We start from the raw sequence: 115343 nt of genomic DNA, 5'->3' as shown, positions 1-115343 counted from the left end.
AGTATAATCAGGCGTTTTGAGCTCGAGATTCAGCAGTTTTATAATTGATTCTACAAAACCTTCGGTTTGCCGTAAATGCTGTTTGTATACTAATCCAAGCCTCACGCATGTCTCAATAGCAAGATCGGAATAGATCGCTTGACCGCCCCGCTTCTTATGTACGGATACGGGATTATTCCATTTTGCTACCGCTTCCCCTGAAAACCAAATTATTAGACTACCACGATTTTTTAATGATTGATCGTACTCACGTGAATTACTGATTTTGTATTTAGCTCGGGCAAATTTATGACGATAAGGATATTGGTGTTTGTTCGGCATATTTACCTTAAAAAAAGAGGATATCTTAACTCCTTAACTTTACTATTTCCACTGCTTTTTTTATTTATTCAAAAACTCGATTTACTCCAAATTCCGATTCATGCAACAAAGCCGATATTACAGACCATTTCACTCTATCTGAAATTAAAATATTACTTGAGGATTATATAGTAAATCAAATTGAATTAGGTGATAAGATGTGGTATAAATAAAGGAAAAAATGTCAACAAGTCCATATAGTCAAGATTTAAGAGAAAAAGTAATAAATTATATAGAAAAAGGTAATAGTCAAGAATCTGCTGCTAGAATATTTGCTATACATAAAAATACAATTAGCCGTTGGAACGTAAGGAGAAGAAAAGAAGGAACAGTGCTGGCAAGAGCTAGACTAGGATTTAAAAGTAAGATTGATAAAAAAGCATTGGAATATTTCGTAACAAATAACCCTAATAGTAAGCTACAAGAAATTGGTAAGAATTTTGGAATTACAGGTTCTCAAGTAGCTAATATATTAAAAAAGTTAGGATTTAGTTATAAAAAAAAACCTTTAGCTATTTGGAAGCAAGTGCAGAGAAACGATCTGATTATTTAGAAAAGATCAGTAAATATGATAAAGATAAAATAGTATATCTTGATGAAAGTGGGATAGATATGACAATTTGCCAAGATAGAGGTTGGGGTAAGATAGGAGAATTATTGATTGGCAAGAAGAGTGGGAAGCATTATCAAAGGACTAATATAATAGCTGGTTTAGTAAATAACAAACCAATAGCCCCTTTTGTTTTTAATAAAACTTGTAATACAGAACTATTTAATAATTGGGTTGAAAAATTTTTGATTAAAGAGTTAACAGCAGGACAGGTTGTAGTGATGGATAACGTTAGTTTTCATAAATCTCAAAAGACAAAAGAGCTAATAGAATCAGTTGGTTGTGAAGTTATTTTTTTACCCCCATATTCTCCAGACTTAAATCCAATAGAAAAATTTTGGGCTAATATGAAGCGATGGATTCGAAACAAAATAGCGGAAATTGGTACATTATCTAAAGCTATTTCTGCATTCTTTGTCACCTAATTCAATTTGATTTACTATAGCGAGACTAAAAATACTTCGGATCCAGTATATTCTGATAATATAATACGAATATTTGCATTCATAGATCTGATAATCCACGATAGTTGGAATAAAGAAACCATTAATTTATTACACTGTAATAATGATCATATAAATAATGTAGAAGATGCATTAACCTCTTTAGGAGAACATGGATTGGATTCAGAGATATAAGTATGATTACCACAAGTAACTAATAGGACAAATGTTGATTACAATTGAAGGTATTTGCCTCAGTTGTATTAGTTGACATTTGATCTTACATTTAATAAAAATAAAGTATTAAAAATACAGATAAAAAAATGGAAGGTCACAATGAACTTAAATCAAAAAATCATAAAGCCAAAATTAGGATTACTTGAATTATCTAAGAGCCTTGGTAGCATATCGTCAGCCTGTAAAGCCATGGGATATAGTAGAGATAGTTATTATAGATTTAAAGAATTGTATGAAACTGGTGGAGAAGAAGCATTGTATGAAATTAGTCGAAGAAAGCCAATAATAGCCAATAGAGTTGATCCAGCAGTAGAAAAAGCAGTAGTAGATATGGCAATAGAATATCCAGCCTATGGTCAGCTAAGAGTATCAAATGAGCTTAAGAAGAGCGGTATACTTGTATCACCTGGAGGAGTGAGATCAATTTGGTTACGCAATGATTTAAACAATATTAGTAAAAGGCTTAAAGCATTAGAAGCAAAAATGGCTCAAGATGGCTTACCGTAACGGAACGTGCGAAAAGCGAAATGTATAGCTATATCCCTTATATTGATAGGCTTTGTAGAGGCATCTATTTTTTGCACATTTATCTTCTTATTAAAGTACTATTTCTCTATAACCCTAATAACTTTCAGTGTTAAATAAATTGATATCTTTATTTTCTTGAGCAAAAGAATAGCTCTAAATTTAATATTTTTTACAGCAAAAAGTAACGTTTTAGTTTTTGTGATTGACACACTATGGATTTTGACTTAGTTTGTCAATTGATTGTTGGATATTAGCGAGGTTTATTTGGTAAAAAGTATCCAATCTAGTAATTAAGGCATTTTTTATTTACCTGGATAAAAAGCAAGGGATTGATGATGCTTTGATACAACCTTATTCTGGTCATGAATCTAGGCAATCTCTAGAGATATATTCTAAGCTATCGATAACTGATGCTCAAAAGACGTACAATAAGGTTATAAACGACTTTCCAATATGAAAGTGAAAAACACAAAATTAAAAAGGATGCTTTTATCTATAAAAAGAGAGGTAAAATTTTAAAAGGTGATTGAGTTTAAATATTGGCTATAAAACTAATGGATATAAGGGTTTGTAGAGAATTGGCAATTTTAATTAAGATACAAAATGGGTAAAAAGTAGCTACCGTCAATAGTGTATTGCGATTAGGGATGCAGGAGTTGCATTTCGCTTTCCGCACGTTCCGTTACGGCGTGCCACTAAGATTTAAGCAGATTGTTGATCTCCTGAATAGATAAACCGGTAATACGAGAGATTTCAGGGATAGAGTAATTATTTGAGAACATATTTTTTGCTACTTCAATATTTCGTTCAGCTTTGCCTCTAGCTTCACCTCTAGCTTCACCTCTAGCTTCACCTCTAGCTTCACCTATTTGGATACCCCTAAACTCACCTTCTTCGATATATTTCTGTGCTATAGTTCTCATAATATTAACTTGTTCTTCTTCTGATAAATATTTGGCTAGTACTTGCTCTAATTCTGATTGCTGCTCTTCTGGCAACTTAGCATCAGTATACCATAAAAACGATTCTAAGTAAATATAACCATTCTCTTTATCTATTAACACTTCTAGCTTAAACCTTCTTAAAAACTCCTCCCACAATTTAAGCATATCTCTTTGATGTATATGCTTCATGACATAGCTCATCATTCCTAAATGCTTCTGCTGAACTATCTCATCATCCGACATACTCTGTAAATCTACTGTATACTTGCGTATACTTGCAGCAAAACTGCATAACTTTATCTAATTTTTTTGTTAGTATGAATTTTTTATACATTTGGGTTTCATACTATGCAAATACCATCGATTACTATTGAGCAAGTAGCTCAGCAATTTAAAGCTTGGCGTCAAACTAAAACTAATAAGTTTGATCCTATACCAAACCATCTAAAGGAATTAGTTCACCAATTACTCCATCATTATTCTTACCAAGAGATAGCTAAACATCTTAATATTAATAAAGCAACAATTAGTTCAACTAAAAAAGCCCATGAACCTACCATCAAAACTTCTTCTGTCTCAACTTCAAATCAATCCCTACAACAAAATATTAATTTTCTCCCATTTCAACTAGTAAATTCTATAGATACCGATCCTGTAGCTGCTCCCAAGCAAAATCACTATACTTGTCACATTATTAAACCAAATGGTACCAAGCTTATTATCCAAACACTAGAGCCAAAAACTATAATTCAGACATTTTTATGCTGCAACTAACCCCGGCGTCAGTTATTTTTGTTGCCACTATTGCCATCGATTTTCGCAAGGGTATCGATGGCTTAATCGCTGTTTGTAGACAAAAACTTTCTTCTGACCCTCTTAATGGTTCCTTGTTTTTATTCTATAATAAAAACAGAACTGCCATTAAAATTTTGTCCTTTGACGGTCAAGGCTTTTGGCTATGCTCTAAACGCCTATCCAAAGGTAAATTTACGGCAAAACTTTTCCCATCTGATAATTCATCTTACCAAATTTGTTATAGAACCTTACACATTCTTATTCATAATGGCGATCCTAGTTCTGCCAAATTCTCTAATGATTGGCTTCCTGTCGTTTAAGCTGCTGTCTCGATTAATTCCGTATTATTCATATATCTTGCATAGGCAAAAGGCGTATAATCCTCAGGATGCTTCTTTGCTTTGCTACTATGCTCTTGTAGCCAATTTAAATATTTAAAGGCATTGATCTCGTTCTCACTACAAGTCTTTACTATACTATACAGACCACTATGTATCTCAGCACTATTGATTGTTTTAAAGAATAATGAATTCTTCCTTTGTAAAATAATGGTACGCAGTGATCTCTCAGCCCAATTATTATCAAGATTGCTAACTGGGATTTTTAAAAATTGGGTCAAACCTTCTTTATTATTTATCCAATATTTCATAGCTTGTCCAAGCCTACTATTAGGCTCAACTTTCTTGTCGTTAAATAATTCGTCTATTTTGTTATATATGTTTTCTATATATTTACTGCTATGTTCCTGATGATACCCAAGTTTCTCTTCAGGACTCATCTCTTTACATTGATGTTCATTGTGGTAAATCCCACGTGTTTGTTTGAGAAAATATCCGCATTCTTCAGGGTAATATAGTTCATTTTCTGTAAATTTTCTCTGACCATGTGACAAACAATTGATCATCACTATTATTGCCAGTAATTCTTTATCTGCTTCTGATAATACCGGGTTATTATTGTTACTTGCGTCAGTCATTAATTGGATAGAATCTGTTCTATTCTTACGATTCTTTAGTACGTTACCTATATTTTCTCCACCATGCCTATTACCGGTAAAATATAAAACTATTACCTCATTATTTGCAGTCTTAGCACATATTGTAGTAGTATAACAGCTGCGTCCTTTCTTATTTTGAGTACGTAATTTTTTATTGGCTATAGTAATTTCTAAAATCCTAGCTCTAGTATCATCAAGGTTCAGTGAACTACATTCGGCAGCCATTTCCAATAATACCCCGTAAATTTCAGCTCCACCACCTTCTTGCCAAACATCTAAATATTGTTGCCAGAGCGAGCTGTATGCTATAGGAACCCCGCTTAAACTCTGTAGCCTAGATAAACGGTAGAAAGGAGTACCATAGGTCTTTTGTAACACTATTGCACTTCTGCTACTATTTGTCCATTTGTTGATATTTTTATTGTTCATAACTGTATAATCGCAAGCATTACAGCGTAACGTTTTCTTTACATATCTGTTGACTGTAATTGGAGCATTACCTGTAAATTGTAGCAATTTTCTAGCTTCACTATTATATAGTTTGCCATTATAGCAGTGAGGACAGCTATCACCACTACAAAAATTCTCAGGAGTTAAATAGCTGGTATTCGCATCCTTATAATCATCAAACCCATATTTACCTTGCCAATTACTACGATCTATCTTTTTGGGCTTATCGCACTCTCCTTCATTACCACCATTCCCGTTATCAGATTCACCTGGCGGTTCTTTTAATGAATCTGAACTATCTTTTTTTTGTGATCTGCCTTAAAACCAATCAGCATTTCCTTAAGCTTATTTATACTGATATTTGATGATGCTAGCTTGTCTATTAGCTCGTTACAAAATTTCACAAGCTCTACTATCGTTTGCTGTTCATCTCCCGTTAATGAACTTTCCTTGACATGCTGTATTAGTTCTTCTCGTTCTTCAGCACTTAAGGTCGCTACTTTTGGTTTTTTCATTTGATTAATTATCATTATTATTAATATTTCAAATATTATAATATGACTGCTACTTTTTCAACTAGTTTTTTTATTAATCTGTTTTTTATTAATCGGTGATATTTGCATAGTAGAAATCCAAATTTATACAATAAATTCATACTAGCAAAGAAATTAGATAGTGTTACGCAGTTTTGCTGCAAGTATACAATCTACTAATTGATAATCTGACACCATTAACTCTTTAGCTTGCATAGGGTCAGTAAACAATTCCCATATGTTTCTTGGTGCACTATATTCCTCTACACCGTTATACATAATCATTGGGTAGATTAGTGGTAGCTTATCATTATTCTTTTTATGTCTTTCGCATAATAGTAACGTATATTTCCAAAGCCTTAGTGCCATCCAATAATCACTTGTTGACTGATGGTCTAATAAAATGTAGATAAAAGCACTCTCCTTATTTTTAGTGCTTACAGCATAAACTATATCACTATATTTTCGTCTCAAGCTCTCTTCAATATAACTTTCTTTCTCTACTTTAATTTTTGATAAATCTAACTGTTCTTTAAAATTACTCGGTAGATAATACTCTAAAAATTCTTGTGCAGCTATTTCATTGCCCATAATTCTTTTAAAAAGCTGGTCATGTTTAGGTTTTTTTGGCATTTTACTAACTTAGATGATTAATTTATACTGAACCAATATTTTCTCGCTCTTCTTTAAGTATCTTATACACAGCAGCACGACTGATACTCATTTTTTTAGCTAAACTAGTGCCAATAATACCTTGTTCATGATATTGCAGCAATTGCTTTCTATTAATCCTGCGTTTAGCTCCAAATTTTATGCCTTTGAGCTTTGCTTCAAGTCGCCCCTCATTGGTACGCTCTAAAATCCTCAGACGTTCTGCTTGTGCTACTGCTGATAGGGGTTGTGACGGAGAATCTATTTTTTTTCCGAAAAAGCTATGTATTCGGTATGAGAATAAGGGATTGAGGCTCTAACTTTTAGGAATTGGTGAATATTGACAACAATTAAAAATAAGATTATCATCTAAGCACAGAGTATTCTGCTGTTTAACAAGTTTATTACTTCTAGCTCTATTAATTTAAGTAGCAAGTTATACAAAATTGAAATCAATAGTTTCTAATATTTTGTTTATGTCGATATTATAACTTTTATTTTGAAAAGTATATTGACCAAGAAAATGAATATGATGATACCAAGCAACGGGGGATATTTTCTTCATCGTTGTTAGAAATTTTTTGTTGTTGGTAAGGTTTTCGTATTTGTCAAGAAGTCCAGACAAAATAGTAGAGTTATAGTAAATAATTGCAGACGCAACTAATCTACCGCATTGATTACTAATTTCGACATCAATATCTGTCTTGCCATATAATTGTTTTTTCCCTCCAACCTTTGCAATAGCAGCACGTAATTGGTGATATGACTCAATCCTATTCTGTGATTTATGTACATCCCTTTGTAATTTAGAATCCATCATGTATTTCAAAGTATAAATACTCCGTATTAATTTATCATGTTCAAAAACAGCTTTACGTAGCTTGTTTTCTGGTGGTAGATGGCATAGTTTTTTGATCAAATTAGCTTGGTTCATCTCTTTTAATGCCAATGTGACCACAAGTTGGTCAATATTGTTCTTTTGTTCGACAATGACCTGACGATCAATTTGAGCAATGGGTTTAATCAAGAAATTTGCATATTCCTTAATATCATTTCCACAATAAAGATTTTTTAGTTGGTCATTCAAACTGGTAAATCTTGGTTTTAATTGTACGTCAAACCAATTAAGAATGGCAAAATTTGCTTTGTTTATACTGTGCATATCCCCAGTAATCACTTCTGGAGTAATTTCTGAACTGTTATTGTACCAAATATCAAATACAAAATAACTCTCATGTTCGTGTGTACCAATGAGTTCACATTGCAAAGGTATATGATTTGCAAGAATAGTATAGGCACTAACCCCTTGCCCTTCTCGTAAATACTTACGGGAATATCTAGCTTTAATATTTGGTGTATCGAGTTCAAATTTTTGCCCATCAACTATGGTGGTCCCGTTTGTCTAGACAAAAATTTAGATAATTTGAGATATAATTCTCAAAAATCAAATTGTTGTTTTTATACAATATTTCTTTCAAAATATACACATTCTGGAGTTTTATAATCTAAAGCTTGATGCATTCTTTGTCTATTATAAAAGTCCATATATTCGTTAATTGCTGTCTTTGCCTCCTTTACAATTGTTAAAATTATTCGATAAACTTTTTCCTGTTTCAGCGAACGCCAAAACCTCTCAATAAACACGTTGTCCAAAGCTCTACCCTTGCCATCCATACTTATCTGAATATTATATTGTTTTAAAATACAGATAAATTGCTCAGAGGTAAATTGCACACCTTGGTCCGTGTTAAAAATCTCTGGTACACCATATTTTTCTATAGCTTCCTCAAGAGCTTCTACACAAAAAGTGCTTTCTAAACTAATTGATACCCGCCAGCTAAGTATATAACGACTGTGCCAATCCATGATGGCTACCAAATAAACAAACCCTTGTTGCAGCCTTACGTAAGTGATATCTGAACACCATACTTGGTTCGAGTATGTTACCTCTAAGCCTTTGAGTAGATAAGGATATACCTTATGTGCCTGATTCTTTTTACTTAAATTCATTTTAGGATAAACAGCTTCAAGCCCCATTATCTGGTAGTAGCACCTTACTCTTTTACGACCTACTACAAAGCCTTTTGTTTGAAGGTATTTAGCCATTCTCCGCATACCATAATATGGATGCATGGTATAGGCTTTGTTGCATGAATCGGAATTTGGAGTAAATCGAGTTTTTGAATAAATAAAAAAAGCAGTGGAAATAGTAAAGTTAAGGAGTTAAGATATCCTCTTTTTTTAAGGTAAATATGCCGAACAAACACCAATATCCTTATCGTCATAAATTTGCCCGAGCTAAATACAAAATCAGTAATTCACGTGAGTACGATCAATCATTAAAAAATCGTGGTAGTCTAATAATTTGGTTTTCAGGGGAAGCGGTAGCAAAATGGAATAATCCCGTATCCGTACATAAGAAGCGGGGCGGTCAAGCGATCTATTCCGATCTTGCTATTGAGACAGGCTTTGTTGCATGAATCAGATTTTGAAAGTGTTGTTTAATTTTTGTCAAAAATCAGGCAAATTTTTTGGTATCCGGCATGCCGAGTTTTGTCATGATATTAAGAATATTAGCAGCTACTTTACTTTCGGTTTTTTGGTTTAAAAAAGTTCTAGATTTTAATTTGTTTCCTATAATTGATTTGTAACGGTAGATAGCGTTTTCTGCTTTGGCTCGCCTGCCGTAGTTGGTATGTTTTTGCCATCGCTTTCGTCCTTGTTCCATAAGACGAATATTGTCTAATCTTAATTTAGAGTCATCGGGCATTTCTGCTCTGAACCCTAAGTTTGGCGGTACTACTGCTTTTATAGGAATTTCATTACCATGTTGATTCTGATGGGCGATTAATGCTTTGTATGTAGAGGGTTGGTCATATGCTCCGTCAGCTAGTACGGTATCTATTGGACTATCAATTTCCTCAAGTAATGTGCCTATCGTAGCACAATCACTAATATTGTGAGTCGTTAATTCAGAGCTTGCAATATATCCGTTTTCATCAACAGCGATATGAAGCTTTCTCCACGATTTCCTTGCTTTCAGTGCGTATTTTTCTTCCTGCCACTCCTGCTCGCCGTAAATCTTTATACCGGTACTATCGACGCAAAGCGTTACAGGATCACGATTTGCCCTACGGTGCCGTGACACTTTAAGTTTTTTTGTTCTTCTTGAAATAGTAGTATAATCAGGCGTTTTGAGCTCGAGATTCAGCAGTTTTATAATTGATTCTACAAAACCTTCGGTTTGCCGTAAATGCTGTTTGTATACTAATCCAAGCCTCACGCATGTCTCAATAGCAAGATCGGAATAGATCGCTTGACCGCCCCGCTTCTTATGTACGGATACGGGATTATTCCATTTTGCTACCGCTTCCCCTGAAAACCAAATTATTAGACTACCACGATTTTTTAATGATTGATCGTACTCACGTGAATTACTGATTTTGTATTTAGCTCGGGCAAATTTATGACGATAAGGATATTGGTGTTTGTTCGGCATATTTACCTTAAAAAAAGAGGATATCTTAACTCCTTAACTTTACTATTTCCACTGCTTTTTTTATTTATTCAAAAACTCGATTTACTCCAAATTCCGATTCATGCAACAAAGCCTGTTTTTGCCATCGCTTTCGTCCTTGTTCCATAAGACGAATATTGTCTAATCTTAATTTAGAGTCATCGGGCATTTCTGCTCTGAACCCTAAGTTTGGCGGTACTACTGCTTTTATAGGAATTTCATTACCATGTTGATTCTGATGGGCGATTAATGCTTTGTATGTAGAGGGTTGGTCATATGCTCCGTCAGCTAGTACGGTATCTATTGGACTATCAATTTCCTCAAGTAATGTGCCTATCGTAGCACAATCACTAATATTGTGAGTCGTTAATTCAGAGCTTGCAATATATCCGTTTTCATCAACAGCGATATGAAGCTTTCTCCACGATTTCCTTGCTTTCAGTGCGTATTTTTCTTCCTGCCACTCCTGCTCGCCGTAAATCTTTATACCGGTACTATCGACGCAAAGCGTTACAGGATCACGATTTGCCCTACGGTGCCGTGACACTTTAAGTTTTTTTGTTCTTCTTGAAATAGTAGTATAATCAGGCGTTTTGAGCTCGAGATTCAGCAGTTTTATAATTGATTCTACAAAACCTTCGGTTTGCCGTAAATGCTGTTTGTATACTAATCCAAGCCTCACGCATGTCTCAATGGCTTTGTTGCATGAATCGGAATTTGGAGTAAATCGAGTTTTTGAATAAATAAAAAAAGCAGTGGAAATAGTAAAGTTAAGGAGTTAAGATATCCTCTTTTTTTAAGGTAAATATGCCGAACAAACACCAATATCCTTATCGTCATAAATTTGCCCGAGCTAAATACAAAATCAGTAATTCACGTGAGTACGATCAATCATTAAAAAATCGTGGTAGTCTAATAATTTGGTTTTCAGGGGAAGCGGTAGCAAAATGGAATAATCCCGTATCCGTACATAAGAAGCGGGGCGGTCAAGCGATCTATTCCGATCTTGCTATTGAGACATGCGTGAGGCTTGGATTAGTATACAAACAGCATTTACGGCAAACCGAAGGTTTTGTAGAATCAATTATAAAACTGCTGAATCTCGAGCTCAAAACGCCTGATTATACTACTATTTCAAGAAGAACAAAAAAACTTAAAGTGTCACGGCACCGTAGGGCAAATCGTGATCCTGTAACGCTTTGCGTCGATAGTACCGGTATAAAGATTTACGGCGAGCAGGAGTGGCAGGAAGAAAAATACGCACTGAAAGCAAGGAAATCGTGGAGAAAGCTTCATATCGCTGTTGATGAAAACGGATATATTGCAAGCTCTGAATTAACGACTCACAATATTAGTGATTGTGCTACGATAGGCACATTACTTGAGGAAATTGATAGTCCAATAGATACCGTACTAGCTGACGGAGCATATGACCAACCCTCTACATACAAAGCATTAATCGCCCATCAGAATCAACATGGTAATGAAATTCCTATAAAAGCAGTAGTACCGCCAAACTTAGGGTTCAGAGCAGAAATGCCCGATGACTCTAAATTAAGATTAGACAATATTCGTCTTATGGAACAAGGACGAAAGCGATGGCAAAAACATACCAACTACGGCAGGCGAGCCAAAGCAGAAAACGCTATCTACCGTTACAAATCAATTATAGGAAACAAATTAAAATCTAGAACTTTTTTAAACCAAAAAACCGAAAGTAAAGTAGCTGCTAATATTCTTAATATCATGACAAAACTCGGCATGCCGGATACCAAAAAATTTGCCTGATTTTTGACAAAAATTAAACAACACTTTCAAAATCTGATTCATGCAACAAAGCCAAACTTAGGGTTCAGAGCAGAAATGCCCGATGACTCTAAATTAAGATTAGACAATATTCGTCTTATGGAACAAGGACGAAAGCGATGGCAAAAACATACCAACTACGGCAGGCGAGCCAAAGCAGAAAACGCTATCTACCGTTACAAATCAATTATAGGAAACAAATTAAAATCTAGAACTTTTTTAAACCAAAAAACCGAAAGTAAAGTAGCTGCTAATATTCTTAATATCATGACAAAACTCGGCATGCCGGATACCAAAAAATTTGCCTGATTTTTGACAAAAATTAAACAACACTTTCAAAATCTGATTCATGCAACAAAGCCGCAAAAACATACCAACTACGGCAGGCGAGCCAAAGCAGAAAACGCTATCTACCGTTACAAATCAATTATAGGAAACAAATTAAAATCTAGAACTTTTTTAAACCAAAAAACCGAAAGTAAAGTAGCTGCTAATATTCTTAATATCATGACAAAACTCGGCATGCCGGATACCAAAAAATTTGCCTGATTTTTGACAAAAATTAAACAACACTTTCAAAATCTGATTCATGCAACAAAGCCCTATTATGCAACCAACAAAGCTTACAAAAGAAAGTAGAGTTTATTATTCCCTTAGCTATCCTAGTTTACGTGATATAGTAAATCAAATTGAATTAGGTGATAAGATGTGGTATAAATAAAGGAAAAAATGTCAACAAGTCCATATAGTCAAGATTTAAGAGAAAAAGTAATAAATTATATAGAAAAAGGTAATAGTCAAGAATCTGCTGCTAGAATATTTGCTATACATAAAAATACAATTAGCCGTTGGAACGTAAGGAGAAGAAAAGAAGGAACAGTGCTGGCAAGAGCTAGACTAGGATTTAAAAGTAAGATTGATAAAAAAGCATTGGAATATTTCGTAACAAATAACCCTAATAGTAAGCTACAAGAAATTGGTAAGAATTTTGGAATTACAGGTTCTCAAGTAGCTAATATATTAAAAAAGTTAGGATTTAGTTATAAAAAAAAACCTTTAGCTATTTGGAAGCAAGTGCAGAGAAACGATCTGATTATTTAGAAAAGATCAGTAAATATGATAAAGATAAAATAGTATATCTTGATGAAAGTGGGATAGATATGACAATTTGCCAAGATAGAGGTTGGGGTAAGATAGGAGAATTATTGATTGGCAAGAAGAGTGGGAAGCATTATCAAAGGACTAATATAATAGCTGGTTTAGTAAATAACAAACCAATAGCCCCTTTTGTTTTTAATAAAACTTGTAATACAGAACTATTTAATAATTGGGTTGAAAAATTTTTGATTAAAGAGTTAACAGCAGGACAGGTTGTAGTGATGGATAACGTTAGTTTTCATAAATCTCAAAAGACAAAAGAGCTAATAGAATCAGTTGGTTGTGAAGTTATTTTTTTACCCCCATATTCTCCAGACTTAAATCCAATAGAAAAATTTTGGGCTAATATGAAGCGGCTTTGTTGCATGAATCAGATTTTGAAAGTGTTGTTTAATTTTTGTCAAAAATCAGGCAAATTTTTTGGTATCCGGCATGCCGAGTTTTGTCATGATATTAAGAATATTAGCAGCTACTTTACTTTCGGTTTTTTGGTTTAAAAAAGTTCTAGATTTTAATTTGTTTCCTATAATTGATTTGTAACGGTAGATAGCGTTTTCTGCTTTGGCTCGCCTGCCGTAGTTGGTATGTTTTTGCCATCGCTTTCGTCCTTGTTCCATAAGACGAATATTGTCTAATCTTAATTTAGAGTCATCGGGCATTTCTGCTCTGAACCCTAAGTTTGGCGGTACTACTGCTTTTATAGGAATTTCATTACCATGTTGATTCTGATGGGCGATTAATGCTTTGTATGTAGAGGGTTGGTCATATGCTCCGTCAGCTAGTACGGTATCTATTGGACTATCAATTTCCTCAAGTAATGTGCCTATCGTAGCACAATCACTAATATTGTGAGTCGTTAATTCAGAGCTTGCAATATATCCGTTTTCATCAACGGCTTTGTTGCATGAATCAGATTTTGAAAGTGTTGTTTAATTTTTGTCAAAAATCAGGCAAATTTTTTGGTATCCGGCATGCCGAGTTTTGTCATGATATTAAGAATATTAGCAGCTACTTTACTTTCGGTTTTTTGGTTTAAAAAAGTTCTAGATTTTAATTTGTTTCCTATAATTGATTTGTAACGGTAGATAGCGTTTTCTGCTTTGGCTCGCCTGCCGTAGTTGGTATGTTTTTGCCATCGCTTTCGTCCTTGTTCCATAAGACGAATATTGTCTAATCTTAATTTAGAGTCATCGGGCATTTCTGCTCTGAACCCTAAGTTTGGCGGTACTACTGCTTTTATAGGAATTTCATTACCATGTTGATTCTGATGGGCGATTAATGCTTTGTATGTAGAGGGTTGGTCATATGCTCCGTCAGCTAGTACGGTATCTATTGGACTATCAATTTCCTCAAGTAATGTGCCTATCGTAGCACAATCACTAATATTGTGAGTCGTTAATTCAGAGCTTGCAATATATCCGTTTTCATCAACAGCGATATGAAGCTTTCTCCACGATTTCCTTGCTTTCAGTGCGTATTTTTCTTCCTGCCACTCCTGCTCGCCGTAAATCTTTATACCGGTACTATCGACGCAAAGCGTTACAGGATCACGATTTGCCCTACGGTGCCGTGACACTTTAAGTTTTTTTGTTCTTCTTGAAATAGTAGTATAATCAGGCGTTTTGAGCTCGAGATTCAGCAGTTTTATAATTGATTCTACAAAACCTTCGGTTTGCCGTAAATGCTGTTTGTATACTAATCCAAGCCTCACGCATGTCTCAATAGCAAGATCGGAATAGATCGCTTGACCGCCCCGCTTCTTATGTACGGATACGGGATTATTCCATTTTGCTACCGCTTCCCCTGAAAACCAAATTATTAGACTACCACGATTTTTTAATGATTGATCGTACTCACGTGAATTACTGATTTTGTATTTAGCTCGGGCAAATTTATGACGATAAGGATATTGGTGTTTGTTCGGCATATTTACCTTAAAAAAAGAGGATATCTTAACTCCTTAACTTTACTATTTCCACTGCTTTTTTTATTTATTCAAAAACTCGATTTACTCCAAATTCCGATTCATGCAACAAAGCCATTACTATAAACCTATTGGAATTAGTGAACAAGATCTCAAGGTCATGGCAATAATTGATGAGGTATATACCGGCTTTGTTGCATGAATCAGATTTTGAAAGTGTTGTTTAATTTTTGTCAAAAATCAGGCAAATTTTTTGGTATCCGGCATGCCGAGTTTTGTCATGATATTAAGAATATTAGCAGCTACTTTACTTTCGGTTTTTTGGTTTAAAAAAGTTCTAGATTTTAATTTGTTTCCTATAATTGATTTGTAACGGTAGATAGCGTTTTCTGCTTTGGCTCGCCTGCCGTAGTTGGTATGTTTTTGCCATCGCTTTCGTCCTTGTTCCATAAGACGAATATTGTCTAATCTTAATTTAGAGTCATCGGGCATTTCTGCTCTGAACCCTAAGTTTGGCGGTACTACTGCTTTTATAGGAATTTCATTACCATGTTGATTCTGATGGGCGATTAATGCTTTGTATGTAGAGGGTTGGTCATATGCTCCGTCAGCTAGTACGGTATCTATTGGACTATCAATTTCCTCAAGTAATGTGCCTATCGTAGCACAATCACTAATATTGTGAGTCGTTAATTCAGAGCTTGCAATATATCCGTTTTCATCAACAGCGATATGAAGCTTTCTCCACGATTTCCTTGCTTTCAGTGCGTATTTTTCTTCCTGCCACTCCTGCTCGCCGTAAATCTTTATACCGGTACTATCGACGCAAAGCGTTACAGGATCACGATTTGCCCTACGGTGCCGTGACACTTTAAGTTTTTTTGTTCTTCTTGAAATAGTAGTATAATCAGGCGTTTTGAGCTCGAGATTCAGCAGTTTTATAATTGATTCTACAAAACCTTCGGTTTGCCGTAAATGCTGTTTGTATACTAATCCAAGCCTCACGCATGTCTCAATAGCAAGATCGGAATAGATCGCTTGACCGCCCCGCTTCTTATGTACGGATACGGGATTATTCCATTTTGCTACCGCTTCCCCTGAAAACCAAATTATTAGACTACCACGATTTTTTAATGATTGATCGTACTCACGTGAATTACTGATTTTGTATTTAGCTCGGGCAAATTTATGACGATAAGGATATTGGTGTTTGTTCGGCATATTTACCTTAAAAAAAGAGGATATCTTAACTCCTTAACTTTACTATTTCCACTGCTTTTTTTATTTATTCAAAAACTCGATTTACTCCAAATTCCGATTCATGCAACAAAGCCTGTTTTTGCCATCGCTTTCGTCCTTGTTCCATAAGACGAATATTGTCTAATCTTAATTTAGAGTCATCGGGCATTTCTGCTCTGAACCCTAAGTTTGGCGGTACTACTGCTTTTATAGGAATTTCATTACCATGTTGATTCTGATGGGCGATTAATGCTTTGTATGTAGAGGGTTGGTCATATGCTCCGTCAGCTAGTACGGTATCTATTGGACTATCAATTTCCTCAAGTAATGTGCCTATCGTAGCACAATCACTAATATTGTGAGTCGTTAATTCAGAGCTTGCAATATATCCGTTTTCATCAACAGCGATATGAAGCTTTCTCCACGATTTCCTTGCTTTCAGTGCGTATTTTTCTTCCTGCCACTCCTGCTCGCCGTAAATCTTTATACCGGTACTATCGACGCAAAGCGTTACAGGATCACGATTTGCCCTACGGTGCCGTGACACTTTAAGTTTTTTTGTTCTTCTTGAAATAGTAGTATAATCAGGCGTTTTGAGCTCGAGATTCAGCAGTTTTATAATTGATTCTACAAAACCTTCGGTTTGCCGTAAATGCTGTTTGTATACTAATCCAAGCCTCACGCATGTCTCAATAGCAAGATCGGAATAGATCGCTTGACCGCCCCGCTTCTTATGTACGGATACGGGATTATTCCATTTTGCTACCGCTTCCCCTGAAAACCAAATTATTAGACTACCACGATTTTTTAATGATTGATCGTACTCACGTGAATTACTGATTTTGTATTTAGCTCGGGCAAATTTATGACGATAAGGATATTGGTGTTTGTTCGGCATATTTACCTTAAAAAAAGAGGATATCTTAACTCCTTAACTTTACTATTTCCACTGCTTTTTTTATTTATTCAAAAACTCGATTTACTCCAAATTCCGATTCATGCAACAAAGCCATTAATTGTGGCAGTCATAACATTTCCGTTAGCTGCTATAGTCCCTATAGTAATATTATTACCTATTACAGTGCTAGCACCAACATTTGTAACTATTATACCCTCTATTTCAGCAGGGGATGCTCCATCAATTGTAAGGATAAGATTATTCGCATTAAAAATTGCCGAGCCACCAGCATTAGCCAAAACGCCAGTAAGAATGACATTCATATTACCAGCATTAGTAGGATCAATGTCAAAATCACCCAAAGCCACGCTGCTTCCCCCTATGCTTGCTACAACAGAGGCGACTGACACGCTGGTCAGCAAATTTTTTAAGAATTTTTGTTTTTTAACCATAATTTAACCTATTCTTATTAAAAAAATAATTTGTTATTTACTCACCTTACGCATAAACCCCACAACTGTTGAAAGTTAGAAGGTAAAGCGGGTTTCAGATAGGTTTTCTGTCATTGCGAGACCACGCAAGTAGGTCGTGGCAATCCATCTTTGGTTACTTTTCTGGATTGCTTCGTCGACCTACGGTCTTTCTCGCAATGACGCCAAGCTATTTTCTATATGACTTTTAAATGCCATGCGTAAGGTGAGTTATTTATAATATGCCACCCCTGCTAACTCTTAATGTCACCCCTGCTTCGGTGCGGGGTCTAAACCAGATTCCCGCCTACGCGGGAATGACAAAAAAACCGCGGCAATGACAACGAAGCCGTGGCATAGCATTGAGATGTTATATATCAAGTTTAAAATACTATATATAATATTAATACAATATTTTTAATTGTATTATATGTATCATAGTTACTATCTTATGTCAATATATAGGTACGTAGATTATTTTAAGATAATTAAATTATTAATTTATTTATATAACCATGGCAATTTAAAAAGTTGCAGAAAAGTACAAAACGCTATTAGCGAGACCATTACATGGTCGAAGCAATCCACATTCATTAGATTGCTTCGTCGTGCTTTAGCACTCCTCGCAATGACGGTTTTTCAATTATTGTTTTCTTAAACTAACGCTTATGCACAATGACGTGGGGGATGTTGTAAGCCTCATAGGTCATTACGAGAAGGGTGTGAATATTTTTTATAAAATATTCACAATAATACTTAGTGTACATTATAATTGGTGTATATTATACAAATTGGGTAGATAAAAACAATTATTCTTGTCCCGAATTAATGTTATTTATCGTTAACGTAATAGCCATCAGAAAGGTTAGTTTATATGCTAGTACAATATTTATTGGATCTTTATCATAAAGGCAATCAAGAAATTTTAATGTTAATAATTATGATAGTTTCAATCATTCCATTGATTATTTTTATTAAGACAATAATATTTTCAATGCTCAAAAACTATATTAATCAATGGCATCCTGATTATCAGAAAATATTTAAAAAATATTCTATATACACATATTTATTACATACATTACTAGCTTTATACCTTATATTTTGGGATAATATCTTACAGACATTTCCTACTTTATCTTGGATGATTAGCATCAAGAATGTTGCGATAATACTCTATACAGGTAGCTTTGTTACAATGCTAATCCTATCTCTTATCGATGCTTTTGCGGATATTTATCGAAGCAGACTGACAATTTCCATCCAATCATATTTAAGTTTATACACTCAAATATTAAAGATACTTATTATCTCGGTTGCTACCATTATCATTATTTCCAGCATTTTGAATGTTTCTCTTAGTGCATTTTTTACTAGCTTGGGAGCAGCAGCAGCGTTGTTAACCTTTCTATTTAAGGATACGGTTGTGGCTTTGCTAGCAAGCTTACAACTAATTTCGCAAGATATAATACGAATTGGTGATTTTGTTAGTATTAGTCAGTATAATGTTGAAGGTACCGTAGAGAAAATTACTATTACATTAGTTAAAATTAGGAATAATGATCAGACTATTTCAACAATACCGACATCTAGTCTTTTAACGACTAATGTAGTGAACTCACGTGGTATAACTGACTCAATGGCAAAAAGGATTCAGGGAGCAATCTGTATTGACATAAACAGTATTTTGTCGGTTTCGACTATAGCATTTATACAAGAGTTAAAAAAATCACCATATTTGCTAAAGGAAGTAATGGATAAAGTGGATTTGAAACAGCTAGATGATTATGTAACAAATATCAAGATATTTAGGCTATATATAAAAGAATATTTGAAAAATCACCCGATGATCTATCAACAAAATTTTACCTTTCTGGTGCGTCAGTTGACTCCAACCCCTAATGGTCTGCCAATAGAGTTATGTGTCTTTACCCATGAAACGAGAAAGGGGCTATTTGAAGATATCCAATCAGATATTTTTGATCATTTGATGGCGGTGCTACCTGATCTCAAATTAAAAATATTTCAAAATAGTAATAATTAAAACTGGATATAATAATGACTTTAGAAACCAAATTTAATTTAGCTTCTGCCTACCAAATTCTTGCAATTCTGGGCTTCGATGATCATACATATACCCATCTATCTGCAAGACCTAAAGGAGCTGACTATTACTATATTTATCCTTTTGGGTTAAGGTTTGAGGAAGTAACTAGCGATAATTTACTGCAAGTTAGTTTAGATGGAACAATTATAAAGGGCAATGAATATAATTATAGTAAAACCGGCTACGTTACTCACGGTAATATATACAAAGAAAGGTCGGATATTTTATCTATCTTTCATCTGCATACTCCAGCAATTGTTGCTGTATCATCTATGCGAGTAGGATTGATGCCAATAAGTCAGTGGGCACTACATTTTTATCAAAAACTATCTTATCATGAGTATAACTCTCTTATACTGACCTCCAATCAAACTAGTAAAATACTAGACGATCTTGGGCAGAATTATGTTATGTTTCTACGTAATCACGGAATATTAGCCTGTGGCAGGACAATACATGAAGCGATGTTTTATACTTATCATTTAGAGCAAGCATGTAAAACCCAATGTTTAGCATGTTCAACAAATCAAGAGTTAATCATACCATCTCCAGAAACTTGCAAGAAATCAGTGCAAGATTTATTGTCATTTGAGGAAGATTTAGGCAAACGTGACTGGATAGCTTGGCTTAATTTGCTCAAGAAGGCTAGGAAAAATTTTTAACAGGTTTATGGTGAGAAAGCGACACTCTTAAAATTAAATAGCCAGTTTAACTGAGGATGAATATATTTTATAATATAGTGAAATTAATATGACAGTAGAACTTTTTGATAATATATCAACCAAAAAAACTAATATTGTTAAAGATAACAATAAACCACCGAGAATGAGGGTAGGTACTGATGAATTCTATGACCTACTAATTAATAGTGATGTCTTTGTTGATAAAAGCCTAATGGTAAAAGAATTGCTAGAAGATAGTGGTAAGGTTATCCTGATCACTAGACCAAGGCGTTGGGGTAAGAGCTTGAATATGAACATGCTCCATAAATTTTTTGAAATAGAGGTGGATGAGAGAGGTAAGCCTTTACCTGAAGAGGATAGAGTAAATAGTAAGCTATTTATCGGGGGGGAAGTAGATTTAGGACTAGTAACAGGTAGAAAGAAGTTACTTAAGAAGTTGAAAATAGCTCAGTACTCAGATGTAATATCTGAGCATCAAGGTCAATTTCCGGTGATTTCCATAAATTTTAAGGATGTTAAAGGCAGTAACTACCAAGAAACTGAGAATGGAATAAAAAATCAAGTAACTAATTTGTTTACAAACCATCGATATTTAAAGCGTTATATAACAACAGATGAAAAATTACTAGATGAGGCACAAAAGGAAAAGTTAAATCGATATTTTACAGGAAAGCTTGATAAGGAAGACTTAAAAGATAGTTTACGGGTTTTGAGTGAAGTATTGTACAAACATTTTGGTCAAAAAGTTTACATATTAATCGATGAATACGATACGCCGATCAATAGTTCATACATTAAGTTTGGTAACAAACCAGAAGAGTTTGAACAGGTACTTGAAATGTTTCGCGGGATGTTTGGCAGTAGTTTAAAAACTAATCCTTATTTAGAAAAAGGGGTAATTACTGGTATATTACGAGTTGCTAAAGCTAATTTATTTTCGGATTTGAATAATGTTCGTGAATATACTCTGCTAGATGAAAAATTTGCTGAGTTTTATGGCTTTACTCAAGCAGAAGTTGATGAGTTATTAACCAAAGTACCACTTGACACAAGTCCTGAAAAAATTAAAGCTTGGTATAATGGCTATAGTTTTGGTGGTGAGGTAATTTATAATCCATGGTCAATTATGTTATGCTTAGATACTAGAGGCAAACTTGATCATTATTGGCTTGATAGTGGGGGGACGTCTCTTGTTGATAAAGCATTATTGTCAGATGGAATGCAGGAAGATTTACAGAGCTTAGCTGCCGGCAAGGCTATTATCTCACCGATTGTCAAACAAATTAGTTTTGCTGATATCAACAAGCCAGTAGGATTATTTAGCTTGTTGTTATTTAGCGGTTATTTAAACCCTGTTGCTAAAAAACCAGAAGAAGATATTTACGAATTGTCGGTACCAAATAAAGAGGTACGATATATATATAATGCCAGAATGCTCCAATGGGTAACTGATCAGTTACAAATCGATCACTCTCGATATTATTCTTTTGCTACTTTGCTGCCGGCAGGTAAAATAGAACAGTTTAAAGAAAGGTTGCAAGAATTATTACTAAACGCTACTAGTTTTTATCAAACTGGTGAGAAAAAAGCCGAGCTATTTTATAGTGGTTTTATGCTAGGTTTGATTAATACCTTAGCTTCCGACTACATAATAGACAGTGAAAGAGAGACTGGTAGCGGTAGGGCGGATATTGTGCTACTACCCAAGATAGGTAAAAGTGACAATGCTATTATTATTGAATATAAAATATGTAAATCTCCTGATATTTTAGAATCTGTTGCCAAAGAAGGGTTAGATCAAATCGTGAAAAAAAAATATGAGGCTAAAATAAAAGAACACTCCCATGTTCAAAAAATCATCAAAATATCTATGGCTTTTTGCGGTAAGGAAGTGGCACTAGAATACCAAATATAGTTAATTGAGAAGAAGTTGGTAGATATAGTCAATTCAGGGGAATTGGGTAGCAGGAGCGATGGAGCGACGCCTATATGTAATAGGAGAGCGACAACGTCACCAACTTCTCATCAATTGACTATAATGGTGTTATTGGTATTTTTTATTGTATATTAAGTAGTTTTTTATTGATTTTTAATCAAGGAAGGCATAAAGTTAGAGTCTGTTTTTTGTTTTTCGGAAAGCTCCTGAGGTTAGAGCGAAACTATCTTCTAACCTTGGTGGCTTGACATTACATAGTATCGTCTTCCAGAAATGCTATTATTTTTCCACATAGTAAATTAGACCTTATATCTTGAAAATGTAGAGTATGATACTCAACTCTTAATAACGTAAAATAATAAATTATGAATTTTATTGATGAAGCTAAAATATATTTAAAAGCGGGTAATGGTGGTGATGGAGCAGTTAGTTTCCATCGAGAGAAATATATTGATATGGGAGGACCTGACGGTGGAGATGGTGGTCGTGGTGGTAGCATTATTTTCAAGAGCAATTCTCACCTTAATACTTTAGTAAATTTTAGGTATAAACTACATTTTAAAGCAGATAATGGTGAAAATGGTAAAGGGTCAAACCGAACTGGTAAATCTAAACCCGCTTTACTCTTACAAGTACCAGTTGGAACACAAATATTTACTGAACATAATGATATTTTACTATATGATTTTACTGCAGATGAACAAATTTTTGAAATAATTAAGGGGGGAAAAGGGGGGCTTGGTAATAGCCATTTTAAGTCATCCATTAATCAAGCTCCGCGACGTAGAACTGAAGGTATCGTAGGAGAAGAAATGTGGGTAAATTTACAGCTCAAACTACTTTCAGATGTTGGTCTTATAGGTTTACCTAATGCAGGAAAATCCACTTTTCTTGCAGCAACGACATCAGCCAAGCCTAAAATTGCTGATTATCCATTTACTACACTAAGCCCAAATCTTGGGGTTGTTTATGTGGATGATGAAGAATTTGTGATAGCTGACATCCCAGGCTTAATAGAAGGAGCCCATTTGGGACATGGGCTTGGTGATAAGTTCCTAAAACATATTGAGAGGTGTAATTTATTGATTCATCTGATATCAGCAACAAGTGATAATTTATTGGCTGATTATCAAACTATTAGGAATGAGCTTGAATCATATTCAAACTTATTAAAAAATAAGACAGAAATAATCTGTTTAAATAAGTGCGATGTTTTGTCAGAGGAAGAAGTTCAGGAAAAAATTACCGAGTTACAAAAAATTACTAGTGAAGAAATTTTTGTAGTTTCTGCCTATACAAGAAGTGGATTGAATATGATAATAAAAAAAGCTCTTGAAAACATAAAAAGTACCAGACTATAAAATTAATCTTGTTAGACATTGTGAACAAAATCTAAATGAAGAATCTTCAATGAAAATAGCGACTTGGAATATTAATTCGATAAGAATGAGACTACAACATTTACGTGACTTTTTAACAGAAGTAGATCCCGACATTGTTTTACTACAAGAAATAAAGTGTGAGACTGAGAAATTTCCTTTTGATGAGCTATCGGATTTGGCGTATAACTTATATGTACATGGTCAAAAATCCTATAATGGCGTTGCTATTTTATCAAAATTTCCAGCTGATGAAGTAATAAAAGACTTCCCTACCATTAATTGTCTAGATCAAGCACGACTGATAGAAATCACTGTACAAACCCCAATAGGTTTTTGTAGCATTACTTCATTATATGCCCCTAACGGTTCATTGGTAGGTAGTGATAAATTTGAAATGAAATTAAGATTTTATGACGATTTAACTAATTATTTACAAGCCAAGAAATCTCTTGATACTAAGATAATAATTGGAGGAGATTTTAACATTGCTCCTTTTGATATTGATGTATACTCAGCAAAGGAGTTACAAAATACTACTTGTTTTACTAATGAAGAAAAACAACGATTGAGAATTATTCTAAATTCTGGGTTTGAAGATTTATATAGATTATCAAACCCTACTAAACAAGAATTTTCTTGGTGGGATTATAGAGCAGGTTGTTTTGAGCAAAATAAAGGTATGCGTATTGATATGATACTTGCCTCGAGCAATGTTGCCGATTATTTAGATAATTGCTACATGTATTATAATTTACGAGCTAAAGTTAAACCTTCTGATCATATACCCGTTGTTGCTATCGTCAATTCAGGAGAATTTGGGGCTAGTACTACAGTTGTAGATTGAATGTGAGTGTTCACGGAAAAAAGATTAAAGTATAAGATGTCATTGCGAGGAGGTTGCCAGACCGACGAAGCAATCCAGGAAAGTGATTAGAAATGGATTGCTTCGTTGACCTTACGGTCTCCTCGCAATGACGCTTGGTGATCAGGTTTTTTTATTCATCACAAAAAAATCGTGAATGCTCACATCTAAACTACAACTGTAGTACTAGGAGCGATGGAGCGACGCCTATAAGTAATAGGCGATAATCAAATTTTTTTGCAGAATTTAGTTAACTTACTGTCATACCTGCGTAAGCAGGTATCCAGATTCCCGCCTACGCGGGAATAACAACTTTTCTGTTGGAACAAATGGGCAAATACTATTTGGCTTAACTATATAACAAATTACCAAACAGAAGGAGAGAATTTTGCCAAAAAAACATAACCTAATAAATTATGACTATAATGCCTATAGCACTGTAAGAAGGCTAATAGTTGACCATATAAGACCATATCTAAAACAGATTGGGATAGCAGTATTGTTTATGGTAGTTAACGCTTGCTGTAATGCTTATATTGTTGAATTAGTCCAACCAACCATTGACCAAATATTTTTAACACATCATCGTCAAATGTTATTATTTTTACCGTTAATGGTAGTACTAACATTTACTATTAAAGGTATTGCTGAATATTATTCAAGTTATTTAATTAAATTTGTTGGTCAGAGAATTTTAACTGATTTGCAAATTAAAATGTATGAACATTTATTATTTGCTGATATTCTATTTATTCAGTCTCAATCATCGGGGCGTTTAATATCACGTTTTACTAACGATATTTCGATGATGCGTGGTGCAGTATCGAATATACTGGTATGTTGTGCCAAACATTTTTTAACAGTACTAGGTCTGATCATAGTGATGTTTAGGTTAGAACCTAAGCTATCTTGTATTGTATTTATGGCATTTCCAGCAGCAATTTATCCAACACAACAATTAGGACGGAAAATTCGCAAAATATCCGGTCAAGCTCAAGAGGAATTAGCTAATTATACTTCAAGGTTAGATGAGACTTTTGGGTCAATTAAAATTGTTAAGTCTTTCTTAGGAGAGAAAATTGAAAGCAATCGAGCTTTATTGATTTCCAGCAATATTTTACGTTTTCTAAAAAAAACTGCCAAATTGGATGCACTGATCTCACCGCTTATGGAAATATTAAGTGGTATAACAGTTGGTGGGCTTATTTGGTATGGTGGATTGTTAGTCATAGAAGGAGAGACTACTCCAGGAGCACTTTTTGCTTTTATTACAGCCTTTATCACAGCGTATAGACCTTTTAAGAGTTTGGTGTCTTTAAATATCAACCTACAAGAGGGAATTGCTGCGACAAGAAGAATATTTAATATTCTAGATACTGAGCCTGTTATTAAAGATAGTGTAAATGCTCTAACTGTTCCGTTAGTTAATCCATCAGTAGTTTTTAACAATGTAGAGCTAAAATTTAATAATAAAGTAGCTTTAAAGCATCTGAATTTACAATTAATGCAAGGAAAGACTACAGCTGTTATAGGACGTTCTGGTAGCGGCAAAACTTCATTAGCTAATTTATTAGTAAGATTTTATAACCCAACTAGCGGGCAAATTTTAATTGATGATTACGATATTAAAGATATAAAAATTGACTCTTTAAGACGGCAAATCTCTTTAGTAACGCAAGATACTACATTATTTGACACTAGCGTTGCAGAAAATATTGCTTATGGTAACCCAGATGCCACCCGCAGTGAAATTATTACTGCGGCAAAATATGCTGATGCTGATGAATTTATTTCACAGCTCCCATTCGGTTATGATACGATGATTGGTAATCAAGGTTCAACGCTTTCAGGTGGGCAGCGTCAACGTTTAGCGATAGCTAGAGCCTTTTTGAAGCCAGCAGCAATTTTAGTTTGGGATGAGGCAACAAGTTCGTTAGACCAAAATTCTGAGCGATTAATTTTAAATTCTTTAGTAAATCTTCGTAAAGGTAAGACTACCTTAATTGTCACCCATCGTTTATCGAGTATTAAGGATGTTGATCACATAGTTGTTATGAAATCTGGTATGATATTTGAGCAAGGAACTCACTCACAGCTTATAGAAAATAAAGCCGAATATTATAAATTATATCATAAAGAATTAGGAGAGGCCGAGAAGTGATAAGGTTAATATAGAAAAATAAATATACTACTATGATTTTAAGATTGAGATTGTGGTTAAGTTGTTTAATATAAAGTTTATAAAAACTGATTTACAAATGTACAAATTTTCTTTCATTGATTTATTTGCTGGGATCGGAGGATTTAGGATTGCGTTGCAGTCAATAGGTGGAAAGTGTCTTTTTTCATGCGAAATAAATGAACATTGCCAAAAAATGTATCAAGAAAATTTTGGTGAAATTCCAGCTGGAGATATCAAAACAATATATCCAAATGATATACCGGAGTGTGATGTTTTATGTGCAGGATTTCCTTGCCAACCCTTTAGTATTTCAGGTAAAAAAATGGGATTAAAAGATGAACGTGCAAGTGTAATTGAATCGATATTTAATATTGTAAATCATTCAAAGCCTAAAGTTGTGATGCTAGAAAATGTGAAGCATTTATTACATCATAACAATGGTGAAACGTTGCAACACATCGTATCAAACCTTAATAAGATAGGCTATAATATTTCTTACAATATACTAAATGCAAAAAATTTTGGAGTTCCACAAAATAGAGAAAGATTAATTATTATTGCAAGTTTAAATGGTAAGTTTGATTTTTCTAAGCTTAAAAAACAAAAAACTATAAAAATTCATGATATTTTGGATCAAGAAGGGGATTTTGAATTTCTAGAATCAGATGAATATAAAATTATAGAGAATCCAACTAGACAACAAAGTGGTTTAATATTTTGTGGATATAGGAATAAAAAGATAAGAAATAAAGGAGTTAGGGAGGGAACTGAGCATTTATCTAGAGTTCACAAACAACCAAACAGAATATATTCAATTGAAGGTACGCACCCAACATTATCATCGCAAGAAACTTCGGGGCGTTATTGGATATTACTTAATAATGGACGTGTAAGAAAACTAACAATAAATGAGTGTTTTAAAATTATGGGATTTCCTGAAGACTATAAACTAAAATCTTCAATATCTGAGTTATATAAACAAGTTGGAAATTCTGTATGTATTCCAAAGGTAAGAATTATAGGAGAAGCTATAGTTGAACAATTACTGTGATTTATTGAGTTTATTATGGAATATGGAAAAGAATTAGCTACTTTCTTGGAAAAAGTTTCAGTTGAGTCTGACTTCTTTATAGAAGATAGTATTAAAAGTAGATTGGATATTATATTAGATAATTCAGAGCGTAGTAAGGGGGTGCTAACAGTTCTCATTACAAGTGTAGTATACAAGTATTTTCATCCTTCTCAAGATGTTAGGTACCATCAATCAAATATGCAAAATGGATATTCTGGTAGAAGCTTTGATACAAAATATGTTACTCCATTTTTAAGAAAATATGAATTTCCATCAATGTCTGAAAGTGGTTGGCTAACTCGTTCTCTTGAACAACTTATCCATATATATTAGACTACAAGGGAAAAATATCACCAAAAGAAGTCGCCGAAGCTTTTTTATTAATTCTTAATCTTACCACCTCTAATTGTAGTTCAATATTTTCTCTTGCTAACTCCTGTAAATAAATAAAATTTTAGATTGTTATATATAGTAAATAAAAAGTTTTGTTTTATAGAAAAATATTCTTGTTATATAAGAGAATTTTTGATATATTGATTGTTATAGTCAATTGATGAGAAGTTGGGGGCGTCGTCGCTCCTAGCCCCAAATTTTCCTGAATTGACTATATAAAGAATTTTTTACAAAGCTCATCAATTTATACAATTTGGAGGTTTAATTATGTCTGTTAAGAGAATTATGGAAAAGGTAAAAAAAACTGTACAAGGTATAGAGAAAGCTAAGGCAAGGCAACCTAAAAAGCCAGAGCCTAAGAAAATTAATTGTTTTGATATAGACGACAATGTTGTAGATTCGCCATTAGCCCTTACTAATCTTAACGTTAAAATCCCTGCAAAAGGATATTTAACTAATGTTGCTGAAACTACTGCACTAAAATATCCGGTAGCTATGGTAATCTATGAAGATAGTATGCTAATAATAGGTCACCATGGGAAGATATTTGATCATTTAGATTTCCATTAATAACTAAACATCATTGCGAGAAGGTGCATAGGCATTAGTTTAAGAAAATAAAGTAGAAAAATCGTCGTTGCGAGCCACCTTAGGTGGCGTGGCAATCCATTTCTAATCACTTTTTTGGATTGCTTCGTGACCTTACGGTCTTCTCGCAATGACGGTTTCTCAATTATTGTTTTTTTAAACTGACGCTTATGCAAGGAGGCGTAGTAATGTATTCGGGTTAGCTATGCAAGCATAACTGGTTTATTGCTTATGTTTAATGCTGAGGTTAATTATGTTTAAGTGGGATCAATGTCTGTTATATACAATCAGGATGACGTTATATATGACTATCTTGTTTCAAACGATACAATATCTAATTGAGCATAATATAGGTTTTTATGAACTTTTCTTTAGCAAGGATGTATTATACGATACCCTTTACTCACTATTTTTTTGGTTTATTTTTTCTATAATTCAGTATTACTATAAGTATAAAAATAAAAAACTTTGACAACTATATTGGTAGCTTTATTTAGTAACCTAATCAATACTCAAAATCTTATGGACTTGTATAGAAAGGCGATAACCGTACTTAAGTGCCAAATCAATAGCTAGTTGTTCATTCTCTTTATTTAGCAATGGGTTGTTTTGATCCATAGGCTGAATAAATACTGGTATATTATATTTACTTTGCCCGACTTCAGGTATGTTAGAATATTCTGGTATATTTTTAGCTACTAAGAATTTTATGGCATTAATGCGAGATAGTAAATCATTTCGCAATAAGGAATAACCATTTTTTGCAGCTTTGGGTGAGCAAACTATATGTACTTTATCTGGAATCTCACGATATAACGTGCCATTAGTTTCTATTTGCACTATATAATCCAAATTTATTAATTTATGACACAATAATTCTATAGGTTGACGAAAAGGCTCACCTCCAGTTATAACCACTAATTTGACATTAATCGTAAATCTTTGGACTTCTTCGATAATATTATTAATAGTCAATATATTAAAATCTTCAAAGTCGGTATCGCAAAAATTACAAGCTAGATTGCATCCACCAAGCCTAATAAAGACAGCAGGCATACCAACAAAAGGACCTTCTCCCTGAATAGTCTTAAAGATACTTTTAATCTCTAGGCTAGTCCCGTCATTAAATATTGCTGCCCTTTTGGGATTTTGTCCAAACATAAAATATAGTATAAAAGATTCATTGTGGAAGTAATATGCTGACAAACTTAGTTTTAGATAAGTCAACTATAGGTTTTACAAGAACATTTTCTGAATTTGCTTTGTTTACGTAACCAACTGTTATGCCATAAGGATAAATATTTCCATAACCAGAGGTTATAACTTTCTCACCTTTTTGCACTAAGTGGTTTTTTGGTAAATAGAGTATTTTACTACCGTTACCATAGCCACTCATTATACCTTTCTCTTTTGAAGAGGTTGTAGTGATCGGAATTCTAGAATTCACGTCATTAACTAAAATTATCTTAGAATAATTGTTGCTTACCTGTATTACTCGTCCAACTAATCCTTCACTGTTGGTAACTATTTGATCAATTGCCACACCATGTTTTGCCCCAGCTGACAGTAAAGCAGTTTTACTGAAGGGATTTAATGAGACGCTTAACAATTTAGCACTAACATAGCTATATTGCTCTTCTTCTATAACTGATAATAGTTGTTTTAGCTCTCTATTTTCAGATTGGATTAAATATATATCACTCTGCAAGCTTCTTAATCTTGCCACCTCTAATTGTAATTCAATATTTTCTCTTGCTAAGTCCCGTAAATAAATAAAATTTTGGGTTATTAGGTTAATTTGTTTAAATACATTTTCATGAATTAGCAAGCCACTAAACATAACATGTCCAACGATTTCAAGAGACATAGAAGAGAGTCTTTTTGGAGTAGCAATAAATAAGTAAAGCGAAGCTATGGTAAAAAATAAAATCAAACCACGTTTTGCGGTGACAAGTATAAATTTAGCTAACCCTGCTATTCTACTAGGATTCTTTATTCTATTTGCTAGTAATGCCATTTGTTAATCTTGTTTAAATAACACATGCTTTAATTTTTGAAAATCTTCTAATACTTTTCCTGTGCCAAGAGCTACGCATGATAAAGCCTGTTCAGCAACAATTACCGGTAATTTAGTTGCTTCTTTTAGAACATGATCTAGGTTTCGAAGTAATGCCCCACCACCAGTCATAACAATCCCCTTATCTACAATATCCGATGAAAGTTCAGGAGGGGTGCATTCCAACGCTACTTTTACTGCGTCGACAATTTGGCTGACTGGTTCAATTAGACTATCAGCAATTTGTTTTTCGTTTAGTAGCATTTCTTTAGGGATGCCATGAATTAAATCCCGCCCTTTAATTTCCATTACTCTTGGTTCTAAACTATCGTCTACATAAGCAGCACCAATCTGCTTTTTAATTTTTTCTGCTGTAGCTTCACCGATTAGCAAATTATAATGCCTTCTAATGTAAGAAATAATAGACTCATCCATTTTATCACCACCAACCCGCACTGATCTAGCATATACAATACCGCCTAATGATAGGACGGCTACTTCTGTTGTTCCACCACCTACATCAACAATCATTGAACCAGTTGCTTCTGTTACTGGTAAGCCAGCACCGATTGCTGCTGCCATAGGTTCCTCTATAAGATACACATCTCTACCACCTGCACTCTCCGCTGCTTCTTGGATGGCTCTACGTTCAACGGGTGTAGAACCTGAGGGTACACAAATTATAATCATTGGACCAGTAAATGAGCGGCGACTATGTACTGTTCTGATAAAATGCTTTATCATCTCCTCAGCCCCCTTAAAATCAGCTATAACCCCATCTTTTAGTGGTCTCTTAGCTTCAATATCGGCTGGGGTGCGTCCTAACATATTTTTTGCTTCATGACCAAATGCATATGGTTTAAATGCTCCATCCACTTTAATCAATGCAACTACAGAAGGTTCGTTTAATACGATTCCTTTGCCTTTGACATACACTAAAGTATTAGCAGTACCAAGATCTATTGCCATATCACTTGCAAATCTACTGAAAAATTTTGTTAGCATTTTTATTTCTCCAAAGTCTTAAGTTCTAACCATCTTATATCAATCCTCAAGATTAAATACATTTGAATATATCAAATTTTCTTAGAATGCATAATAACAAAATTACTGAAAAATAATATACATATATTTGGTAATAAAATAGCTAAGAAAGGAGGAGTTGCATTATATGCAAGTATTTTAAACAACACCTCTAATAAAGAATAAATAATAAAACCTAAAAATAAACCAATTACTAAAATTTTTTCCTGAGAATTATCACGTTGCCTGAGGCTAAAAAAGCATGCTGCTAAAATTACGGTAGTAGCCATAATTATAGGTTTAAATAACTGTTTATAGAAATAAATCTGATAATTAGTTATGGGTAAGCCAAATTTTACTAATTGCTGAATTATATCTGGTAAATCCCAAATAGCAATCATTTCAGGGGTTATAAAACTATTTAGTAAGTTATTTATTGACAAATTTGTTGGAATGGCAAAATTCTCATATTGCTTGAAGTTATTAGCATCCGAAAGTTTTACAGAAGTTAATTCAAAATTATTATCAATTAAAATAGCATATTGAGCATCAATTCTTTTTAAGAAGCTATTTTCATTATCCAAGAATAATATAATAACCTTATTTAACTTATTATTCACTATATCAATAGACCCAGCCTGAACGATTCTTTTTTTGCCCTGATAATTCTCAAAAAATAATAGACCAGATTTTGATATTATAAGGTTAGTCGATGTATTTTTAAACAGCTTGGCTTTTAAAGATTCATATTTTTGTAGACCGAATGTACCAATAGGGTTGCATATAGTTATTAGTATTATACCAAGAATGATCGCAGCAAAAAATGGAACAGCAATAACCCGCCAAATATGGATACCATTGCATAAAATGGTTATTAATTCGTTATGTTTAGTTAATCTTCTTAGAAAAAGTAACATCGCAATAAAGCTGAGCAGAGAAGCCGCTTCATTAACCAAGTAAGGTATTTTATATAATACAAGTTTCCAAAAAGAATGCGTTGGGATATATACAGCTTTAGATTGCTGTAAAAGATCAAAGATATTTGAAAGAGTAAAAACCCCAATAAGCAGAACTAATATAACAATGAAATAGCTACAATATAGTCTGAACAGGTAAATTGAAAGTGTTTTAAAATTAATCATTTTAAAATAAACCGTTCACCTATTGATTTTTGGTGGGCCCGGCAGGACTTGAACCTGCGACAACACCGTTATGAGCGGTGGGTTCTAACCAACTGAACTACAGGCCCCTTTATGGTCAATTAGTAAGAAGTTGGTGACGTCGTCACTCATAGGCGTCAGTTTAAGAAAATAAAGTAGAAAAATTGTCTATTATCGAGCCACTGTAGGTGGCGTGGCAATCCATTTTTAATCACTTTTTTGAATTGCTTCGTCGACCTTACGGTCTCCTCGCAATGACGGTTTTTCAATTATTATTTTCTTAAACTAACGCTTATGCGTTGTCACTCGCCTATTACTTATAGGAATCGCTCCTAGGAGGCTACCTACGATAACTGATTAATTATATTTTGAGCTATTTTTCGGCGAGAATAGATATGATTTATGAAGGAATAGTGTACCTATTTCAAAAAAATCATGTTTATTCGCAGTCAAAAAGAGCCAAATATAGAATTACTTTAGTTATTGCAGGCAGCCTCCTAGCATCAACTTCTCTTGAATTGACTATATAATGATTATTTAAGCTTTATATAATTATTAGCGTTCTAAGTCTAGTAAAATATTTCATAGTGTCAATAACATTCTAAAATGTCCGCGTTTTGTAACAAGGTAATTGTTCGTTTTATTGCGAATCTTTTTCTAAATTAGACCTTTTGCCGAGTTCTACTTCTGTTGGTAATTTGGACAATGATATGGTATAGTCATTAATTCAGGAGAATTTGGTGACGTTGTCGCTCAATGCTCTGTCTATTACTTATAGGCGTCGCTCCATCGCTCCTAGCCCCAACTCCACAACTGTTGAAAGTTAGAAGGTAAAGCGGGTTTTAGATAGGTTTTCTGTCATTGCGAGACCACGTAGTGGTCGTGGCAATCCATCTTTGGTTACTTTTATGGATTGCTTCGTCGACCTACGGTCTTTCTCGCAATGACGTTGACCACATACGACTTTTAAACTATCCGGTCTAAAACCGCTTCCTCTTCTAACTTTCAACAGTTGTGGCTCCAACTCCTCCTGAATTAACTATATCTTTCCTCTGTAACCCTAATAACTTTGCAAATGAATTGATTAATATAGAAAAACTAAATAACCTAAATTTTAAATTATTATTTGTATAAATTATCTAGGAGTGTTAGTATTACGTATGTAGTATACTTATTTTTATAAATTTATGTTGGCATCAAAAGTTACTGAAAAATATCAAGCTACTATTCCTTACGAGATACGGAATTTCCTACATTTAGAGAAAGGTGATAGAGTAAAGTTTAAAATTGAAGGAGGTAAGGTCATGGTACAGAAATTACCTTATACTGATTATGAGTATCTAGATTCTTTATCTAAATCACTCCCTGAATGGTTATCGCCAGAAGATGATGAAGCATATCATGATTTATAATAAATTTGATGTAATTAAAGTTTCTTTTCCTTTCACTGATAAAGCAGCGATTAAAAAGAGACCAGCTTTAGTAATATCATCAAGTGAATATCAAATAAATTACAATCATTGTATACTAGCTATGATCACAAGTGCTAAACAAACAAGTTGGCAAGATGATATAATAATTACAAATCTTCAAATCGCAGGTCTCCCTTCACCATCAAAAGTTAGAATTAAAATTTTCTCTTTGGATTGCGATCTTATAACAGGAAAATTAGGTTATTTGGCAGATGAAGATAGAGAATCGGTTTTTATTAAGATAAAAAAGTACTTGAGTTATTAATACTATATTTGCCATTGAACAAACTGGTTAGCTACTGAAATTTAATTGATGTTGAAAATGTCCTGGTTCAAATCACAGGGCAATTTAAAAGTCACAATTAAAGAGTAAATATCTCTTGGAGTTACAACCTAATATTAGATTGAGTTTAGGATGGAAAGTGATATAGTCAATTGATGAGAAGTTGGTGACGTTGTCGCTCAATGCTCGCCTATTACTTATAGGCGTCGCTCCATCGCTCCTAGCCCCAAATTCTCCTGAATTGACTATCAGTAAGCTATCTAAAACAAACAACAATAGTTATAAAAATATAGTATTTATGAAAGAACATTTTAAAAGAACCATGATTGGTGTAATGTCAAGTTTATTATTTTTTCCAACTTTGACAATTGCTAGAGATTCAAAATACCCAAAAAGCGAACAAGAAAGAAAAATGGAAGAAATGGGCTCGGTAGTTGGAGGAGAAGGTTTGATATTTAGACCAGGTAGAATCAAAAATGAATCTACCAAAACAGAGATAGGTAATATCAATAAATATTTATGGCAAGCTTCTATAGAAACCTTAAATTTTGTCCCTCTTGCTTCAAGCGATTCAATCGGCGGAGTTATTATTACTGAATGGTATAGTCCAAAAGGAAAAGCAGATTTTCGATTTAAAATAAATATTTTTATAAAGGATAACGTTATTAGTCCGGATGCAATTCAAGTAAGAATATTTGAACAAACACTTAAAAATGGTCAATGGCTAGATAGTCATACTACTTCAGAGCTAGCTAATAACATAGAAGATAAAATTTTACGAAAAGCTAGGGAAATATATATTAGTGCAGGGAAAAAATAATGTTATAGTATACTTACTAAAAAATACTAATAACTAACGTGTAAATTATGAAAAATATTGAGAAAAAATGGCAAAGAATTTGGCTTGAAGAAAAAGCTTTTGCTGCAAAAGACAACAGCGATAAGCCTAAATATTACGTACTTGAAATGTTACCTTATCCTTCTGGGAAAATTCATGTTGGACATTTACGTAACTATTCTATTGGAGATTGCATCGCTCGTTTTATGAAATCACGAGGTTATAACGTATTGCATCCCATGGGTTGGGATGCTTTCGGTTTGCCAGCAGAAAATGCTGCCATTAATAATAACTCTAATCCTAAAGATTGGACTTATTCAAATATTGCAACTATGCGAGATCAGCTAAAATCAATTGGCTTTTCATATGATTGGTCGAGAGAAATAACAACTTGTAATCCAGATTATTATAAGCATGAACAAAAATTCTTTTTAGAACTTTATAATAGAGGTTTAGCCTATCAAAAAGAATCTTTAGTAAATTGGGATCCTGTTGATAAGACTGTTTTAGCTAATGAACAAGTAGTAGATGGTCGTGGATGGCGTTCAGGTGCTTTAGTTGAAAAAAAATATTTAAAACAATGGTTTTTAAAAATTACTAATTACGCTGAAGAGCTATTAAATGAAATTTCAAAACTGGAATTTTGGCCTGATTCTGTTAAATCTATGCAGGAAAAATGGATAGGTAAATCGGAAGGAGCAAATTTTACTTTTAAAATTAAAGATCATCAAACTAATATAGAAGTGTTCTCTACTCGACCAGAAACTATTTTTGGAGCAAGTTTTGTTGCAATAGCCTATAATCACCCAATAGTTGGGCAATTAGTGGATAAAAATAACGATATGGTGTTGTTTATTGAAAAATGTTCACAATTACACACTAATGCTGCAGTAGATAAAGCTGAAAAAGAAGGGGTGTATACTAACCTTTTTGCCATTCACCCATTTGATTCGACAATTATTATTCCTGTCATAATAACAAATTTTGTACTAATGGATTATGGTACTGGGGCGGTTTTTGGATGTCCAGCTCATGATGAAAGAGATCATGCATTAGCAAAGAAAATGGGCTTGCCAATAAAGCAGGTACTAATTAACCAAGATGTTCAAATGGACGTATACTCGGAACCTTACACGGGTGATGGTATGATGATCAACTCAGACTTTTTGAATGATCTTACTGTTCAGGATGCTAAACAAAAATCTATAGAAGAATTTGAAAAACGTGGTTTAGGAAAACGTACTATTAACTACCGTCTGAAGGATTGGGGAGTGTCTAGACAAAGATATTGGGGCTGTCCTATCCCAATAATATATTGCTCAGTTTGCGGAACTGTGCCGGTAGCTGAAAAAGACTTACCAATAACTCTACCAAGCGATGTTATATTTTATGGAAATGGCAACCCTCTTGATTCTCACCCTACTTGGAAAGATACTAATTGCCCAAAATGTCAAAAACAAGCTATTCGAGAGACTGATACGTTAGATACATTCTTTGAGTCTTCTTGGTATTTCATCCGTTATTGTAACGTGGCAGCAAAAGATATAACCGACAAGCAAGTATGTGATTATTGGTTACCTGTTGATCAGTATATTGGTGGAATTGAACATGCAGTAATGCATCTTCTTTATGCCAGGTTTTTTACCAAAGTAATGAACGAACAAGGTTATCTTAGTATTCGTGAACCTTTTAATAATTTGCTAACTCAGGGTATGGTTCTACATGCTACTTATAAAGATGCTAATAATAATTGGCTTTACCCAGATGAGGTAATAAAACAGTCTGATAAGTGGATTAATAAAAATACTGGAGAAGAAGTAGTTCAAGGACGAATAGAAAAAATGAGTAAATCCAAAAAGAATCTTGTGGATTTAGAATCAATATTGACCAACCATAGTGCTGACGCTATTAGGCTATTTGTCCTCTCCGATAGTCCGCCAGAGAAAGATTTTGAATGGTCGTCAAATGGTCTTGAAGGCTGTTCTCGTTTTATTAGTAAACTAGAAAATATGGCAGAAATACTAATTAATAGTGAAATAACGGAAGGTTCTAGTAATAAATCAAATAAATTAACAAAGCTTACCCATTATACTATTAAACATGTTACCGAAGAATTAAAGGATTTTAAGCTAAATAAAGCCATAGCAAGAATGCGGGAACTATTTAATGCTTTGTCAGATGAAGTATCTAAGGGCAGAGAAGGTAATGTTAATATAGTCAATTCATCAATTGACTATAGTGTTAAAGAGGGGTTTAGAGTCTTGATTATGTTACTTAACCCATTTATTCCACATATTACAGAGGAAATTTGGCAAAAATTAGGTAGTAAGGAAAGATTATATCAAACTTCCTGGCCTTCTTTCGATGAATCATTGCTGGAGCTAGAATCTTATACCATGGCTATCCAAGTTAATGGCAAACTGAGAGCTACACAAGAATTTGCCAACGTAACGAGCAATATTGAGATTCAGAATATGGTAATGCAATTACCCGAGATACAAAAACATTTAAGCGATAAAGAGCCTAAGAAAATTATCATAATACCCTCGAAAATAGTAAATATCGTGGTGTGAATAAAAAATAACTATTGAATGAAAGACAATGTCAATAAAAGATGCTACAGTTAAAACAGCAAAGCAAAAAAAATATGCGTCAAATATTACTCTTGTTTCATTATTTGCTGGTGCAGGTGGTATAGATATTGGTTTTGAAAAAGCTGGGTTTAAGACAATTTGGGCAAACGAATATGATAAAACAATTGCTCCTTCTTATCAAAACTACTTTCCTGAATCAAAGTTTGACGGGCGTTCTATTTTGGATATTCCAGATGAAGATATTCCAGTCGATGCAATAGGTGTTATTGGTGGTCCGCCATGTCAATCGTGGTCAGAAGCTGGGGCTAGGCGTGGGTTTGACGATTTAAGGGGGCAATTATTTCACGAATATATCCGGGTTATTAGACATGTGCAGCCAAAATTTTGTGTTGCAGAAAATGTTCATGGAATAATTCATTCAAGAAATATTGAATCCTTTATGAATATCATAGATATGTTCAAAAAAGAAGACTATGAGGTTAGTTGGAAGTTGTTAAAAGCAAGTGATTATGGCGTAGCCCAAGATCGTGAACGTGTTTTTATAGTTGGCTATCACAAATCTTTGAACAAAAAATTTGAGTTTCCTAAACCTTTGGGAACCAAAATTACTTTAAAACAGGTGATAGGTGATTTAGCTAATCTAAAAGTTGGAACAACCAAAAAAGTTAAGAATCATGAGCTAATTGATTCGGGCTATTCTCCAATTTTTATGTCAAGAAATCGAGTACGAGGTTGGGATGAACAATCATTTACTATTTTGGCAACAGATAGGCATATTCCATTTCACCCACAAGCTCCTAAAATGATAAAAATTGATGGACAAGAATTAAGAAAATTCGCTCCTGGTCATGAAAATAAATATCGAAGATTAACCGTTCGAGAATGTGCCAGAATTCAAGCATTTCCGGATGATTATGAGTTCATTTATACCAATATCAGAAACGGCTATAAAATGATTGGCAATGCTGTACCAGTAAATTTGGCGTACTGGGTAGCCAAAACAATTAGAGAAGATTTGGAGGGCTAATGGCTACACAAACAAACAATGGCAGAGCTTTCGAGTGGGCGGTAGGCTTAGTACTTAAATTACAAACAAATATGTCAATTGAAGAAAATGTCTACTCAGAAATTAATGAAAAAGCATTCTATAAAATAGCAGATAAGGAAAAATCTAATTTGCTAAATGCAGCTACTATTGCCATTGAGCATATTCTGTTGAAAGAAAAGACCTTCTTTGAATCTGGTAACGATGGATTAATTTCATTTAATAGTGATATTGCAGGTAAGCAGGGGGATGTACGTGATGTATTGATAACAATAAATGGCAAAACATTCGGCATATCTTGTAAAAATAATCACAAAGCCTTAAAACACCCAAGATTATCAAGAACAGCTAACTTTATTAAAGAATGGGGTATTGATGATTCAGGTTGTAGTGATGAATATTGGATCACTGCCACAGCAATCTTTGATGAGTTAACTAAAATTAAAAATGATTCTAATGGAACTGCGTTATGGAGGGATGTTATTGATAAACCATCTCGCTTTTATTGGCCAATATTGGATGCATGGAGCAATGAAATAAGTAGGGTGTGTGCCATCAGCGAGACAAAAGAAATTGAACTTTGTAAGACAATTATATCTTTTATCATGGGACGTTTTGATTTTTACAAAATTATTAGAGAAGGAAAAAAACGGATTATTGTGCAAGGGTTTAATTTGAATAATACCTTATCTACCAAGCGTACAAAGCATCCAACATGTATTAATACAATAAACAATAAGAATGGTGGTCAATATTCAAAAACCATTGTATTTAACCGTGGTTATAGCATTAACTTTAGAATCCACAATGCAGAAAGCAAAGTAATTCCATCTCTTAAATTTGATATAACTGCTATTGGTTTGCCAGCAAATGAGATTTATCAGCAAACCTTTGATTTATAATTATATTACAGGAGAATTTTGGCAAAAAAGAAAGATTATCATAATACCCTTGAAAATAGTAAATATCGTGGTGTGAGACTATTAAGTTACAAATATAAGGAATAATCAAAAGTTTTACAACCAAACTTTTAAATTATTATTATTTTACACGAGTTGGCGATATATTTTCTAAAATGCATACATGCTTAAATAAGCTGGGCAGATTTCTTAGAACATTAAATTACTAACAAAATGAAACCATTAACTATGCAAGAAGCAAGTAACGTCTTATCAGCTTGGACTGTTTTGGAAGTATTGTCGCCTCGAACATTTTGTAAAGCAGAAGACCTAGTAGGAGGAGAAAAAAGTTTAGTTGCTTTATTAGATAATGGACTACCATAGGAGAATGGTGGCGAAGAAGTACCTCCTGAGAAAAAATTATTCTATCAAATAATAATGGGTTCGATTAGTCTTCAGAGTGTATTTTCTGCTTTAGTTAAAAAATATGGTGATACAAGTGTCGAATCAAAACAAGTATCAGGAGAAGCCATTACAGGGGTAATTACTGTAGATCAGCATGGTTGTCTTCTTAAAAATGATATATCTGTTAATTTATCAAGTTTTGCATGGGGTGCTCCTAAAGCGTTAAAAAATAGTCTTGAAAACTTAAGGGACTGGGCATTAGTTAAACAAAAAATGGAAATAGCTTTTGATGGAATCTTACGTAAAAAAGATGAAAATGGTAAAGAGCTTCCCTTGAATAAAATAATGATAGATGAGGCTTATACTTACCTTACTAATAATATTTATGGTATATCAGCAGAAATGCTAATAAATAAAAAATTTGCTCTCCGAACTTACGAATTAAGAAAAAAAGGTGATCCTGAATCAAGTAAAAAAGATGACCCTGAATCAAGTAAAAAAGATGACCCTGAATCAAGTAAAAAAGATGACCCTGAATCAAGTGAAAAAGATGGTCCTACTAAGACTGTATTACTTAACAGCTTTTACCTAAATGATTTAGCAAAAGCTAGTACTTTAATTGCTAATACTTTAGCTCAAAACCAAGATACTTCAAGTGCTTCAAGTGCTTCAAAAAACCTCTTACAATATTTAGGTGTGAATGACCTAAAACGTCAAAATATCCTAGATAAGACTGTTTTACAAAATATTCTTTCCCCTAAAAACATTCCTTCAGCAAGATGGCCTGGATTAGGACGACATCCTTTAGTATTACTTCAACAGGCTGCAGTTAATTTATCTATGACTGAACTAAAAGACAGTGGAATTCTTGCAATTAATGGACCACCAGGAACAGGAAAAACAACTTTATTACGTGATATTGTGGCAAAATTAGTTGCAGAAAGAGCAGAAGCATTACTGAATTTTGTTGATCCTGAACAAGCTTTTATTGATTCAGGGGAAAAAATACAAGCCGGAAAGGGGTGGTTCAAGATTTACAAATTAGATGAAAGACTAAAAGGTTTTGAAATATTAATCGCCTCATCTAACAATAAGGCTGTTGAAAATATTAGCACTGAATTACCTAGTTTAAAAGCCATTGCCGATAATGCAAATGATCTGCGTTATTTTAAAGCTCTATCTGATTCATTACTTGGAGGTGGAAGTTGGGGGTTGATTGCAGCAGTACTTGGCAATATGACTAATTGTAAGAATTTTAATGAAAAATTTTGGTGGGATAAGGATTTTAGCTTTTCAACATATTTAGCAAAAATAAATGGAAAACCGCAGAAATTCGAGATTAAAGATCCAGATAGTCATGAAATCATTGAAACTATATACCCTAAAATTATTGAAGAAAATAACCCACCGTCTAGTCATAGTGAAGCTTTAGAACGTTGGAAAGAAGCTAAAGAAAATTTTGAAAAAACATTAAAAGCAAGTCGAGATGAACTCTCTAAATTACAAGAAACAAGAAATTTAGTTGAAGAGTTAGAAAATTTAGAAAAAGAGTTAGGAAAGGTAGAGGATCCAGAAGATTTTTTATTAAAACATGATAAATTAAAACCACATATTATTTGGTGTATTCTAAACACTCCTTCATTTCTTGCCTGGAGAGAAAAAAGGCAAAAGATTGTTCGTCTTAATTATAAAAAGAAAAAGATTGTAACATCCTCTAAAGAATTTGAAAATCATTTGATTGATAGTAGTTTATTTACAAAATCCTCTGAAGAAATGCACCTAGTGTCCCCATGGTGTAACGAACAGACACAATTATTACGCGATGAGGTATTTATTTCCGCTATAAAACTACATAAAGCATTTATAGATGCAGCAGCCAAACCTTTACATCATAACCTTGGAGCTATGATGAAAATTTTTAGGGATTCTTTTAACGTAATAGATAAAAGCACCACTGATTTTTTACTAGACTTATGGGCATCTTTCTTCCTTGTAGTTCCTAGTGTATCAACAACTTTTGCATCTGTAGAGAAAATGTTAAAGGATATCCCTGCCAATTCTCTTGGATGGCTTATTATTGATGAAGCTGGGCAGGCTTTACCGCAAGCTGCTGTAGGGGCTATAATGAGAACAAAACGTGTTATAGTGACAGGGGATCCTCTACAAATAGAACCAGTGGTTGATTTACCTGACAATTTAACAAAAAGTATATGTAAACAATTTTCAGTAGATCCAAAACGTTTCAATGCCCCAGAAGCATCAGTGCAGACCCTATCAGATTTTGCAAATTCATATATTTATGAATTTGATACTAAGCACGGAAGTCGTTTGGTTGGTGTGCCTTTACTAGTACATAGACGTTGTGGAAATCCTATGTTTGATATTTCTAATATAATTGCTTATGGAGAATCTATGGTTCACGCCAAGAGTTCTGATAGCAGCTCTGCAATACATAAGTGTCTTGGTTCTTCTAAATGGTTTGATGTTAAAGGAGAAGCGTCAGATAAGTGGTGTCCAGAAGAAGGGCAAAAGGTACTTGAACTATTAGGTACATTAAAGAGTGCTGGAATACAGCCAAATCTGTATATTGTGACACCTTTTAGAGTTGTTGCGAATAATTTACGCAAAATTATAAAAGATAGTCATATTTTAAAATCTTGGATAACTACAGATATCTATTCTTGGCTTAATGAGCGAGTTGGAACAATACATACTGTCCAAGGTCGAGAAGCTGAAGCGGTAATTTTAGTATTAGGGGCACAAGGATCAGACCAAGATGGCAGTCGAGTATGGGTAGGCAAATTTCCTAACATCTTAAATGTAGCAGTTACCCGTGCTAAAGAAGTTATTTATGTTATAGGAAATAGGGACTTATGGAAAGAAGTTGGAGTATTCCGTGAGCTAGACAGTAGAATTAATTAAGTCTATTGTAGTCAATTTTTGGGGAATTGATATGAACTAATCTCCGAAATTATTTCAAGTATTAGGGCTATTTCGTTTAAAATACTATCCGCAACTTCTGGTGCAGGCTCTTGGTAATTGTAATGTATTCTGTACACATTATAAACTTCTGTGTCTCTAATATGAAAGGTTCCACTTGGATAACTTATGCCTATGTTATCTCCTATCTGTTTTGCAGAAATATTTGAGTAAGATGCAATTACTACTTGTTTTAGATTGGCAATAACTTCAGGTGTGTCGTGTATTGTAAGCAAAAGATGTGATTGACCTTCTGTAGAAAGAGATGAAAGCATATCTGTATAACTTCCAAAACCATACATATCATATGCCATCTGTCCTGGAACATCAAAATGTCTATCTTGCCACGGTCGCCAAAATTCAGTATTTTCAACTTCATTCAAATTTAATTGTGTTAGTTCACCAACCAACTTGGCAGCTAGTTGATCATTTTCCACCATTCTTGTATTAGATGTAGGATTATCCTGAAAATCGCTTAAATATTCGTATATTTTGCTTACTAAAGCCTGTTGTTCATTAAGTTTGCTTTGCAATGTTGCAAGATTATTTTGCTTACTAGTGAGATTATATTGAATATTACGAAATAACAATATCAAAAACCTAATTTGTGGTTGCTATATTATTTCTAAAAACCCATATATTTTATAAGGTATACAATATATTTTGGTATGTAAAGTGTATTTTATAAAAAATTAGTGAAATATTTAGTTTAGTGGCAATTATACAATGATTATATAATTTTAGTTGTAGGTAGAATTTAATTTATACACATTATTTTCTTACGACTCCTTAGACAAAAAAATCCCTAAAATACTTTATTACGCGAATTTTGGATAAGAAGTTAAAAAATTTATAATTTTTTACTGATAAATAGTTAGTGCAAGTTATTATTATGTTATAATGAAATATATAAGCAAGTTATGATTAAATAACATGTTCATGAGTTGTCATAAATTATTTAGACATAAGAGTGAATTTTAGTTGATTGAGTAAAGTATGAAAGAACAAACCCACAATAATTATCAGCCAAGAATGTTTGTTGGTACCGATGACTTCTACGATTTGTTGATTAATAGCGACATATTTGTTGATAAGAGTCTAATGATCAAGGAGTTGTTAGAAGATAGTGGTAAAGTCACCTTAATCACCCGTCCAAGGCGATGGGGGAAGAGCTTGAATATGGATATGGTGCGGAGATTTTTTGAGATAGAGGTAGATCAACATGGCAATCCTATACCACAAGAACAAAGAGTGAACTATAAACTATTTGCTGGTGGAGAGGTGGATTTGGGATTAGCAAGTGGTAGAAAAAAGTTGCTTAAACCACTTAAAATATCTAAGTATCCAGATATTCTTCTAGACTATCAAGGTCAATTTCCAGTTATTATTATAAGTTTTAAGGGGATTAGGGGTAGTAGTTATGAGGAAATTGAAAGTAAAATCAATTATCAAGTAATACAGTTATTTAGTAATTATCGTTATTTGGAGACTTATTTAACAGATAAGGAAAATTTATTAAATGATGCACAAAAGAAACAATTAACTAGATATTTTTCTGGAGAATTTAACAAAGTAGAACTTGAGAATAGTTTGAAATTTCTAAGCGATTTACTTTATAAACATTTTAATCAAAAAGTCTACATACTAATTGACGAATATGATACGCCAATTAATAGTGCCTATATGAAATTTGGCAATAATCTAGAAGAGTTTGAGGAAGTATTAGCTCTATTCCGGGCAATATTTGGCAATAGCCTTAAAACCAATGATTCATTACAAAAAGGCATCATTACCGGTATATTGCGTGTTGCTAAGGCTAATTTGTTTTCAGATTTGAATAATTTAACTGAATGTAGTTTACTAGATGAAAGATTTTCTAACAGTTACGGGTTTACTCAAGCAGAAGTTGATGAATTATTAACTAAAGTACCAACCACTACAAAGCCAGAAGAAATTAAAAATTGGTATAATGGCTATAATTTTGGCGGAGAAATCATTTATAATCCATGGTCGATTATGCAATGTTTGGCAAGTAAAGGCAAGCTTGATCATTATTGGATTGATAGTGGTGGGACTGATTGGATTGATCATGTACTGCTCTCAGACGAGATGCAACAAAATATCCAGGCTTTAGTTGCAGGTAAAACGATTACTTCTTCTATCACTAAACATATAAATTTTGCTGATATCAACCAACCAGAAGGGTTGTTTAGCTTATTATTATTTAGTGGCTACCTAAATACAACTACCAAGATGCCAGAAAGAGATATTTATGATTTATCTGCTCCTAACTACGAGGTGAAATATATTTATGAAAAAAGAATGCTACAATGGGTTACTAAACAAATAAGAATTGATAATTCTGGCTATTATTCTTTTGTTACTCTATTACCAGATGGTAAAATAGAGGCGTTTAAAGAGCGTCTGCAGGAATTGTTACTTAATTCTACTAGTTTTCACCAAACAGGAGAGAAAAAAGCCGAATTATTTTATAGTGGCTTTATGCTCGGCTTTGTTAATATGTTAGCTCCTAATTATATAATATCAAGTGAACAAGAATCAGGGGATGGCAGAGCCGACGTTATGATGATTCCAAAAATTGGCAAAGGTGATAAAGCGATGATTATCGAGTATAAAATCGCTAAATCCTCAGAAGAGCTAGCAGATATAGCTAAATCTGGTTTACAACAAATTATTAATAAAAAATATGATAGTAAAATAAAAGAGCATTCACATGTAAAACAAATATTAAAAATTTCGATGGCATTTTGTGGAAAAAATATGGAGTTGCAATATGAGGTAACGAAGCTCTAATGATGAGCGTAAGCACTTGTATAATAAGCAATTTGGTATCTGACTGGGTTCGGAAATTGTTCACTACGCCCCGCCATTTTTGTACGAGTTGTCGTTTTTTCAAAAATATCGAACAGAAAACGTAGAGAGGTCTCAAGTTTTTTGCCTCTAAGTTTCAGGTTCTGAAATACGAATTAAGAAATTACAACAATCTGATATTCTAGTGCCACTTCCTTACCGCAAAAAGCCATAGATATTTTGATGATTTTTTGAACATGGGAGTATTCTTTTATTTTAGCATCATATCGTTTTTTTGCTATTTGCTCTAGCCCATCTTTGGCAACAGATTCTAAAATATCAGGAGATTTACATATTTTATATTCAATAATAATAGCATTATCACTTTTACCTATCTTGGGTAGTAGCACAATATCCGCCCTACCGCTACCGGTTTCTCTTTCACTGTCTATTATGTAGTCAGAAGCTAAGGTATTAATCAAACCTAGCATAAAACCACTATAAAATAGCTCGGCTTTTTTCTCACCAGTTTGATAAAAACTAGTAGCATTTAACAATAATTCTTGCAACCTTTCTTTAAACTGTTCTATTTTACCTGCCGGCAGCAAAGTAGCAAAAGAATAATATCGAGAGTGATCAATTTGTAACTGATCAGTAACCCATTGGAGCATTCTGGCATTATATATATATCGTACCTCTTTATTTGGTACCGACAATTCGTAAATATCTTCTTCTGGTTTTTTAGCAACAGGGTTTAAATAACCGCTAAATAACAACAAGCTAAATAATCCTACTGGTTTGTTGATATCAGCAAAACTAATTTGTTTGACAATCGGTGAGATAATACTCTTGCCGGCAGCTAAGCTCTGTAAATCTTCCTGCATTCCATCTGACAATAATGCTTTATCAACAAGAGCCGTCCCCCCACTATCAAGCCAATAATGATCAAGTTTGCCTTTATGAGCTAAACATTGCATAATCGACCATGGATTATAGATGATTTCTCCGCCAAAATTATAACCATTATACCAAGCTTTAATTTTTTCAGGATTAGTTGCTGTTGGTACTTTTGCTAACAATTCATCAACTTCTGCTTGAGTAAAACCATAAAACTTAGAATATTTTTCATCAAGCAAGCTATACTCACTAACATTATTCAAATCCGAAAATAAATTAGCTTTAGCAACCCGTAATATGCCGGTTATTACGCCTTTTTCTAAATAAGGATTAGTTTTTAAACTACTGCCAAACATCCCGCGAAACATTTCAAGTACCTGTTCAAACTCTTCTGGCTTGTTACCAAACTTAATGTATGAACTATTGATCGGCGTATCATATTCATCGATTAATATGTAAACTTTTTGACCAAAATGTTTGTACAGCACTTCGCTCAAAACCCGTAAACTATCTTTTAAGTCATTTCTCTCAAGTTTCCCATCAAAATATCTCCTTAGTTTTTCTTTTTGGGCATTATTTAATAGTCCTGTATCTTCTGTTACATGATGATTTAAGTAATGATGACTTGCAAATAATTCTATAATTTGATCCTTAATACCTAGTTCTATTTCTTGATAACTACTACCTTTTACATCTTTAAGATTGAGCAAAATCACCGGAAATTGACCTTGTTGAGTCATGGCATATTCATTGCCGTTAATCTTTAAAGGCTCTAAAGTCCTTTTTCCTTTAATACCTAAATTGATTTCCCCACCGGTAAAGAGAATGCGATTAACTCTATCTTCTTCAGGTAAAGGCGTACCTCTCTTATCCACCTCTATCTCAAAAAATTTCTGGAGCATATTCATATTCAAGCTCTTACCCCACCGCCTTGGTCTAGTAATTAGGATAACTTTACCACTATCTTCTAGCAATTCCTTTATCATTAGACTTTTATCAACAAAGACATCACTATTAACTAGCAGGTCATAGAATTCATCGGTACCTACCATCATTCTTGGTGGTTTATTATTTTCCATATAAATATCTTGATTGGTTGTGTTATAATTAAAAAGCTTAATAATCTTATTATTTCATTACAGAAATTGTACCATAAATAAGCTACCAGCACTAGCAATTATCTTTTTGAATTTAAATAAGGGTGTATATTTTATGCTTGCAAAACTCTTAAAAAAGTAGTTTCATATTAGTTATGATAAAATTGATGTTGTTTTTTACGTCCTTAAAATAATTAAAAATGTAAGTGTTATGTTTGGTGTTTTAGAAGTAGGTAGAGGAATCCAAGTACTCTATGAATACGTAAAAGCAGAAATATTGGAATCAGATTTTTTTGCTCTCCAGCCTAAAGATTATCAAAGATTGGAAGAATCTGAGCGAGATCAAAAATGGTATATGCTAAATCCAGAAAAGCTTAACAAAAATTATATCGAAGAAAAGGCTGCTTTTCTTGTAAATGAAAGAGAAAAATATATTTTGCTAAGAGCAGTTCATTTTATTAATACAAGTACTGCAGAAATGCCAGTGGAGTCATCATTTCTAGAAAGGCTACTTTACACCAAAAAATTTGTACCTTCATGTTTCTTTTCTAGTAAGCCCAAAACAACAAATAACGATTCTCGCATTATACAACTACATGACAAAGTCTAAAGTGCTTTTACTCTCTTGAGTTCGATTATAAACTAAATAGCACTCATAAAACTTTGTATTGAATTTTATAGTTTCAATTTAACAAATGATAATATGTATATGGTGCCGCTAGCAGGAATTGAACCTGCGACCTCATCATTACCAATGATGTGCTCTACCTCTGAGCTATAGCGGCCTATAGTCAATTGATGAGAAGTTGGGGGCGTCGTCACTCGTCGTTCGCCTATTACTTATAGGCGTCGCTCCATCGTTCCTAGCCCCAAATTCTCCTGAATTAACTATAGAAAGAAGTTCTAGGAGGCTGCCGGAGATAATCATTTATATTTATGTGCAGCTATAATCTTTTTTGTCAATTCAGTGTTTGATTTTCAGTTGATTATTGATTCTATACCATAATAATCAACTGAAACTATAGTGGTAGGATTTTCGTTATTGCTAATTTGATTTCTAATGGTTTCCAATTGAGATTTATCATATTCCTCAACATTTAGCATAGCCAATTTATTTGTGAAATATTCCTCACTTTCTCTTACCACTCCTAACAATTAACTACGATCCTCAACAAGAATTTATCACTTATGATATACAGGTTATGCAAGAGGTCTAGTTGCATGGCTGGGCATTATACAGGATTATAATTATGCCACCAACACAACATTAACTATTTTATGCCCGCCCTTACTAGAGAATTTTACTTTACCTTTAACCAAGGCAAATAACGTATGATCTCTTCCAATCCCAACATTTTCACCTGGGTAAATTTTAGTACCCCGTTGCCTAACAATTATATTACCTGATATGACATATTGTCCATCAGATTTTTTAGTACCTAATCTACGACCGGCTGAGTCTCTCCCATTCCTGGAACTACCACCAGCTTTTTTAGTTGCCATCTATATATCCTTATAAATCCAGTTATAATTTAGTAATGTCTAATATTTTCAGTTCGGTTAATTCCTGCCTATGACCATTCTTTCGACGATAATTCTGGCGACGTTTTTTCTTAAAGACAATAATCTTATTATCTTTAAACTGGTTAGTAATTTCAGCTGTAACAAGAGCCCCTTGAACTATTGGCGTACCGATAAAAGATGGTTTTGAATCTTCACCAATCATCAACACCTGATCAAGTTGAACTTTTGCCCCTCTATCACCGTCAATTCTTTCTATTTTGATGACACTGTTTTTGCCGACTTTATACTGTTTTCCGCCTGCTTTGACGATTGCGAACATGAGAAATATCCTAAACTAAAATTTAAACAAACTAAGTCCTTAAACAAAACTAAGTCGGCATTATATTACCACCATCTATTTTAGTCAATGGGAAATCGCAAATAAAATCGATAACCCCCTAAATTAGATTATATTAATGTTATTGTAATAATATTAATTAATCCTTCTTAAGATTTTAATCTTAATTAAATAATTTTTATACCTCTTGTTGACATAGGTTAATCACTATGATACACCAGATGTTGCTTAATCAAGTTAATATACTCAAAAATTTGTATTAATATTTTATCCATACACTAGTGGGTATTAAGTAAAAATCTGTTGTGGTGAGTTATTTTTTAAAATGAAAAATGGTAAATATGTCTAAAAAAAAACAAAAATTCTTAAAAAATTTGCTGACCAGCGTGTCAGTTGCCTCTGTTTTAGCAAGTATGGGATGGAGCAGCGTTGCTTTTGCAGGTCGTGGAGTTAATACTGATGGTAGTAGTAAACTTAGTGAGAAGATAGATGCCAAGAATGGTAATAATGATTGGATGATTCTTAATAAGGAAAATGATATAATTATAGTTGATGAACACGCTCCTGAAAGAATAGGTGGGATAAAAGTGCAAGCTAATCCAGGTCATGATGGTTGGCCTTGGCCTTGTCCTCGGGGTGATAGTCTTATAATAAATAATAACATTACTATAGGATCTATATCTGGTGGTGCTGCTAGCTCTATAACGGCTAGAATTAATAGCAATAAGACATTAATATTAGATGGAAACGCTTATGGTGATGTTGGAATAAATACCTATGATAAATTAGGCTCAATAAGATTTAATGGTGAAGGCTCAACCCTTATAATTAAATCTGCTAAAAAGGCTGATGATACTGCTAGGAATATAAAACTCTCTGGTCCTATCACTACGAATACACATAAAGAAGGAACGTTAATCTTTGAAGGAAATGGCGAGGTAACTGGAACGATTGGTGCTGATAAAAAGGCTTTAAAAAAGATAGAAATAGGTAATGGAACAGTTTCTTTATATGGGAATGTTTTTACTAATCAGACTAATCTTACCCATGAAAATTCTGTACTTAAGATTGGGAATAATGTAACAATCAATGGGGCTATCACTACAGATATTAATGGTAAGGGAACATTAAGCTTTGCAGAAATTGGCAAGGCTGGAGCAATAGGGACTGGTACTGCTGTTTTAGCTACAGTAGATATAGGGGCTGGAGAAGTTAATTTAGAAGATCATGTTTTTGCTACTAATACTAATCTTACCCATAAAAATTCTATACTTAAGCTAAAAGCTGGTAAAAGAATCACTGGCGCTATATATAATACTAGCGGTACAGATAATCAGGGTACATTAACCTTCCTGGGATTTGGTAGGGTAACTAAAAATATCGGTGCTAATGGTGCTGCTTTAGCCGAGATTAATATTGTTGATGGTAATGTCAATTTAGAAGGAGATGTTTTTACTGAAAAACTTAACTTCACTAATGTCGATAAAACTGTAACAATTGGTGGTGATTTTACGGGTGGAGTTGATTTTGGTAAGGGAGGAACGTTAACCTTTAATAAGCCTGTTGTTCCTGAGAAGCCTGCAACATTCAATTCAACAATAGCCGGTGGTGAGCATGGCACTTTAAATGTTCAGGTTACCCTCATAGCTACCAATGCAGAGATTGGCAATATTAAGACTATAAATATTGGTACTCCTGCTATTCTTCCTCCTCCTCTTGATGCTCCTACTGCTAATACTCTAGTAATAAATGCTTCAAATAATGACGTTCATCTCCTTGCTGCTAATGGAGCGGAAATCAACTTCTTGCATGAAGATTCAGAATTGGGATTGATTACTTTAGGAATTGGAAACAGTCACTCCATAATCTTTGAGAATAATTTACCAGGAAAAATTGGTAATGGAGGGAGAGTAGCAATGGTTGGTATTGACGGTGCTACTTTAACTGTAAAAGCTAATGGTGACAAAGCTCTTGGTACAGCTGCTAGAAGTCTAAAGCACATTGCAGCTTATGGTAATGTGATTATCACAGGAGATGGTATTAATAAACTTGATATCAGTAATACTAAGAAGTTGAGCATTGTTTATAACCCAAGAAAGGAGGGAACAAAATTTGTTGATGAAAGTGGTACTTCAGCCTCGATTGCTCAAATCGATATTGGACAATCTAAACATGCTGCTGGTTTTACTATAGACCCTTCTACCGACACCGGTTCAGCAACTTACGTACTAGATGCTAAACATGGTCCTATTAATATTTTATCCAACAGAGGTGGCGGTAGTCGTAATGCAATTAATTTCATACATCCAGAGGCTAGATTAACATTACGGAATAGTAGCGATCAAAACAGAATGATAACTTTAGACAATAATCTAGACCCAGGTACTAATGATACAGGTATAGTTGAGTTTGATTCTGTTGAGGAAGATACAACATTGACGATTGACGGAGTAGATAAAATTTTAGGTACTGCTGATAATAAACTAAAAAAGATAATTTTCTCTGGAGCTGGTAGCTTTGATATTAAGCCTACTCTTAATACTGTGGAAATAGAATTAAATGCCGCTATGGTAAACCTGGGGAAGATTAATAGTAAAGTTAGTTTTATTAGTACTCAATATGCAATTTTAACCTTAAAAGAAGATAGTACTATAAGTAACATTACCACAACTGGCAATAAATTGCATAGTTTAGCATTAAATGCAAATCTTACCATTGCAGGTGATGTTGGATCATCTGAGAACAGATTAGAAGAGATTAAATTACTAGGTGATTACACAATCGCTGTCAATAGTAAAAATTTCTATTCCAATGTATCGACCGAAAAGAATAATAGCGGTAAAGTAATATTCAAGTCGGACGATAGCGTTGCTTATGGTAATCTAGGGGCGGATAAATTGAGATTGTCTGATGTAATTTTTGATAGCAATTCAACGGTAAAAGCTGATATTTATTCTAAGAAAATAACAATTAATGCTGATAAAACTGTAACTTTTGCTGGTATTGAAAACAGAACTATAGCTGTCCCAGGAGTAAATGTAGATAGAGCTGAATTACCAAGGCTATTAAAAGAGTTTACCTATTCCACGGTAATTGATTCAGAAGAGGTAAATGCTAAGGGATCGTCCAAGATAAGATTTGATAATGCCGCCTTGGTTAAAGCTTCAATTAATAGTGAAAAGATAATATTAGCAGATAATGTTTGGTTTAAAGAAAAAGTAGATTCAACAGCCCCTGTAAGTTTTGCTAATAAGTATGTGCTATTAGAAAAAGACATTAAGTTTGCTGGTATTGAAGCAAATCAAGCTAAGATAATTAGCTTGTCTGGAAATCAAACTATCACTGGTGATTTAGTCGCTAAAGATTTAACAATAGATATAGGGACTAATCAGTTAAAATATGTTGGTAATGCCAAGCTGACAGGAACGCTACAGCTGAACACTTTCTATGATACCTCAAAAATGGCAGGTGGTAATATAGAAATTCAGAGGGATAGTAAATTAGATTTATCAGAACTAGACAAGCTGAATATAAAAGTAATAGCTCGATCTGATATTAACAAAATTTCTGAAGATACCAAATATGTTCTGGTTTCGTCAGTTGATAAAGATGGTCTTACTGTAATTGATAAAAACAAAGTTAACCTTGTGTCAGAGGAACAAAACCGCTTTGTTAGCTGGATCGTTGATCTTAACACTCTGACCCTATCTGCCAAGGATATTTCTAAGGAAGTTTTAGCGAGAGAATTGCAGGAATTATCGGGAGAACCATGGGAAGAATCAAGGGAAGAATTAGAGGAAGCAAAAAAATCTGATGCTATCTTATCAGAAGAAGCAATATTTATTAAACAATTGATTGAGGTAACTGATACAAAGAGTGAGGCTGCTAGCTACAAAAATAAACTTGGTTTTATGAATAAAGATAACGCCCACTTGGAGATTGAAAGGCTGCTGTCTAGTAATGAAAATTTGACTGCAGTAGAAGTTGCTCTAAAAGATTTGGTATCTATAATAAGCGAAGCAATTTCTCAAGTTACTAGCCAAATTACTTCAAGGTCTGTGAATATACTGCAGGTTCCTATACCATCGGGTGATGATGATAAGATAATGTACGGAGTATGGGGTAGTCCATTTTATAGTACTGCTAACCAAAAAATGCAAAAAGGAGTTAGTGGTTACAACATGAAATCGGCTGGTGGAATAGTTGGTTTTGACGGTTTAATAAATGATGACTTGCTAATTGGTGCAGCTTATAGCTTAATTGATACAAACATGTCTCATAAGAATCAGAAAAATGGCGATAAAACTAACGGCAAAACTAATGTCTTCTCGGTATACGGCTTATATAAATTCTCAACTAATTGGTTTGCTGAAGGTGTAGCATCATATGGCATAACTGATATTAAAAGCTCAGAAAGACGGATACTCCCAACTAATGTAAGAAATGTTACTACTCTAGGCACAGTCACCGCTAAATATAAATCTATTTCTTATAGTGGTCAGCTACTTACCGGATATAGTTACCAGGCTTCTGAAAATTTAACTATTACCCCAACTATTGGGTTTAGATACTCACAATTTACGGATTCTGGTTATACAAAAACTGGGGCAGCCTGTCAAAGCTTAGTTGTTAAAAAGCGATCATACAATAAATTTGAAGGTATTTTGGGTCTAAGAACCTCGGCAAACATCCAACTTGACCAATTACTATTAATACCAGAATTGCATGGTTACGTTAATTATGACTTCAAAGGAAAATCGCCAATAATTGATGTACGGTTAGATGGAATAGATAAACCATTACCAATCAAGTCAGTTAAACCGTATACTTGCAGCAAAACTGCATAACTTTATCTAATTTTTTTGTTAGTATGAATTTTTTATACATTTGGGTTTCATACTATGCAAATACCATCGATTACTATTGAGCAAGTAGCTCAGCAATTTAAAGCTTGGCGTCAAACTAAAACTAATAAGTTTGATCCTATACCAAACCATCTAAAGGAATTAGTTCACCAATTACTCCATCATTATTCTTACCAAGAGATAGCTAAACATCTTAATATTAATAAAGCAACAATTAGTTCAACTAAAAAAGCCCATGAACCTACCATCAAAACTTCTTCTGTCTCAACTTCAAATCAATCCCTACAACAAAATATTAATTTTCTCCCATTTCAACTAGTAAATTCTATAGATACCGATCCTGTAGCTGCTCCCAAGCAAAATCACTATACTTGTCACATTATTAAACCAAATGGTACCAAGCTTATTATCCAAACACTAGAGCCAAAAACTATAATTCAGACATTTTTATGCTGCAACTAACCCCGGCGTCAGTTATTTTTGTTGCCACTATTGCCATCGATTTTCGCAAGGGTATCGATGGCTTAATCGCTGTTTGTAGACAAAAACTTTCTTCTGACCCTCTTAATGGTTCCTTGTTTTTATTCTATAATAAAAACAGAACTGCCATTAAAATTTTGTCCTTTGACGGTCAAGGCTTTTGGCTATGCTCTAAACGCCTATCCAAAGGTAAATTTACGGCAAAACTTTTCCCATCTGATAATTCATCTTACCAAATTTGTTATAGAACCTTACACATTCTTATTCATAATGGCGATCCTAGTTCTGCCAAATTCTCTAATGATTGGCTTCCTGTCGTTTAAGCTGCTGTCTCGATTAATTCCGTATTATTCATATATCTTGCATAGGCAAAAGGCGTATAATCCTCAGGATGCTTCTTTGCTTTGCTACTATGCTCTTGTAGCCAATTTAAATATTTAAAGGCATTGATCTCGTTCTCACTACAAGTCTTTACTATACTATACAGACCACTATGTATCTCAGCACTATTGATTGTTTTAAAGAATAATGAATTCTTCCTTTGTAAAATAATGGTACGCAGTGATCTCTCAGCCCAATTATTATCAAGATTGCTAACTGGGATTTTTAAAAATTGGGTCAAACCTTCTTTATTATTTATCCAATATTTCATAGCTTGTCCAAGCCTACTATTAGGCTCAACTTTCTTGTCGTTAAATAATTCGTCTATTTTGTTATATATGTTTTCTATATATTTACTGCTATGTTCCTGATGATACCCAAGTTTCTCTTCAGGACTCATCTCTTTACATTGATGTTCATTGTGGTAAATCCCACGTGTTTGTTTGAGAAAATATCCGCATTCTTCAGGGTAATATAGTTCATTTTCTGTAAATTTTCTCTGACCATGTGACAAACAATTGATCATCACTATTATTGCCAGTAATTCTTTATCTGCTTCTGATAATACCGGGTTATTATTGTTACTTGCGTCAGTCATTAATTGGATAGAATCTGTTCTATTCTTACGATTCTTTAGTACGTTACCTATATTTTCTCCACCATGCCTATTACCGGTAAAATATAAAACTATTACCTCATTATTTGCAGTCTTAGCACATATTGTAGTAGTATAACAGCTGCGTCCTTTCTTATTTTGAGTACGTAATTTTTTATTGGCTATAGTAATTTCTAAAATCCTAGCTCTAGTATCATCAAGGTTCAGTGAACTACATTCGGCAGCCATTTCCAATAATACCCCGTAAATTTCAGCTCCACCACCTTCTTGCCAAACATCTAAATATTGTTGCCAGAGCGAGCTGTATGCTATAGGAACCCCGCTTAAACTCTGTAGCCTAGATAAACGGTAGAAAGGAGTACCATAGGTCTTTTGTAACACTATTGCACTTCTGCTACTATTTGTCCATTTGTTGATATTTTTATTGTTCATAACTGTATAATCGCAAGCATTACAGCGTAACGTTTTCTTTACATATCTGTTGACTGTAATTGGAGCATTACCTGTAAATTGTAGCAATTTTCTAGCTTCACTATTATATAGTTTGCCATTATAGCAGTGAGGACAGCTATCACCACTACAAAAATTCTCAGGAGTTAAATAGCTGGTATTCGCATCCTTATAATCATCAAACCCATATTTACCTTGCCAATTACTACGATCTATCTTTTTGGGCTTATCGCACTCTCCTTCATTACCACCATTCCCGTTATCAGATTCACCTGGCGGTTCTTTTAATGAATCTGAACTATCTTTTTTTTGTGATCTGCCTTAAAACCAATCAGCATTTCCTTAAGCTTATTTATACTGATATTTGATGATGCTAGCTTGTCTATTAGCTCGTTACAAAATTTCACAAGCTCTACTATCGTTTGCTGTTCATCTCCCGTTAATGAACTTTCCTTGACATGCTGTATTAGTTCTTCTCGTTCTTCAGCACTTAAGGTCGCTACTTTTGGTTTTTTCATTTGATTAATTATCATTATTATTAATATTTCAAATATTATAATATGACTGCTACTTTTTCAACTAGTTTTTTTATTAATCTGTTTTTTATTAATCGGTGATATTTGCATAGTAGAAATCCAAATTTATACAATAAATTCATACTAGCAAAGAAATTAGATAGTGTTACGCAGTTTTGCTGCAAGTATACGTTAAACCTGACAAATTATCTTTTACTTTTGGTACTGGTTTAACTGCGAAATACCATATGATGGAGTATGGCATTATCTATAATGCTCACATTGCTAGCAAATATATTGGTCATCAAGGTATAGTTAAACCCGTTGAATTAGATGACATTATATGGTATAAATAAGAGAAAAAATGTCAACAAGCCCATATAGTAAAGATTTAAGAAAAAAAGTAATAAGTTATATAGAAAAAGGTAATAGTCAAAGAGCGGCTGCCAAGATATTCGATATACATAAAAATACAATTAGTCGCTGGAACGTAAGGAAGAGAAAGGAAGGAACGATATTAGCAAAAGCTAGAGTAGGTTTTAAAAGTAAAGTTGATAAGCAAAAGTTAGCAAATTTTGTAAGAAATAATCCAAATATGAGATTACAAGATATTGGTAAAGAGTTTGGAATTGCGAGGTCTCAAACTGGAAGGATATTAAAACAGCTAGGTTTTAGTTATAAAAAAAAACCTTTACCTACATGGAGTCAAGTGTAGACAGACGAGCTGAATATTTAGAAGAGATCAATAAATATGATAAAGGGCAAATAGTGCATATTGATGAAAGCGGTATAGATACAGGTATTTGCCAAGATAGAGGCTGGAGTAAAACAGGAGAATTACTGATTGGAAAGAAGAGTGGGAAACACTATCAAAGAACTAATATCATAGCTGGCTTGGTAAACAATCAATCAATAGCTCCTTTTGTTTTTAATGGAACGTGCAATACAGAGTTATTTAATAATTGGGTTGAGAAGTTTTTAATTAAAGAGTTAAAAGCAGGACAAGTTGTAGTGATGGATAATGCTAGTTTCCATAAATCAAAGAAAACAAAGGAATTAATAGAATCAGTTGGTTGCAAGCTTATTTTTTTACCGCCATATTCACCAGACTTAAATCCCATAGAGAAGTTTTGGGCTAATATGAAACGATGGATTAAAAATAAGGTAACAGAAACCAGCAAATTATTTGAAATTATTACTATGTTCTTTGTCACCTAATTTTATGGGTTTAACTATAGTTTGAAGGTTAAAATGAATTTTTAGCTTAATACTACAGTTGTAGATTGAATGTGAGTGTTCACGGAAAAAAGGTTAAAGTATAAGATGTCATTGCGAGGAGGTTGCCACAACTGTTGAAAGTTAGAAGGTGGAGCGGATTTTAGATAGCTTTTTCGTCATTGCGAGACCACGCAAGTAGGTCGTGGCAATCCATTTTTGTGTCACCCCTGCGTAGGTAGGGGGCTAGATTCCCGCTTACGCGGGAATGACAAATTAGATGTGGGAATGACAGGATAAAAACGTCATTGCGAGGAGATCGTAAGGTCGACAAAGCAATCCAAGAAAAAGTGAATAGAAATGGATTGCTTCATCGGTCTGGCGACCTCCTGGCAATGACGGGTTTGTATGGTAATTACCCTAAGTGTATATTTATACACAATCTTTAGTTGTAATTTGGCTCTATTTTAAACTTTCAACAATTATGCTATTTACCCCCTACCGCCGCTGGGTCCTCTTGGTTTAAGGTTTGCTTTAAAATTTACTATAGGGGTTTCTATTGGTTTTTTAGGGGTAGAATCTTCCTTAATTGTAACTTTCCTCAACCCTTCTCCCGCTTTCATGATGTCATCCTTACAAACAGCAAGTTGAGCAGGCTTTGCCTGTTTCTTTGGTTCTGCGGTTGGGGATTTTGGTTTAGGCGGCTGAATACCAGAGAGTCCAGGTGGAGGGGGAGGAGGTGGTGGTATTGGAACTCCAGCATCATTAAACTCAACTTTAGGAGGGGTAGGTTTTGCACTTGCTGCTTGCTTTTCTGCTTCGGCTTTTAGTGCCGCTGCTATTCTTGGAGTATCTATTGCATCTTGTTTAGCCTGGCGTGCTGCTTCTTCTTTTCTAGCCTCTTCAAATCTAGCTTGGTCTGCAAGCCATGCTTTAGGTAGTTCTTTGCCACCTTGAACTTCACCAGCTCCTCTCCGTGCTGCAAGCCTTTTTCCCAATTCACCCATCAAACCATCGTTTGTTGAACCTACAGCTATTTCCCCTAATGGTCGATCTGCTACACTCTTTAACTTAATCCCTTCTCTTATGGCTGCCAAATGATTTGCCATATCGACATTTGCTACCGGTGTCACTTTTGTATTAAGATTAGGCGGTGGTGGTGGCGGTGGCGGAGGGGGCGGTGGAATATCTGGAACATTATTAACTGTTACCTGCACTGGTGGTGGCATAACTGTCGGAGTACTAGTTGTTACCTGTGTTGGCGGCATAGCTGGAGCATTACTCACTACAGCTTGTACTGGCACAACATCTTGTATAGAGTGAGTTACTTCTGGTACTGCTAACGGGGCTGTTATAGTTCTAGGTTTAGGAATTGGTTTCACAGACGGTTGTTCCGGTGCTTCTTGTGCTGCAATAGTTGTGGCTATTTGCTTTTCCACAACTTGCTCCTTGGCAACTTGTTCTTGTATAACCTCAGCTCCTTTAACAAACTCTTCTGTTGCTTGCTGTAATTTTTCTTGATGTTTTTTACTAAATGGAGATTTTAAAAAGTTAATGAGAGGAGTAAGCCATGAGTCAAACCATGCCTTTATCTGAGCTCCAATTGATGAACGGCTTTTAATGTTCTCAGCTTTTTCCTCTAACCCCTTTATATCGTTAGCTGTTATATTTTGCAGTGAGTTTCTTTTTTCCAAAACATTCACCACCTCAACTAGAACCCCAGCTATATGCTCTAAATCTTGTTTCGCAGGAGAAAGAGCTGATAAATCATTATTTACTGCAATTACAACTTCAGCCACCTTATCCACAGCTTCATTGGCAACAGCGAAGCCTTCGTTATTATCTTCATTACCACTTTTCATACAATGCTCATAAATTAATTTATACTCTTATACCCAATTATACAATATAACCTTATTAATCCAACTAAGTCAAGTATTCGGCTAAAAAAAGTTACTTTACCAGAAATTTTATTTATTCTCTTAATTTACCTTGGAATTTCTCGTAAGCAGTTGCAATAACTTCCTGGTTTAATAAATTTAAGTCTGCTTCATTTAACGTCCGATCATCTGCTTGAAATTGCACTTTAATTGCCACCGATTTTTTACCGGAAGGCAGTTTATCTCCTGAATAAACATCAAATAGATCAACTGATTTTATCAGTTTTTTATTAGAATTTTTGATATAAGCAATTATCTTGCCAACCGGTTGTTCTAGATCAACTACAAAAGCATAGTCTCTAAAGGTTGGTTGGAAGTCGGAAACAATAAACTCGTCTCTTTTAGCAAATTTTGCTTTAGCAAATGGTATATTGGCAATATTTATCTCAAAGGCAAATATCTGGCAGTCAATATCAAAATATTTTAATATAGAGGGATGAATTTGTCCAAAATATGCTATGACATTCTTACCAAGTTTTATAATGTTTGAGTTTGTCGGATGGTAATAAGGTAAATCAACAGGAGCAAATTGGCACTTATCAATAGGTAAACCTGTATAATTTAAAACATTTTCTAAGTCAGATTTAATGTCAAAAACATCTACGGGGCGGGCTGTAGAATGGCAATCTTTTTCGTTATATAGCCCACATCTTATCGCCGAAGCAAAAATCAATTCGCCATCGGATGTGCAAGAGTTAAAGATTGGTCCCAATTCCATCAAAGCAATATCTTTGATGGATCTTGTTAGATTCTTTTGCACTAATTTAAGTAATTTGGCAATGATGCTAGGTCGCATATAATTATTATCAACATTAATAGGATTTAGCAAAAATAGCTCCTCTTTTATTGGAGCAAATAATTTTGCTATTTCACTATCCATGAATGAGTTTGTTACTACCTCATCATACCCGCAACTGGCTAAAATTCTTTTAATATCAGAAACTCTTCGTTGTTCTTTAGGTACAATCCTTGCTAGTTGTATCTCTGGTAATTTAACCGGCTGTAACTTGTCATAACCGTAAATACGAACAATCTCTTCAACAATATCTTCTTTAATTGTGATGTCATGTCGCCAGGAGGGTATGGTAAGTTTGAGACTATCACCTATATCTACTACAATAAAACCAAGCTTCTTTAGAATATCACAAATCTCGGTTTGGCTTAGGTTTAGACCGGTTATTTTAGCTAGGCAATTGATAGGGAAGACCAGGGATTTTTGCTCAAGGGTGAGTTCCCCATTATACACTATATCAGAAATTTCACCTCCACAAATAGCTAAAATCATTTTACTTGCAATATTTAAGGCTTTTAAGGTAAATTTTTGATCAATATTACGTTCAAAACGATAACGCGAATCAGTATCAATCTGCAGATGCCTACCAGTTTTAGTAATATATTTAGCAGAAAAACATGCCGCTTCTAGCAGAATATTTTGTGTTTCAAGCCCACAGCTACTACTATCTCCTCCTATAATACCAGCAAGAGCAAGTACTTGTCCGTCATCTTGCACTACCAAATCTCCTGCATCTAAATCATATTCTTTGCCATTTAAAGCTGCAAATTTAGTTTTTTCTTTAAGAGTTGCAACTTGGATATTATCTGATAATTTACTTCTATCATAGGCATGCATTGGTTGCCCGAAGCTATATGATATGTAGTTAGTAACGTCCACTATAGCCGAAACTGGTTTTACGCCAATATTTTGCAATAATTGTTTTAACCAATCAGGGCTTAGCCTATTTTGTAAATTTCTTATTTCTCGAAATCCGAATAAAGGACACGCCTCTTTATTTTCTACTTGTAAACTCAAGCTAGATTTAAATTCTCCGGCAATTTCCGCTGTCTCTAGTTCTTTAAGTGTACCAATACCACTAGCAGCAAGATCTCTAGCTATACCATAGACGCCAAGAGCATCGCCACGATTGGGGGTAACATTAATATCAAAGACAGGATCGTTATACCCATAATATTGTATAAGTGACTCGCCTACTTTAGCCTCTTGCGGTAGTTCTATGATACCTTCTGAATTAGTACCAAGTAATAATTCCTCTTCCGAACATAGCATACCACAACTTTTTTCTCCACGAATTACTGATTCTTTAATTTTAAATTTACCATTTGGAATTTCACAACCAATTTTTGCCAATACTACTTTAATATTCTCCCTAGCATTGCTTGCTCCGCAAACTATCTGTAAAATTCCTTCATTAGTTTGGACTTGACATATCTTAAGTTTATCTGCCGAAGGATGGGGTTTAGTAGCTAGTATGTGAGCTACTTCAAAATCTTTTAGCTCCGCCCTTCTATCTACGATTTCTTCTACTTCTAGACCTAGCATAGTCAAGCGTTCAGCAATATCTGTAACAGAAACATCTGTATCTAAGAATTTTTTTAACCATGATAGAGTAAATTTCATCTTGTTAACCCCCCAGCTAGAGTTGGTATATCAAAAGCAGAGAAATTATAGTGTTTTAACCATCTTATATCTCCTTCAAAAAATTGCCTAAGATCTTTGATCCCGTATTTTAACATAGCAAAACGTTCAACACCTAGCCCAAAAGCAAACCCTTGATAATGATCACTATCTACATTAACATTTTTCAGAACGTTTGGATGAACCATACCGCAACCAAGTACCTCAAGCCATTTATTGCTATCGGGCATCTTAATATCCACTTCGGCAGATGGTTCAGTAAATGGGAAGAAACTTGGTCTAAAACGTATTTCAATATTTGTTTGTTCAAAAAAGTCTTTGATAAATTCCGTGATAAGGTATTTTAAATGCCCCATATTAATATTTTCATCGAGTACTAGACCTTCAATCTGATGGAACATTGGTGTATGTGTCATATCGGAATCTGATCTATAAGTTCTACCAGGAGCAATAAACCTAAAAGGCGGTTTATCATTTTGCATGGTTCTAATTTGTATTGTTGAAGTGTGAGTACGTAGTAACAGAGGATCGGCTCCTTCTTTTGCTTTTAGGTAAAAAGTGTCATGCATCTGCCTGGCAGGGTGGTCTTCATAAAAATTGAGGGCAGTGAAATTATACCAGTCATTTTCGATATTTGGACCATCCTTAATGGTTAGCCCAAATTTTGCAAATATTTGAATTAATTCTTCGGTAGCTTGGGTAATTGGGTGAATGCTCCCCTTCTTGTACTGTCTAGCTGGAATGGTTAAATCTGTCTTTTCTTCAGCAAATTGCTTATTTAATTCAAATTCTTCCAAAATAGTTTGTTTTGCTTGTAGCAAATTACTAATCTGCTCTTTAAGCAGATTAACTATCTCACCTAACTTTTTGCGATCATTTGGTTCAAGATCGCCCAGTTTTTTCATTTCTTGAGTGAGTAAACTTTTTTTGCCAAGAAACTCTACCCTAATTTGTTGTAACCCTGATAAAGTTTGAGTTGCCTCGATACTGCTTTGAGCAGATTCTAATATTTGGTTTAGATTATCCATAATTAAGTTAATTTAAGTAATAATATCAAGTAAATTAAAGGAGATTAGACTAAGTTTCATCAGATGTCTAGATTAAATAAATTATTATTGTTGTTTCGGATTGCTAACCCGACTAACATCTCGCAATTCTCCAAAGTCATTGCGAGCTGATGTATCCCCACGAAATTGTTGCAAAATAACACGAGTTGCCAATTATACCAATTGAAACAATTAACGCGGTATATTAATCTACTCTCTATACATAATTAATTTTACTAAAGTTACATTTTTACTAAGTTGATTCCAGGCATAGCAAGCATTAGCAACGATATCTTCGTATACACCGTAACATTGATTAGATAGGAAGTGATTTTTGATCCACTGCCAAATTTGTTCCATCGCATTTAATTCCGGTGCGTATGGCGGAAGCGGTACCAAGGTAATGTTACTTGGAATAATTAATTTTTTCGCTGCATGCCACCCGGCATTATCTGTTAATAATGCAACATGCCTACCAGAATCAATAGTTAAAGAAAATTCATCTAAGAACTTATTCATTGAATCAGTATTGGTATATGGTAAAATTAACGCAAAAGATTCGCCCGTATCATGGCAAGCAGCTCCATAGATGTATGTTGAGATAAATTGTTGTTGCCTTACTTTCCTAGGTCTGCTCCCACGTTTAGCCCATATGCGACTTAAACTACCTTGCTGCCCAATTCGAGTTTCATCCTGTGACCAAATGTCAACCTTACTCCAATCAATATCTTTTGGTAATAATACTTTTAGCATATTGGCGAAGTTTTTTTATATGTATTTTGAGTTGCTTGATTAGATTTTGGGTGTACTGAACGAGAAGTAATCCAGCTAAAACCAAGTCGATGTATAGTGTTATAAACTGTTTTTAAACTACATTTAATACCATATGTTTCAAATAACATATTATGTAATTCCTTTCCTGTTATATAACCACCTGTCTTACTTTCACTCAACATATTTATTTTATCAGACAAAAAAGATTCTTGTAAGCTATTGAATTTTCTAAACGCACCACTCCTATGCGATTCAAATAATCCATCAAAGCTAGAGTTTCTAAATCTTCTAAGCCAAGATTGTACTGTTTTCCAGTGCGATCCAACTATTATCGATACAGTTTTCAATGACTTGCCTGATTGCAGGTGATGCATTGCTAATAAGCGTATGCGATTTCTTCCGTGCGACTCGTTTTTCATTAGGCATATGAAATCATGCTCATGAAAACCTTTTGGTAATATTAATGTTCTTGCCATTTTAGTACCTGCTCAAGTTTATATTCCCATATTATAATATACCTCCTTAACTATTTCAATTGGTATAATACCAGAGTATAAATTTATGTAAGGTACTAAAGGATTAATATACCGTGTCAATTATTTCAATTGGTATTATATGGTTAAGCTAGGCACTGTTAACAAAGGTATTTAACCAACTAGTTATCATGTTTTTAGTACAAATTATAAAAAAGAAATTTTTATAGCAAAATTTTACTAATTAGCTATTAGTGGAGAATAAAAAAGTAGTATAATGGGTATTATAGTTGGAAGGAACAGGTGAAAACAATGATAGAAGAAAAAGATAAAGATAATATTAATTATCAGCCAAGAATGTTTGTTGGTACCGATGACTTCAAGACATTATTGCTAAATAGCGATGTATTTGTTGATAAGAGTCTAATGATCAAAGAATTATTAGAAGATAGTGGAGCAGTTACACTCATTACTCGCCCAAGGCGGTGGGGGAAGAGCTTGAATATGGATATGGTGCGAAGATTTCTAGAAATAGAAGTGGATGAGTATGGGATACAATTGCCGCAAGAACAAAGAGTTAATTATAAGCTGTTTAGTGGAGGAGAGGTAGATTTAGGTTTTGATGAGACTAAAGAACTAAAGCCATTAAAAATTGCTAATGTAGCAAACTCTATGAAACGTCAAGGTCAATTCCCAGTTATTATTATAAGTTTCAAGGGCGTTAGGGGAAGTAGTTATCAGGAGATTGAAAGTAAAATCAATTATCAAGTAATACAGTTATTTAGTAATTATCGTTATTTGGAGACTTATTTAACAGATAAGGAAAATTTATTAAATGATGCACAAAAGAAACAATTAACTCGATATTTTTCTGGAGAATTTAACAAAGTAGAACTTGAGAATAGTTTGAAATTTCTAAGCGACTTACTTTATAAACATTTTAATCAAAAAGTTTACATACTAATTGACGAGTATGATACGCCAATTAATAGTGCCTATATGAAGTTTGGCAGTAATCTAGAAGAGTTTGAGGAAGTACTATCTCTATTCCGGGCAATATTTGGTAATAGTCTTAAAACCAATGATTCATTACAAAAAGGTGTTATTACCGGCATATTGCGTGTTGCTAAGGCTAATTTGTTTTCAGATTTGAATAATTTAACTGAATGTAGTTTACTAGATGAAAGATTTTCTAGCAGTTACGGATTTACTCAAGCAGAAGTTGATGAACTATTAACTAAAGTACCAACCACTACAAAGCCAGAAGAGATTAAAAATTGGTATAATGGCTATAATTTTGGTGGAGAAGTCATTTATAATCCATGGTCAATTATGCAATGTTTGGCAAGTAAAGGCAAGCTTGATCACTATTGGATTGATAGTGGTGGGACTGATTGGATTGATCATATACTGCTCTCAGATGAGATGCAACAAAATATCCAGGCTTTAGTTGCAGGAAAAACGATTACTTCTTCTATTACTAAACATATAAATTTTGCTGATATTAACAAACCAGAAGGGTTATTTAGCTTATTATTATTTAGTGGTTATCTAAATCCTGCAGCCAAGATGTCAGAACAAGATATTTACGAACTATCTATCCCTAATTATGAGGTAAAATATATCTACCAAAAAAGAATGGTGCAATGGGTTAGTAAACAATTAGATATTGATAATTCTGGCTATTATTCTTTCGTTACTTTATTACCAGATGGTAGAATAGAGGAGTTTAAGGAGCGTCTGCAGGAATTGTTACTTAATTCTACTAGTTTTCACCAAACAGGAGAGAAAAAAGCCGAATTATTTTATAGTGGCTTTATGCTCGGCTTTATTAATATGTTAGCTCCTAATTATATAATATCAAGTGAACAAGAATCAGGGGATGGCAGAGCTGACGTTGTGATGATTCCAAAAATTGGCAAAGGTGATAAAGCGATGATTATCGAGTATAAAATCGCTAAATCTTCGGAAGACTTAGGCTCTATAGCTAAATCTGGCTTACAACAAATTATTAATAGAAAATATGATAGTAAAATAAAAGAGCATTCACATGTAAAACAAATATTAAAAATTTCGATGGCATTTTGTGGAAAAAATATGGAGTTAGAATATGAAATAACGAAGCTCTAATGATGAGCGTAAGCACTTGTATAATAAGCAATTTGGTATCTGACTGGGTTCGGAAATTGTTCACTACGCCCCGCCAGTTACTTATTACCCTTCCAGGGATTTTGTAATTTTATAAAGCAATTCATATGCTCCATATATGCTCCTTACGAATTGGAAAATAAAGAGTATATTTGCCCTCAATCCCTCTTTAGTATTGCTGTTCAGCTGGAGGGATTATGCAACAAATAGTCAACTCTTCCGTATACTTGCAGCAAAACTGCGTAACACTATCTAATTTCTTTGCTAGTATGAATTTATTGTATAAATTTGGATTTCTACTATGCAAATATCACCGATTAATAAAAAACAGATTAATAAAAAAACTAGTTGAAAAAGTAGCAGTCATATTATAATATTTGAAATATTAATAATAATGATAATTAATCAAATGAAAAAACCAAAAGTAGCGACCTTAAGTGCTGAAGAACGAGAAGAACTAATACAGCATGTCAAGGAAAGTTCATTAACGGGAGATGAACAGCAAACGATAGTAGAGCTTGTGAAATTTTGTAACGAGCTAATAGACAAGCTAGCATCATCAAATATCAGTATAAATAAGCTTAAGGAAATGCTGATTGGTTTTAAGGCAGATCACAAAAAAAAGATAGTTCAGATTCATTAAAAGAACCGCCAGGTGAATCTGATAACGGGAATGGTGGTAATGAAGGAGAGTGCGATAAGCCCAAAAAGATAGATCGTAGTAATTGGCAAGGTAAATATGGGTTTGATGATTATAAGGATGCGAATACCAGCTATTTAACTCCTGAGAATTTTTGTAGTGGTGATAGCTGTCCTCACTGCTATAATGGCAAACTATATAATAGTGAAGCTAGAAAATTGCTACAATTTACAGGTAATGCTCCAATTACAGTCAACAGATATGTAAAGAAAACGTTACGCTGTAATGCTTGCGATTATACAGTTATGAACAATAAAAATATCAACAAATGGACAAATAGTAGCAGAAGTGCAATAGTGTTACAAAAGACCTATGGTACTCCTTTCTACCGTTTATCTAGGCTACAGAGTTTAAGCGGGGTTCCTATAGCATACAGCTCGCTCTGGCAACAATATTTAGATGTTTGGCAAGAAGGTGGTGGAGCTGAAATTTACGGGGTATTATTGGAAATGGCTGCCGAATGTAGTTCACTGAACCTTGATGATACTAGAGCTAGGATTTTAGAAATTACTATAGCCAATAAAAAATTACGTACTCAAAATAAGAAAGGACGCAGCTGTTATACTACTACAATATGTGCTAAGACTGCAAATAATGAGGTAATAGTTTTATATTTTACCGGTAATAGGCATGGTGGAGAAAATATAGGTAACGTACTAAAGAATCGTAAGAATAGAACAGATTCTATCCAATTAATGACTGACGCAAGTAACAATAATAACCCGGTATTATCAGAAGCAGATAAAGAATTACTGGCAATAATAGTGATGATCAATTGTTTGTCACATGGTCAGAGAAAATTTACAGAAAATGAACTATATTACCCTGAAGAATGCGGATATTTTCTCAAACAAACACGTGGGATTTACCACAATGAACATCAATGTAAAGAGATGAGTCCTGAAGAGAAACTTGGGTATCATCAGGAACATAGCAGTAAATATATAGAAAACATATATAACAAAATAGACGAATTATTTAACGACAAGAAAGTTGAGCCTAATAGTAGGCTTGGACAAGCTATGAAATATTGGATAAATAATAAAGAAGGTTTGACCCAATTTTTAAAAATCCCAGTTAGCAATCTTGATAATAATTGGGCTGAGAGATCACTGCGTACCATTATTTTACAAAGGAAGAATTCATTATTCTTTAAAACAATCAATAGTGCTGAGATACATAGTGGTCTGTATAGTATAGTAAAGACTTGTAGTGAGAACGAGATCAATGCCTTTAAATATTTAAATTGGCTACAAGAGCATAGTAGCAAAGCAAAGAAGCATCCTGAGGATTATACGCCTTTTGCCTATGCAAGATATATGAATAATACGGAATTAATCGAGACAGCAGCTTAAACGACAGGAAGCCAATCATTAGAGAATTTGGCAGAACTAGGATCGCCATTATGAATAAGAATGTGTAAGGTTCTATAACAAATTTGGTAAGATGAATTATCAGATGGGAAAAGTTTTGCCGTAAATTTACCTTTGGATAGGCGTTTAGAGCATAGCCAAAAGCCTTGACCGTCAAAGGACAAAATTTTAATGGCAGTTCTGTTTTTATTATAGAATAAAAACAAGGAACCATTAAGAGGGTCAGAAGAAAGTTTTTGTCTACAAACAGCGATTAAGCCATCGATACCCTTGCGAAAATCGATGGCAATAGTGGCAACAAAAATAACTGACGCCGGGGTTAGTTGCAGCATAAAAATGTCTGAATTATAGTTTTTGGCTCTAGTGTTTGGATAATAAGCTTGGTACCATTTGGTTTAATAATGTGACAAGTATAGTGATTTTGCTTGGGAGCAGCTACAGGATCGGTATCTATAGAATTTACTAGTTGAAATGGGAGAAAATTAATATTTTGTTGTAGGGATTGATTTGAAGTTGAGACAGAAGAAGTTTTGATGGTAGGTTCATGGGCTTTTTTAGTTGAACTAATTGTTGCTTTATTAATATTAAGATGTTTAGCTATCTCTTGGTAAGAATAATGATGGAGTAATTGGTGAACTAATTCCTTTAGATGGTTTGGTATAGGATCAAACTTATTAGTTTTAGTTTGACGCCAAGCTTTAAATTGCTGAGCTACTTGCTCAATAGTAATCGATGGTATTTGCATAGTATGAAACCCAAATGTATAAAAAATTCATACTAACAAAAAAATTAGATAAAGTTATGCAGTTTTGCTGCAAGTATACACTCTTCCTCCATCCATACCGATATTATATCTTCTTGTATTGGTCAACAGATGGCTGGTTAAATGGATCGATTTTTAGGTAATTAGCAATTAGCATAGTACTCAACATTGTATGGATAATTTGATCTATAATTGCATACTCATCGATATGTACAAAATTCTCTAGCATCGCTGGTCGCTTGACTTGCACTAATGCATTATATATATTGTTAGCATGAGCAGCTAAACTCCTCGCAATCTCTGAGTTCTCTTTATTGTTAGTAATAATTTTATAAAATTTATCATCCGGACCTTCTAAATAAAGTTGCAACTGACTATGCTGATCGAATGTCCCTTTGGCAATTATAGGGGTTATACCAAAGCCATTCTTACCAAGTGATTCAGCTATAATTTGTTGTTGCCATCTATATAAACCATCTAATTGGTAACTATAATTAAACATAACTAACATATGTCTATTTAAAGAATATTGATTGAGGTAATACGCAGCTATCTCACAAATATTATAGTCAATTGATGAGAAGTTGGTGACGTCGTCGCTCAATGCTCGCCTATTATTTATAGGTGTCGCTCCATCGCTCCTGCTATCTACTTCTCCTGAATTGACTATAGAGCCATCAAGGATAATATCTGATATTTTCTGGGAAGCAGCTGCAACAACTTTGCCTACATCAACTCCTGCAATTGCTGCTGGTAGTAAAGAGGCGTTAGAAATTATACCAAATCTTCCACTGCTTACATTATCATGCTCTAAACAATTTGCACCAAAAGACTTTGCTAAATTATATAACAAATTATTACTAAACGGTACTGTTACATAAACATTTTGAGAAGGAACGTGCAAAACTTCTAAAACATACTTAGTTAATAAATAGGTTTCATTGGTATTTCCAGACCTACTCAATGAAAAAAACACTGCCTTATCTAAGTTAACTACTGCCAATTTTTTATCAATTGCTAACTGATCTAAATTATCAAGATATATTAGCCTTTTAGTGGCTACTGCCTTCATACTTAGCAATGCCCTAATATTTAGGCAAGATGCACCAAAACCTATAATAATCACAGTATCATATTTTGCAGTAAGCTGAACGGCAAGATTCTTTATTTGATCTTGCTTAATCAGGTCAAACCTTAAGAAATCATATTTATTGGATTTAATCTGTAAAAGAAGATCGTTATATAGTTTGCTCAGCATTTAATCTCCGCTTAATAGATTTCCCCGCTTCTCGTTGTCATTCTTAGTAATGGCGAGAATCTAGCCCCCTGCTTACGCAGGGGTGACACCACAACTGTTGAAAGTTAGAAGGTAAAGCGGGTTTTAGATAGGTTTTCCGCTATTAGCGAGACCACGCAAGTAGGTCCGTGGCAATCCACATTCATTAGATTGCTTCGTCGGCTTATGCCTCCTCGCAATGACGTATAAACCTACAACCCGTCATCATCGTAATGACGTTTTGGTAAAAATGCTCGTCATTGCGAGCGAACGTATGTGAGCGTGGCAATCCACATTCATTAGATTGCTTCGTCGTGCTTTAGCACTCCTCGCAATGACGTTGACCACATACGATTTTTAAACTATCCGGTCTAAAACCGCTTCCTCTTCTAACTTTCAACAGTTGTGGGGGTGACACTAAGTCGAGCAGGAATGACACTAAGTTGAGCATAAATGACATCCTTGCGTGTAATGTTAGCCCGGTTCTTTACACCTTTCATGTTAAAAATGTGTAGAGAACTTTAGATGGAAAGTTTGCTTCTCATCATAAGGTCGCTTCTTAATTGGCCAAGCCCAGTCCATTCTGATAGGGGCAAAGCGAGTGACCCAGATAAAGCCAACTCCAACAGAAGCCCGAAGCGACTTATCATTATAAAAACTATCAGCTTTATAGGTACTTTTAGAATTTAATCTTACCCCCCACAGACTACCAGCATCTATAAAAACAGCACCAGTCAAATTAAAGTCTTCTGGTAAACCAGTCGGAAAATTAAGTTCTGTTGAAACTGTATAATATTTTTCTCCACCAAGACCTTCATTTGTTCTTTTCTCTCTCGGGCCTATTCCACTGGCAGCAAATCCTCTAAGACTATAATCACCCAAATTAAAGCGATCAGAAATTCTAACAGTTTTACCTCCAACACCCATTATATTACCGACACTACTAGCAATTTTCAAAGTAAATTTATTATTGATAAAAGATTTAAAATACTTACCGTCTAGTTCATGTTTTAGATATTTATTATTACCTCCAACACCAGCAAATTCCTGGGTACCACTTATAACGTAACCATTTTTAGGAACAATCCTACTATCAAGTTGATCATAAGTGATAGTATGCCCAATGGCAGATGTTACGAATTTTCCCATTTGTTCATTTAAGAATATAGAACCCGGATTGCCTGGAGAGCTTAATACTTCTCTTTTAATAGTATGGTCAATTTCATGACTTAAATCTTCGGCAATATCATAACCAAGAGAGGTTTTGAGTCCTATAGATTTTAACGTATAATTTTGATCTCCTTGTGAAAGGAATGAAGTACCACGACCGCTATAATTATTGAAAGCATTGAAACCTAGCGATAAGTCTTTATCAAGAAAATGAGGCTCGGTTATGCCGCCATAGTAGCTAATACTTTTTTTCCCTACTTGCACTCCAGCATTTAACAATTTTCCGGTACCAATTAAATTGCGTTCTAAGAATGATATACGTCCAAATGGTCCGCCTGCTGTATTATAGCCAGCATCAAAACTAATTGATGACGTTGATTTTTCCTCAACATCAATATTAATATCATATTTATCTTTTCGTTCTGTGGGCGTGACGCTAATAAGTACTTTTTCAAAATAATCTAAATTACGTAAATTTCGATCACCTTTCTCAATATAAGAACGATTAAATATATCTCCTTCAGAAATTTTAAATTCTCGCCTAATAACTTTATCTTCAGTTTTTAGATTATTAGTAATATTAATTTGATTAATATATACTTTATCTGCCTTATCTATCACAAATTTAACATCGACAGTATGATCTGGATTTTTACCACTTACATCGGGATAAACACTAATTCCTGGATAACCTTGACTGGCAAAATATGCAGTAAGTTTATTAGTTATTTTATTTAAACGATTAATATTGAATGTTTCACCGGAAGTAACATTAATATATTTGTTAATTTCATTTAGATCAATATTAGGCAGTTTATTGTCAATAGTAATGTTGCCCAATTTATATTTTGCTCCTTCATCAATAGAATAAGTGATGGTAAAATATTCCTTGGTTGGATTTAGCTCTGCTGTAGCAGAAATAACGCGGAAATCGGCAAATCCTACTGATTGATAAAATTCCTTTAGTAATTCTTTATCATACGCCAAACGATCTGGATCATAGGTATCATTAGTTTCTAAAAAACTAAACCATTTCGATTGTTTGGTTAGGATAACAGATTGCAGTTCATTAGTACGATAATTATTATTTCCTTGGAAATAAATTTGTTTAACTGTTGTTTTAGGTCCTTCTGCAATATCAAAAGTAACTCTTACTCGATCATTCTCAAGCTTTTCGATTTGTGGGGTGACAGTTGTCGAATAACGACCGGAACGTTTGTACATCTCCTTAATCTTCTCGACATCCAGTTGGATTTTAGCCCGACTCATTGACTCACCGGTCATAGTAAGCATTTCCTTCGATAATACAGAGGTTTTGATTTTAGAATTACCTTTGAATATTACCTTAGCAATAAAAGGAGTTTCTGAAACAGTAACTATCAAATTGCCACCACTTACTAGTCTAATAGTTATATTCTCAAATAAAGATGTTGCGTAAAGATTTTTGATTGCTTCATCTGCTCTTGACGAATTATATTCTTCTCCAACTTGAAGCTTTAAATAATTTTCAATAGTTGAGGTTTCAATCCTTTTGTTACCTTGAATAGTTATTTCTTTAACATACTCAGCTGATAAAGCGGAGATATTATATAAAATAGTTGTTGCCAAAATAGCTATTTTAATAGTTGGTTTGACTTTTATTTTCACAAGAACCTTCTTTTCTTTAATATTTTAATTTTAGAGTAACGGATATGGTTAACTTAATTATTTAAAAACTAAGTTTTTTATATCATTTGACAGAGAAATTACAATAAGAAAAATAATTATCCCTATACCTAATCTTAGTATAACATTTTTTATTGCCCCACTAAGTGTTTTACCAAAAATTATTTGATATATTATAAATACTAAATGTCCACCATCCAGAACTGGAATTGGTAGCAAATTAAGTAAACCTAGATTAATTGATATCATAGCAACAAATAGGGCAAAGCTTGCTACTCCTTGTTCTAAAGATTTTCCTGATTCTTGGGCAATGGTAATTGGTCCACCAATTTCATTTAATGATCTTGTCCCCATTAACATTTGTCCAAAATGTCCTAAAATTAAATTTGAGATATAAATAACGTCTACGGATCCTTGATAGATACTTTGAAAAATATTCATTTTAATATAAATAGGCTCATTTTTAGCAATAATTCCTATATAAGGTCTTTTTAGATTAGGATGATTATCTAGTTTTTTCTCTACCGGAATTATAGAAATGTCTATAACCTCACCATTTCTGTCAACTAAAAGATGGAGAGGCTTGATTCCATTGGTTAATAGGTTGTTTTGTAAATCGGCGATACTGTTAATTTTATTATTATTCACTATAATAATTTTATCGTTTTTTGTAAGTCCAGCTAGTTCTGCAGGGGAATTAGCTACCACTTCACCAATTATTGGTGGTATCTCTATTTGACCGTGAGAAAAATAAATAGTTGTGAATATTACAATGGCTAACAAGTAATTAGCTATAGGTCCAGCGGCTACAATTAAGAATTGGGCATAGAGAGGCTTGCTAAGAAAGGCGTAATGTGACGGATTCGGATGCTCTAAAGAACCGGATTCCCAAGATTTGGGTTTTTCCAATGTTGCAGGGTCAAATCCATAAATTTTAACGTAACCACCGAAGGGTATGGCACAAATTTTCCATTTTACGCCATCTTTGTCTATTTTAGAGAATAGTTCCTTGCCAAAACCTATCGAGAATTCCTCGACTTTTACTCCAAACATTTTAGCTACGTAATAATGACCAAACTCATGAACAAATACTAATAGGCTGATGGTCAGAATAAATCCGAATATTGATAACATACAACTCATTATTTTTTTAAGAGGTTTACTAAGTTATACTTTTTTGCTATAGGTAATAGATTAAATATGTTACAATACTGTTGAAAAATTTTATGACCTCAGCCAAAATTAACACCAAAACGATAGCACGCATTGCTGCGGTACAAGCAATTTATCAGTATAAACCGGAAGATCCTAAGTGCAACATAGAAAAAATCATACAGCAAATTATTCAATTCTATCAAGATGAGAGAGCGGCTAATAGTTTAACAACCAATCTAACAGCTAGTTTAAATAAACCAATAAAAGTAAAATTAAGTATAAGCCATTTTGAATTGTTAGTAAAGTCTGTAGTTGTAAATCTACCTCAAATTGATAAGATGATATCAAGGCATTTAACAGCTGAATGGCAAATTACTAGCTTACCTATTCTGCTTCTTGCTCTTCTGCGTGTGGCAATTTGTGAATTACAATTTTTTCCAAATGTACCGAATAAAGTGGTAATTAATGAATTCACCGACATTACAAATGATATGTTGAGCGAGGGCGAGGTTGGTTTTGTTAATTCTGTATTGGATAGAATTGCTAAAATATCTAGCGAAAACTTTGAAGAGATTGCCGATCATGACATCTAACATATCAGGTTTTAGAGGTAAATTTGTTGCCGTTAAAACTGCAAAAAGGCGAAAAACTTCATCAAAAGAGTGGCTTGCACGCCAATTAAATGATCCTTACGTTGCTAAAGCCAAGCTTGATGGTTACAGATCCAGGTCAGCTTATAAATTGCTGGAAATTCATGAGAAGTTTAATTTGTTAAAACCAGGGATGAAATTAGTTGATTTAGGGGCTGCCCCAGGAGGGTGGAGCCAGGTTGCTGCCAAAATTATTAAATCTAATGATTCTGGTATAGTTAATTCAGGAAAATTGGGTAGCAGGAGTGATGGAGCAACGCCCACTAATATGATAATTGCTGTTGATTTGCTTGAGATTGAGCCAATTGTTGGTGTAGATTGTTTGCAAAAAGACTTTTATGCCGAAGATACTGAAGAGACTATTATAAAAATGCTAGATGGTAAGGCTGATATTGTAATGAGTGATATGGCTGCGAACACAACAGGTCATGCAACAACAGATCATATTCGAACTCTTGACTTATGTGAACATGCCCTTGATTTTGCCTTAAAAGTTTTAAAGCCGGGAGGGCATTTTATTGCTAAAATTTTTCGAGGTGGTACAGAAAATAGTGCCTTGAACAGAATTAAACTTAATTTTCATAAGGTTAAGCATTTTAAACCATCTTCTAGCCGTAAAGAGTCAGTAGAGATCTATTTAATCGCTCTAAGTAGGAAATCTGTATAATTTTCGTTTAAAAAAGTACCAAGAATAATAAAGTACAAAAGTCCCAACAACAGTATATGTAGAAAATAGAAAACCTTGTCCATCATAAAGTCCATGTGCTATATAAGAAGATAAAGCTCCAGAATAAATACCAATAGCACACATAGTGAAATATATTGCTAGTGCGGTTCTCAAATCTTGGGCTTCAAATTTACCGGATAATATTAATATATTACAAATAAAAATAGCACATAAACATACACCAATTGTAGAAAGGAGATAGATGTTGCCTATTAAAGTGACCCCATAGTGGGGTAAAAGAATAAAGCTGGCTAAGAGGATAATCATCAGTATTAAGTTAGCAAGATATTTATTGATTATTTTTAATGATAAAATAACAGGTGATATCAAGAAAAATATACTCATAAGAGTATAATGGGAAATAGTGTCTATCTTTGATACAGGAAAGTGTTTTTCTAAAGCAAATTCCTCATAATACCACAATATATCGAAAGTAATATAAGATACCATAAAGCCTGTTAGAACCTGTAATTCTATGTTCTCAATTAAAAATGAAAATCTAGAAACTAAAATTGTATTTTTGTTAATATTATCTCTTTGTAAGCAAGTTATAATAATAAAACTATAAAGTGATACGCATAATAATAACCCATTTGTCGCTGATTCTAGAAATTCGGCTAGTAAATCAACGGTAAATTGTCCAGCTATCCATAGCAAAGAAAAGATAATAAGAGCAAAATATTTATAGTATTTATAGTTATTGGTTAATTCCACTATTTTGATGATAGTAGTGGTTATGTAAGTGTAGTAGGCGGATGCCATTATAATAAAATTGATTTTAAGGATGGTGTAATCCTTGATCATAATTAGGTTTAATATACCTATTATCAGTAAGATTAAACTAATAATGGTAGTTTTGTTGTCACTGATTTTATTAATTAATGGGGTTAAGAATAAACCAGCTATTATATAACCTAACATTTCGATTGATTCGATATGATCTAGCTGATCTCCAGATAGGCCTTTACTTATTAAAAAATCTGGTATTACTAGTGCATTGATGTAAGTAATACATGCGAAAAGAAATACACTAATAAATAATAGCAAAGCTGTTTTTAAATGATTATCTTGGGTCATAAATAATTGTTTGCTAAACTAGATTACATCGTATATAAATTTCTTAATAGAGAGGCGTTTAAGAAGTTTGTGTAATCAAAAGTACATTAGCTTATTCATTAAAATTTGTCTAATTAATTTTATTATGACCATGAATAAAATTTAGGTTTATAGAACAGCGAATTTGCGTAAGATGGCTAAGAAATTTCTAATGGTAGTTATTTATTAGGTTAGTGTACTTAAAACGATATGAATGTTTTTTAAATTTGTCATAATAAATAGATATTGTTTAATGTTGCTAGGTTTGCAAAATATTAGAGATGTACCTAGAAATTTACGAGTAAAAAATTAATGAGTAAGAAAATTATAGTTGATGCTAACTTTCCTAATGAAACAAGGGTAGTATTACTAAATCATAATAATAATATTGAAGATATTGAATATGAAACTGCGATAAAACAGCAAAACAAGGGTAATATATATCTTGCAAAAGTTATAAGAGTTGAACCAGCCTTGCAGGCTGCCTTTATAGATTATGGTCCTGATAAGAGTGGATTCTTACCTTTTACTGAAATTAGCCCATATTATTATAATATACCAGCATCCGATCTTAAATCTTTGCCTTCTATAAACAAATTACAAGAAATCTCTCTTTCAGATATTACCCAAGATGATCTTGTGGAGTCTGAAACAAAGAGAAATTATAATCTGATAATAGATAGTGAAGAAATTGATTTAAATGCTATAGAAAGATTAGTGGACGAAAAAATTCAGGTAGAATTTAATTTAGATGTTCTAGATAATGACATTGAAACAATAAATGTTGAGAGAAGTGATAAAGATGAAGAGAATAAACAAAAGCAATACAAAATTCAAGAAGTAATAAAAAAGGGGCAGATTCTGCTTGTGCAAGTTACCAAAGAAGAAAGAGGTAATAAAGGAGCGTCGTTTACCACCTTTATGTCTCTTGCTGGGAAATATTGTGTTTTAATGCCTAATACGTCCTCCCAGAATGGTGTATCACGTAAGATATCCAATGCTGATGAACGGAGGAGGCTTAAGAATATTGTTAGTAAAATAACTTCAAATAATAGTAGCAGCGTATCAAGTATTATAATTCGTACGGCTGGTGCTGGATGTACTACTTTAGACATCAAAAGAGATTATGATTATTTAGTAAAATTATGGAATAAAATTAGAGAGAGTACCCTTAAATCTATAGCTCCATGTTTTATACATGAAGAAGATGGGCTGATCCAAAAAGTCATCCGGGATATGTGTGATCATACGGTTAAAGAATTGATAATACAGGGTAGTGAGTCATATCAAAACGCTGTAAGATTCATGAAGGATATATTACCTACAGATATTGGTAAGCTCAAAGAATACAAAAATAAAGTACCAATTTTTACAAAATTTGTTATTGAGGAGCAGCTAACTAAATTATATCAGCCTGTTTTTGCTTTACCTTCCGGTGGGTATATAGTAATAAATCCAACAGAAGCCCTTATTTCGATTGATGTTAACTCAGGCAGAGCAACTGCTGAGAAAAATATTGAAGAAACGGCGTTAAAGACCAACTTGGAAGCTGCCAGAGAAATTGCTCGGCAAATTAAATTAAGAGATTTATCAGGCTTAGTAGTTATTGATTTTATCGATATGTATGATGCTAGAAATCGTAGAATTATTGAGAGATCTTTTAAGGAATTTCTAAGTCGAGATCGGGCAAGAATTCAAACTGCTAATATTAGCCAATTTGGTTTGCTTGAGATGTCTCGGCAAAGATTAAGACCATCATTTTTGGAATCGAATTCATCGATTTGTTCATATTGTAATGGCAAAGGGCTTGTTAGAGCAGATGAGTCAAATGCTATGTTAATTTTACGTACGATAGAGAATGAAATTTTTAATGAAAATATCGATCTAGTAAATGTTTTTGCTAATATTCATTCAGTCATCTATTTACTGAATAATAAGCGTTCAGAAATATCTATAATTGAAGAAAAATATAATTTAAAGTTAAGATTCCACGTTGATCCATCTGCCACTTCTGATAATTATTCAATTGAAAAAATAAAATTGCCAAAAAAATCTAGCCATGCTGGGGCTACTAGTAAACCATTAATTCAAAATCAGTCTTCTAATTATCAAGAAGAAAAGATTAATAAAGAGCCACCTACTAGTTCAAATCCTAATAGAAAGAAGCAAAAATGGAAAACTCCTGATAAGTTAGAAGCTAGTAGTGAGTTAAATAAAAATGTAGAAATAGCAATTGATAACGAAAAAACTGACAAAGAGGTTGTTGAGTCTAGTCAAGAAACTGATAAGGCATTAGTGGTAACTGAGTTGGACAATGAAAATGTTGTTGATACCATTAAGTCAAATCGTAAATATATTGATAAGAAATCAAGTTATACTCGTCCCCCTAGAAGGCGTAACTATAATAAAAACAAAGTGGCTGATAATGGGCAATCTCAGGAATTAGCTAAACAGGAGGGGGCTAATAGTTGATAAAGAGTAGCTTGAGTTTATTAGTAATCGTCACTTACTTGTTTTTATGTACCTCTTGTAGTTTAAGACCTGTATATAGTAATAAATATAGTTTACAAGAATTAAGCCAATTAAGTGCTATTGAAGTTGAGCCAATAGACTCTATTGCTGGGGCAGAATTTTGTTACTATTTGTCTAGTATTCTACCAAAATCTACAACATCAACAACAAAGTATTTATTAAAGGTAAAATTTACCAACAAAATTTTACCGCTTATTATTAAAAAAAATTCTGATGTGTTAAGAGAAACAGTAAGTCAAACTATTCAATATAGGTTAGTTGATGTTGTGACTAATCAACAGGTTACCTCAGGAACATTCCGTCATGTGACCTCTTATAGTACAGCTTCTTCACCTTATCATAGTTATTTAGATAATGATAAGGCATTGGAAGACCTTACAAAACAAGGGGCGAATGAGATACTGGAAAGATTAATTTTATATTTTAAACAAAATATCATTAAAGCAAAATAGCATTAAAGATGAAATTCTATCTATCACAAACTATGCAGCTACTTGATAAGGTAGAAAATGGACAAATTAAGGCTCTGTTACTTTATGGTCCAGATAAAGGGTATATAGATAAAGTTTGTAAAGCCTTAGTAAAGAAATTTGATTTACTAAAAACCTCTATAGAATATTCAGAGATTAAATCTCGGTCGCTTGAAACTTTAGTTAATACCCAAAATTTCTTTATGCAAAAACAATTGATTACTGTAAGATCAGTTGGAGAATCTATAGATAAATCTTTAAAACTTGCTCTTAGTAAAGATTCAGTGCATTTCTTAGTGTTTATTGCTGATGAATTATCAACTGCTTCTAGCATACGTAAATTCTTTGAAACGGAAACTTATTTGGCTTCTTTAGCTTGTTATCATGATGATGAACAAAAAATTGCTAAGATAATTTTACATAAATGTAATAGTGTAGGGAAGGTTATAAAAGAAGATGCTGTTAACTATTTAACAACTCGCCTAAAAGGTGACCATCAAACGCTAGTTAGTGAAATCGATAAATTAACATATTTTACATTTGATAAAGAGCAAATTACTTTAGATGATGCACGGCAGGTAGTTAGTGATGATTTTATGGGAAATGGGGATAATTTATGTGCTTATTTTTCCTCAAAAGATGCTGATAATTTTTTACAAGAATTCAATAAATTAAAACAACAAAATATTAATGAAGTGCTAATTATCAGAGCATTAATCAGATATTATCTAAATTTATACATCATATTGAGTAAGTTAGAAATTGGTATTGATATAGATGTGGCGGTAAAATCACTATCCCCACCAATTTTTTATAAATATGTGGCAAATTTTAAAAAAGCTGTAAATAAGCTTAAATTAGAGGATTGTATTAAAACACTGAAACATTTGCAGCAAGCAGAAATTGATTACAAGCTAAATCCAGTTGGCTTTGATATATATCAACAAATTTATGTTAAAGTTAATCCGATTAGTATTTAACCAAACTCACAAACGTTATTGCGAGAAGCTACTTTAGTAGCGACAAAGCAATCCATAAAAGTAACCAAAAATGGATTGCCACGACCTACTTGCGTGGTCTCGCAATGACTTATAAGTCTATAACTTGCCATTGCGAGCGTATGTGAGCATGGTAATCCAGAAGCTTGTCAATTGCTTCGCTGCTTTACGGTTTTACTCGTAATGACAGCATGATACCAATAGTTAGATATGGTCTGGTATTTTAGAATGATCCCCTACTAAAACTGGTAAATCTTCCCAAACATCGAGAACAGGCTCTGCATTAGATGATACATTAAGAAGGTTAAATTTATTCCACTCTGAAAATTCGACTGAAGATGCTTTAAGAATAGGAGAGCTTATAGAAGGATGATGGCTCTTACAATTAGTTATTTTAGGAGGAGAAAATGAACGATATAGCTTATTAAACCTGCTTATAGGAACCGCATCATTGCATGTATTTGGATCATTATAATCTAAAATAGGTAATGAACTATATAGCTTAGCCTCATTATTTTCCTTGCCCTCACATGAATTAGTTGTTTCGTCCAATATATGATGCAAATTTGTGCTAGAAACTTTAAAATCGTATACTTGCAGCAAAACTGCGTAACACTATCTAATTTCTTTGCTAGTATGAATTTATTGTATAAATTTGGATTTCTACTATGCAAATATCACCGATTAATAAAAAACAGATTAATAAAAAAACTAGTTGAAAAAGTAGCAGTCATATTATAATATTTGAAATATTAATAATAATGATAATTAATCAAATGAAAAAACCAAAAGTAGCGACCTTAAGTGCTGAAGAACGAGAAGAACTAATACAGCATGTCAAGGAAAGTTCATTAACGGGAGATGAACAGCAAACGATAGTAGAGCTTGTGAAATTTTGTAACGAGCTAATAGACAAGCTAGCATCATCAAATATCAGTATAAATAAGCTTAAGGAAATGCTGATTGGTTTTAAGGCAGATCACAAAAAAAAGATAGTTCAGATTCATTAAAAGAACCGCCAGGTGAATCTGATAACGGGAATGGTGGTAATGAAGGAGAGTGCGATAAGCCCAAAAAGATAGATCGTAGTAATTGGCAAGGTAAATATGGGTTTGATGATTATAAGGATGCGAATACCAGCTATTTAACTCCTGAGAATTTTTGTAGTGGTGATAGCTGTCCTCACTGCTATAATGGCAAACTATATAATAGTGAAGCTAGAAAATTGCTACAATTTACAGGTAATGCTCCAATTACAGTCAACAGATATGTAAAGAAAACGTTACGCTGTAATGCTTGCGATTATACAGTTATGAACAATAAAAATATCAACAAATGGACAAATAGTAGCAGAAGTGCAATAGTGTTACAAAAGACCTATGGTACTCCTTTCTACCGTTTATCTAGGCTACAGAGTTTAAGCGGGGTTCCTATAGCATACAGCTCGCTCTGGCAACAATATTTAGATGTTTGGCAAGAAGGTGGTGGAGCTGAAATTTACGGGGTATTATTGGAAATGGCTGCCGAATGTAGTTCACTGAACCTTGATGATACTAGAGCTAGGATTTTAGAAATTACTATAGCCAATAAAAAATTACGTACTCAAAATAAGAAAGGACGCAGCTGTTATACTACTACAATATGTGCTAAGACTGCAAATAATGAGGTAATAGTTTTATATTTTACCGGTAATAGGCATGGTGGAGAAAATATAGGTAACGTACTAAAGAATCGTAAGAATAGAACAGATTCTATCCAATTAATGACTGACGCAAGTAACAATAATAACCCGGTATTATCAGAAGCAGATAAAGAATTACTGGCAATAATAGTGATGATCAATTGTTTGTCACATGGTCAGAGAAAATTTACAGAAAATGAACTATATTACCCTGAAGAATGCGGATATTTTCTCAAACAAACACGTGGGATTTACCACAATGAACATCAATGTAAAGAGATGAGTCCTGAAGAGAAACTTGGGTATCATCAGGAACATAGCAGTAAATATATAGAAAACATATATAACAAAATAGACGAATTATTTAACGACAAGAAAGTTGAGCCTAATAGTAGGCTTGGACAAGCTATGAAATATTGGATAAATAATAAAGAAGGTTTGACCCAATTTTTAAAAATCCCAGTTAGCAATCTTGATAATAATTGGGCTGAGAGATCACTGCGTACCATTATTTTACAAAGGAAGAATTCATTATTCTTTAAAACAATCAATAGTGCTGAGATACATAGTGGTCTGTATAGTATAGTAAAGACTTGTAGTGAGAACGAGATCAATGCCTTTAAATATTTAAATTGGCTACAAGAGCATAGTAGCAAAGCAAAGAAGCATCCTGAGGATTATACGCCTTTTGCCTATGCAAGATATATGAATAATACGGAATTAATCGAGACAGCAGCTTAAACGACAGGAAGCCAATCATTAGAGAATTTGGCAGAACTAGGATCGCCATTATGAATAAGAATGTGTAAGGTTCTATAACAAATTTGGTAAGATGAATTATCAGATGGGAAAAGTTTTGCCGTAAATTTACCTTTGGATAGGCGTTTAGAGCATAGCCAAAAGCCTTGACCGTCAAAGGACAAAATTTTAATGGCAGTTCTGTTTTTATTATAGAATAAAAACAAGGAACCATTAAGAGGGTCAGAAGAAAGTTTTTGTCTACAAACAGCGATTAAGCCATCGATACCCTTGCGAAAATCGATGGCAATAGTGGCAACAAAAATAACTGACGCCGGGGTTAGTTGCAGCATAAAAATGTCTGAATTATAGTTTTTGGCTCTAGTGTTTGGATAATAAGCTTGGTACCATTTGGTTTAATAATGTGACAAGTATAGTGATTTTGCTTGGGAGCAGCTACAGGATCGGTATCTATAGAATTTACTAGTTGAAATGGGAGAAAATTAATATTTTGTTGTAGGGATTGATTTGAAGTTGAGACAGAAGAAGTTTTGATGGTAGGTTCATGGGCTTTTTTAGTTGAACTAATTGTTGCTTTATTAATATTAAGATGTTTATAGTAAATCAAATTGAATTAGGTGATAAGATGTGGTATAAATAAAGGAAAAAATGTCAACAAGTCCATATAGTCAAGATTTAAGAGAAAAAGTAATAAATTATATAGAAAAAGGTAATAGTCAAGAATCTGCTGCTAGAATATTTGCTATACATAAAAATACAATTAGCCGTTGGAACGTAAGGAGAAGAAAAGAAGGAACAGTGCTGGCAAGAGCTAGACTAGGATTTAAAAGTAAGATTGATAAAAAAGCATTGGAATATTTCGTAACAAATAACCCTAATAGTAAGCTACAAGAAATTGGTAAGAATTTTGGAATTACAGGTTCTCAAGTAGCTAATATATTAAAAAAGTTAGGATTTAGTTATAAAAAAAAACCTTTAGCTATTTGGAAGCAAGTGCAGAGAAACGATCTGATTATTTAGAAAAGATCAGTAAATATGATAAAGATAAAATAGTATATCTTGATGAAAGTGGGATAGATATGACAATTTGCCAAGATAGAGGTTGGGGTAAGATAGGAGAATTATTGATTGGCAAGAAGAGTGGGAAGCATTATCAAAGGACTAATATAATAGCTGGTTTAGTAAATAACAAACCAATAGCCCCTTTTGTTTTTAATAAAACTTGTAATACAGAACTATTTAATAATTGGGTTGAAAAATTTTTGATTAAAGAGTTAACAGCAGGACAGGTTGTAGTGATGGATAACGTTAGTTTTCATAAATCTCAAAAGACAAAAGAGCTAATAGAATCAGTTGGTTGTGAAGTTATTTTTTTACCCCCATATTCTCCAGACTTAAATCCAATAGAAAAATTTTGGGCTAATATGAAGCGATGGATTCGAAACAAAATAGCGGAAATTGGTACATTATCTAAAGCTATTTCTGCATTCTTTGTCACCTAATTCAATTTGATTTACTATAGCTATCTCTTGGTAAGAATAATGATGGAGTAATTGGTGAACTAATTCCTTTAGATGGTTTGGTATAGGATCAAACTTATTAGTTTTAGTTTGACGCCAAGCTTTAAATTGCTGAGCTACTTGCTCAATAGTAATCGATGGTATTTGCATAGTATGAAACCCAAATGTATAAAAAATTCATACTAACAAAAAAATTAGATAAAGTTATGCAGTTTTGCTGCAAGTATACCATTAAGAAGGTTAAATTTATTCCACTCTGAAAATTCGACTGAAGATGCTTTAAGAATAGGAGAGCTTATAGAAGGATGATGGCTCTTACAATTAGTTATTTTAGGAGGAGAAAATGAACGATATAGCTTATTAAACCTGCTTATAGGAACCGCATCATTGCATGTATTTGGATCATTATAATCTAAAATAGGTAATGAACTATATAGCTTAGCCTCATTATTTTCCTTGCCCTCACATGAATTAGTTGTTTCGTCCAATATATGATGCAAATTTGTGCTAGAAACTTTAAAATCATTATTCCATAATTTAGACCAAAAAGTACGATTATCATTTAAGCCCTTACAGACTCCTGTTACAATATTTTTGATATTCTTATTTAAATATTCATGACCCATTTCAGATAATTGAGGGCATAAATGTTCAGTGATTTTATCCCTATCTTTCGGCGAAGATACTCTGGCTAACTTTAAGGCTGTTAATACTATATTATAAGATGCAATCGTGTTATTTACTTTATCACAAAATGCTTTAATATTATCATCAGTGAATTTACTTGAATCAAAATATTCCATATCATGGTGTTTTATAGTCTTACTCAACTGTTTTCTAGTTGAAAAAGACTCTATTGCTGCATTATTAACTGAATTTTTTAAATGTGTAAGGGTTACCATTGGATCAGTTATCTTATCTAACTGATTTTTTAAGTCAGAACAAATATTGTGCAGAGAGTCATTAATTTTATAGAAAGTTACATTGTCCCACTGCACAGGGTCATCTTGAGATTCATTAAATATATTTGCCATATTAAAAATCTTATACTTCCAGTAGTCAATATTTTCAGAATTAGTATCGGCAGTATCAACCGCGGTATTAGCATTGCCAATAATGGTTAGGGGTACTTTTTTCAATACAGCTTTCTTATCTTTACTCGTTGGCATTTGACATTTCATAATCTTCCATAATAATTTTTATTATGGAACATATTTATTGATATTTTATAGTATAAGTCAAGTGGATTTATATCAAAAAGAATAATTTTTATTAATTTTATGTAAAATATTGGATTTTTATGCAATTAAAACATTTTTTTACTTAGTGGCAGAAATTTTTGTGATATATTGCCTAAAAAGAGTATAAACCCTAAGAAACTTTTGTTATTGCAGGGAGTACGTAACCCGGCGAAGTATGTAAGCTGTAATTCCCTCGGGGTTTTGTCCACAACTGTTGAAAGTTAGAAGAGGAAGAGGTTTTAGACCGAATAGTTTAAAAGTCGTATGTGGTCAACGTCTATTAGCGAGAAAGACCGTAGGTCGACGAAGCAATCCATAAAAGTAACCAAAGATGGATTGCCACGACCTACTTGCGTGGTCTCGCAATGACAGAAAACCTATCTAAAACCCGCTTACCTTCTAACTTTCAACAGTTGTGGGGTTTTGTCATTCCCGCGTAGGCGGGAATCTGAGATCCCTGTCTTCGCAGGGATGACACAAAGTCGAGTAGGGACGGTGATACAAAACAGTATTGCTTTGTCGTGTGCTTCGCTAATAGACGTATAGTAATGCTAATCAGGATAGCTGTATTTGTATTAAACTTAAAATTTTGAGAAATGGATGTATCCAACAGTAAGATTAAGAAGAAATAGAAAAACTCGGTGGTTACGAGAATTAGTAGCGGAGAATAGGCTTAGCGTTAATGATTTAGTGCTAGCATTATTTGTTGTTGAAGGGGAAAACCAGCGTCAGGAGATTAGCACCATGCCTGGTATATATAGGTTGTCTATTGATCAAGTAGTATTGACTGCTAGGCAGGCTTATGAGAATGGCATAAATGCCATAATACTTTTTCCCTGTATAGAGGCAAAGTTAAAAAGTGACAATGCGGATGAAGCGTATAATCTAGATAATTTAATGTGTAGGACTATTCGAAGTATCAAAAAGGCTAACATTGATATTGGTGTAATATGTGATGTTGCACTGGATCCTTATACTACGCATGGTCATGATGGTATTTTACATAATGGTGATGTAGATAATGATAAGACGGTTGAAGCTTTGTGTAAACAAGCTTTAGTTTTAGCAAAGGCTGGGGTAGGCATCGTAGCCCCATCTGATATGATGGATGGTAGGATTATGGCAATACGTCAAATGCTAGATTCAGAAGGTTTTATTAATGTTAATATACTATCTTATGCCGCAAAATATGCTTCAAATTTTTATTCGCCATTCAGAGATGCGGTGAGCAGTAATAAGGCAGTTTATCTAGATAAAGCGACCTATCAGATGGATGTACGCAATAGCAGAGAGGCTATGTTAGAGATAGAACATGATCTGGCTGAAGGGGCGGATATGATTATGATTAAACCTGGTATGATGTTTTTGGATATCATAGCCCAAGCGGCAAATAGCTTTAATACTAATATATTTGCCCATCAGGTCAGCGGCGAATATGCTATGTTGAGACTTGCTGCGGAGGTCAATGCCTTAAATTGGCAGGCGGCTTTGATAGAATCGTTATTATGTTTTAAGCGAGCTGGGGCTAGTAACATTGTTACTTATGCCGCGTTGGAAGTAGCTCAGATATTGAATAAACAAGCAATTAATATTGTAGAATAAATAGGATATAATGCAAGAGAAACGTCAGGCTAATGTAATAATAGGAATTATTATAACATTAGGTTTATTAATAACTATTACGTCATTTTATCTGTGGTTATCCTTTGAGACACCGCAGAAGCCTCTTGCTGGTAGAGGAGGGGGGCATAATGATGATGTGCAAATTGGTGGAAAATTTGAGCTAACTGATCAAGATGACAAGATTTTTAATAGTGATAATTTGAAAGGAAAATTGAGTTTGATTTATTTTGGCTTCACTTATTGCCCTGATATTTGTCCTACTTCTTTGCAAAAGATAATGGAGGTCATTAATACTCTTGATAAGTATAAAATTGATGTTGAATTTGTTTTTATTACCATCGATCCCAAACGTGATAGTTCTGATGTTCTTAAGGAATATTTAAAGCATTTTAATTCTAAGTTTATTGGTTTAACAGGTAGCGAACAACAGATTAAAGAAGTGGCTGATAAGTTTAAGGTGTATTATGCTAAAATAGATACTAATAGTGAAGATTATATGTTAGATCACTCTTCTTTCGTTTATTTGATGGATAGACAAGGAAAATATGTAAAGCATTTTTACTTAAATAGTTCAGCTCAAGAGATTATAGAATTTATTAGAGTAATGGAACAGCAGAAAAAATATTAAGATGAATTATTTACTAGTTTCATACCTGTTTGCCTTCTTGGCTCTTGGCTTATTGTTAGCAGCAAGTTGGATAGGTTATAATAAGGTTAAGGTTAGGTTAGTTAATGCAAAAAAGGGTAAAAAATAGATTAAAAATTATATTATTTTACCTATTATGCAGTGCCGGAGGGGTATATATGATATTATATAACCTTGAAGATAATATAGTATTTTTTTATCCTCCATCAAAGATTAATGAGTTAAAACTTGGCAAAGAATTTAGGGTAGGGGGGTTAGTTAAAGTAGGTTCAATTAAAAAAATTACGGCTGATAAGGTGCATTTTGTCATTACCGATGACATTAAAGACCTAGAAATATCTTACCAAGGGGTTTTGCCCGCTTTATTTCGTGAGAGGCAAGGGGTAATAGCTGTCGGTAAGCTATTAGACAACATATTCATAGCTCGTGAATTGTTGACTAAACATGATGAGAATTATTCTCCAGCCCAGTATATATATTCAAATGAAAAGTTGATAGAAAAAGATGGAAACATAAAATTTAAGTGACGTTTTTATGCTGCTTAATACTTATAGAATAAAAATTGTAGGGTACTATAGTCAATTGATGAGAATTTGGTGACGTCGTTGCTCAATGCTCGCCTATTACTTATAGGCGTCGCTCCATCGTTTCTAGCCCCAAATTCTCCTGAATTGACTAAATAATGATTTGCAATATAAACTCGTAGAAATATATGGATAATAATAACGACTTCCCTGGTCAAGTAAATTTCGGTTTTTCCAAAGTGTCCTTTGAGCAGAAAAGAGATATGGTTAGAGATATTTTTTCTAGCGTTGCTAATGAATATGATGTAATGAATGACTTAATGAGTTTAGGGATACATCGTCTATGGAAAGATCAATTTGTTAGACAAATTCCTAATTTAGCATCAAATATATTGGACGTTGCAAGTGGCACCGGTGATATAGCTTTTAGGATAATAAAGCGAGCTAAGGAACAAAATATATTACCCCAAGTCACTTTGTGTGATATAAATTTAGACATGCTGACGATAGCTCGTAATAAAGCTGTTGATAGTAACATATTACATGGATTAGAGTATGTCGTAGCTGATGCGGAAAAATTACCTTTTCCTGATAATAGTTTCGATTGCTATACTATAGCATTTGGTATTAGAAATGTGTCAAAAATTGACAATGCCCTAAAAGAAGCTTATCGCGTACTAAAGCCTAAGGGCAAATTTCTATGTTTAGAATTCTCTAAAATGCAATATGAGGGGCTGAAGCAATTATACCAGTTTTATTCGTTTAATATTATTCCTAAGATTGGTAAAATTGTAGCAAACAACGAAGCAGCTTATCAATATTTAGTAGAAAGTATTAGTTTATTCCCAGATCAGGAGAATTTTGCAATTATGTTAAAGGATGCTGGATTTAGCGATGTTAGTTATAAGAATCTTCACTTAGGAATCGCTGCTATTCATAGTGGTTATAAATGATTAGCTTATTATTGAATTTTTTGCATATATTAAGAGTGGTAAGCAAGCAGCAAATTCTGACTTATCCAGGTACCATAAAATTACCATCTAGGTTAAGAATTCTTGGTTGGATGATAACCATAATAGTTTATCCGATTGGTTTATTTAAACTACCAAAAGACGATTTTGGTATGAGGTTAACTGATTGTTTTAAAAAATTAGGACCTGTTTATATAAAATTTGGGCAAACTCTTTCCACCAGACCAGATCTCATCGGAGTTAAAATTACTAACTACTTGCAATCTCTACAAGATAAGTTGCCGCCTTTTAGTAGCGATATCGCACGACAAATTATTGAGGAGTCTTTTGGACAAAGTGCCGATGAGTTATTTTCCGCCTTTGAGGATATACCAGTTGCGGCGGCTTCGATTTCTCAAGTACACAAAGCTAGGCTGAAATCAGGTGAGTTGGTTGCGGTAAAAATATTACGCCCTGAAATTCATCACACATATAATAAGGATATTAAACTTTTATATATTCTGGCTAGGCTAGTAGCAAGAATATCGACAAAATTAAAAAGACTACGATTAGTGGCAGTAATGGATGTATTTAATGCTACTATGAAGTTTGAGCTTGATCTACGTTTAGAGGCAGCTGCCGCCTCAGAATTGTTTGACAATTTCCAAAATGATGTTGATATATATATTCCTAAAATTTATTGGCAACTGACGCATGAATATATAATAACCACAGAATGGGTAGATGGAACATCAATTTATGCTCGAGATAAGCTGATAGAACAGGGCTTAGATCCAGCTAAAATAGCTCAAAAATTTGCTATAATGTTTTTTAATCAAGTATATAGAGATGGTTTCTTTCATGCAGATTTGCACCCTGGCAATATTCTAGTTAGGTCAGATGGTAGCATAGTGTTACTAGATTTTGGTATTATGGGTAGATTACCTGATAAAGATAGAATGGCAATTGCTGAGAGCCTATTTGGTTTTTTAAGTAAAAACTATAAGCTAGTAGCACTTGTCCATCTTCGAGTTGGTTATATAGATAAAAATACCGATCTTGATCTTTTTGCCCAAGCCTGTAGAGCAGTGAGCGAACCGATTATAGGATATGCTGTCAAAAATATTTCTATAGGTAAGTTACTTGCCCAATTATTTAAAATTACTGAAGATTTTGGTATGGAGGTGCAACCACAATTGCTATTATTACAGAAAACTATAGTAGTAGTTGAAGGGGTGGGACAACAGCTCGATCCAGAAATTAATATGTGGCAGCTTATAGAACCATGGATCAAGAAATGGGCGGCTAAAAATCTTAGCCCAGAGGCAAAGGTGATTAGGTTTTTAAAGCATTTAGTAATTCACCTTACGCATGGTATTTAAAAGTTACATAGAAAATAGCTTGGCGTCATTGCGAGAAGCTACTTTAATAGCATTGAAGCAATCCAAATGGATTGCCACGACCACTATGTGGTCTCGCAATAACAGATAACGTCATTGCGAGGCGGCGTAAGCCGACGAAGCAATCCAGAAATGATTAGTAATAGAAATATCGGAAAGATTATGTAAATGAAAATAGTAACTTGGAATATTAACTCTCTACGTTTGCGACTTGATTTGCTTAAGAAGCTAATTGATCAACATCAGCCTGATATTATATCTCTCCAAGAGACCAAAACAGTTAATGAGTTATTTCCTCATCAAGCTATTAATGATATGGGTTATAATCATATATATTATTCAGGGCAAAAATCTTATAATGGAGTAGCAATTTTATCGAAAATTCCTATTACTAATAGATTCTCCCTTGAATTATATAATAGTGATAAAAGGCATGTAGCAGTTGAAGTTCTGGGTATAGAAATCCATAATTTTTATGTACCAGCTGGTGGAGATATAGCTGATGTAAAGATCAATGAGAAATTTAAACATAAATTGGCATATTTAGAATTAGTACAACAATGGTTGACCTATAATCGTAGTAAAAATAGTAAGATGATCATAACCGGAGACTTAAATATCGCACCATATGAGCATGACGTATGGTCGAGTCGTCAATTGCGGAATGTTGTTAGCCACACAGATATAGAGCGGTCAACCTTGTTGGAGTTACAATCTTCCCTAGGTTTTATCGATAGTAGCCGTCATTTCGTGCCGTATGATCAAAAATTTTATACTTGGTGGAGTTATAGAAACATAGACTGGCAAAAATCTAACCGGGGACGTAGACTAGATCATATTTGGACTAGTTGTAACTTACAAGATAAGATGTTATCGGTCAGCTCCTTATCAGAAGCTAGGGGATGGCTTCAACCTTCTGATCATGTGCCTTATTTTTTAACACTAAATATGAGGTAAATATAGCTAACATAGGTCATTGCGATACTACATAGTGGTTGTTGGATCGCCACGCCACTTCGTGGCTCGCGATGACGCATAAGCGTTAGTTTAAGAAAATAAAGTAGAAAAGCTGTCTATTACTCGATAATCAAAATTTGTCATATATGGACGAGTGAATTTGTCATATATGGACGAGTGAATTTGTCAAGAAAGAAAATAAAAAAATAGAGCCACAAAGGAAGCGGTCATATATTCGGCATCAAGTGCCATAATGGTTTCTGCATTCTTATAAATATCCTTGAGTGACCTCTCATTCCCACGGCTTCTAGAGCCTCGACATAATTACGGATTTTATTCAGAATACTTATTCATTAACTCTTTAACTTTCGTTCTCTTTATTGTTACTATTCTTTACTCACAATATTTATCAATTACCAATTTTTATTTAGTTGACATAGTTTCTTCTTTTTTTCCAACTAAACTAATTTGCAACATATTCGCTACCATTGGTGACTACTGCATAAGCAATCCTTGCTAACTTATTTGCTAAACCAACACATATAATATTATATGATTTATTTTCAGCAAATTTCTTCACTGCCCACTGCACTAGTTTATCTTTTGATTCCTTATCACTTTTTGCTCTTATTGCTATTGTCCTTGCGGCTTGAATCAACATAGTTCTGGCATATCTATCTCCTTGTTTGGTAATCCCTCCTAAAACTATCTTATCTCCTGAGCTATGTTGTTTTGGTACCAAACCAAGCGAAGCAGCAAAATCCCTCGGGGTTGGATAACTTTCCATTGGGGCTACACTCAAACAACTAGCATTGATTGCTCCAATGCCAAAAATTGTCTGCAACCTAGTAGCTTTCTCACTTTGCTTATTATTGCTGATAATCAGCTTTTCTAAAGTTTTTTCTTTGTCATATAAATCCTCAATTTCTTTACATTCTAAAAGTAAAATTGACCTTATCCCAGAATTTATATAACCTTTACTATACGCTAACTCTACCTCCAGCCTACATGATTTGCAAAATTTATTTTTACTTAATTTTGTATTATAGCCATATTCACATAAACTTGATATTGTAGAATTAGTTTTTTGCACACGATCTCTGATCGTATTACTTCTAATTTTATGCAAGAATTTTATATCTTGTTCCTCCTTGCTTTTTAGTAGCACAGTTTTTAATTCTGGATCACGAGCCGCTTTGCATATTGCTAACGCATCGTTATAATCATTTTTCTGTTTCGATGTAGCATAAACTTTTACATCTTTTTTTTTCATTAGTTTGACTTGCAAACCAAGCTTAGCAATTTCCTGTGACCAATAATTAGCTCCTCCACATGCTTCCATAGCTACCAATGAACTTTTATCGAGATTGCTTAAATAGGCTATTAACTCATCTCTTGTAACTTTTTGGTAACCTATTTTTTTGCCATTTTGATCGACTTGCATCAAGTGCATACTATTTTTTGCTAAATCTATTCCTATTATAGTATTTTTTATGCTATTATTTATCATGGTATGAACCTATTAATTAAATTATTATTTAATTTGGAGCAGCTGAAAACTATTTTTCAGCTGACTCCGTACAAGTAAAGCATATTTCGCTTCACTCGTCCATACCATCATTCCCGCGTAGGCGTGAATCTAATACTACAGTTGTAGTTTAGATGTGAGCATTCACGATTTTTTTGTGATGAATAAAAAAACCTGATCACCAAGCGTCATTGCGAGGAGACCGTAAGGTCGACGAAGCAATCCAGAAAAGCGATTAGAAAGGATTGCCATGCCACCTACGGTGGCTCACTAATAGACAACTTTTCTACTTTATTTTTTTAAACTTAAGAAAATAATTCGTCATTGCGAGCCACCGTAGGTGGCGTGGCAATCCATTCCTAATAACTTTTGTGGATTGCTTCGTCGACCTACGGTCTTCTCGCAATGACGGTTTTTTAATTATTATTTTCTTAAACCAATGCTTATGCAGTGATGACGGGTATAAACGCATATGTCATTGCGAGATCACGCAAGTAGGTCGTGGCAATAAATGTATGGTCACTCTCTGGATTGCATTCGTCAGGTTACAACTTCCTGATGAGACAACTAGCAATATGACTCTATCTCTGGGTGGAGTCCTATCGCTGTTGTCATATCTAAGTATGGTGGTTCATTAGTTGTATTCCCCCCCATCTCTATGGTCACCCCATTACAAGGTTCTGCCTCTATCACATATACACCGCACTGGTCATATTCGTCTTCAACGTATACTTGCAGCAAAACTGCATAACTTTATCTAATTTTTTTGTTATAGTTAAACCCGTTGAATTAGATGACATTATATGGTATAAATAAGAGAAAAAATGTCAACAAGCCCATATAGTAAAGATTTAAGAAAAAAAGTAATAAGTTATATAGAAAAAGGTAATAGTCAAAGAGCGGCTGCCAAGATATTCGATATACATAAAAATACAATTAGTCGCTGGAACGTAAGGAAGAGAAAGGAAGGAACGATATTAGCAAAAGCTAGAGTAGGTTTTAAAAGTAAAGTTGATAAGCAAAAGTTAGCAAATTTTGTAAGAAATAATCCAAATATGAGATTACAAGATATTGGTAAAGAGTTTGGAATTGCGAGGTCTCAAACTGGAAGGATATTAAAACAGCTAGGTTTTAGTTATAAAAAAAAACCTTTACCTACATGGAGTCAAGTGTAGACAGACGAGCTGAATATTTAGAAGAGATCAATAAATATGATAAAGGGCAAATAGTGCATATTGATGAAAGCGGTATAGATACAGGTATTTGCCAAGATAGAGGCTGGAGTAAAACAGGAGAATTACTGATTGGAAAGAAGAGTGGGAAACACTATCAAAGAACTAATATCATAGCTGGCTTGGTAAACAATCAATCAATAGCTCCTTTTGTTTTTAATGGAACGTGCAATACAGAGTTATTTAATAATTGGGTTGAGAAGTTTTTAATTAAAGAGTTAAAAGCAGGACAAGTTGTAGTGATGGATAATGCTAGTTTCCATAAATCAAAGAAAACAAAGGAATTAATAGAATCAGTTGGTTGCAAGCTTATTTTTTTACCGCCATATTCACCAGACTTAAATCCCATAGAGAAGTTTTGGGCTAATATGAAACGATGGATTAAAAATAAGGTAACAGAAACCAGCAAATTATTTGAAATTATTACTATGTTCTTTGTCACCTAATTTTATGGGTTTAACTATAGTATGAATTTTTTATACATTTGGGTTTCATACTATGCAAATACCATCGATTACTATTGAGCAAGTAGCTCAGCAATTTAAAGCTTGGCGTCAAACTAAAACTAATAAGTTTGATCCTATACCAAACCATCTAAAGGAATTAGTTCACCAATTACTCCATCATTATTCTTACCAAGAGATAGCTAAACATCTTAATATTAATAAAGCAACAATTAGTTCAACTAAAAAAGCCCATGAACCTACCATCAAAACTTCTTCTGTCTCAACTTCAAATCAATCCCTACAACAAAATATTAATTTTCTCCCATTTCAACTAGTAAATTCTATAGATACCGATCCTGTAGCTGCTCCCAAGCAAAATCACTATACTTGTCACATTATTAAACCAAATGGTACCAAGCTTATTATCCAAACACTAGAGCCAAAAACTATAATTCAGACATTTTTATGCTGCAACTAACCCCGGCGTCAGTTATTTTTGTTGCCACTATTGCCATCGATTTTCGCAAGGGTATCGATGGCTTAATCGCTGTTTGTAGACAAAAACTTTCTTCTGACCCTCTTAATGGTTCCTTGTTTTTATTCTATAATAAAAACAGAACTGCCATTAAAATTTTGTCCTTTGACGGTCAAGGCTTTTGGCTATGCTCTAAACGCCTATCCAAAGGTAAATTTACGGCAAAACTTTTCCCATCTGATAATTCATCTTACCAAATTTGTTATAGAACCTTACACATTCTTATTCATAATGGCGATCCTAGTTCTGCCAAATTCTCTAATGATTGGCTTCCTGTCGTTTAAGCTGCTGTCTCGATTAATTCCGTATTATTCATATATCTTGCATAGGCAAAAGGCGTATAATCCTCAGGATGCTTCTTTGCTTTGCTACTATGCTCTTGTAGCCAATTTAAATATTTAAAGGCATTGATCTCGTTCTCACTACAAGTCTTTACTATACTATACAGACCACTATGTATCTCAGCACTATTGATTGTTTTAAAGAATAATGAATTCTTCCTTTGTAAAATAATGGTACGCAGTGATCTCTCAGCCCAATTATTATCAAGATTGCTAACTGGGATTTTTAAAAATTGGGTCAAACCTTCTTTATTATTTATCCAATATTTCATAGCTTGTCCAAGCCTACTATTAGGCTCAACTTTCTTGTCGTTAAATAATTCGTCTATTTTGTTATATATGTTTTCTATATATTTACTGCTATGTTCCTGATGATACCCAAGTTTCTCTTCAGGACTCATCTCTTTACATTGATGTTCATTGTGGTAAATCCCACGTGTTTGTTTGAGAAAATATCCGCATTCTTCAGGGTAATATAGTTCATTTTCTGTAAATTTTCTCTGACCATGTGACAAACAATTGATCATCACTATTATTGCCAGTAATTCTTTATCTGCTTCTGATAATACCGGGTTATTATTGTTACTTGCGTCAGTCATTAATTGGATAGAATCTGTTCTATTCTTACGATTCTTTAGTACGTTACCTATATTTTCTCCACCATGCCTATTACCGGTAAAATATAAAACTATTACCTCATTATTTGCAGTCTTAGCACATATTGTAGTAGTATAACAGCTGCGTCCTTTCTTATTTTGAGTACGTAATTTTTTATTGGCTATAGTAATTTCTAAAATCCTAGCTCTAGTATCATCAAGGTTCAGTGAACTACATTCGGCAGCCATTTCCAATAATACCCCGTAAATTTCAGCTCCACCACCTTCTTGCCAAACATCTAAATATTGTTGCCAGAGCGAGCTGTATGCTATAGGAACCCCGCTTAAACTCTGTAGCCTAGATAAACGGTAGAAAGGAGTACCATAGGTCTTTTGTAACACTATTGCACTTCTGCTACTATTTGTCCATTTGTTGATATTTTTATTGTTCATAACTGTATAATCGCAAGCATTACAGCGTAACGTTTTCTTTACATATCTGTTGACTGTAATTGGAGCATTACCTGTAAATTGTAGCAATTTTCTAGCTTCACTATTATATAGTTTGCCATTATAGCAGTGAGGACAGCTATCACCACTACAAAAATTCTCAGGAGTTAAATAGCTGGTATTCGCATCCTTATAATCATCAAACCCATATTTACCTTGCCAATTACTACGATCTATCTTTTTGGGCTTATCGCACTCTCCTTCATTACCACCATTCCCGTTATCAGATTCACCTGGCGGTTCTTTTAATGAATCTGAACTATCTTTTTTTTGTGATCTGCCTTAAAACCAATCAGCATTTCCTTAAGCTTATTTATACTGATATTTGATGATGCTAGCTTGTCTATTAGCTCGTTACAAAATTTCACAAGCTCTACTATCGTTTGCTGTTCATCTCCCGTTAATGAACTTTCCTTGACATGCTGTATTAGTTCTTCTCGTTCTTCAGCACTTAAGGTCGCTACTTTTGGTTTTTTCATTTGATTAATTATCATTATTATTAATATTTCAAATATTATAATATGACTGCTACTTTTTCAACTAGTTTTTTTATTAATCTGTTTTTTATTAATCGGTGATATTTGCATAGTAGAAATCCAAATTTATACAATAAATTCATACTAGCAAAGAAATTAGATAGTGTTACGCAGTTTTGCTGCAAGTATACCTTCAACTACAACTGCAACTGCATCTTTAATAGGCGGAGTTGCTGGTAATGGCTTTGTTGTTGCTGAAGGCGTACCATATATAGGATTATATTTATTTTGCTCTTCATTTCCTAAGGTTTGTTGGCATGCTTCTAAAGGTTTTCTCGTGTAAACAATCACCCTGCCTTGAGGTATATCATTTGGCATATCTGTCGTAGTTGTATCGTTATCATCTTCAGTACAAAGACATGCCATAATAGCTGCAAAACCAACAAAGCCAGTAACGCAAATACCGACAAATGTTCCCAATAAAGCTTTTAGTAGTGGCGTTGTTTCTACCTTAGAAGCAGTGTGGCTCTCAGGAATAGGCTCTTCATTAGTATGAGTAGAATTTTTTTCTGTAACATTAGTATGAGTAGAATCTTTTTCTGTAATAGTAAAGCCCCTCTCTGTAGTAGTAGATTTGTTATCAATATTTTCTCTATTCTCTTTTACTGCATAGAAGATTTTTTTTAATAGATAATCCTCTATATAGTTATGATATAGCGTCAGTTCATTAATGTTAGAGCATTTTTTAAGATATGGTAATATATCTTTTATTATCTCTTCGCCCTTTATCCAGTTGAAGTCTAGATTCAGTGTATTAACATTAGTCCCTGCTAATGCGTCCAACAAATGTAGTGTTCCCTCTCCTTTTAAGAGGTTTCCATGTAAAGAAAGGTGAGTAATCTTAGTACCTGCAACTGCTTTCCCAATCTCTGATGCTCCTTCAGATGTTATTTCATTATATAGTATCCCTAATTTTTTAATATTAGTACCCTCAAGAGCGTTTATAAGTTCTATTGCTCCTTGGTTTCCCATACCGTTACTCTCAAAATGCAACTCATACCAATTTAGCATCAAACCAATAATATTACTAGTATAACTTAAAAGGATATCGAGCAGTTATATTGTTAATTAGATGGTGGTTTGGTATCAGTAATTTGAGGGTTTTTTTCAAGCATTTTTTTAAGAGATGTTAGGTTTGTATACTTTATGGGGGTACGGTTCACAAATAATTTAGTAACAGCTGGATTCTCTGTAATTTTTTTGCTAATATTTTGTATATTTAACTTAGGAGAGTGAATAAACAGCTCGTTTCCTTCTGCTACGTGGTCATCTTCTGCTGAATCTACTGAACTTTTTGTTACATGGTCATTTTTTGCTGAATCTGCTGAACGTTTTACCTTTTGGGGTAATTTAGAACTTTGTTCTTTGGATAATGGGTTATTAGCAGCGTAAGCAACTAAATGGAGAATATTGTTAGGCAAAGTAGATTGGTGACCTATCTTGGATACAGCATTGGGATTATTTGCTGATGAAATACCATTAAGCAAACTGTTAAAAGCAGCAACAAAACCCCCCAAAACCAATCCTACTGTTCCTGTAGGAGAATTAAAACGCCCACCATCTATAGGCTCTACCCTAAATTCTGGGTTTTTTTCAAAAAAGCCAGGAGGAAGCTCTGTACTAAGAATTTCCTGCAAGTCCTGCTTTTGAGCTTCATTAAGAGGTGTATTATTATTGTATGTAACTTTTTTACTCATTACTTTTTCTCCTTTATTTATATTACAAATTGTTGAAAATGCTGTAGTCAATTAACCTGAATTAGTGCCAAATAAGCACCCATCGGGCTGTCTATTAGCGAGGAGGCGTGAGCCTACGAAGCAATACATTTTAATCGTTTTTTTGGGTTGCTTTGTTGCCACTAAAGTGGCTTCTCGTAATGATGCTGAGGCTAAATACTAATCGGATTTATAACGTTGCCAATTCAAGTTAATTCACTATATTAGGTAAAATAATACTGATATTTTAATATTTAGCAACTTTTATGTAATATATTTTGTTCCGTAACATTAAAATACAATAGATTTTTTGTAATATAATCTGGAAATATATAGTCAATTCAAGAGAATTTGGGGCTAGGAACGATGGAGCGACGCCTATAAGTAATAGGCAAGCGACAATGTCCCCAACTTCTCATCAATTGACTATAGTTGCTCATTTGGCTATAGATACGCTGTAAAGATGAGAGATAAATAGAAAAATTATAGTCAATTTTATGTCATCCCTGCTTCGGTGTGGGGTCTAGTACAACTGTTGAAAGTTAGAAGAGGAAGCGGTTTTAGACCGGATAGTTTAAAAGTCGTATGTGGTCAACGTCATTGCGAGAAAGACCGTAGGTCGACGAAGCAATCCATAAAAGTAACCAAAAATGGATTGCCACGACCACTACGTGGTCTCGCAATGACAGAAAAGCTATCTAAAACCGCTTCCTTTGTGGCTCTATTTTTTTATTTTCTTTGTTGACAAATTCACTCGTCCATATATGACAATAGTGGGTGGGAATGGCAAATTACTTCTTATGTCGTCCCTAAGAAATTACAGAACTATAGTCAATTGATGAGATGGAGATAATTTATATTTTAAATATGTTCCTAAAATTTTGCTTTGCTTTCTGATTGTGATTTTTGTTTCCTGGCTATATATATTCCACTTGAGATTATTATTATTGCTCCAACAATTGAGAAAATATCTGGTATTTCTTGCCAAATAACTATTGTTAAAATTAAAGAGAACAAAACACTGCTATAAGCTAAAATACTTATTTCAGTAACTAAACCAATTTTTAATCCTTTATTTAATAATATTTGGTGTAAAAGCATCAACAGAGCATTGATTGATAGCATGATCCAATCCTTTGAAGATACTTGTGTTATAGCAAAATTCATTAAAAAAGGTAACATACTAAGAGAAGCTATCCCAAAATAATATATTAATACTCTATCTGAATTCTCTATTTTCAACAAACTTTTTGTTGATATGAGAGTTAGTGCCATAAATATTCCACTAAATAATCCAAAAATTGCTCCCAAATTTATAATTTCTCTTGATGGTTTTAATATTAATAAGCACCCAATAAAGCCAATTATCGCTAAAAATAATAGTTCTTTGTTAATAGATTTATCAATAAAAATGCCAGTTATTAGTAACACCCAAAGTGGAGAAAGATTTGTAAGTATACTGACATTGAAAAGAGACAAGTAATTTGCTGATAAAAACACACAATACCAATATGCTGTACCTAATAATCCCCTGCTAATTAATGCCCAATAATGTTGCGACACTATTAATCTACCATGAGACTTTATAACTTTTGGTAAAAAATAGATAGTACAAAGAAAAAATTGGGAAAATACCACTAAAGAAACAGGAGTACTGCTATCAAGAGATTTTACTATACTAGCTTTTATTGCCCCAAGTCCAAATGCACTTAAAATATATAATGTTGCTTTCATATGGTTAAATCGCTAAGGTTTGTCTAGTACTACAGTTGTAGATTAAATGTGAGTGTTCACGGAAAAAAGGTTAAAGTATAAGATGTCATTGCGAGGAGAGCGTAGGTCGACGAAGCAATCATAAAACTAACCAAAAATGGATTGCTACGCCACCTACGGTAGCTCGCAATGACGATTTTTCTACTTTATTTATATGTCATTGCGAGGAGGTCGCTAGACCGACGAAGCAATCCAGAGAAGTGATTAGAAATGGCTTGCTTCGTCGACCTTACGGACTCCTCGCAGTGACGCTTGGCGATCAGATTTTTTTATTCATCACAAAAAAATAGCAAAAAAATTGTGAACGCTCACATCTAAACTATAATTGTAATACAGAATTATGGTTTAAATAAATTACCTAGACCACTACGCATTAGGCTTTTGGGGTTCATATTGCTTGCCTTTTTCATAAAACCACTTATTTGCTTAAATTGTTTCAATAGATTATTGACTTTCTGAACTGATGTTCCTGAGCCTTCAGCAATACGCTTTCGACGTGAGGCATTCAGCAAATCTGGTTTTCTTCGTTCTTTTTTGGTCATTGACAAAATTATTGCTTCTTGGTGGTCTATTAATTTGCTACTTAATTTCGATTGATCGACCTTATCGATAATTTTATTAATGCCAGGTAACATATTTATCATACTGCTCAATCCACCTAGTTTTTTTATACTCCTCATTTGCGTTAGGTAATCTTCCAAGTCAAATTTACCTTTTTTTAGTCTAGCAGCTGCTTTTTCCGCCTCTTCCTGATCTATTAGGCTACTTGCTTTTTCAACAAAGGAAATAATATCTCCCATATCTAATATTCTCGAGGCGATACGTTCTGGATCAAATAACTCTAAATCTGCCAATTTTTCACCAGTACTTAGGAACTTAATAGGCTTATTGGTAACATGCTTAATACTCAAAGCCGCTCCACCTTTAGCATCACCATCAATACGAGATAAAATCACCCCGGTAATTCCTAGTTGTTGGTCAAAATTGCTAGCTATAAGTACTGAATCTTGCCCTGTCATTGCATCAACCACCAGAATTATTTCCTTTGGCTTTACTAAATTTTTTATATTTACCGCTTCTTGCATCATTTGATCATCGATTTGCAACCTACCTGCCGTATCATAAATAACGACATCATAGGCGGCTAATTTTGATTCGTGCAAGGCTCTTTTAGTAATATCGATAGGATTATGGTTGGGGATAATAGTTAAACTATCTACCTCTATCGATTTACCAAGGATGGTTAGCTGCTCCTGAGCAGCAGGACGATAAGTATCAAGAGAAACTAACAACACCTTTTTATTCTGATTTTTTAGCCTAAGTGCTAATTTAGCACTGGCAGTAGTCTTCCCACTTCCTTGCAGCCCAACCATCAAAATATTTACCGGAGGGGCAGATTTAAGTTGTAATACACTCTCCTCTGGAGAAGAGGATAATATATTAATTAACTCATTATGGATAATTTTTACTATCATCTGCCCTGGAGAGACTGATTTTATCACCTCCTGCCCCATAGCTTTTAACTTTACTTCAGCAATAAAGTCCTTAACTACCGGTAGTGCCACATCTGCTTCAAGAAGGGCAATCCTAATATCACGCATAGTATCGTTTATTTGGGCTTCAGATAAAGTGCCGCTTCTTTTGATACGATCAAAGATTTTTGTTAGATTTTGAGTTAATGTTTGGAACATAAAATTTAATAAGTTACTTTAATTTTATCATTCTAGCATATTTACTAAGAAGCACTAAGCATATTAGCAAAAAAAATATTATAGTCAATTGATGTCATTATTAATTTTCAAAAAATACTTTACACGTAAAACAAAATATTGTCTTATATAAAATGTATCGTACATTTGTTAAATTTTTATAAGGTAAATTTTATGGGCAAATCCACTACAGAACTCAATAGAGTTATCAAAGCTCTAAAAGCAGGAGAAAATATTGAGAAGATAGATTTGTATAAGAATAAGATAGGCAATAAGCAAATTGGGTTACTGGTACAAGCCTTATTGGAAAACAATACTGTAAAATGTATAAATTTAGATTGCAACGAAATAGGTGATAAAGGCGCTATGTTAATAGCCAAACTATTAGAAGGCAATAAATTTATAGATAGAATCTATTTACATCATAACAAGATAAGCAATAAAGGTACAAAATGTTTAATACAAGCTTTAGAAAATAACGACCGTATATTGAGCCTTGACTTGTCCGGAAACAAAAAGATAGGGCTTGGTCTACAACAAGATGTAATGAAGCTATTACATAGAAATATATTAAAAACTGTAGAAACATTACCCTATCAGAATGAACAAGTAGATCAGGCAAAAGAAGATAGTGTATGGCTATGGTTAATGAAAAAAAATACCCCTTCCATTTCCTCTGCAATGCAAACACAGTCGCTAGACAAAAAACTACCGCCTATTGTGCAAAAGTTAAAAGAAATGCAGCAGCAATTAGGAGGGATTATAGAAGAAATAGAAGCACTCTTACAACCCCCCGCCTTACAAGAGCAAATTTCTCAAAATGCATCGTTATTAGGTAATATAAGCCTAATAGTTCATTCAGATTCAACAGATTCTGTTAACGTTGTTTGACTTAGATAGTCACCTACGCGGGAATGATAACTTATGGATATACGGTCTTTCTCGCAATGACACCAAGCTATTTTCTATGTGACTTTTAAACGCCATGCGTAAGATGAGAAAATATATATAAAACATTTATCAAAAGGACACAATTTCAAATTTTAGCGTTATTAGTTGATTATTTGTCCATTCTAACATATAGTCAATTGATGAGAAGTTGGGGACGTTGTCACTCGTCGCTCGCCTATTACTTATAGGCGTCGCTCCATCGTTCCTAGCCCCAAATTCTCCTGAATTAACTATAATATCCTGGTATCACTAAGAGTTTTACGATTTTTTATTTATAAAATTTTATTTTATGCACAATACTGATATTATAATAATTGGAGCAGGACCAGTTGGGTTATTTGCTATTTTCCAAGCTGGGATGCTTGGTATGCGTTGCCATGTTGTTGACTCACAGGAAATAATAGGCGGGCAATGTAGCATACTATATCCAGAAAAGCCGATATATGACATACCAGCCTACCCTAAAATTATGGCAGAACAGTTGATAGAACAATTGGCATTACAAGCTAATCCGTTTAATCCGGTTTATCATCTCAATCAGCAAGTTATACAATTGAAAAAAGCAGATGACTATTTCCAAATCACCACTTCTAAAAATGTCACAATAGCTGCTAAAGTTATTATTATTGCTGCTGGCTGTGGTTCTTTTGGACCTAACAGACCTCCACTAGTTGGTATAGAAGCATTTGAAGGAAAATCAGTATTTTATTTTATCAATAACCGCAATAGTTTGGCTAACCAAGAAATCGTCATAGCTGGTGGCGGAGATTCGGCTGTAGATTGGGCAATATCACTCTGCGAAATTGCTAAAAAAATATATTTAGTACATCGGCGTGAGAAATTTCGAGCAGCTCCTGAAACTATAAGGCAACTCAAAGAATTAGCCGATAATGGTAAAATTGAGTTGGTAATTAATTATCAACTAGACCATTTAGTAGGAAAAGATGGCATCTTAGAAGCCGTTGGAGTAAAGGATTTCGAAGGAAATATTCGTACCTTACCGGCAAATATATTACTGCCATTTTTTGGACTTACCCAAGAACTTGGTCCGATAAAAAATTGGGGATTACATGTTAAAACAAATCATATAATTGTCGAGCCTGGTTATTTTGAAACAAATATTCCAGGTATCTATGCAATTGGTGATATTGCTAGTTATCCAGCAAAATTAAAATTAATTCTTAGTGGTTTTGCAGAAGCAGCCAGTAGTTTACATCATGCCTATAGTAGGGTATTTGAAGGTAAAGCCTTACATTTTGAATATTCGACTACCAAAGGACTGCATAAATAGGCTACGCAACTTTTATAGTAAATTGATGGGAAGTTGGTGACTTTGTCGCTCAATGCTTGCCTATTAATTATAGGCGTCGCTCCATCGTTCCTGCTACCCAATTCCCCACAACTGTTGAAAGTTGGAAGAGGAAGCAGTTTTAGACCAGGTAGTTTAAAGTCATATGTGGTCAACGTCTATTAGCGAGGAAGACCGTAGGTCGACGAAGCAATCCACAAAATTAACTAAAAATGGATTGCCACGACCTACTTGCGTGGTCTCGCTAATAGCGAAAAAGCTATCTAAAATCCGCTCCACCTTCTAACTTTCAACAGTTGTGTCCAATTCCCCTGAATTGACTATATATACACATTAAATAAGTCACAATTAATAAAAATTCATAAATTTCTTACAAACTATTTAAAACCTTCTTGACTCTATAATTATAGTACAATATCCTAAAAATTCCATATAATCCCAAATTATCCCAAATATGACCAAATCTAATTATGGAATAATTTATACAGGGTATGGTTATATGGCTAATTTGATTTGTATTTAATCGGATAATGTCTTTCATTCCCGCGTAGGCGGGAATCTAGACCCCGCACTGAAGCAGGCGTGGCACTAAGGCAAGCAGGGATGACACTACCAATTATTGGAAGGTAAATAGGTAAATGAATATTTTTTTGTCAAAATATATAAATAATCTTGATAAGAAAGGTAGGGTTTCGGTACCTGCTAGCTATAGAGCAGCTTTGTCTAGCCAGTCATTTAATGGGGTTATTGTCTATCCGTCTTTTAGAAATAAGTGTATTGAAGCGTGTAGTTTAAAGAGGCTTGAGGAGTTAAGCCAAATGATTCAAACCTTAGACCCATATTCTGAGGAACGAGATGCTTTTGAAACAATCATTCTTGGCGAGGCTATCCAACTTGCGTTTGATGGTGAAGGTAGGGTGATTTTGCCTAAATCTTTAATAGAGCATTCTGACATATCAGAACAGGTTTGTTTTGTAGGAAAGGGATTAGTCTTTGAAATTTGGCAGCCGCAAAATTTTGAGACCTATCTTTCTTCAGCTCGGCAAATTGCCCAAAATAACCGTTTAACTCTTAAGAATATTAATAAGGAAATATGATACAAGAGTCCTCTCATACAGCTGTTATGTTAAATGAAGTTAAGGAAGTCTTGTGTCCTAAAGATGGTGGAATTTATCTGGATTGCACTTTTGGTTTTGGTGGTTATAGTCGAATGATACTCGATTCTTGTAATTGTCAATTAGTGGCAATTGATCGTGATCCAAATGTTATAACTTACGCCAATCAGTTGATAAAAGATTATCCTGGTAGAGTGAGATTTATTCAAACAGGGTTTGCTGAAAGCTTTTCAGAATTAGGTTCATTGAAATTTGACGGCATAGTTATGGATTTAGGGGTTTCTTCTATGCAGATTGATTCTGGCGATAGGGGATTTTCCTTTACTCATGATGGTCCACTCGATATGAGAATGAGTGGAGTAGGGCAGAGTGCTGCAGATTTTATAAATAATGCTGATGAACAAGAAATAGCTGATGTGATTTATAAATATGGCGATGAGTCTTATTCTCGAAGAATCGCTAAAAGAATTGTAGAACATAGGAGGTTAGAGCCTATTACCAATACAGCCAGGTTTGCTCATATTGTTCGTAGTAGTATAGGCTTTCGAAAAGGTAAGATAGATACTGCTACCAAGAGTTTTCAAGCAATTCGCATTTACATTAATGATGAATTGGATCAATTAGAAAGATTTCTAAGTAATAGCAAAAATATTCTATCAGCAAATGGTCGCCTAGTAATTGTCTCATTTCACTCATTAGAAGACCGAATTGTTAAGAATTTTTTTAAAGCAAATTCTGCTAAGTTAGTTGCCAGGTCTAAATATGCGGCAAAGGTTTTTACTAAAGAAAATTCTAAGGAATGGCTTAAGATTATTACAAAGAAGCCATTATGTCCATCGTCTAGAGAAATTGCACTTAATCCAAGAGCAAGGTCTGCAAAGTTAAGGGCTGGACAGAAAATAGAGGGTGCTACATATGGCGGTTAGAATATTTAGTTATATAGCTGTCTGTACTATAATTTTTTCCATTTATGGGTTATTTAGAGTAAAAGATAAGGTTATTATCTTACATTATCAGCTTGGAGAGGTTTCAAAACAACTGATTGATGAGAGTAATAGAATTCACGTGTTAAAAGTCGAACAATCATACCTTACTTCTCCAGCTAGACTAAGAAAATTATCATCACTTTATTTACAATTAGATACTGTTAAAGTTAAGCAAATGATTAGTGATCCTTTAATGCCTGAAAGTAAGAAATATGCCAAGTCTCATGAAGTGAGTGGTTCATATTTTAATAAAACCAATGTTAAGTGGCGTTATAAAACAACTGCTAATAGTAAATACATAAAAACTGTTTCAACTAAAAAATCAGAGTATATTCGATGAAAGGTACTCTTTTTGCCTATGAATACGCCATTGTAAGGAGGCGTAAGCCGATGAGGCAATCTAATGAGTGTGGATTGCCACGACCATTTCATGGTCTCGCAATGACGGAAGGACTTCTTACCCACTGGTCATTGCGAGGAGGTACTTTAGTACCGACGAAGCAATCCAGGAAAGTGATTAGGAATGGATTGCTTTGTTCGAGTTTCGTGGTTCATCGCAATGACGCGAGTAGGTTATGAGTAATAATATAGTTTTATTAGCATTGATAAAAAATACTATAACTAAAATGAAAAGAAGTTTTAGTAATATTATTTTATGGGATATTTGTGCTGACAATACCAAAATCAGATTATTCATAGTTAGCTTTTGTTTTGCTGTGTTTTTTTGTGGGTTGTCATACCGCTTAATAATCGTTGCGACTAATGGTTATGTTAAGCCAGAATATCAAGTAAAGAGTAGTAACTTTAGAAAAGAGATAGTAGACCGCAATGGTAATTTATTAGCAGTTAACTTACCCTCTTCCTCATTATTTGTTAATCCACAAAAAGTAATCAACCCAGAGCAATCTTTAGAAAGATTATCTAAAATCTTGCCTGAGATTGATAAAACGAAATTACTTGCAGAACTAAAGGGTAATAAAAGTTTTGTATGGGTAAAAAGGGATTTATTGCCAAAAGAGCAAGAGGCGGTGTTAAATTTGGCAATGCCAGGCTTTAGTTTTGAACAAGAACAAAAGAGGATATATACTTTCTCCAATTTATTATCACATGTTATAGGATATGTGGGTAGGGATTTGGCTGGTCTTGCTGGGCTGGAAAGGAGTTATGACAAATTTTTAACTAATTCAGATTTTGACTTAGCACAGCCAGAACAGCTTAAAAAACCACTTGAATTATCTATAGATGTAAGATTACAGAATATCCTAAATGAAGAAATAGATAAGACATTAAAGGAATTTAGTGCAATAGGAGCGGTAGGGATAATTGCCAATCCTAATAATGGTGAAATTCTAGCTCTGATTAGTAAACCTGATTTCAATCCACATTATCCGAGTAGTGCAAAGCCAGAAGAGTTATTTAATATGGCAAGTCTTGGTATTTATGAGATGGGGTCGGTATTTAAAACCTTAACTATGGCTGTAGGTTTTGATACTGATGCTATAGCAATGAACGATGCTTATGATATTAGCTATATGAAGGTAGGGGCGTTTAATGTAAAAGATTATCACCCAAGGCATGGGTGGCATAGTGTTCCAGAAATTTTTCTGCATTCATCAAATATTGGGGTTAGCCAAATTATGTTAGAAGTTGGCAAAAATGATTTCAAAAAATACTTAAAAAGATTAGGGTTACTAGATCAGCTTAAAATTGAATTGCCAGAGAGAGGCACCCCTTTGTTTCCATCCGATAAGAGATGGAGTGATTTAACGAGTGTTGTAATGTCATATGGTTATGGTATTTCAATTAGTCCTTTACACTTTATACAAGCAGTATTGCCGGTAGTGAATGGTGGGACATTATATGATTTGACTCTAATCAAAAGACAAGATGAACCTCTTGTTGGCACAAAGGTTTTTAGTGAAAAAACCTCTAAGCAAATGAGTGAATTATTTCGTTTTGTGGTAAAAGAAGGCACCGGACGTAGAGCTGATGTAAAAGGATATCTTGTTGGTGGGAAGACTGGTACGGCTGAGAAATTAACGGCAGATGGGCATGGCAAAAGAAGGTATCTTAAGAATAGCAGAATGTCATCATTTTTAGGTGTATTACCAGCTTCTAATCCACAATATGTTATTTTTATAATGTTTGATGAGCCAAAAGGAACAAAGGAGTCCTTTGGTTTTGCTACTGCCGGCTGGACTGCTGCTCCTACCGTTGGGAGAGTCCTTGAGCGAATGGTGTCACTATATGGAATAGAGCCGATTGAAAAAGGCGAGGAATTGTGATTATTAACAAATAGTGAACATACGCTATGTCTCCCATAAGCGTCAATTTAAGAAAACAATAATTAAAAAATCGTCATTGCTAGGGGGTCGCCAAACCGACGAAGCAATCCGTTTTTGTGTTACCCCTGCGTAAGCAGGGGTTTAGATTTCTGCCTACGCGGGAATGACATGGTAAAAAAGTCATTGCGAGAAGGCATTAGCCGACGAAGCAATCCAGGAAAGTAATTAGAAATAGATTGCTTCGATCATTACTGGTTTTGCAATGACCTCATTGCAAAAGAACATATGTGAGCGTGCTAATCCATTTCTAATCAGCTTTTGGATTTACTATCTTGAATAAAGTTCAATTACTAAATGTACTTCTGGCTCAAAAGGATATGGAACATCAGAAATTACTGGAATTCTGACGAACTTACCAGACAATGAATGAGCATCAAAAGTTAAATAACCTGGTACAGTATTTTCTTGTTTGCTAGCTGTTTCGAGTATTACAGGAATTTGTTTTGCTGATTCCTTTAGCTCGATGACATCGCCTTCTTTTAATCGCATGCTTGGGATATCAGCCTTTTTGCCATTTACCTTAATATGACCATGGGTGACAAATTGTCTTGCAGCAAAAATCGTTGGGGCAATATTCATTCTGTAGATAACAGCGTCAAGCCTTCTCTCTAATAGACCTATAAAATTTTCACCAGTATTACCTTTCATTTTTTGTGCAAGAGCAAAGGTGTTTCTGAATTGTTTTTCATTAATCCGACCATAATGACATTTAAGCTTTTGTTTAGCTTTTAAGTGCACACCATAATCAGAAGTTTTAACCATACTATTCTGACCATGTTGACCAGGACGGTAATTTCTTGTATTGAAGGCATCTTTGCTGTCGCCCCATAGGCTTACACCGAGTCTTCGACTTGCCTTATATTTAGAACTAATAATTTTTGTCACGCTCTATAAATCTCATAATTTTGACATTATTAACATATACATTGAAATTCATCAAGTATATATTAAAATATATATATTTTAACAACTAAAGTCAACCCTCATTTCTTGAAATATCAAAAGTTATTTGTTCAACAACAGATAATCCTCAAGATTGATTATTTGGGCTGACTTAATATCTATATTGGAGTGGGAAGTAAGCAAAATAATTCCACCATTATTGGCTTTTGAAATAATCAAGTTATATAGTAATTCTTTATTCTCTTGATCTAGGTTTGCTTCTACTTCATCCAATAACCATAAGTTTGATTGGCAAGCAATGAGCTTTGCTAAGGCAACCTTTTTTTGGTTGCCAGCAGAGAGCCTGTAACATTTCTCATGCAAAATATTATATAACTTGAAATAATATACCGAAGATTCTAATGTTTCAAGGGAATCATAAATTATCGACCAAAATCTTAGATATTCTAATACAGTTATTTGAGATTTTAGCCCAAGATTATGTCCAATATAATTACAATAAGGTTTTTTTAAATGTTTGCAGTTCAATGAGCTATATAAAATATTTCCACTTGTTGGATTTTGTATATTAGCAACAATTCTAAGTAATGAAGTCTTTCCACAGCCATTAGCTCCTTGTAAATAAACTATAGAAGATGGTAAGCAAGTCACGCTGATATTAGTGAAGATACTTCTTTGGTCTATAATAAGAGTGACTTGCTCAAATGACAACATTTATTCTAGATGATCATCTATAGGAGTCTTAGCCATAAGGTCTACTGTATTATCTTCATTGTTAACATTATCTTTAATTTTGAAAAAATCAAGTTCTTTCATATCTAAGACTTGTTCTTCTGGCGAGTTATAAAAATACTTTTTGAGAATGTGTAACGCAACCGTAATCGTCATGATTATCAATGAAGAAGCTGCTGTAATAAGAATCTTCCCAGTTGTAGTAAGGGTCTCTTCAGTTGTAGTAGAAGCCTTTTCAGTTGTAGTAAGGGTCTCTTCAGTTGTAGTAGAAACCTTTTCGGTTGTGGTAAGAGCCTCAGTTGTAGTAGAAGCTTTTTCAGTTGTAGTAGAAGCCTTTTCAGTTGTAGTAGAAGCCTTTTCAGTTGTAGTAGAAGCCTTTTCAGTTGTAGTAGAAGCCTTTTCAGTTGTAGTAGAAGCTTTTTCAGTTGTGGTAGAAGCCTTTTCAGTTGTGGTAAGGATATCTTCAGTTGTAGTCGGAGCCTTCCCAGTTGTAGTAAGAGTCTCAGTTGTAGTAGAAGCCTTTTCAGTTGTAGTAAGAGGCTTCTTAGTTGTAGTAGAAACCTTAGTTGTAGTAAGAGCCTTAGTTGTAGTAGAAGTCTTCTTAGATAAATTAATAGGAGTATCATCAATTGTGTTTAAAGAGATATCTTCTTCCCCATAGTTTTGCGAAGAATTGTCCAAAAAGTAATCTGAGCTAATAGAGAAATTACCTAGATCATAATCATAAGGGCTAGGGCTAGTTTGTTGTGTAGTAGGAAAGGTCCCAACGTTACGTAGTACGGCTGTTGCAGCACATAAAGATGTTACAACAGAACCAGGAGATAAAAATTTCATAAAAATTGTTTCCTATTTTGAATATTTAATTTAACAGTGTAATTAAAATTAAAATAAATTTTTTCTTAGAAGTCAAGCTTTAATTTCAATTTTTCCTGTAAAAAGTGAATAAAAACCGTTAAAATTTTTACTTGAAAAGCTTAGTGTTAGATATTTTATTGTGTATAATAATTCGAATCGACTTTAATTATTTAGAGTTCCTGCATAACTCCATTTAACTATCTCTGATTTATGCAGGAGGTTTAATATTTTTACTGCTCTGGCATATCTATTGTTGTTGTTGCTGTGTCTCCTACCACCTCTGTATCCGATGGATTGGTTTTTATTGTTGTAAAAAATTCTATATTAAGATGCTCGTCATTAGTAAAGCTTTTATTAATGTGTTCAGCAGGCTTTTTATCTATTTTTAGTGAATCTTTTGTTCCACCAGATTGAGTATCTTCTGTCTGTATTTTCTGCAATTTGTCAAAACACTTTTTATAAACAACACGAGTACCGTAAACCAAAATACTAAAAAAACCTAACGCAAAGAATGAACCTAAAGTTATAAGTGCATCTTTCATCCACCATTCTTGATTTGTAGTATTTTGATTGGGAGGAGTGTAGCTGCAATTATTTATATATGGATTTGTCATAAAATTTGTTTCCTATTTAAGAATATTAATTGATATTAGTTGTAACAAGATAGTTAACATCAACTATCTAAATTGATAAAATAGGTTTTTTGTATATAAGTCAAGGTAATTCAAAGTTGTTTATAAAAAATAAATTGTCATTCCCGCGTAGGCGGGAATCTAGACCCCTGCTTACGCATAAGCGTTAGTTTAAGAAAACAATAATTGAGAAACCGTCATTGCGAGAAAGACCGTAGGTCGTGGCAATCCATAAAAGTAACCAAAGATGGATTGCCACGACCTACTTGCGTGGTCTCGCAATGACAGAAAACCTATCTAAAACCCGCTTTACCTTCTAACTTTCAACAGTTGTGGAGTTTTACCCAGATCATTGCGAGGGGCTATAAAGAGCCTTAGTAGATATAGTATCGGTTTTTGTTTTTTTAGTGACTTATACCTATGCTGCTGCTGAATTTAAATCTGAATCTAAATTTCCAGTTCCTGCCAGTGGAACTAATAAATCTTGTATCCCATCTGTATAATCGTTATCATTAATTGGGATGATTTGATCTACTAGCTTCAATAAACTCGGCTCATAACAATTTTTAAGTTCTACGTCTAATTCCTCTTTTGTTTTATTTTTATTATAACATTGTTTTAGTTTATGGAGAGCGTATACAATAACTGCAGTGGTAACTACCGCTGCAGCTGTTTCAGCTATAGGTGCAACTACTTTGTTCCACAACCATCCTTGATCTTCAGCGGAAGGGGTAGTTTGGTCTTGTGGTGCTGTTGGTGTAGAAGATTCTACCTGAGTAGTGTTTTTTGCTATAGCTTCTGTAATTAAAGAGGCAATAAATGCTTCGGTAATTTCTTCCGGTGGGGTAGAAGCTTCTGTAATTAAAGAGGTAAGAGAGGTTTCAGTAATTTTTTCCGGCGTAGTAGAAGTTGTTGTGCTAGAAGCTTCAGAGGTGGAAGAAGATGGTTCAGTAGTAGTGGTTTTTACTAATTCTCTTAATAAATTATTCCTATTTATAGCCAATTGGTTATTCGGTTGTTCCTTAAGAGCAAGCTCGATCTCTGTTATAGCCTCTGTAAGTTTATTACTTCGATAAAGATTAGTAGATTTCTTATAGTGAGAATAAAACGGGGTTAATGGTTCATTGCAGCTAAGTACCTCTGAACCGTGTTTAATCTCATATCCCCAACCATAGTTAGGGGTATCATATGTATAAT

The 115343-nt window shown here is 33.8% G+C and carries 122 protein-coding genes, 2 tRNA genes and 1 pseudogene (2 of these 125 only partly in view); 67 read left to right on the top strand and 58 right to left on the bottom strand.

Translation table 11 applies throughout. The annotated features are described in order from the left end of the window. Positions 1 to 321: the 5' portion of an IS5 family transposase gene (locus tag ACQH6S_RS09150; RefSeq protein ID WP_094649552.1), read on the bottom strand. The gene continues 660 nt to the left of window position 1, outside the view; the window shows 321 of its 981 coding nt (coding positions 1-321); the start codon lies at positions 319 to 321; the stop codon falls past the left edge of the window. Positions 322 to 541: 220 nt separating this feature from the next. On the opposite strand from ACQH6S_RS09150, the gene ACQH6S_RS09145 reads away from it, so the two are divergent. The 4 genes and pseudogenes from ACQH6S_RS09145 to ACQH6S_RS09130 all read left to right on the top strand — a co-directional run. Further along, positions 542 to 913 carry an IS630 transposase-related protein gene (locus ACQH6S_RS09145; RefSeq protein WP_425364376.1) on the top strand — a complete coding sequence of 124 codons (372 nt, stop codon included), beginning with the start codon at positions 542 to 544 and terminating at the stop codon, positions 911 to 913. Further along, entirely contained in the window at positions 877 to 1395 is a 519-nt protein-coding gene (locus ACQH6S_RS09140) for an IS630 family transposase (protein WP_425364377.1), read from the top strand. Before ACQH6S_RS09145 ends, ACQH6S_RS09140 begins: the two co-directional genes overlap by 37 nt. Before the next feature lie 6 nt (positions 1396 to 1401). Then, the gene (locus ACQH6S_RS09135) at positions 1402 to 1608 is read left to right on the top strand and encodes a hypothetical protein (RefSeq protein ID WP_425364557.1); all 207 of its coding nucleotides are present in this window, start codon (positions 1402 to 1404) and stop codon (positions 1606 to 1608) included. Positions 1609 to 1749: 141 nt separating this feature from the next. Further along, positions 1750 to 2151 (top strand): annotated as a pseudogene (locus tag ACQH6S_RS09130) (helix-turn-helix domain-containing protein); the annotation flags it as partial. 722 nt (positions 2152 to 2873) lie between these two features. On the opposite strand, the gene ACQH6S_RS09125 reads toward ACQH6S_RS09130, so the two are convergent. Beyond that, the gene (locus tag ACQH6S_RS09125; RefSeq protein WP_425364556.1) at positions 2874 to 3365 is read right to left on the bottom strand and encodes an Rpn family recombination-promoting nuclease/putative transposase; all 492 of its coding nucleotides are present in this window, start codon (positions 3363 to 3365) and stop codon (positions 2874 to 2876) included. Between the two features lie 105 nt (positions 3366 to 3470). On the opposite strand from ACQH6S_RS09125, the gene ACQH6S_RS09120 reads away from it, so the two are divergent. Both ACQH6S_RS09120 and tnpB (ACQH6S_RS09115) read left to right on the top strand, forming a co-directional pair. Continuing rightward, the gene (locus ACQH6S_RS09120) at positions 3471 to 3896 is read left to right on the top strand and encodes a hypothetical protein (RefSeq protein ID WP_341758053.1); all 426 of its coding nucleotides are present in this window, start codon (positions 3471 to 3473) and stop codon (positions 3894 to 3896) included. After that, entirely contained in the window at positions 3884 to 4237 is a 354-nt protein-coding gene (gene tnpB, locus ACQH6S_RS09115) for an IS66 family insertion sequence element accessory protein TnpB (protein WP_341752109.1), read from the top strand. The genes ACQH6S_RS09120 and tnpB (ACQH6S_RS09115) overlap by 13 nt, the downstream gene beginning before the upstream one ends. On the opposite strand, the gene ACQH6S_RS09110 is transcribed toward tnpB (ACQH6S_RS09115), so the two are convergent. The 5 genes from ACQH6S_RS09110 to ACQH6S_RS09090 all read right to left on the bottom strand — a co-directional run bounded on the left by ACQH6S_RS09110 (position 4234) and on the right by ACQH6S_RS09090 (position 8654). Continuing rightward, positions 4234 to 5343, bottom strand: coding sequence for an IS66 family transposase (locus ACQH6S_RS09110; protein WP_425364395.1), 1110 nt, complete (start codon positions 5341 to 5343; stop codon positions 4234 to 4236). The two genes, tnpB (ACQH6S_RS09115) and ACQH6S_RS09110, sit on opposite strands and share 4 nt — an antisense overlap. A gap of 302 nt (positions 5344 to 5645) precedes the next feature. Next, positions 5646 to 5894, bottom strand: a complete 249-nt coding sequence (locus tag ACQH6S_RS09105; RefSeq protein WP_341758049.1) for a hypothetical protein — start codon at positions 5892 to 5894, stop codon at positions 5646 to 5648. Positions 5895 to 6032: 138 nt separating this feature from the next. Next, positions 6033 to 6530 (bottom strand): Rpn family recombination-promoting nuclease/putative transposase, encoded by a 498-nt coding sequence (locus tag ACQH6S_RS09100; RefSeq protein WP_425364555.1) that lies wholly within the window; start codon positions 6528 to 6530, stop codon positions 6033 to 6035. 454 nt (positions 6531 to 6984) lie between these two features. Next, positions 6985 to 7896: a Tn3 family transposase gene (locus ACQH6S_RS09095; protein ID WP_425360859.1), complete on the bottom strand. Its 912-nt coding sequence runs from the start codon at positions 7894 to 7896 to the stop codon at positions 6985 to 6987. Between the two features lie 110 nt (positions 7897 to 8006). Beyond that, complete coding sequence (locus tag ACQH6S_RS09090) at positions 8007 to 8654, bottom strand: IS3 family transposase (protein ID WP_425364554.1); 648 nt, start codon at positions 8652 to 8654, stop codon at positions 8007 to 8009. Between the two features lie 146 nt (positions 8655 to 8800). Between ACQH6S_RS09090 and ACQH6S_RS09085 the strand changes: the two genes are divergently transcribed. Then, the gene (locus tag ACQH6S_RS09085) at positions 8801 to 9028 is read left to right on the top strand and encodes a transposase (RefSeq protein ID WP_425364553.1); all 228 of its coding nucleotides are present in this window, start codon (positions 8801 to 8803) and stop codon (positions 9026 to 9028) included. Positions 9029 to 9066: 38 nt separating this feature from the next. Here ACQH6S_RS09085 and ACQH6S_RS09080 read toward each other — a convergent pair whose 3' ends face one another. Then, positions 9067 to 10047: an IS5 family transposase gene (locus tag ACQH6S_RS09080; protein WP_094649552.1), complete on the bottom strand. Its 981-nt coding sequence runs from the start codon at positions 10045 to 10047 to the stop codon at positions 9067 to 9069. Positions 10048 to 10111: 64 nt separating this feature from the next. Continuing rightward, positions 10112 to 10747 carry an IS5 family transposase gene (locus ACQH6S_RS09075; protein WP_425364552.1) on the bottom strand — a complete coding sequence of 212 codons (636 nt, stop codon included), beginning with the start codon at positions 10745 to 10747 and terminating at the stop codon, positions 10112 to 10114. Between the two features lie 125 nt (positions 10748 to 10872). Here ACQH6S_RS09075 and ACQH6S_RS09070 point away from each other — a divergent pair, with 125 nt between their 5' ends. The 6 genes from ACQH6S_RS09070 to ACQH6S_RS09045 are packed head-to-tail and all read left to right on the top strand — an operon-like array spanning position 10873 to position 13526. Beyond that, a complete protein-coding gene (locus tag ACQH6S_RS09070; protein WP_094649552.1) occupies positions 10873 to 11853 on the top strand; it encodes an IS5 family transposase in 981 nt (326 codons plus the stop codon). 3 nt (positions 11854 to 11856) lie between these two features. Next, the gene (locus ACQH6S_RS09065) at positions 11857 to 12180 is read left to right on the top strand and encodes a hypothetical protein (protein ID WP_425364551.1); all 324 of its coding nucleotides are present in this window, start codon (positions 11857 to 11859) and stop codon (positions 12178 to 12180) included. 3 nt (positions 12181 to 12183) lie between these two features. Next, positions 12184 to 12420 (top strand): hypothetical protein, encoded by a 237-nt coding sequence (locus tag ACQH6S_RS09060; protein ID WP_425364550.1) that lies wholly within the window; start codon positions 12184 to 12186, stop codon positions 12418 to 12420. A 40-nt stretch (positions 12421 to 12460) separates the two neighbouring features. Continuing rightward, a complete protein-coding gene (locus tag ACQH6S_RS09055; RefSeq protein WP_425364549.1) occupies positions 12461 to 12592 on the top strand; it encodes a hypothetical protein in 132 nt (43 codons plus the stop codon). Between the two features lie 8 nt (positions 12593 to 12600). Continuing rightward, a complete protein-coding gene (locus ACQH6S_RS09050; protein ID WP_425364376.1) occupies positions 12601 to 12972 on the top strand; it encodes an IS630 transposase-related protein in 372 nt (123 codons plus the stop codon). After that, a complete protein-coding gene (locus ACQH6S_RS09045; protein ID WP_425364548.1) occupies positions 12936 to 13526 on the top strand; it encodes an IS630 family transposase in 591 nt (196 codons plus the stop codon). Before ACQH6S_RS09050 ends, ACQH6S_RS09045 begins: the two co-directional genes overlap by 37 nt. On the opposite strand, the gene ACQH6S_RS09040 is transcribed toward ACQH6S_RS09045, so the two are convergent. The 5 genes from ACQH6S_RS09040 to ACQH6S_RS09020 form a co-directional block, all read right to left on the bottom strand. Next, complete coding sequence (locus ACQH6S_RS09040) at positions 13437 to 13874, bottom strand: transposase (RefSeq protein ID WP_425364723.1); 438 nt, start codon at positions 13872 to 13874, stop codon at positions 13437 to 13439. The two genes, ACQH6S_RS09045 and ACQH6S_RS09040, sit on opposite strands and share 90 nt — an antisense overlap. Positions 13875 to 13975: 101 nt before the next feature. After that, complete coding sequence (locus ACQH6S_RS09035) at positions 13976 to 14956, bottom strand: IS5 family transposase (protein ID WP_094649552.1); 981 nt, start codon at positions 14954 to 14956, stop codon at positions 13976 to 13978. Between the two features lie 237 nt (positions 14957 to 15193). Continuing rightward, positions 15194 to 16174, bottom strand: a complete 981-nt coding sequence (locus ACQH6S_RS09030; protein WP_094649552.1) for an IS5 family transposase — start codon at positions 16172 to 16174, stop codon at positions 15194 to 15196. 64 nt (positions 16175 to 16238) lie between these two features. Beyond that, complete coding sequence (locus ACQH6S_RS09025) at positions 16239 to 17090, bottom strand: IS5 family transposase (protein WP_425364547.1); 852 nt, start codon at positions 17088 to 17090, stop codon at positions 16239 to 16241. 98 nt (positions 17091 to 17188) lie between these two features. Then, the gene (locus ACQH6S_RS09020) at positions 17189 to 17542 is read right to left on the bottom strand and encodes a hypothetical protein (protein ID WP_425364546.1); all 354 of its coding nucleotides are present in this window, start codon (positions 17540 to 17542) and stop codon (positions 17189 to 17191) included. A gap of 892 nt (positions 17543 to 18434) precedes the next feature. Here ACQH6S_RS09020 and ACQH6S_RS09015 point away from each other — a divergent pair. The 10 genes from ACQH6S_RS09015 to ACQH6S_RS08970 all read left to right on the top strand — a co-directional run bounded on the left by ACQH6S_RS09015 (position 18435) and on the right by ACQH6S_RS08970 (position 28747). Next, on the top strand, positions 18435 to 19604 hold the full coding sequence (locus ACQH6S_RS09015) for a mechanosensitive ion channel family protein (protein WP_239832673.1): 1170 nt from the start codon (positions 18435 to 18437) through the stop codon (positions 19602 to 19604). Positions 19605 to 19618: 14 nt separating this feature from the next. Beyond that, the gene (locus ACQH6S_RS09010) at positions 19619 to 20329 is read left to right on the top strand and encodes a class II aldolase/adducin family protein (RefSeq protein ID WP_425360118.1); all 711 of its coding nucleotides are present in this window, start codon (positions 19619 to 19621) and stop codon (positions 20327 to 20329) included. 88 nt (positions 20330 to 20417) lie between these two features. Further along, positions 20418 to 22265, top strand: a complete 1848-nt coding sequence (locus ACQH6S_RS09005) for an AAA family ATPase (protein ID WP_425364545.1) — start codon at positions 20418 to 20420, stop codon at positions 22263 to 22265. Positions 22266 to 22280: 15 nt separating this feature from the next. Continuing rightward, complete coding sequence (locus ACQH6S_RS09000) at positions 22281 to 22421, top strand: hypothetical protein (RefSeq protein WP_425360121.1); 141 nt, start codon at positions 22281 to 22283, stop codon at positions 22419 to 22421. Positions 22422 to 22651: 230 nt separating this feature from the next. After that, positions 22652 to 23647 (top strand): GTPase ObgE, encoded by a 996-nt coding sequence (gene obgE / locus ACQH6S_RS08995; protein ID WP_094649319.1) that lies wholly within the window; start codon positions 22652 to 22654, stop codon positions 23645 to 23647. A 49-nt stretch (positions 23648 to 23696) separates the two neighbouring features. Further along, positions 23697 to 24512, top strand: coding sequence for an exodeoxyribonuclease III (gene xth, locus ACQH6S_RS08990; RefSeq protein ID WP_425360122.1), 816 nt, complete (start codon positions 23697 to 23699; stop codon positions 24510 to 24512). 406 nt (positions 24513 to 24918) lie between these two features. Continuing rightward, positions 24919 to 26691: an ABC transporter ATP-binding protein gene (locus tag ACQH6S_RS08985; RefSeq protein WP_341748694.1), complete on the top strand. Its 1773-nt coding sequence runs from the start codon at positions 24919 to 24921 to the stop codon at positions 26689 to 26691. 61 nt (positions 26692 to 26752) lie between these two features. After that, positions 26753 to 27763 (top strand): DNA cytosine methyltransferase, encoded by a 1011-nt coding sequence (locus ACQH6S_RS08980; RefSeq protein WP_425364544.1) that lies wholly within the window; start codon positions 26753 to 26755, stop codon positions 27761 to 27763. Positions 27764 to 27778: 15 nt separating this feature from the next. After that, positions 27779 to 28117, top strand: a complete 339-nt coding sequence (locus ACQH6S_RS08975) for a hypothetical protein (RefSeq protein WP_425360124.1) — start codon at positions 27779 to 27781, stop codon at positions 28115 to 28117. A gap of 327 nt (positions 28118 to 28444) precedes the next feature. Then, positions 28445 to 28747, top strand: coding sequence for a hypothetical protein (locus ACQH6S_RS08970; RefSeq protein WP_425360125.1), 303 nt, complete (start codon positions 28445 to 28447; stop codon positions 28745 to 28747). A 519-nt stretch (positions 28748 to 29266) separates the two neighbouring features. Here the strand turns inward: ACQH6S_RS08970 and ACQH6S_RS08965 are convergent. The 5 genes from ACQH6S_RS08965 to ACQH6S_RS08945 all read right to left on the bottom strand — a co-directional run bounded on the left by ACQH6S_RS08965 (position 29267) and on the right by ACQH6S_RS08945 (position 33093). Beyond that, entirely contained in the window at positions 29267 to 29926 is a 660-nt protein-coding gene (locus ACQH6S_RS08965; protein ID WP_425360126.1) for a 7-carboxy-7-deazaguanine synthase QueE, read from the bottom strand. A gap of 19 nt (positions 29927 to 29945) precedes the next feature. After that, complete coding sequence (gene mreC, locus ACQH6S_RS08960) at positions 29946 to 30782, bottom strand: rod shape-determining protein MreC (RefSeq protein WP_341748699.1); 837 nt, start codon at positions 30780 to 30782, stop codon at positions 29946 to 29948. A 3-nt stretch (positions 30783 to 30785) separates the two neighbouring features. Then, on the bottom strand, positions 30786 to 31826 hold the full coding sequence (locus tag ACQH6S_RS08955; RefSeq protein WP_094649281.1) for a rod shape-determining protein: 1041 nt from the start codon (positions 31824 to 31826) through the stop codon (positions 30786 to 30788). A gap of 71 nt (positions 31827 to 31897) precedes the next feature. After that, a complete protein-coding gene (locus tag ACQH6S_RS08950) occupies positions 31898 to 32986 on the bottom strand; it encodes an LptF/LptG family permease (RefSeq protein WP_094649280.1) in 1089 nt (362 codons plus the stop codon). 30 nt (positions 32987 to 33016) lie between these two features. After that, positions 33017 to 33093: transfer RNA gene (locus ACQH6S_RS08945), tRNA-Ile, on the bottom strand. Between the two features lie 1098 nt (positions 33094 to 34191). Here ACQH6S_RS08945 and ACQH6S_RS08940 point away from each other — a divergent pair. Further along, positions 34192 to 34416 carry an AbrB/MazE/SpoVT family DNA-binding domain-containing protein gene (locus ACQH6S_RS08940; RefSeq protein WP_094649279.1) on the top strand — a complete coding sequence of 75 codons (225 nt, stop codon included), beginning with the start codon at positions 34192 to 34194 and terminating at the stop codon, positions 34414 to 34416. Next, positions 34406 to 34741: a type II toxin-antitoxin system PemK/MazF family toxin gene (locus tag ACQH6S_RS08935; RefSeq protein WP_094649278.1), complete on the top strand. Its 336-nt coding sequence runs from the start codon at positions 34406 to 34408 to the stop codon at positions 34739 to 34741. Before ACQH6S_RS08940 ends, ACQH6S_RS08935 begins: the two co-directional genes overlap by 11 nt. An 84-nt stretch (positions 34742 to 34825) precedes the next feature. Here the strand turns inward: ACQH6S_RS08935 and ACQH6S_RS08930 are convergent, their stop codons facing one another. Then, complete coding sequence (locus tag ACQH6S_RS08930) at positions 34826 to 35032, bottom strand: palindromic element RPE2 domain-containing protein (RefSeq protein WP_425364543.1); 207 nt, start codon at positions 35030 to 35032, stop codon at positions 34826 to 34828. Between the two features lie 25 nt (positions 35033 to 35057). On the opposite strand from ACQH6S_RS08930, the gene ACQH6S_RS08925 reads away from it, so the two are divergent. The 6 genes from ACQH6S_RS08925 (at position 35058) to ACQH6S_RS08900 (ending at position 43462) form a co-directional block, all read left to right on the top strand. Next, a complete protein-coding gene (locus tag ACQH6S_RS08925) occupies positions 35058 to 35579 on the top strand; it encodes a DUF3576 domain-containing protein (RefSeq protein WP_425360127.1) in 522 nt (173 codons plus the stop codon). Between the two features lie 47 nt (positions 35580 to 35626). Continuing rightward, on the top strand, positions 35627 to 38170 hold the full coding sequence (leuS, locus tag ACQH6S_RS08920) for a leucine--tRNA ligase (RefSeq protein WP_425360128.1): 2544 nt from the start codon (positions 35627 to 35629) through the stop codon (positions 38168 to 38170). A 28-nt stretch (positions 38171 to 38198) separates the two neighbouring features. Beyond that, on the top strand, positions 38199 to 39218 hold the full coding sequence (locus ACQH6S_RS08915; RefSeq protein WP_341759483.1) for a DNA cytosine methyltransferase: 1020 nt from the start codon (positions 38199 to 38201) through the stop codon (positions 39216 to 39218). Continuing rightward, positions 39218 to 40138, top strand: a complete 921-nt coding sequence (locus ACQH6S_RS08910) for a HaeIII family restriction endonuclease (protein WP_425360129.1) — start codon at positions 39218 to 39220, stop codon at positions 40136 to 40138. Before ACQH6S_RS08915 ends, ACQH6S_RS08910 begins: the two co-directional genes overlap by 1 nt. Before the next feature lie 231 nt (positions 40139 to 40369). Further along, complete coding sequence (locus ACQH6S_RS08905; RefSeq protein WP_425360130.1) at positions 40370 to 40519, top strand: hypothetical protein; 150 nt, start codon at positions 40370 to 40372, stop codon at positions 40517 to 40519. Between the two features lie 54 nt (positions 40520 to 40573). Next, positions 40574 to 43462: a DEAD/DEAH box helicase gene (locus ACQH6S_RS08900; RefSeq protein ID WP_425364542.1), complete on the top strand. Its 2889-nt coding sequence runs from the start codon at positions 40574 to 40576 to the stop codon at positions 43460 to 43462. An 11-nt stretch (positions 43463 to 43473) separates the two neighbouring features. Here the strand turns inward: ACQH6S_RS08900 and ACQH6S_RS08895 are convergent, their stop codons facing one another. After that, positions 43474 to 44115: a hypothetical protein gene (locus tag ACQH6S_RS08895; RefSeq protein ID WP_425364541.1), complete on the bottom strand. Its 642-nt coding sequence runs from the start codon at positions 44113 to 44115 to the stop codon at positions 43474 to 43476. 400 nt (positions 44116 to 44515) lie between these two features. On the opposite strand from ACQH6S_RS08895, the gene ACQH6S_RS08890 reads away from it, so the two are divergent. Further along, positions 44516 to 46333 (top strand): AAA family ATPase, encoded by a 1818-nt coding sequence (locus tag ACQH6S_RS08890; RefSeq protein ID WP_425364540.1) that lies wholly within the window; start codon positions 44516 to 44518, stop codon positions 46331 to 46333. Positions 46334 to 46506: 173 nt separating this feature from the next. Here the strand turns inward: ACQH6S_RS08890 and ACQH6S_RS08885 are convergent, their stop codons facing one another. Further along, positions 46507 to 48306, bottom strand: coding sequence for an AAA family ATPase (locus ACQH6S_RS08885; RefSeq protein ID WP_425360134.1), 1800 nt, complete (start codon positions 48304 to 48306; stop codon positions 46507 to 46509). A 229-nt stretch (positions 48307 to 48535) separates the two neighbouring features. Here ACQH6S_RS08885 and ACQH6S_RS08880 point away from each other — a divergent pair, with 229 nt between their 5' ends. Continuing rightward, entirely contained in the window at positions 48536 to 48934 is a 399-nt protein-coding gene (locus ACQH6S_RS08880) for a hypothetical protein (protein ID WP_094649744.1), read from the top strand. Positions 48935 to 49034: 100 nt separating this feature from the next. Here the strand turns inward: ACQH6S_RS08880 and ACQH6S_RS08875 are convergent. The 5 genes from ACQH6S_RS08875 to rplU form a co-directional block, all read right to left on the bottom strand. Beyond that, positions 49035 to 49109: transfer RNA gene (locus ACQH6S_RS08875), tRNA-Thr, on the bottom strand. Further along, entirely contained in the window at positions 49100 to 49252 is a 153-nt protein-coding gene (locus ACQH6S_RS08870) for a palindromic element RPE2 domain-containing protein (RefSeq protein WP_341748679.1), read from the bottom strand. The genes ACQH6S_RS08875 and ACQH6S_RS08870 overlap by 10 nt, the downstream gene beginning before the upstream one ends. Positions 49253 to 49302: 50 nt before the next feature. Next, entirely contained in the window at positions 49303 to 49470 is a 168-nt protein-coding gene (locus tag ACQH6S_RS08865) for a hypothetical protein (protein ID WP_341748680.1), read from the bottom strand. A gap of 102 nt (positions 49471 to 49572) precedes the next feature. Further along, entirely contained in the window at positions 49573 to 49827 is a 255-nt protein-coding gene (rpmA, locus tag ACQH6S_RS08860) for a 50S ribosomal protein L27 (RefSeq protein WP_341748681.1), read from the bottom strand. A 22-nt stretch (positions 49828 to 49849) separates the two neighbouring features. Continuing rightward, positions 49850 to 50167, bottom strand: a complete 318-nt coding sequence (gene rplU, locus ACQH6S_RS08855) for a 50S ribosomal protein L21 (RefSeq protein WP_094649747.1) — start codon at positions 50165 to 50167, stop codon at positions 49850 to 49852. Positions 50168 to 50526: 359 nt separating this feature from the next. Between rplU and ACQH6S_RS08850 the strand changes: the two genes are divergently transcribed. The 3 genes from ACQH6S_RS08850 to tnpB (ACQH6S_RS08840) are packed head-to-tail and all read left to right on the top strand — an operon-like array spanning position 50527 to position 55853. Further along, complete coding sequence (locus ACQH6S_RS08850) at positions 50527 to 55032, top strand: autotransporter domain-containing protein (protein ID WP_425364539.1); 4506 nt, start codon at positions 50527 to 50529, stop codon at positions 55030 to 55032. Positions 55033 to 55086: 54 nt separating this feature from the next. Further along, complete coding sequence (locus ACQH6S_RS08845) at positions 55087 to 55512, top strand: hypothetical protein (protein ID WP_341758053.1); 426 nt, start codon at positions 55087 to 55089, stop codon at positions 55510 to 55512. Further along, positions 55500 to 55853: an IS66 family insertion sequence element accessory protein TnpB gene (gene tnpB / locus ACQH6S_RS08840; RefSeq protein ID WP_341752109.1), complete on the top strand. Its 354-nt coding sequence runs from the start codon at positions 55500 to 55502 to the stop codon at positions 55851 to 55853. Before ACQH6S_RS08845 ends, tnpB (ACQH6S_RS08840) begins: the two co-directional genes overlap by 13 nt. On the opposite strand, the gene ACQH6S_RS08835 is transcribed toward tnpB (ACQH6S_RS08840), so the two are convergent. Further along, positions 55850 to 56959, bottom strand: a complete 1110-nt coding sequence (locus ACQH6S_RS08835; RefSeq protein WP_425364395.1) for an IS66 family transposase — start codon at positions 56957 to 56959, stop codon at positions 55850 to 55852. The genes tnpB (ACQH6S_RS08840) and ACQH6S_RS08835 overlap by 4 nt on opposite strands. 302 nt (positions 56960 to 57261) lie before the next feature. Then, the gene (locus tag ACQH6S_RS08830; RefSeq protein ID WP_341758049.1) at positions 57262 to 57510 is read right to left on the bottom strand and encodes a hypothetical protein; all 249 of its coding nucleotides are present in this window, start codon (positions 57508 to 57510) and stop codon (positions 57262 to 57264) included. Between the two features lie 158 nt (positions 57511 to 57668). Here ACQH6S_RS08830 and ACQH6S_RS08825 point away from each other — a divergent pair, with 158 nt between their 5' ends. Genes ACQH6S_RS08825 through ACQH6S_RS08815 form a run of 3 tightly spaced genes read left to right on the top strand, consistent with a single transcriptional unit; the run spans position 57669 to position 58710 of the window. Next, positions 57669 to 57848 carry a hypothetical protein gene (locus ACQH6S_RS08825; RefSeq protein WP_425364538.1) on the top strand — a complete coding sequence of 60 codons (180 nt, stop codon included), beginning with the start codon at positions 57669 to 57671 and terminating at the stop codon, positions 57846 to 57848. Positions 57849 to 57856: 8 nt separating this feature from the next. Further along, on the top strand, positions 57857 to 58207 hold the full coding sequence (locus tag ACQH6S_RS08820; protein ID WP_425360020.1) for an IS630 transposase-related protein: 351 nt from the start codon (positions 57857 to 57859) through the stop codon (positions 58205 to 58207). Continuing rightward, complete coding sequence (locus ACQH6S_RS08815; protein WP_425360021.1) at positions 58192 to 58710, top strand: IS630 family transposase; 519 nt, start codon at positions 58192 to 58194, stop codon at positions 58708 to 58710. The genes ACQH6S_RS08820 and ACQH6S_RS08815 overlap by 16 nt, the downstream gene beginning before the upstream one ends. Positions 58711 to 59198: 488 nt before the next feature. Here the strand turns inward: ACQH6S_RS08815 and ACQH6S_RS08810 are convergent, their stop codons facing one another. The 5 genes from ACQH6S_RS08810 to ACQH6S_RS08790 form a co-directional block, all read right to left on the bottom strand. Continuing rightward, the gene (locus tag ACQH6S_RS08810; protein WP_425360136.1) at positions 59199 to 60569 is read right to left on the bottom strand and encodes a hypothetical protein; all 1371 of its coding nucleotides are present in this window, start codon (positions 60567 to 60569) and stop codon (positions 59199 to 59201) included. Positions 60570 to 60681: 112 nt separating this feature from the next. After that, entirely contained in the window at positions 60682 to 63063 is a 2382-nt protein-coding gene (gene pheT, locus ACQH6S_RS08805; protein WP_425360137.1) for a phenylalanine--tRNA ligase subunit beta, read from the bottom strand. Continuing rightward, complete coding sequence (gene pheS, locus ACQH6S_RS08800) at positions 63060 to 64109, bottom strand: phenylalanine--tRNA ligase subunit alpha (RefSeq protein WP_425360138.1); 1050 nt, start codon at positions 64107 to 64109, stop codon at positions 63060 to 63062. Before pheS ends, pheT begins: the two co-directional genes overlap by 4 nt. Before the next feature lie 228 nt (positions 64110 to 64337). Beyond that, positions 64338 to 64880 (bottom strand): IS630 family transposase, encoded by a 543-nt coding sequence (locus tag ACQH6S_RS08795; protein WP_425360139.1) that lies wholly within the window; start codon positions 64878 to 64880, stop codon positions 64338 to 64340. Next, positions 64874 to 65377 (bottom strand): helix-turn-helix domain-containing protein, encoded by a 504-nt coding sequence (locus ACQH6S_RS08790; RefSeq protein ID WP_341748510.1) that lies wholly within the window; start codon positions 65375 to 65377, stop codon positions 64874 to 64876. Before ACQH6S_RS08790 ends, ACQH6S_RS08795 begins: the two co-directional genes overlap by 7 nt. Positions 65378 to 65686: 309 nt before the next feature. Here ACQH6S_RS08790 and ACQH6S_RS08785 point away from each other — a divergent pair, with 309 nt between their 5' ends. The 3 genes from ACQH6S_RS08785 to ACQH6S_RS08775 all read left to right on the top strand — a co-directional run bounded on the left by ACQH6S_RS08785 (position 65687) and on the right by ACQH6S_RS08775 (position 69577). Beyond that, positions 65687 to 67504 carry an AAA family ATPase gene (locus ACQH6S_RS08785; protein WP_425360140.1) on the top strand — a complete coding sequence of 606 codons (1818 nt, stop codon included), beginning with the start codon at positions 65687 to 65689 and terminating at the stop codon, positions 67502 to 67504. A 412-nt stretch (positions 67505 to 67916) separates the two neighbouring features. Then, positions 67917 to 68165 (top strand): hypothetical protein, encoded by a 249-nt coding sequence (locus tag ACQH6S_RS08780; protein WP_341758049.1) that lies wholly within the window; start codon positions 67917 to 67919, stop codon positions 68163 to 68165. Positions 68166 to 68467: 302 nt separating this feature from the next. Further along, entirely contained in the window at positions 68468 to 69577 is a 1110-nt protein-coding gene (locus ACQH6S_RS08775) for an IS66 family transposase (protein WP_425364395.1), read from the top strand. Here ACQH6S_RS08775 and tnpB (ACQH6S_RS08770) read toward each other — a convergent pair. The 5 genes from tnpB (ACQH6S_RS08770) to rseP form a co-directional block, all read right to left on the bottom strand. Next, positions 69574 to 69927, bottom strand: coding sequence for an IS66 family insertion sequence element accessory protein TnpB (gene tnpB / locus ACQH6S_RS08770; protein ID WP_341752109.1), 354 nt, complete (start codon positions 69925 to 69927; stop codon positions 69574 to 69576). The genes ACQH6S_RS08775 and tnpB (ACQH6S_RS08770) overlap by 4 nt on opposite strands. Next, complete coding sequence (locus ACQH6S_RS08765; RefSeq protein ID WP_341758053.1) at positions 69915 to 70340, bottom strand: hypothetical protein; 426 nt, start codon at positions 70338 to 70340, stop codon at positions 69915 to 69917. Before ACQH6S_RS08765 ends, tnpB (ACQH6S_RS08770) begins: the two co-directional genes overlap by 13 nt. A 103-nt stretch (positions 70341 to 70443) precedes the next feature. After that, the gene (locus ACQH6S_RS08760) at positions 70444 to 71616 is read right to left on the bottom strand and encodes a hypothetical protein (RefSeq protein WP_425360141.1); all 1173 of its coding nucleotides are present in this window, start codon (positions 71614 to 71616) and stop codon (positions 70444 to 70446) included. Between the two features lie 519 nt (positions 71617 to 72135). Beyond that, positions 72136 to 74445, bottom strand: coding sequence for an outer membrane protein assembly factor BamA (bamA, locus tag ACQH6S_RS08755; RefSeq protein WP_425360891.1), 2310 nt, complete (start codon positions 74443 to 74445; stop codon positions 72136 to 72138). A gap of 63 nt (positions 74446 to 74508) precedes the next feature. Further along, positions 74509 to 75603 carry an RIP metalloprotease RseP gene (gene rseP, locus ACQH6S_RS08750; RefSeq protein ID WP_425360142.1) on the bottom strand — a complete coding sequence of 365 codons (1095 nt, stop codon included), beginning with the start codon at positions 75601 to 75603 and terminating at the stop codon, positions 74509 to 74511. 92 nt (positions 75604 to 75695) lie between these two features. Between rseP and nusB the strand changes: the two genes are divergently transcribed. Beyond that, complete coding sequence (gene nusB / locus ACQH6S_RS08745) at positions 75696 to 76217, top strand: transcription antitermination factor NusB (protein ID WP_341749055.1); 522 nt, start codon at positions 75696 to 75698, stop codon at positions 76215 to 76217. Beyond that, positions 76207 to 76941: an RlmE family RNA methyltransferase gene (locus tag ACQH6S_RS08740; RefSeq protein WP_341749054.1), complete on the top strand. Its 735-nt coding sequence runs from the start codon at positions 76207 to 76209 to the stop codon at positions 76939 to 76941. Before nusB ends, ACQH6S_RS08740 begins: the two co-directional genes overlap by 11 nt. Here ACQH6S_RS08740 and ACQH6S_RS08735 read toward each other — a convergent pair. Continuing rightward, positions 76921 to 78078: a hypothetical protein gene (locus tag ACQH6S_RS08735; RefSeq protein ID WP_094649229.1), complete on the bottom strand. Its 1158-nt coding sequence runs from the start codon at positions 78076 to 78078 to the stop codon at positions 76921 to 76923. The genes ACQH6S_RS08740 and ACQH6S_RS08735 overlap by 21 nt on opposite strands. 330 nt (positions 78079 to 78408) lie before the next feature. On the opposite strand from ACQH6S_RS08735, the gene ACQH6S_RS08730 reads away from it, so the two are divergent. Genes ACQH6S_RS08730 through holA form a run of 3 tightly spaced genes read left to right on the top strand, consistent with a single transcriptional unit; the run spans position 78409 to position 82078 of the window. Beyond that, positions 78409 to 80568: an Rne/Rng family ribonuclease gene (locus ACQH6S_RS08730; protein WP_425364537.1), complete on the top strand. Its 2160-nt coding sequence runs from the start codon at positions 78409 to 78411 to the stop codon at positions 80566 to 80568. Beyond that, the gene (locus ACQH6S_RS08725; protein ID WP_425360144.1) at positions 80565 to 81080 is read left to right on the top strand and encodes a hypothetical protein; all 516 of its coding nucleotides are present in this window, start codon (positions 80565 to 80567) and stop codon (positions 81078 to 81080) included. The genes ACQH6S_RS08730 and ACQH6S_RS08725 overlap by 4 nt, the downstream gene beginning before the upstream one ends. An 8-nt stretch (positions 81081 to 81088) precedes the next feature. Further along, a complete protein-coding gene (gene holA, locus ACQH6S_RS08720) occupies positions 81089 to 82078 on the top strand; it encodes a DNA polymerase III subunit delta (RefSeq protein WP_425360145.1) in 990 nt (329 codons plus the stop codon). A 222-nt stretch (positions 82079 to 82300) separates the two neighbouring features. Here the strand turns inward: holA and ACQH6S_RS08715 are convergent, their stop codons facing one another. Further along, positions 82301 to 82699, bottom strand: coding sequence for a hypothetical protein (locus ACQH6S_RS08715; RefSeq protein ID WP_425364536.1), 399 nt, complete (start codon positions 82697 to 82699; stop codon positions 82301 to 82303). Between the two features lie 158 nt (positions 82700 to 82857). Between ACQH6S_RS08715 and ACQH6S_RS08710 the strand changes: the two genes are divergently transcribed. After that, positions 82858 to 83106, top strand: a complete 249-nt coding sequence (locus ACQH6S_RS08710) for a hypothetical protein (protein ID WP_341758049.1) — start codon at positions 82858 to 82860, stop codon at positions 83104 to 83106. A 302-nt stretch (positions 83107 to 83408) separates the two neighbouring features. Continuing rightward, positions 83409 to 84518 carry an IS66 family transposase gene (locus ACQH6S_RS08705; RefSeq protein ID WP_425364395.1) on the top strand — a complete coding sequence of 370 codons (1110 nt, stop codon included), beginning with the start codon at positions 83409 to 83411 and terminating at the stop codon, positions 84516 to 84518. On the opposite strand, the gene tnpB (ACQH6S_RS08700) is transcribed toward ACQH6S_RS08705, so the two are convergent. Both tnpB (ACQH6S_RS08700) and ACQH6S_RS08695 read right to left on the bottom strand, forming a co-directional pair. Further along, positions 84515 to 84868, bottom strand: coding sequence for an IS66 family insertion sequence element accessory protein TnpB (gene tnpB / locus ACQH6S_RS08700; protein ID WP_341752109.1), 354 nt, complete (start codon positions 84866 to 84868; stop codon positions 84515 to 84517). The two genes, ACQH6S_RS08705 and tnpB (ACQH6S_RS08700), sit on opposite strands and share 4 nt — an antisense overlap. After that, on the bottom strand, positions 84856 to 85143 hold the full coding sequence (locus tag ACQH6S_RS08695) for a hypothetical protein (RefSeq protein ID WP_425364535.1): 288 nt from the start codon (positions 85141 to 85143) through the stop codon (positions 84856 to 84858). The genes tnpB (ACQH6S_RS08700) and ACQH6S_RS08695 overlap by 13 nt, the downstream gene beginning before the upstream one ends. Before the next feature lie 41 nt (positions 85144 to 85184). Between ACQH6S_RS08695 and ACQH6S_RS08690 the strand changes: the two genes are divergently transcribed. Further along, a complete protein-coding gene (locus tag ACQH6S_RS08690; RefSeq protein WP_425364376.1) occupies positions 85185 to 85556 on the top strand; it encodes an IS630 transposase-related protein in 372 nt (123 codons plus the stop codon). Further along, positions 85520 to 86038, top strand: coding sequence for an IS630 family transposase (locus tag ACQH6S_RS08685; protein ID WP_425364377.1), 519 nt, complete (start codon positions 85520 to 85522; stop codon positions 86036 to 86038). The genes ACQH6S_RS08690 and ACQH6S_RS08685 overlap by 37 nt, the downstream gene beginning before the upstream one ends. Here the strand turns inward: ACQH6S_RS08685 and ACQH6S_RS08680 are convergent. Beyond that, on the bottom strand, positions 86003 to 86206 hold the full coding sequence (locus tag ACQH6S_RS08680; RefSeq protein WP_425364534.1) for a hypothetical protein: 204 nt from the start codon (positions 86204 to 86206) through the stop codon (positions 86003 to 86005). The two genes, ACQH6S_RS08685 and ACQH6S_RS08680, sit on opposite strands and share 36 nt — an antisense overlap. A 44-nt stretch (positions 86207 to 86250) precedes the next feature. Further along, positions 86251 to 87237: a hypothetical protein gene (locus ACQH6S_RS08675; protein WP_425364533.1), complete on the bottom strand. Its 987-nt coding sequence runs from the start codon at positions 87235 to 87237 to the stop codon at positions 86251 to 86253. Positions 87238 to 87897: 660 nt separating this feature from the next. On the opposite strand from ACQH6S_RS08675, the gene hemB reads away from it, so the two are divergent. From hemB to ccmE, 3 genes are all read left to right on the top strand, one after another. Continuing rightward, a complete protein-coding gene (gene hemB / locus ACQH6S_RS08670) occupies positions 87898 to 88899 on the top strand; it encodes a porphobilinogen synthase (protein WP_425360147.1) in 1002 nt (333 codons plus the stop codon). 10 nt (positions 88900 to 88909) lie between these two features. Continuing rightward, the gene (locus tag ACQH6S_RS08665; protein WP_425360148.1) at positions 88910 to 89548 is read left to right on the top strand and encodes an SCO family protein; all 639 of its coding nucleotides are present in this window, start codon (positions 88910 to 88912) and stop codon (positions 89546 to 89548) included. Between the two features lie 104 nt (positions 89549 to 89652). Further along, entirely contained in the window at positions 89653 to 90093 is a 441-nt protein-coding gene (gene ccmE / locus ACQH6S_RS08660; protein WP_425360149.1) for a cytochrome c maturation protein CcmE, read from the top strand. A gap of 14 nt (positions 90094 to 90107) precedes the next feature. On the opposite strand, the gene ACQH6S_RS08655 is transcribed toward ccmE, so the two are convergent. Further along, a complete protein-coding gene (locus ACQH6S_RS08655; protein WP_157905692.1) occupies positions 90108 to 90308 on the bottom strand; it encodes a palindromic element RPE2 domain-containing protein in 201 nt (66 codons plus the stop codon). Here ACQH6S_RS08655 and ubiE point away from each other — a divergent pair. The 3 genes from ubiE to xth (ACQH6S_RS08640) all read left to right on the top strand — a co-directional run bounded on the left by ubiE (position 90279) and on the right by xth (ACQH6S_RS08640) (position 93397). After that, positions 90279 to 91043, top strand: coding sequence for a bifunctional demethylmenaquinone methyltransferase/2-methoxy-6-polyprenyl-1,4-benzoquinol methylase UbiE (gene ubiE, locus ACQH6S_RS08650; RefSeq protein WP_425360150.1), 765 nt, complete (start codon positions 90279 to 90281; stop codon positions 91041 to 91043). The genes ACQH6S_RS08655 and ubiE overlap by 30 nt on opposite strands. Next, positions 91040 to 92422, top strand: coding sequence for a 2-polyprenylphenol 6-hydroxylase (gene ubiB / locus ACQH6S_RS08645; protein ID WP_425360151.1), 1383 nt, complete (start codon positions 91040 to 91042; stop codon positions 92420 to 92422). The genes ubiE and ubiB overlap by 4 nt, the downstream gene beginning before the upstream one ends. 186 nt (positions 92423 to 92608) lie before the next feature. Beyond that, a complete protein-coding gene (xth, locus tag ACQH6S_RS08640) occupies positions 92609 to 93397 on the top strand; it encodes an exodeoxyribonuclease III (protein WP_341749045.1) in 789 nt (262 codons plus the stop codon). A gap of 463 nt (positions 93398 to 93860) precedes the next feature. Here xth (ACQH6S_RS08640) and ACQH6S_RS08635 read toward each other — a convergent pair whose 3' ends face one another. Continuing rightward, complete coding sequence (locus ACQH6S_RS08635; RefSeq protein WP_425360152.1) at positions 93861 to 94907, bottom strand: IS110 family transposase; 1047 nt, start codon at positions 94905 to 94907, stop codon at positions 93861 to 93863. Positions 94908 to 95749: 842 nt separating this feature from the next. Between ACQH6S_RS08635 and ACQH6S_RS08630 the strand changes: the two genes are divergently transcribed. From ACQH6S_RS08630 to tnpB (ACQH6S_RS08615), 4 genes are read left to right on the top strand one after another with little or no spacing between them, the layout of a single operon-like run. After that, the gene (locus ACQH6S_RS08630) at positions 95750 to 96100 is read left to right on the top strand and encodes an IS630 transposase-related protein (protein WP_425360020.1); all 351 of its coding nucleotides are present in this window, start codon (positions 95750 to 95752) and stop codon (positions 96098 to 96100) included. Beyond that, the gene (locus tag ACQH6S_RS08625; RefSeq protein ID WP_425360021.1) at positions 96085 to 96603 is read left to right on the top strand and encodes an IS630 family transposase; all 519 of its coding nucleotides are present in this window, start codon (positions 96085 to 96087) and stop codon (positions 96601 to 96603) included. The genes ACQH6S_RS08630 and ACQH6S_RS08625 overlap by 16 nt, the downstream gene beginning before the upstream one ends. Positions 96604 to 96655: 52 nt before the next feature. After that, positions 96656 to 97081, top strand: a complete 426-nt coding sequence (locus ACQH6S_RS08620; protein ID WP_341758053.1) for a hypothetical protein — start codon at positions 96656 to 96658, stop codon at positions 97079 to 97081. Next, on the top strand, positions 97069 to 97422 hold the full coding sequence (gene tnpB / locus ACQH6S_RS08615; RefSeq protein WP_341752109.1) for an IS66 family insertion sequence element accessory protein TnpB: 354 nt from the start codon (positions 97069 to 97071) through the stop codon (positions 97420 to 97422). Before ACQH6S_RS08620 ends, tnpB (ACQH6S_RS08615) begins: the two co-directional genes overlap by 13 nt. Here tnpB (ACQH6S_RS08615) and ACQH6S_RS08610 read toward each other — a convergent pair. The 6 genes from ACQH6S_RS08610 to ffh form a co-directional block, all read right to left on the bottom strand. Beyond that, positions 97419 to 98528, bottom strand: coding sequence for an IS66 family transposase (locus tag ACQH6S_RS08610; protein WP_425364395.1), 1110 nt, complete (start codon positions 98526 to 98528; stop codon positions 97419 to 97421). The genes tnpB (ACQH6S_RS08615) and ACQH6S_RS08610 overlap by 4 nt on opposite strands. A 302-nt stretch (positions 98529 to 98830) precedes the next feature. After that, entirely contained in the window at positions 98831 to 99079 is a 249-nt protein-coding gene (locus ACQH6S_RS08605; RefSeq protein ID WP_341758049.1) for a hypothetical protein, read from the bottom strand. Between the two features lie 138 nt (positions 99080 to 99217). Further along, positions 99218 to 100132 (bottom strand): hypothetical protein, encoded by a 915-nt coding sequence (locus ACQH6S_RS08600; RefSeq protein WP_425364532.1) that lies wholly within the window; start codon positions 100130 to 100132, stop codon positions 99218 to 99220. Between the two features lie 53 nt (positions 100133 to 100185). Next, complete coding sequence (locus ACQH6S_RS08595) at positions 100186 to 100869, bottom strand: hypothetical protein (protein ID WP_425364531.1); 684 nt, start codon at positions 100867 to 100869, stop codon at positions 100186 to 100188. Between the two features lie 840 nt (positions 100870 to 101709). Beyond that, positions 101710 to 102570 (bottom strand): DMT family transporter, encoded by an 861-nt coding sequence (locus tag ACQH6S_RS08590; RefSeq protein WP_425360155.1) that lies wholly within the window; start codon positions 102568 to 102570, stop codon positions 101710 to 101712. A gap of 377 nt (positions 102571 to 102947) precedes the next feature. After that, positions 102948 to 104300 carry a signal recognition particle protein gene (gene ffh / locus ACQH6S_RS08585; RefSeq protein ID WP_425360156.1) on the bottom strand — a complete coding sequence of 451 codons (1353 nt, stop codon included), beginning with the start codon at positions 104298 to 104300 and terminating at the stop codon, positions 102948 to 102950. A 192-nt stretch (positions 104301 to 104492) separates the two neighbouring features. Between ffh and ACQH6S_RS08580 the strand changes: the two genes are divergently transcribed. The 6 genes from ACQH6S_RS08580 (at position 104493) to ACQH6S_RS08555 (ending at position 110964) form a co-directional block, all read left to right on the top strand. Then, the gene (locus ACQH6S_RS08580; protein WP_425360157.1) at positions 104493 to 105209 is read left to right on the top strand and encodes a hypothetical protein; all 717 of its coding nucleotides are present in this window, start codon (positions 104493 to 104495) and stop codon (positions 105207 to 105209) included. A gap of 349 nt (positions 105210 to 105558) precedes the next feature. Continuing rightward, positions 105559 to 106560, top strand: coding sequence for an NAD(P)/FAD-dependent oxidoreductase (locus ACQH6S_RS08575; protein ID WP_425360158.1), 1002 nt, complete (start codon positions 105559 to 105561; stop codon positions 106558 to 106560). 656 nt (positions 106561 to 107216) lie between these two features. Next, the gene (gene mraZ, locus ACQH6S_RS08570; protein WP_094649792.1) at positions 107217 to 107675 is read left to right on the top strand and encodes a division/cell wall cluster transcriptional repressor MraZ; all 459 of its coding nucleotides are present in this window, start codon (positions 107217 to 107219) and stop codon (positions 107673 to 107675) included. After that, a complete protein-coding gene (rsmH, locus tag ACQH6S_RS08565; RefSeq protein WP_425364530.1) occupies positions 107672 to 108619 on the top strand; it encodes a 16S rRNA (cytosine(1402)-N(4))-methyltransferase RsmH in 948 nt (315 codons plus the stop codon). Before mraZ ends, rsmH begins: the two co-directional genes overlap by 4 nt. Further along, on the top strand, positions 108609 to 109019 hold the full coding sequence (ftsL, locus tag ACQH6S_RS08560) for a cell division protein FtsL (protein ID WP_425360159.1): 411 nt from the start codon (positions 108609 to 108611) through the stop codon (positions 109017 to 109019). The genes rsmH and ftsL overlap by 11 nt, the downstream gene beginning before the upstream one ends. Before the next feature lie 286 nt (positions 109020 to 109305). After that, positions 109306 to 110964 carry a penicillin-binding protein 2 gene (locus ACQH6S_RS08555; protein ID WP_341749410.1) on the top strand — a complete coding sequence of 553 codons (1659 nt, stop codon included), beginning with the start codon at positions 109306 to 109308 and terminating at the stop codon, positions 110962 to 110964. Positions 110965 to 111291: 327 nt separating this feature from the next. On the opposite strand, the gene rpsD is transcribed toward ACQH6S_RS08555, so the two are convergent. From rpsD to ACQH6S_RS08530, 5 genes are all read right to left on the bottom strand, one after another. Next, positions 111292 to 111909, bottom strand: a complete 618-nt coding sequence (gene rpsD, locus ACQH6S_RS08550; protein WP_094649724.1) for a 30S ribosomal protein S4 — start codon at positions 111907 to 111909, stop codon at positions 111292 to 111294. Positions 111910 to 112029: 120 nt separating this feature from the next. Then, positions 112030 to 112641 carry a heme ABC exporter ATP-binding protein CcmA gene (gene ccmA, locus ACQH6S_RS08545; protein ID WP_425360160.1) on the bottom strand — a complete coding sequence of 204 codons (612 nt, stop codon included), beginning with the start codon at positions 112639 to 112641 and terminating at the stop codon, positions 112030 to 112032. Beyond that, positions 112642 to 113493 carry a hypothetical protein gene (locus ACQH6S_RS08540; protein ID WP_425364529.1) on the bottom strand — a complete coding sequence of 284 codons (852 nt, stop codon included), beginning with the start codon at positions 113491 to 113493 and terminating at the stop codon, positions 112642 to 112644. A 251-nt stretch (positions 113494 to 113744) separates the two neighbouring features. After that, positions 113745 to 114128, bottom strand: coding sequence for a hypothetical protein (locus ACQH6S_RS08535; protein WP_425360162.1), 384 nt, complete (start codon positions 114126 to 114128; stop codon positions 113745 to 113747). A gap of 436 nt (positions 114129 to 114564) precedes the next feature. Next, a protein-coding gene (locus ACQH6S_RS08530; protein ID WP_425360163.1) for a hypothetical protein crosses the window boundary here: on the bottom strand, positions 114565 to 115343 show its 3' portion. 676 nt of this gene lie beyond the right edge of the window; 779 of the gene's 1455 nt are visible here — the last part of the coding sequence; the start codon falls outside the window, past its right edge; it ends in the stop codon at positions 114565 to 114567.

This window comes from Candidatus Tisiphia endosymbiont of Mystacides longicornis, assembly GCF_964031095.1.
Lineage (GTDB): Bacteria > Pseudomonadota > Alphaproteobacteria > Rickettsiales > Rickettsiaceae > Tisiphia.
Note: the sequence above shows the minus strand (reverse complement) of the source record. Positions and strands in the feature narration are given on the sequence as shown.

Excerpts from the sequence above, each read along its gene's own strand:
- ACQH6S_RS08965 (WP_425360126.1), bottom strand. The coding sequence starts at position 29,926 with ATGTTTGGACAAAATCCCAAAAGGGCAGCAATATTTAATGACGGGACT.
- ACQH6S_RS08940 (WP_094649279.1), top strand. The coding sequence starts at position 34,192 with ATGTTGGCATCAAAAGTTACTGAAAAATATCAAGCTACTATTCCTTAC.
- ACQH6S_RS09015 (WP_239832673.1), top strand. The coding sequence starts at position 18,435 with ATGCTAGTACAATATTTATTGGATCTTTATCATAAAGGCAATCAAGAA.
- ACQH6S_RS08590 (WP_425360155.1), bottom strand. The coding sequence starts at position 102,570 with ATGAAAGCAACATTATATATTTTAAGTGCATTTGGACTTGGGGCAATA.
- tnpB (WP_341752109.1), bottom strand. The coding sequence starts at position 69,927 with ATGCTGCAACTAACCCCGGCGTCAGTTATTTTTGTTGCCACTATTGCC.
- ACQH6S_RS09145 (WP_425364376.1), top strand. The coding sequence starts at position 542 with ATGTCAACAAGTCCATATAGTCAAGATTTAAGAGAAAAAGTAATAAAT.
- ACQH6S_RS08955 (WP_094649281.1), bottom strand. The coding sequence starts at position 31,826 with ATGCTAACAAAATTTTTCAGTAGATTTGCAAGTGATATGGCAATAGAT.
- ACQH6S_RS09020 (WP_425364546.1), bottom strand. The coding sequence starts at position 17,542 with ATGGTTAAAAAACAAAAATTCTTAAAAAATTTGCTGACCAGCGTGTCA.
- mraZ (WP_094649792.1), top strand. The coding sequence starts at position 107,217 with ATGAATATTTTTTTGTCAAAATATATAAATAATCTTGATAAGAAAGGT.
- ACQH6S_RS09005 (WP_425364545.1), top strand. The coding sequence starts at position 20,418 with ATGACAGTAGAACTTTTTGATAATATATCAACCAAAAAAACTAATATT.
- ACQH6S_RS08795 (WP_425360139.1), bottom strand. The coding sequence starts at position 64,880 with ATGCTAAAAGTATTATTACCAAAAGATATTGATTGGAGTAAGGTTGAC.
- xth (WP_425360122.1), top strand. The coding sequence starts at position 23,697 with ATGAAAATAGCGACTTGGAATATTAATTCGATAAGAATGAGACTACAA.
- ACQH6S_RS08810 (WP_425360136.1), bottom strand. The coding sequence starts at position 60,569 with ATGAAAAGTGGTAATGAAGATAATAACGAAGGCTTCGCTGTTGCCAAT.
- ACQH6S_RS08690 (WP_425364376.1), top strand. The coding sequence starts at position 85,185 with ATGTCAACAAGTCCATATAGTCAAGATTTAAGAGAAAAAGTAATAAAT.
- ACQH6S_RS08975 (WP_425360124.1), top strand. The coding sequence starts at position 27,779 with ATGGAATATGGAAAAGAATTAGCTACTTTCTTGGAAAAAGTTTCAGTT.
- ACQH6S_RS08780 (WP_341758049.1), top strand. The coding sequence starts at position 67,917 with ATGATAATTAATCAAATGAAAAAACCAAAAGTAGCGACCTTAAGTGCT.
- ACQH6S_RS08620 (WP_341758053.1), top strand. The coding sequence starts at position 96,656 with ATGCAAATACCATCGATTACTATTGAGCAAGTAGCTCAGCAATTTAAA.
- tnpB (WP_341752109.1), top strand. The coding sequence starts at position 55,500 with ATGCTGCAACTAACCCCGGCGTCAGTTATTTTTGTTGCCACTATTGCC.
- ACQH6S_RS09105 (WP_341758049.1), bottom strand. The coding sequence starts at position 5,894 with ATGATAATTAATCAAATGAAAAAACCAAAAGTAGCGACCTTAAGTGCT.
- rseP (WP_425360142.1), bottom strand. The coding sequence starts at position 75,603 with ATGTTATCAATATTCGGATTTATTCTGACCATCAGCCTATTAGTATTT.
- tnpB (WP_341752109.1), bottom strand. The coding sequence starts at position 84,868 with ATGCTGCAACTAACCCCGGCGTCAGTTATTTTTGTTGCCACTATTGCC.
- ACQH6S_RS09055 (WP_425364549.1), top strand. The coding sequence starts at position 12,461 with ATGCAACAAAGCCCTATTATGCAACCAACAAAGCTTACAAAAGAAAGT.
- ACQH6S_RS08870 (WP_341748679.1), bottom strand. The coding sequence starts at position 49,252 with ATGATTATCTCCGGCAGCCTCCTAGAACTTCTTTCTATAGTTAATTCA.
- ACQH6S_RS09050 (WP_425364376.1), top strand. The coding sequence starts at position 12,601 with ATGTCAACAAGTCCATATAGTCAAGATTTAAGAGAAAAAGTAATAAAT.
- ACQH6S_RS08830 (WP_341758049.1), bottom strand. The coding sequence starts at position 57,510 with ATGATAATTAATCAAATGAAAAAACCAAAAGTAGCGACCTTAAGTGCT.
- ACQH6S_RS08885 (WP_425360134.1), bottom strand. The coding sequence starts at position 48,306 with ATGGAAAATAATAAACCACCAAGAATGATGGTAGGTACCGATGAATTC.
- nusB (WP_341749055.1), top strand. The coding sequence starts at position 75,696 with ATGACCTCAGCCAAAATTAACACCAAAACGATAGCACGCATTGCTGCG.
- ACQH6S_RS08890 (WP_425364540.1), top strand. The coding sequence starts at position 44,516 with ATGAAAGAACAAACCCACAATAATTATCAGCCAAGAATGTTTGTTGGT.
- ACQH6S_RS08845 (WP_341758053.1), top strand. The coding sequence starts at position 55,087 with ATGCAAATACCATCGATTACTATTGAGCAAGTAGCTCAGCAATTTAAA.
- ACQH6S_RS08730 (WP_425364537.1), top strand. The coding sequence starts at position 78,409 with ATGAGTAAGAAAATTATAGTTGATGCTAACTTTCCTAATGAAACAAGG.
- ACQH6S_RS08610 (WP_425364395.1), bottom strand. The coding sequence starts at position 98,528 with ATGAACAATAAAAATATCAACAAATGGACAAATAGTAGCAGAAGTGCA.
- ACQH6S_RS08760 (WP_425360141.1), bottom strand. The coding sequence starts at position 71,616 with ATGCTGAGCAAACTATATAACGATCTTCTTTTACAGATTAAATCCAAT.
- obgE (WP_094649319.1), top strand. The coding sequence starts at position 22,652 with ATGAATTTTATTGATGAAGCTAAAATATATTTAAAAGCGGGTAATGGT.
- ACQH6S_RS09030 (WP_094649552.1), bottom strand. The coding sequence starts at position 16,174 with ATGCCGAACAAACACCAATATCCTTATCGTCATAAATTTGCCCGAGCT.
- ftsL (WP_425360159.1), top strand. The coding sequence starts at position 108,609 with ATGGCGGTTAGAATATTTAGTTATATAGCTGTCTGTACTATAATTTTT.
- ACQH6S_RS09035 (WP_094649552.1), bottom strand. The coding sequence starts at position 14,956 with ATGCCGAACAAACACCAATATCCTTATCGTCATAAATTTGCCCGAGCT.
- ACQH6S_RS08915 (WP_341759483.1), top strand. The coding sequence starts at position 38,199 with ATGTCAATAAAAGATGCTACAGTTAAAACAGCAAAGCAAAAAAAATAT.
- ACQH6S_RS08665 (WP_425360148.1), top strand. The coding sequence starts at position 88,910 with ATGCAAGAGAAACGTCAGGCTAATGTAATAATAGGAATTATTATAACA.
- ACQH6S_RS08880 (WP_094649744.1), top strand. The coding sequence starts at position 48,536 with ATGTTTGGTGTTTTAGAAGTAGGTAGAGGAATCCAAGTACTCTATGAA.
- ACQH6S_RS08625 (WP_425360021.1), top strand. The coding sequence starts at position 96,085 with ATGGAGTCAAGTGTAGACAGACGAGCTGAATATTTAGAAGAGATCAAT.
- ACQH6S_RS09110 (WP_425364395.1), bottom strand. The coding sequence starts at position 5,343 with ATGAACAATAAAAATATCAACAAATGGACAAATAGTAGCAGAAGTGCA.
- ACQH6S_RS08950 (WP_094649280.1), bottom strand. The coding sequence starts at position 32,986 with ATGATTAATTTTAAAACACTTTCAATTTACCTGTTCAGACTATATTGT.
- ACQH6S_RS08575 (WP_425360158.1), top strand. The coding sequence starts at position 105,559 with ATGCACAATACTGATATTATAATAATTGGAGCAGGACCAGTTGGGTTA.
- ffh (WP_425360156.1), bottom strand. The coding sequence starts at position 104,300 with ATGTTCCAAACATTAACTCAAAATCTAACAAAAATCTTTGATCGTATC.
- ACQH6S_RS08785 (WP_425360140.1), top strand. The coding sequence starts at position 65,687 with ATGATAGAAGAAAAAGATAAAGATAATATTAATTATCAGCCAAGAATG.
- ACQH6S_RS08775 (WP_425364395.1), top strand. The coding sequence starts at position 68,468 with ATGAACAATAAAAATATCAACAAATGGACAAATAGTAGCAGAAGTGCA.
- ACQH6S_RS09100 (WP_425364555.1), bottom strand. The coding sequence starts at position 6,530 with ATGCCAAAAAAACCTAAACATGACCAGCTTTTTAAAAGAATTATGGGC.
- ACQH6S_RS08535 (WP_425360162.1), bottom strand. The coding sequence starts at position 114,128 with ATGACAAATCCATATATAAATAATTGCAGCTACACTCCTCCCAATCAA.
- holA (WP_425360145.1), top strand. The coding sequence starts at position 81,089 with ATGAAATTCTATCTATCACAAACTATGCAGCTACTTGATAAGGTAGAA.
- mreC (WP_341748699.1), bottom strand. The coding sequence starts at position 30,782 with ATGGCATTACTAGCAAATAGAATAAAGAATCCTAGTAGAATAGCAGGG.
- xth (WP_341749045.1), top strand. The coding sequence starts at position 92,609 with ATGAAAATAGTAACTTGGAATATTAACTCTCTACGTTTGCGACTTGAT.
- rpmA (WP_341748681.1), bottom strand. The coding sequence starts at position 49,827 with ATGGCAACTAAAAAAGCTGGTGGTAGTTCCAGGAATGGGAGAGACTCA.
- rsmH (WP_425364530.1), top strand. The coding sequence starts at position 107,672 with ATGATACAAGAGTCCTCTCATACAGCTGTTATGTTAAATGAAGTTAAG.
- ACQH6S_RS08735 (WP_094649229.1), bottom strand. The coding sequence starts at position 78,078 with ATGACCCAAGATAATCATTTAAAAACAGCTTTGCTATTATTTATTAGT.
- ACQH6S_RS08925 (WP_425360127.1), top strand. The coding sequence starts at position 35,058 with ATGAAAGAACATTTTAAAAGAACCATGATTGGTGTAATGTCAAGTTTA.
- ACQH6S_RS08820 (WP_425360020.1), top strand. The coding sequence starts at position 57,857 with ATGTCAACAAGCCCATATAGTAAAGATTTAAGAAAAAAAGTAATAAGT.
- ACQH6S_RS08555 (WP_341749410.1), top strand. The coding sequence starts at position 109,306 with ATGAAAAGAAGTTTTAGTAATATTATTTTATGGGATATTTGTGCTGAC.
- tnpB (WP_341752109.1), top strand. The coding sequence starts at position 3,884 with ATGCTGCAACTAACCCCGGCGTCAGTTATTTTTGTTGCCACTATTGCC.
- ACQH6S_RS08605 (WP_341758049.1), bottom strand. The coding sequence starts at position 99,079 with ATGATAATTAATCAAATGAAAAAACCAAAAGTAGCGACCTTAAGTGCT.
- tnpB (WP_341752109.1), top strand. The coding sequence starts at position 97,069 with ATGCTGCAACTAACCCCGGCGTCAGTTATTTTTGTTGCCACTATTGCC.
- ACQH6S_RS08900 (WP_425364542.1), top strand. The coding sequence starts at position 40,574 with ATGGGTTCGATTAGTCTTCAGAGTGTATTTTCTGCTTTAGTTAAAAAA.
- ACQH6S_RS08680 (WP_425364534.1), bottom strand. The coding sequence starts at position 86,206 with ATGCAAATACCATCGATTACTATTGAGCAAGTAGCTCAGCAATTTAAA.
- pheT (WP_425360137.1), bottom strand. The coding sequence starts at position 63,063 with ATGAAATTTACTCTATCATGGTTAAAAAAATTCTTAGATACAGATGTT.
- ccmA (WP_425360160.1), bottom strand. The coding sequence starts at position 112,641 with ATGTTGTCATTTGAGCAAGTCACTCTTATTATAGACCAAAGAAGTATC.
- ACQH6S_RS09090 (WP_425364554.1), bottom strand. The coding sequence starts at position 8,654 with ATGGCTAAATACCTTCAAACAAAAGGCTTTGTAGTAGGTCGTAAAAGA.
- ACQH6S_RS08710 (WP_341758049.1), top strand. The coding sequence starts at position 82,858 with ATGATAATTAATCAAATGAAAAAACCAAAAGTAGCGACCTTAAGTGCT.
- ACQH6S_RS08540 (WP_425364529.1), bottom strand. The coding sequence starts at position 113,493 with ATGAAATTTTTATCTCCTGGTTCTGTTGTAACATCTTTATGTGCTGCA.
- ACQH6S_RS09085 (WP_425364553.1), top strand. The coding sequence starts at position 8,801 with ATGCCGAACAAACACCAATATCCTTATCGTCATAAATTTGCCCGAGCT.
- ACQH6S_RS08740 (WP_341749054.1), top strand. The coding sequence starts at position 76,207 with ATGACATCTAACATATCAGGTTTTAGAGGTAAATTTGTTGCCGTTAAA.
- ACQH6S_RS08635 (WP_425360152.1), bottom strand. The coding sequence starts at position 94,907 with ATGATAAATAATAGCATAAAAAATACTATAATAGGAATAGATTTAGCA.
- ACQH6S_RS09080 (WP_094649552.1), bottom strand. The coding sequence starts at position 10,047 with ATGCCGAACAAACACCAATATCCTTATCGTCATAAATTTGCCCGAGCT.
- ACQH6S_RS08935 (WP_094649278.1), top strand. The coding sequence starts at position 34,406 with ATGATTTATAATAAATTTGATGTAATTAAAGTTTCTTTTCCTTTCACT.
- rplU (WP_094649747.1), bottom strand. The coding sequence starts at position 50,167 with ATGTTCGCAATCGTCAAAGCAGGCGGAAAACAGTATAAAGTCGGCAAA.
- ACQH6S_RS08905 (WP_425360130.1), top strand. The coding sequence starts at position 40,370 with ATGAAACCATTAACTATGCAAGAAGCAAGTAACGTCTTATCAGCTTGG.
- ACQH6S_RS09125 (WP_425364556.1), bottom strand. The coding sequence starts at position 3,365 with ATGTCGGATGATGAGATAGTTCAGCAGAAGCATTTAGGAATGATGAGC.
- ACQH6S_RS09070 (WP_094649552.1), top strand. The coding sequence starts at position 10,873 with ATGCCGAACAAACACCAATATCCTTATCGTCATAAATTTGCCCGAGCT.
- leuS (WP_425360128.1), top strand. The coding sequence starts at position 35,627 with ATGAAAAATATTGAGAAAAAATGGCAAAGAATTTGGCTTGAAGAAAAA.
- ACQH6S_RS08600 (WP_425364532.1), bottom strand. The coding sequence starts at position 100,132 with ATGCTAAATTGGTATGAGTTGCATTTTGAGAGTAACGGTATGGGAAAC.
- ACQH6S_RS08850 (WP_425364539.1), top strand. The coding sequence starts at position 50,527 with ATGTCTAAAAAAAAACAAAAATTCTTAAAAAATTTGCTGACCAGCGTG.
- ACQH6S_RS08705 (WP_425364395.1), top strand. The coding sequence starts at position 83,409 with ATGAACAATAAAAATATCAACAAATGGACAAATAGTAGCAGAAGTGCA.
- ubiE (WP_425360150.1), top strand. The coding sequence starts at position 90,279 with ATGGATAATAATAACGACTTCCCTGGTCAAGTAAATTTCGGTTTTTCC.
- ACQH6S_RS08835 (WP_425364395.1), bottom strand. The coding sequence starts at position 56,959 with ATGAACAATAAAAATATCAACAAATGGACAAATAGTAGCAGAAGTGCA.
- ACQH6S_RS09010 (WP_425360118.1), top strand. The coding sequence starts at position 19,619 with ATGACTTTAGAAACCAAATTTAATTTAGCTTCTGCCTACCAAATTCTT.
- pheS (WP_425360138.1), bottom strand. The coding sequence starts at position 64,109 with ATGGATAATCTAAACCAAATATTAGAATCTGCTCAAAGCAGTATCGAG.
- ACQH6S_RS08910 (WP_425360129.1), top strand. The coding sequence starts at position 39,218 with ATGGCTACACAAACAAACAATGGCAGAGCTTTCGAGTGGGCGGTAGGC.
- ACQH6S_RS08790 (WP_341748510.1), bottom strand. The coding sequence starts at position 65,377 with ATGGCAAGAACATTAATATTACCAAAAGGTTTTCATGAGCATGATTTC.
- ACQH6S_RS08675 (WP_425364533.1), bottom strand. The coding sequence starts at position 87,237 with ATGAAATGTCAAATGCCAACGAGTAAAGATAAGAAAGCTGTATTGAAA.
- ACQH6S_RS08815 (WP_425360021.1), top strand. The coding sequence starts at position 58,192 with ATGGAGTCAAGTGTAGACAGACGAGCTGAATATTTAGAAGAGATCAAT.
- ubiB (WP_425360151.1), top strand. The coding sequence starts at position 91,040 with ATGATTAGCTTATTATTGAATTTTTTGCATATATTAAGAGTGGTAAGC.
- ACQH6S_RS08765 (WP_341758053.1), bottom strand. The coding sequence starts at position 70,340 with ATGCAAATACCATCGATTACTATTGAGCAAGTAGCTCAGCAATTTAAA.
- ccmE (WP_425360149.1), top strand. The coding sequence starts at position 89,653 with ATGCAAAAAAGGGTAAAAAATAGATTAAAAATTATATTATTTTACCTA.
- ACQH6S_RS08970 (WP_425360125.1), top strand. The coding sequence starts at position 28,445 with ATGTCTGTTAAGAGAATTATGGAAAAGGTAAAAAAAACTGTACAAGGT.
- hemB (WP_425360147.1), top strand. The coding sequence starts at position 87,898 with ATGTATCCAACAGTAAGATTAAGAAGAAATAGAAAAACTCGGTGGTTA.
- ACQH6S_RS08580 (WP_425360157.1), top strand. The coding sequence starts at position 104,493 with ATGGGCAAATCCACTACAGAACTCAATAGAGTTATCAAAGCTCTAAAA.
- ACQH6S_RS09025 (WP_425364547.1), bottom strand. The coding sequence starts at position 17,090 with ATGCCGAACAAACACCAATATCCTTATCGTCATAAATTTGCCCGAGCT.
- ACQH6S_RS08630 (WP_425360020.1), top strand. The coding sequence starts at position 95,750 with ATGTCAACAAGCCCATATAGTAAAGATTTAAGAAAAAAAGTAATAAGT.
- ACQH6S_RS09120 (WP_341758053.1), top strand. The coding sequence starts at position 3,471 with ATGCAAATACCATCGATTACTATTGAGCAAGTAGCTCAGCAATTTAAA.